General features: G+C 41.9%; 113 protein-coding genes, 1 tRNA gene, 1 other RNA gene, 1 pseudogene, 1 riboswitch and 1 other annotated feature (1 of these 118 running past the window's edge). Of the genes and pseudogenes, 11 read left to right on the top strand and 105 right to left on the bottom strand.

From position 1 onward, the window contains the following. The 31 genes and pseudogenes from pfkB to miaA all read right to left on the bottom strand — a co-directional run. A protein-coding gene (pfkB, locus tag O3644_RS01910) for a 1-phosphofructokinase (protein WP_048763222.1) crosses the window boundary here: on the bottom strand, positions 1-307 show its beginning. 605 nt of this gene lie to the left of the window's left edge; the window shows 307 of its 912 coding nt (coding positions 1-307); its start codon is at positions 305-307; its stop codon lies beyond the left edge, outside the window. Next, complete coding sequence (locus tag O3644_RS01905; protein ID WP_048763224.1) at positions 304-1,047, bottom strand: DeoR/GlpR family DNA-binding transcription regulator; 744 nt, start codon at positions 1,045-1,047, stop codon at positions 304-306. Before O3644_RS01905 ends, pfkB begins: the two co-directional genes overlap by 4 nt. 147 nt (positions 1,048-1,194) lie before the next feature. Then, positions 1,195-2,166, bottom strand: coding sequence for a lysostaphin resistance A-like protein (locus tag O3644_RS01900; RefSeq protein WP_371594912.1), 972 nt, complete (start codon positions 2,164-2,166; stop codon positions 1,195-1,197). Between the two features lie 19 nt (positions 2,167-2,185). Next, a complete protein-coding gene (locus tag O3644_RS01895; protein WP_371594911.1) occupies positions 2,186-2,809 on the bottom strand; it encodes a TIGR01906 family membrane protein in 624 nt (207 codons plus the stop codon). Next, entirely contained in the window at positions 2,802-3,572 is a 771-nt protein-coding gene (locus O3644_RS01890; RefSeq protein ID WP_062004984.1) for a TIGR01457 family HAD-type hydrolase, read from the bottom strand. The genes O3644_RS01895 and O3644_RS01890 overlap by 8 nt, the downstream gene beginning before the upstream one ends. Positions 3,573-3,582: 10 nt before the next feature. Beyond that, the gene (locus O3644_RS01885; protein WP_371594910.1) at positions 3,583-4,320 is read right to left on the bottom strand and encodes an acyl-ACP thioesterase domain-containing protein; all 738 of its coding nucleotides are present in this window, start codon (positions 4,318-4,320) and stop codon (positions 3,583-3,585) included. A gap of 3 nt (positions 4,321-4,323) precedes the next feature. Then, positions 4,324-5,454, bottom strand: coding sequence for a radical SAM family heme chaperone HemW (gene hemW / locus O3644_RS01880; protein ID WP_045499716.1), 1,131 nt, complete (start codon positions 5,452-5,454; stop codon positions 4,324-4,326). 116 nt (positions 5,455-5,570) lie between these two features. Further along, positions 5,571-5,864 carry a cupin domain-containing protein gene (locus tag O3644_RS01875; protein WP_005590484.1) on the bottom strand — a complete coding sequence of 98 codons (294 nt, stop codon included), beginning with the start codon at positions 5,862-5,864 and terminating at the stop codon, positions 5,571-5,573. Between the two features lie 212 nt (positions 5,865-6,076). Further along, positions 6,077-6,679: a hypothetical protein gene (locus tag O3644_RS01870; protein WP_371594909.1), complete on the bottom strand. Its 603-nt coding sequence runs from the start codon at positions 6,677-6,679 to the stop codon at positions 6,077-6,079. Positions 6,680-6,860: 181 nt separating this feature from the next. Continuing rightward, positions 6,861-7,907: a dTDP-glucose 4,6-dehydratase gene (rfbB, locus tag O3644_RS01865; RefSeq protein WP_048763236.1), complete on the bottom strand. Its 1,047-nt coding sequence runs from the start codon at positions 7,905-7,907 to the stop codon at positions 6,861-6,863. A 241-nt stretch (positions 7,908-8,148) separates the two neighbouring features. Continuing rightward, the gene (locus O3644_RS01860) at positions 8,149-8,742 is read right to left on the bottom strand and encodes a dTDP-4-dehydrorhamnose 3,5-epimerase family protein (protein WP_015605114.1); all 594 of its coding nucleotides are present in this window, start codon (positions 8,740-8,742) and stop codon (positions 8,149-8,151) included. A 4-nt stretch (positions 8,743-8,746) separates the two neighbouring features. Further along, the gene (gene rfbA / locus O3644_RS01855) at positions 8,747-9,616 is read right to left on the bottom strand and encodes a glucose-1-phosphate thymidylyltransferase RfbA (protein ID WP_048763238.1); all 870 of its coding nucleotides are present in this window, start codon (positions 9,614-9,616) and stop codon (positions 8,747-8,749) included. 134 nt (positions 9,617-9,750) lie between these two features. Beyond that, positions 9,751-10,577 (bottom strand): annotated as a pseudogene (tmpA, locus tag O3644_RS01850) (ZIP family manganese transporter TmpA). Between the two features lie 22 nt (positions 10,578-10,599). Continuing rightward, positions 10,600-11,070, bottom strand: coding sequence for an 8-oxo-dGTP diphosphatase (locus O3644_RS01845; RefSeq protein WP_005590490.1), 471 nt, complete (start codon positions 11,068-11,070; stop codon positions 10,600-10,602). 109 nt (positions 11,071-11,179) lie between these two features. After that, a complete protein-coding gene (locus O3644_RS01840; RefSeq protein ID WP_048763239.1) occupies positions 11,180-12,220 on the bottom strand; it encodes a hypothetical protein in 1,041 nt (346 codons plus the stop codon). After that, positions 12,217-13,329 carry an FAD-binding oxidoreductase gene (locus O3644_RS01835; protein ID WP_048763241.1) on the bottom strand — a complete coding sequence of 371 codons (1,113 nt, stop codon included), beginning with the start codon at positions 13,327-13,329 and terminating at the stop codon, positions 12,217-12,219. The genes O3644_RS01840 and O3644_RS01835 overlap by 4 nt, the downstream gene beginning before the upstream one ends. Before the next feature lie 11 nt (positions 13,330-13,340). After that, positions 13,341-14,138 (bottom strand): Nif3-like dinuclear metal center hexameric protein, encoded by a 798-nt coding sequence (locus tag O3644_RS01830; protein WP_048763242.1) that lies wholly within the window; start codon positions 14,136-14,138, stop codon positions 13,341-13,343. After that, complete coding sequence (locus O3644_RS01825; RefSeq protein WP_048763244.1) at positions 14,125-14,814, bottom strand: tRNA (adenine(22)-N(1))-methyltransferase TrmK; 690 nt, start codon at positions 14,812-14,814, stop codon at positions 14,125-14,127. The genes O3644_RS01830 and O3644_RS01825 overlap by 14 nt, the downstream gene beginning before the upstream one ends. Before the next feature lie 119 nt (positions 14,815-14,933). After that, entirely contained in the window at positions 14,934-15,722 is a 789-nt protein-coding gene (gene yghU / locus O3644_RS01820; RefSeq protein ID WP_048763245.1) for a glutathione-dependent disulfide-bond oxidoreductase, read from the bottom strand. Between the two features lie 68 nt (positions 15,723-15,790). Beyond that, complete coding sequence (locus O3644_RS01815; RefSeq protein WP_048763246.1) at positions 15,791-16,471, bottom strand: DnaD domain-containing protein; 681 nt, start codon at positions 16,469-16,471, stop codon at positions 15,791-15,793. A 9-nt stretch (positions 16,472-16,480) separates the two neighbouring features. Continuing rightward, a complete protein-coding gene (gene metA / locus O3644_RS01810) occupies positions 16,481-17,422 on the bottom strand; it encodes a homoserine O-succinyltransferase (protein ID WP_048763248.1) in 942 nt (313 codons plus the stop codon). 100 nt (positions 17,423-17,522) lie between these two features. Then, positions 17,523-18,035, bottom strand: a complete 513-nt coding sequence (locus tag O3644_RS01805) for an adenine phosphoribosyltransferase (RefSeq protein WP_045499661.1) — start codon at positions 18,033-18,035, stop codon at positions 17,523-17,525. A 120-nt stretch (positions 18,036-18,155) separates the two neighbouring features. Next, positions 18,156-20,375 (bottom strand): single-stranded-DNA-specific exonuclease RecJ, encoded by a 2,220-nt coding sequence (gene recJ, locus O3644_RS01800; protein WP_371594908.1) that lies wholly within the window; start codon positions 20,373-20,375, stop codon positions 18,156-18,158. Between the two features lie 255 nt (positions 20,376-20,630). After that, positions 20,631-21,683 carry an acyltransferase gene (locus O3644_RS01795; RefSeq protein WP_048763253.1) on the bottom strand — a complete coding sequence of 351 codons (1,053 nt, stop codon included), beginning with the start codon at positions 21,681-21,683 and terminating at the stop codon, positions 20,631-20,633. A gap of 39 nt (positions 21,684-21,722) precedes the next feature. After that, positions 21,723-22,433 carry a class I SAM-dependent methyltransferase gene (locus O3644_RS01790; protein WP_048763256.1) on the bottom strand — a complete coding sequence of 237 codons (711 nt, stop codon included), beginning with the start codon at positions 22,431-22,433 and terminating at the stop codon, positions 21,723-21,725. Positions 22,434-22,439: 6 nt separating this feature from the next. Further along, positions 22,440-23,195 (bottom strand): SDR family oxidoreductase, encoded by a 756-nt coding sequence (locus tag O3644_RS01785; RefSeq protein ID WP_048763257.1) that lies wholly within the window; start codon positions 23,193-23,195, stop codon positions 22,440-22,442. Between the two features lie 24 nt (positions 23,196-23,219). After that, entirely contained in the window at positions 23,220-23,711 is a 492-nt protein-coding gene (locus O3644_RS01780; protein ID WP_048763260.1) for a hypothetical protein, read from the bottom strand. A 39-nt stretch (positions 23,712-23,750) separates the two neighbouring features. Further along, positions 23,751-24,680 (bottom strand): ribonuclease Z, encoded by a 930-nt coding sequence (gene rnz, locus O3644_RS01775; RefSeq protein ID WP_048763262.1) that lies wholly within the window; start codon positions 24,678-24,680, stop codon positions 23,751-23,753. Between the two features lie 10 nt (positions 24,681-24,690). Continuing rightward, entirely contained in the window at positions 24,691-25,314 is a 624-nt protein-coding gene (locus O3644_RS01770; RefSeq protein WP_371594907.1) for a cystathionine beta-lyase, read from the bottom strand. Beyond that, entirely contained in the window at positions 25,307-26,545 is a 1,239-nt protein-coding gene (hflX, locus tag O3644_RS01765) for a GTPase HflX (RefSeq protein WP_371594906.1), read from the bottom strand. The genes O3644_RS01770 and hflX overlap by 8 nt, the downstream gene beginning before the upstream one ends. Positions 26,546-26,576: 31 nt before the next feature. Then, positions 26,577-27,461, bottom strand: coding sequence for a tRNA (adenosine(37)-N6)-dimethylallyltransferase MiaA (gene miaA / locus O3644_RS01760; RefSeq protein WP_371594905.1), 885 nt, complete (start codon positions 27,459-27,461; stop codon positions 26,577-26,579). Between the two features lie 82 nt (positions 27,462-27,543). Here miaA and O3644_RS01755 point away from each other — a divergent pair, with 82 nt between their 5' ends. Next, positions 27,544-27,714, top strand: coding sequence for a DUF3042 family protein (locus O3644_RS01755; protein ID WP_005590510.1), 171 nt, complete (start codon positions 27,544-27,546; stop codon positions 27,712-27,714). Between the two features lie 244 nt (positions 27,715-27,958). Here the strand turns inward: O3644_RS01755 and O3644_RS01750 are convergent, their stop codons facing one another. The 7 genes from O3644_RS01750 to O3644_RS01720 form a co-directional block, all read right to left on the bottom strand. Next, on the bottom strand, positions 27,959-28,357 hold the full coding sequence (locus tag O3644_RS01750; protein WP_268731062.1) for a hypothetical protein: 399 nt from the start codon (positions 28,355-28,357) through the stop codon (positions 27,959-27,961). A 347-nt stretch (positions 28,358-28,704) separates the two neighbouring features. Next, positions 28,705-29,865, bottom strand: coding sequence for an ABC transporter permease subunit (locus tag O3644_RS01745; protein WP_371594904.1), 1,161 nt, complete (start codon positions 29,863-29,865; stop codon positions 28,705-28,707). Then, a complete protein-coding gene (locus tag O3644_RS01740) occupies positions 29,862-30,725 on the bottom strand; it encodes an ABC transporter ATP-binding protein (protein WP_148877353.1) in 864 nt (287 codons plus the stop codon). The genes O3644_RS01745 and O3644_RS01740 overlap by 4 nt, the downstream gene beginning before the upstream one ends. Positions 30,726-31,816: 1,091 nt before the next feature. After that, complete coding sequence (locus O3644_RS01735; protein ID WP_371594903.1) at positions 31,817-33,154, bottom strand: sensor histidine kinase; 1,338 nt, start codon at positions 33,152-33,154, stop codon at positions 31,817-31,819. Between the two features lie 32 nt (positions 33,155-33,186). Further along, entirely contained in the window at positions 33,187-33,918 is a 732-nt protein-coding gene (locus O3644_RS01730) for a response regulator transcription factor (protein ID WP_371594902.1), read from the bottom strand. A 1-nt stretch (position 33,919) separates the two neighbouring features. Next, on the bottom strand, positions 33,920-34,261 hold the full coding sequence (locus O3644_RS01725; protein WP_314481973.1) for a LytTR family DNA-binding domain-containing protein: 342 nt from the start codon (positions 34,259-34,261) through the stop codon (positions 33,920-33,922). Positions 34,262-34,444: 183 nt separating this feature from the next. After that, positions 34,445-35,017, bottom strand: a complete 573-nt coding sequence (locus O3644_RS01720; protein ID WP_015605159.1) for a TetR/AcrR family transcriptional regulator — start codon at positions 35,015-35,017, stop codon at positions 34,445-34,447. A 126-nt stretch (positions 35,018-35,143) separates the two neighbouring features. Between O3644_RS01720 and O3644_RS01715 the strand changes: the two genes are divergently transcribed. Together O3644_RS01715 and O3644_RS01710 are read left to right on the top strand one after the other, a co-directional pair. Continuing rightward, complete coding sequence (locus O3644_RS01715; RefSeq protein WP_371594901.1) at positions 35,144-35,986, top strand: DegV family protein; 843 nt, start codon at positions 35,144-35,146, stop codon at positions 35,984-35,986. 90 nt (positions 35,987-36,076) lie between these two features. Continuing rightward, positions 36,077-36,853 carry an XRE family transcriptional regulator gene (locus tag O3644_RS01710; RefSeq protein WP_048765085.1) on the top strand — a complete coding sequence of 259 codons (777 nt, stop codon included), beginning with the start codon at positions 36,077-36,079 and terminating at the stop codon, positions 36,851-36,853. Between the two features lie 17 nt (positions 36,854-36,870). On the opposite strand, the gene O3644_RS01705 is transcribed toward O3644_RS01710, so the two are convergent. The 5 genes from O3644_RS01705 to O3644_RS01685 all read right to left on the bottom strand — a co-directional run bounded on the left by O3644_RS01705 (position 36,871) and on the right by O3644_RS01685 (position 41,548). Next, a complete protein-coding gene (locus tag O3644_RS01705; protein ID WP_371594900.1) occupies positions 36,871-37,383 on the bottom strand; it encodes a hypothetical protein in 513 nt (170 codons plus the stop codon). Then, on the bottom strand, positions 37,373-37,918 hold the full coding sequence (locus tag O3644_RS01700) for a DUF1697 domain-containing protein (protein ID WP_371594899.1): 546 nt from the start codon (positions 37,916-37,918) through the stop codon (positions 37,373-37,375). Before O3644_RS01700 ends, O3644_RS01705 begins: the two co-directional genes overlap by 11 nt. Positions 37,919-37,953: 35 nt before the next feature. After that, positions 37,954-38,451, bottom strand: a complete 498-nt coding sequence (locus tag O3644_RS01695) for a GNAT family N-acetyltransferase (RefSeq protein WP_148877376.1) — start codon at positions 38,449-38,451, stop codon at positions 37,954-37,956. Positions 38,452-38,473: 22 nt separating this feature from the next. Beyond that, positions 38,474-40,462: an excinuclease ABC subunit UvrB gene (uvrB, locus tag O3644_RS01690; RefSeq protein ID WP_148877379.1), complete on the bottom strand. Its 1,989-nt coding sequence runs from the start codon at positions 40,460-40,462 to the stop codon at positions 38,474-38,476. A 159-nt stretch (positions 40,463-40,621) separates the two neighbouring features. Beyond that, complete coding sequence (locus O3644_RS01685) at positions 40,622-41,548, bottom strand: CPBP family intramembrane glutamic endopeptidase (protein ID WP_148877381.1); 927 nt, start codon at positions 41,546-41,548, stop codon at positions 40,622-40,624. Positions 41,549-41,714: 166 nt separating this feature from the next. Between O3644_RS01685 and O3644_RS01680 the strand changes: the two genes are divergently transcribed. The 3 genes from O3644_RS01680 (at position 41,715) to O3644_RS01670 (ending at position 46,527) form a co-directional block, all read left to right on the top strand. Then, positions 41,715-43,889 (top strand): ABC transporter substrate-binding protein/permease, encoded by a 2,175-nt coding sequence (locus tag O3644_RS01680; protein WP_048765101.1) that lies wholly within the window; start codon positions 41,715-41,717, stop codon positions 43,887-43,889. Continuing rightward, complete coding sequence (locus O3644_RS01675) at positions 43,889-44,629, top strand: amino acid ABC transporter ATP-binding protein (RefSeq protein ID WP_005590533.1); 741 nt, start codon at positions 43,889-43,891, stop codon at positions 44,627-44,629. Before O3644_RS01680 ends, O3644_RS01675 begins: the two co-directional genes overlap by 1 nt. Positions 44,630-45,000: 371 nt before the next feature. Next, entirely contained in the window at positions 45,001-46,527 is a 1,527-nt protein-coding gene (locus O3644_RS01670) for an ATP-binding cassette domain-containing protein (RefSeq protein WP_048765103.1), read from the top strand. 75 nt (positions 46,528-46,602) lie between these two features. Here the strand turns inward: O3644_RS01670 and O3644_RS01665 are convergent, their stop codons facing one another. The 7 genes from O3644_RS01665 to O3644_RS01635 all read right to left on the bottom strand — a co-directional run bounded on the left by O3644_RS01665 (position 46,603) and on the right by O3644_RS01635 (position 54,910). After that, the gene (locus O3644_RS01665) at positions 46,603-48,339 is read right to left on the bottom strand and encodes an ABC transporter ATP-binding protein (RefSeq protein ID WP_048765106.1); all 1,737 of its coding nucleotides are present in this window, start codon (positions 48,337-48,339) and stop codon (positions 46,603-46,605) included. Beyond that, on the bottom strand, positions 48,329-50,071 hold the full coding sequence (locus tag O3644_RS01660; protein ID WP_371594898.1) for an ABC transporter ATP-binding protein: 1,743 nt from the start codon (positions 50,069-50,071) through the stop codon (positions 48,329-48,331). The genes O3644_RS01665 and O3644_RS01660 overlap by 11 nt, the downstream gene beginning before the upstream one ends. Positions 50,072-50,167: 96 nt before the next feature. Beyond that, positions 50,168-51,355 carry an MFS transporter gene (locus tag O3644_RS01655; protein ID WP_371594897.1) on the bottom strand — a complete coding sequence of 396 codons (1,188 nt, stop codon included), beginning with the start codon at positions 51,353-51,355 and terminating at the stop codon, positions 50,168-50,170. A gap of 156 nt (positions 51,356-51,511) precedes the next feature. Continuing rightward, positions 51,512-52,858 (bottom strand): asparagine--tRNA ligase, encoded by a 1,347-nt coding sequence (gene asnS, locus O3644_RS01650; protein WP_048765112.1) that lies wholly within the window; start codon positions 52,856-52,858, stop codon positions 51,512-51,514. 20 nt (positions 52,859-52,878) lie between these two features. After that, entirely contained in the window at positions 52,879-53,244 is a 366-nt protein-coding gene (locus O3644_RS01645; protein ID WP_371594896.1) for a VOC family protein, read from the bottom strand. A 2-nt stretch (positions 53,245-53,246) separates the two neighbouring features. Continuing rightward, the gene (locus O3644_RS01640) at positions 53,247-54,425 is read right to left on the bottom strand and encodes a pyridoxal phosphate-dependent aminotransferase (RefSeq protein ID WP_268731045.1); all 1,179 of its coding nucleotides are present in this window, start codon (positions 54,423-54,425) and stop codon (positions 53,247-53,249) included. Then, positions 54,422-54,910 (bottom strand): DUF5590 domain-containing protein, encoded by a 489-nt coding sequence (locus O3644_RS01635; RefSeq protein ID WP_268731044.1) that lies wholly within the window; start codon positions 54,908-54,910, stop codon positions 54,422-54,424. The genes O3644_RS01640 and O3644_RS01635 overlap by 4 nt, the downstream gene beginning before the upstream one ends. An 85-nt stretch (positions 54,911-54,995) precedes the next feature. On the opposite strand from O3644_RS01635, the gene O3644_RS01630 reads away from it, so the two are divergent. Then, positions 54,996-55,442, top strand: a complete 447-nt coding sequence (locus O3644_RS01630; protein WP_268731043.1) for a MarR family winged helix-turn-helix transcriptional regulator — start codon at positions 54,996-54,998, stop codon at positions 55,440-55,442. Between the two features lie 87 nt (positions 55,443-55,529). Further along, positions 55,530-56,078 carry an NADPH-dependent FMN reductase gene (locus O3644_RS01625; protein WP_268731042.1) on the top strand — a complete coding sequence of 183 codons (549 nt, stop codon included), beginning with the start codon at positions 55,530-55,532 and terminating at the stop codon, positions 56,076-56,078. A gap of 55 nt (positions 56,079-56,133) precedes the next feature. Here O3644_RS01625 and O3644_RS01620 read toward each other — a convergent pair whose 3' ends face one another. The 13 genes from O3644_RS01620 to O3644_RS01560 all read right to left on the bottom strand — a co-directional run bounded on the left by O3644_RS01620 (position 56,134) and on the right by O3644_RS01560 (position 66,127). Next, positions 56,134-56,829: an LrgB family protein gene (locus tag O3644_RS01620; RefSeq protein ID WP_061422692.1), complete on the bottom strand. Its 696-nt coding sequence runs from the start codon at positions 56,827-56,829 to the stop codon at positions 56,134-56,136. Further along, positions 56,822-57,202: a CidA/LrgA family protein gene (locus O3644_RS01615; RefSeq protein ID WP_045499562.1), complete on the bottom strand. Its 381-nt coding sequence runs from the start codon at positions 57,200-57,202 to the stop codon at positions 56,822-56,824. The genes O3644_RS01620 and O3644_RS01615 overlap by 8 nt, the downstream gene beginning before the upstream one ends. 210 nt (positions 57,203-57,412) lie before the next feature. After that, positions 57,413-57,500: transfer RNA gene (locus O3644_RS01610), tRNA-Ser, on the bottom strand. A gap of 38 nt (positions 57,501-57,538) precedes the next feature. Beyond that, positions 57,539-58,363: a DUF695 domain-containing protein gene (locus tag O3644_RS01605; RefSeq protein WP_371594895.1), complete on the bottom strand. Its 825-nt coding sequence runs from the start codon at positions 58,361-58,363 to the stop codon at positions 57,539-57,541. A 27-nt stretch (positions 58,364-58,390) separates the two neighbouring features. After that, positions 58,391-58,739, bottom strand: a transfer-messenger RNA (tmRNA) gene (gene ssrA / locus O3644_RS01600). Positions 58,740-58,847: 108 nt separating this feature from the next. Continuing rightward, positions 58,848-59,333 carry a thioesterase family protein gene (locus tag O3644_RS01595; RefSeq protein WP_048765127.1) on the bottom strand — a complete coding sequence of 162 codons (486 nt, stop codon included), beginning with the start codon at positions 59,331-59,333 and terminating at the stop codon, positions 58,848-58,850. A gap of 258 nt (positions 59,334-59,591) precedes the next feature. Next, positions 59,592-59,927, bottom strand: coding sequence for a YlbF/YmcA family competence regulator (locus O3644_RS01590; RefSeq protein WP_048765128.1), 336 nt, complete (start codon positions 59,925-59,927; stop codon positions 59,592-59,594). 18 nt (positions 59,928-59,945) lie between these two features. Continuing rightward, positions 59,946-61,052 carry a prephenate dehydrogenase gene (locus O3644_RS01585; RefSeq protein WP_048765131.1) on the bottom strand — a complete coding sequence of 369 codons (1,107 nt, stop codon included), beginning with the start codon at positions 61,050-61,052 and terminating at the stop codon, positions 59,946-59,948. Between the two features lie 16 nt (positions 61,053-61,068). After that, positions 61,069-62,235 carry a chorismate synthase gene (gene aroC, locus O3644_RS01580; RefSeq protein WP_048765134.1) on the bottom strand — a complete coding sequence of 389 codons (1,167 nt, stop codon included), beginning with the start codon at positions 62,233-62,235 and terminating at the stop codon, positions 61,069-61,071. An 89-nt stretch (positions 62,236-62,324) separates the two neighbouring features. Beyond that, positions 62,325-63,392, bottom strand: a complete 1,068-nt coding sequence (gene aroB, locus O3644_RS01575; protein ID WP_048765136.1) for a 3-dehydroquinate synthase — start codon at positions 63,390-63,392, stop codon at positions 62,325-62,327. 53 nt (positions 63,393-63,445) lie between these two features. Then, complete coding sequence (locus tag O3644_RS01570) at positions 63,446-64,300, bottom strand: shikimate dehydrogenase (protein WP_048765138.1); 855 nt, start codon at positions 64,298-64,300, stop codon at positions 63,446-63,448. After that, positions 64,290-64,967: a type I 3-dehydroquinate dehydratase gene (aroD, locus tag O3644_RS01565; RefSeq protein ID WP_005590561.1), complete on the bottom strand. Its 678-nt coding sequence runs from the start codon at positions 64,965-64,967 to the stop codon at positions 64,290-64,292. The genes O3644_RS01570 and aroD overlap by 11 nt, the downstream gene beginning before the upstream one ends. Further along, positions 64,964-66,127: a class I SAM-dependent methyltransferase gene (locus tag O3644_RS01560; RefSeq protein WP_371594894.1), complete on the bottom strand. Its 1,164-nt coding sequence runs from the start codon at positions 66,125-66,127 to the stop codon at positions 64,964-64,966. Before O3644_RS01560 ends, aroD begins: the two co-directional genes overlap by 4 nt. Before the next feature lie 361 nt (positions 66,128-66,488). On the opposite strand from O3644_RS01560, the gene O3644_RS01555 reads away from it, so the two are divergent. Beyond that, positions 66,489-68,690 (top strand): LTA synthase family protein, encoded by a 2,202-nt coding sequence (locus tag O3644_RS01555; RefSeq protein WP_371594893.1) that lies wholly within the window; start codon positions 66,489-66,491, stop codon positions 68,688-68,690. A 135-nt stretch (positions 68,691-68,825) separates the two neighbouring features. Here the strand turns inward: O3644_RS01555 and pulA are convergent, their stop codons facing one another. The 4 genes from pulA to O3644_RS01535 all read right to left on the bottom strand — a co-directional run bounded on the left by pulA (position 68,826) and on the right by O3644_RS01535 (position 74,681). Further along, entirely contained in the window at positions 68,826-71,123 is a 2,298-nt protein-coding gene (gene pulA / locus O3644_RS01550; protein WP_048765226.1) for a type I pullulanase, read from the bottom strand. 14 nt (positions 71,124-71,137) lie between these two features. Next, complete coding sequence (locus O3644_RS01545; protein WP_048765144.1) at positions 71,138-72,097, bottom strand: diacylglycerol kinase family lipid kinase; 960 nt, start codon at positions 72,095-72,097, stop codon at positions 71,138-71,140. A gap of 8 nt (positions 72,098-72,105) precedes the next feature. Then, positions 72,106-74,064, bottom strand: a complete 1,959-nt coding sequence (gene ligA / locus O3644_RS01540; RefSeq protein WP_371594892.1) for an NAD-dependent DNA ligase LigA — start codon at positions 74,062-74,064, stop codon at positions 72,106-72,108. 101 nt (positions 74,065-74,165) lie between these two features. After that, on the bottom strand, positions 74,166-74,681 hold the full coding sequence (locus O3644_RS01535; protein ID WP_371594891.1) for a QueT transporter family protein: 516 nt from the start codon (positions 74,679-74,681) through the stop codon (positions 74,166-74,168). Next, positions 74,679-74,801, bottom strand: a riboswitch (PreQ1 riboswitch). (Overlaps the previous gene by 3 nt.) 28 nt (positions 74,802-74,829) lie before the next feature. Between O3644_RS01535 and O3644_RS01530 the strand changes: the two genes are divergently transcribed. Further along, complete coding sequence (locus O3644_RS01530; RefSeq protein ID WP_048765229.1) at positions 74,830-75,270, top strand: GtrA family protein; 441 nt, start codon at positions 74,830-74,832, stop codon at positions 75,268-75,270. Positions 75,271-75,334: 64 nt separating this feature from the next. On the opposite strand, the gene O3644_RS01525 is transcribed toward O3644_RS01530, so the two are convergent. From O3644_RS01525 to O3644_RS01450, 16 genes are all read right to left on the bottom strand, one after another. Next, positions 75,335-76,042, bottom strand: a complete 708-nt coding sequence (locus O3644_RS01525; RefSeq protein ID WP_371594890.1) for a B3/4 domain-containing protein — start codon at positions 76,040-76,042, stop codon at positions 75,335-75,337. Between the two features lie 8 nt (positions 76,043-76,050). Continuing rightward, positions 76,051-76,500: a MarR family winged helix-turn-helix transcriptional regulator gene (locus tag O3644_RS01520; RefSeq protein ID WP_048765155.1), complete on the bottom strand. Its 450-nt coding sequence runs from the start codon at positions 76,498-76,500 to the stop codon at positions 76,051-76,053. 346 nt (positions 76,501-76,846) lie between these two features. Continuing rightward, the gene (locus O3644_RS01515) at positions 76,847-77,926 is read right to left on the bottom strand and encodes a hypothetical protein (protein ID WP_371594889.1); all 1,080 of its coding nucleotides are present in this window, start codon (positions 77,924-77,926) and stop codon (positions 76,847-76,849) included. Continuing rightward, entirely contained in the window at positions 77,923-78,828 is a 906-nt protein-coding gene (locus O3644_RS01510; protein WP_371594888.1) for a hypothetical protein, read from the bottom strand. Before O3644_RS01510 ends, O3644_RS01515 begins: the two co-directional genes overlap by 4 nt. A gap of 388 nt (positions 78,829-79,216) precedes the next feature. Next, positions 79,217-80,137 (bottom strand): YihY/virulence factor BrkB family protein, encoded by a 921-nt coding sequence (locus O3644_RS01505; protein ID WP_048765162.1) that lies wholly within the window; start codon positions 80,135-80,137, stop codon positions 79,217-79,219. A gap of 47 nt (positions 80,138-80,184) precedes the next feature. Continuing rightward, complete coding sequence (locus tag O3644_RS01500) at positions 80,185-81,042, bottom strand: methionyl aminopeptidase (protein WP_048765163.1); 858 nt, start codon at positions 81,040-81,042, stop codon at positions 80,185-80,187. Between the two features lie 14 nt (positions 81,043-81,056). Beyond that, on the bottom strand, positions 81,057-82,334 hold the full coding sequence (gene spxR, locus O3644_RS01495; RefSeq protein ID WP_371594886.1) for a CBS-HotDog domain-containing transcription factor SpxR: 1,278 nt from the start codon (positions 82,332-82,334) through the stop codon (positions 81,057-81,059). Next, entirely contained in the window at positions 82,327-82,878 is a 552-nt protein-coding gene (locus O3644_RS01490; protein ID WP_045499509.1) for a GNAT family N-acetyltransferase, read from the bottom strand. Before O3644_RS01490 ends, spxR begins: the two co-directional genes overlap by 8 nt. Positions 82,879-82,911: 33 nt before the next feature. Further along, positions 82,912-84,171 (bottom strand): UDP-N-acetylglucosamine 1-carboxyvinyltransferase, encoded by a 1,260-nt coding sequence (locus O3644_RS01485; RefSeq protein WP_371594885.1) that lies wholly within the window; start codon positions 84,169-84,171, stop codon positions 82,912-82,914. A 103-nt stretch (positions 84,172-84,274) separates the two neighbouring features. Then, the gene (gene metK / locus O3644_RS01480; RefSeq protein ID WP_371594884.1) at positions 84,275-85,465 is read right to left on the bottom strand and encodes a methionine adenosyltransferase; all 1,191 of its coding nucleotides are present in this window, start codon (positions 85,463-85,465) and stop codon (positions 84,275-84,277) included. 385 nt (positions 85,466-85,850) lie between these two features. Beyond that, positions 85,851-86,318, bottom strand: a complete 468-nt coding sequence (locus O3644_RS01475; RefSeq protein ID WP_048765231.1) for a cytidine/deoxycytidylate deaminase family protein — start codon at positions 86,316-86,318, stop codon at positions 85,851-85,853. 102 nt (positions 86,319-86,420) lie between these two features. Then, complete coding sequence (rplT, locus tag O3644_RS01470; protein ID WP_005590588.1) at positions 86,421-86,780, bottom strand: 50S ribosomal protein L20; 360 nt, start codon at positions 86,778-86,780, stop codon at positions 86,421-86,423. Between the two features lie 46 nt (positions 86,781-86,826). Continuing rightward, positions 86,827-87,027: a 50S ribosomal protein L35 gene (gene rpmI, locus O3644_RS01465; RefSeq protein ID WP_005590589.1), complete on the bottom strand. Its 201-nt coding sequence runs from the start codon at positions 87,025-87,027 to the stop codon at positions 86,827-86,829. Between the two features lie 33 nt (positions 87,028-87,060). Further along, the gene (infC, locus tag O3644_RS01460; protein ID WP_015604487.1) at positions 87,061-87,591 is read right to left on the bottom strand and encodes a translation initiation factor IF-3; all 531 of its coding nucleotides are present in this window, start codon (positions 87,589-87,591) and stop codon (positions 87,061-87,063) included. A 16-nt stretch (positions 87,592-87,607) separates the two neighbouring features. Then, positions 87,608-87,738, bottom strand: a sequence feature (ribosomal protein L20 leader region). A 26-nt stretch (positions 87,739-87,764) separates the two neighbouring features. After that, complete coding sequence (gene cmk / locus O3644_RS01455) at positions 87,765-88,442, bottom strand: (d)CMP kinase (protein WP_371594883.1); 678 nt, start codon at positions 88,440-88,442, stop codon at positions 87,765-87,767. 9 nt (positions 88,443-88,451) lie between these two features. Beyond that, positions 88,452-88,910, bottom strand: a complete 459-nt coding sequence (locus O3644_RS01450; protein WP_048765175.1) for an SAG1386/EF1546 family surface-associated protein — start codon at positions 88,908-88,910, stop codon at positions 88,452-88,454. A 45-nt stretch (positions 88,911-88,955) separates the two neighbouring features. Between O3644_RS01450 and O3644_RS01445 the strand changes: the two genes are divergently transcribed. After that, entirely contained in the window at positions 88,956-89,153 is a 198-nt protein-coding gene (locus O3644_RS01445) for a ferredoxin (RefSeq protein ID WP_312023730.1), read from the top strand. Here the strand turns inward: O3644_RS01445 and O3644_RS01440 are convergent. The 22 genes from O3644_RS01440 to O3644_RS01335 all read right to left on the bottom strand — a co-directional run. Beyond that, the gene (locus O3644_RS01440) at positions 89,150-89,638 is read right to left on the bottom strand and encodes an EbsA family protein (protein ID WP_371594882.1); all 489 of its coding nucleotides are present in this window, start codon (positions 89,636-89,638) and stop codon (positions 89,150-89,152) included. The two genes, O3644_RS01445 and O3644_RS01440, sit on opposite strands and share 4 nt — an antisense overlap. A gap of 70 nt (positions 89,639-89,708) precedes the next feature. Continuing rightward, on the bottom strand, positions 89,709-92,177 hold the full coding sequence (locus O3644_RS01435; protein ID WP_371594881.1) for an LTA synthase family protein: 2,469 nt from the start codon (positions 92,175-92,177) through the stop codon (positions 89,709-89,711). Positions 92,178-92,201: 24 nt separating this feature from the next. Beyond that, a complete protein-coding gene (locus O3644_RS01430; RefSeq protein ID WP_371594880.1) occupies positions 92,202-93,848 on the bottom strand; it encodes a rhamnan synthesis F family protein in 1,647 nt (548 codons plus the stop codon). Between the two features lie 17 nt (positions 93,849-93,865). Beyond that, positions 93,866-95,074: an ABC transporter ATP-binding protein gene (locus O3644_RS01425; protein WP_371594879.1), complete on the bottom strand. Its 1,209-nt coding sequence runs from the start codon at positions 95,072-95,074 to the stop codon at positions 93,866-93,868. After that, complete coding sequence (locus O3644_RS01420; protein ID WP_048765188.1) at positions 95,074-95,883, bottom strand: ABC transporter permease; 810 nt, start codon at positions 95,881-95,883, stop codon at positions 95,074-95,076. The genes O3644_RS01425 and O3644_RS01420 overlap by 1 nt, the downstream gene beginning before the upstream one ends. A 5-nt stretch (positions 95,884-95,888) precedes the next feature. Continuing rightward, complete coding sequence (locus O3644_RS01415) at positions 95,889-96,824, bottom strand: glycosyltransferase family 2 protein (protein WP_048765191.1); 936 nt, start codon at positions 96,822-96,824, stop codon at positions 95,889-95,891. Beyond that, complete coding sequence (gene cps2T, locus O3644_RS01410) at positions 96,821-97,969, bottom strand: beta 1-4 rhamnosyltransferase Cps2T (RefSeq protein WP_048765193.1); 1,149 nt, start codon at positions 97,967-97,969, stop codon at positions 96,821-96,823. Before cps2T ends, O3644_RS01415 begins: the two co-directional genes overlap by 4 nt. 126 nt (positions 97,970-98,095) lie before the next feature. Continuing rightward, positions 98,096-99,331 (bottom strand): glycosyltransferase family 4 protein, encoded by a 1,236-nt coding sequence (locus tag O3644_RS01405; RefSeq protein WP_048765197.1) that lies wholly within the window; start codon positions 99,329-99,331, stop codon positions 98,096-98,098. Between the two features lie 9 nt (positions 99,332-99,340). Further along, on the bottom strand, positions 99,341-100,642 hold the full coding sequence (locus O3644_RS01400; protein WP_048765233.1) for a DUF2142 domain-containing protein: 1,302 nt from the start codon (positions 100,640-100,642) through the stop codon (positions 99,341-99,343). Continuing rightward, positions 100,629-103,562 carry a rhamnan synthesis F family protein gene (locus O3644_RS01395; RefSeq protein ID WP_048765200.1) on the bottom strand — a complete coding sequence of 978 codons (2,934 nt, stop codon included), beginning with the start codon at positions 103,560-103,562 and terminating at the stop codon, positions 100,629-100,631. The genes O3644_RS01400 and O3644_RS01395 overlap by 14 nt, the downstream gene beginning before the upstream one ends. A gap of 24 nt (positions 103,563-103,586) precedes the next feature. Next, complete coding sequence (locus O3644_RS01390) at positions 103,587-104,366, bottom strand: glycosyltransferase family 2 protein (RefSeq protein WP_268731005.1); 780 nt, start codon at positions 104,364-104,366, stop codon at positions 103,587-103,589. After that, positions 104,356-104,715: a DUF2304 domain-containing protein gene (locus tag O3644_RS01385; RefSeq protein WP_268731004.1), complete on the bottom strand. Its 360-nt coding sequence runs from the start codon at positions 104,713-104,715 to the stop codon at positions 104,356-104,358. The genes O3644_RS01390 and O3644_RS01385 overlap by 11 nt, the downstream gene beginning before the upstream one ends. Then, the gene (locus O3644_RS01380; protein ID WP_268731003.1) at positions 104,715-105,431 is read right to left on the bottom strand and encodes a glycosyltransferase family 2 protein; all 717 of its coding nucleotides are present in this window, start codon (positions 105,429-105,431) and stop codon (positions 104,715-104,717) included. The genes O3644_RS01385 and O3644_RS01380 overlap by 1 nt, the downstream gene beginning before the upstream one ends. Then, on the bottom strand, positions 105,428-106,399 hold the full coding sequence (locus tag O3644_RS01375) for a glycosyltransferase family 2 protein (RefSeq protein ID WP_371594878.1): 972 nt from the start codon (positions 106,397-106,399) through the stop codon (positions 105,428-105,430). Before O3644_RS01375 ends, O3644_RS01380 begins: the two co-directional genes overlap by 4 nt. 26 nt (positions 106,400-106,425) lie before the next feature. Then, entirely contained in the window at positions 106,426-107,373 is a 948-nt protein-coding gene (locus O3644_RS01370; protein ID WP_268731001.1) for a glycosyltransferase family A protein, read from the bottom strand. A gap of 7 nt (positions 107,374-107,380) precedes the next feature. Further along, positions 107,381-108,655: a lipopolysaccharide biosynthesis protein gene (locus O3644_RS01365; RefSeq protein WP_313963403.1), complete on the bottom strand. Its 1,275-nt coding sequence runs from the start codon at positions 108,653-108,655 to the stop codon at positions 107,381-107,383. Between the two features lie 71 nt (positions 108,656-108,726). Then, positions 108,727-109,581 carry a dTDP-4-dehydrorhamnose reductase gene (gene rfbD / locus O3644_RS01360; protein ID WP_268731000.1) on the bottom strand — a complete coding sequence of 285 codons (855 nt, stop codon included), beginning with the start codon at positions 109,579-109,581 and terminating at the stop codon, positions 108,727-108,729. Positions 109,582-109,704: 123 nt separating this feature from the next. Beyond that, on the bottom strand, positions 109,705-110,913 hold the full coding sequence (locus O3644_RS01355) for a beta-carotene 15,15'-monooxygenase (RefSeq protein WP_268730999.1): 1,209 nt from the start codon (positions 110,911-110,913) through the stop codon (positions 109,705-109,707). Positions 110,914-110,968: 55 nt separating this feature from the next. Further along, positions 110,969-111,895 carry a glycosyltransferase family 2 protein gene (locus O3644_RS01350; RefSeq protein ID WP_268730998.1) on the bottom strand — a complete coding sequence of 309 codons (927 nt, stop codon included), beginning with the start codon at positions 111,893-111,895 and terminating at the stop codon, positions 110,969-110,971. 98 nt (positions 111,896-111,993) lie between these two features. Then, positions 111,994-113,274, bottom strand: a complete 1,281-nt coding sequence (locus O3644_RS01345) for an O-acetylhomoserine aminocarboxypropyltransferase/cysteine synthase family protein (RefSeq protein ID WP_371594877.1) — start codon at positions 113,272-113,274, stop codon at positions 111,994-111,996. Positions 113,275-113,372: 98 nt separating this feature from the next. Then, positions 113,373-113,771, bottom strand: coding sequence for an NUDIX pyrophosphatase (locus tag O3644_RS01340; RefSeq protein WP_371594876.1), 399 nt, complete (start codon positions 113,769-113,771; stop codon positions 113,373-113,375). Continuing rightward, on the bottom strand, positions 113,768-115,343 hold a 1,576-nt coding region (locus O3644_RS01335), incomplete at its 5' end, for a 3'-5' exonuclease (RefSeq protein ID WP_371594875.1). The genes O3644_RS01335 and O3644_RS01340, both read right to left, overlap by 4 nt.

The following is a 115,343-nucleotide window of genomic DNA, read 5'->3' as shown; positions in this document are numbered from 1 at the left end:
CGTTGATTTCTGTTTCTTGGTCTGCTTTAATCTTGACATTGATGCGAGTATCTTCTGCTACTTGGACAAAACGTGTTTCGATTTCTTCTTCTGCCAAAGTATCTGTGATAAATTTACCAGTAAAGCCACCGATAAATCCAGTCGCTGTATTTGGAATATCCAAGCGCTTCAAGACACGGCTGACATTGATTCCTTTTCCTCCAGCAAACTTATCATCACTGTCCATACGATTGACACTACCAACTTGAACTTGGTCCAAGCGAACGATATAGTCAATGGATGGATTGAGTGTGACTGTATAAATCATGCTTCTATTACCTCCGTTTTTTCTTTAATCTTTTGAATCACTTCAGATTCAGTTTGGTTTGTAATAAGCCTTGCGCGCGATACTGGTGCCACTTTGGCAAAAGATGTATTACCCAACTTTGAGGCATCAGCCAAAACATAAGTTCTCTTAGCATTTTCGAGAATAGCTCGTTTCACCGCTCCTTCTTCCATATCCGGAGTCGTGAAAAATCCATCGTCAATTCCATTCATTCCGATAAAAGCCTTGTCAAAATTCAGCTGTCCGATTTGATTTAGGGCTACACCACTAATACTAGCATCTGTCGAGCGTTTTACCACTCCACCAATGATTACAGTGGGAATATTACGCTCCACCAGCTTAGTCGCATGATGGATAGAGTTGGTTACCACCGTCACGCTCGGATCGTGCAATTCATTGACTAAGAGTTCATTGGTCGTCCCTGCATCAATAAAAATGACATCGTATTCTTGAATCAAGCTGGCTGCTTTTTGAGCGATCCTGGTTTTTTCTTGAATGTTTTTGATAGATTTTTCTTGATTGCTTTCTTCCTCCTGCAAGAAATGAAGACTCTCGGCACCACCATGCACACGCCTCAACTTCCGCTCGCTTTCAAGCTCATCTAAATCTCTTCTAACAGTTGATTCTGAAGTTTCTAAAGCTTTTACTAGATACTCTAAAGAAACAAATTTATCTTTCATAACTTTCTCGAGAATCAGCTGCTTTCTTTTCGACTTCAGCATAGAATACCTCCTCTGCAATCGATTACAGTTCTATTATACAAAATTAAATTTCAAAGTCAAGCATTTTCTGTCATTTTCTTTCAAAACAATCCATTTATTTTAGAATGTAGAAAAAAGAAGCCTGTTAGACTTCTTTTAATTCCTTTATTATCTTGTAGTGATATAGACAAGAAGGATCGGTAAAAAGGCAGCAAGCACACATAAGATTGAAAATACCCAAAACCAAACCGATTTAAGAGCTTGCCTATATGTTCCTGGCTGAGATCTATTTTCAGCAATATAAGCTTTAATTTTCGACCTATTTAGGATGAGTACAATCAATACTACGGTTGTTCCTACAGTCATCAATCCATAATTTATAAGATTCACGATACTTTCTGGGATATAGTTGGTCAGGAAATCAAGTCCTTCTGCGATGACCAAATTATTGAAAATATGGAAGAAGATCACCCAGAAAATGGAATATTCAAAAGCGATATAACCAAATCCCAGACCAATCATAGCAGCAAAATAAAGCTGATATAAATTTTCATGAAACAGTCCGAACAGAAGAGCCGTCATGACAATAGCAAATACTTTTCCGTGCTTTTCCAAAGCCCGCAAGCCTGCTCCCCGAAAAATAATCTCCTCCGTAATCGGTGCCATGATCGTTGTATAGATAAACATGGTGATTGAATGAGAACTAAAATCCTGTGATAAAATCTCAGAAAGATCCAAACCAAAGAGCGACAAAATAGCATTCATGATTTGACTTGTCACAGTGCTAAACAGCTGAGAGAAAAACAAGAAGCAAATCATGAAGAAGAAGACTTTGGCTGTCATTTTCTTATTTTTCTTGCGCAAATCTCGAGTAAAAAGCTGCTTGCCCCTGAAAATCGTGAAAATAAGCACACCTAAACAAGAAGCGATAATGTAGGAACCGCCATCTTTATCCATAAAACTTTTCACAAATTCCTCAGTCTTACCTATATCAAAACCCTGCTGAAAAAGAACAAAGAAATAGGAAAAGACAGTATAAAGTATTACAACCACTAGCATCACGATAGAATAAGTGAAGCAGGTTGCTGAAAATCTCCCCAGATCTTTCTTGGGATTTAAAGGCTCAGGTAACGTATTCATAAAATCTCCTTTGTTATTATTAGCTACGAGTCTTTCTACTGAAAAAATACAAACTTAAAAAGATTCCTTCATAAAGAAGAGCAAAAAGAATAAAGGCGTGCATGAAAAATTCTTCTGGCAAAATCCAGATGACTGGATCCTTGGCTGGATCAAATAGCCATGTATTGTCTCCCACAAAAAGCACTTGATGAAAGAGCGTAAAAAAGCTGTTAAAACCAATCAAGCCAGCCAAGCAAATCATGACGAAGGGCAATACGCTCAAGAAAAACAAACTTCTTTGATAAAGAGCTAAAAATCCTTTTTTGACCACTTTTTTGATAAAGAAAATCAAAGCAGGCAAGGTTAGGAGAAAGACAGCCTGCGCCAAATGGAAGAGATACTTGACCGCCTGAAAATGATGCAAACCTGCTGCCGACGAGCGAAAATCAGGCATCGCCAACTTCTGACTAAAAGGATTGGTCAGGTAATTCATCAAAATGTTGAAATTATACTGGATAGTCTCTGCTTTCAAATGAACCTTATCGGGCAAAGCGAAATAGGAAATTTCCAGCGGGTAAAACAGCCAAGCTAGATAAATGGTCAACAAAATGGCTACTGCCAGCAAGCACAAAACGCTGGCTGAAAATCTCAACTTATCACGCATCAAAGTCCCACTCCGCTAGACTAGACAAGACATGTGTTGGTTGGATAGGCAGATTGGGCACCTCTTCTGGCAGGGTAAAGCCTGTCGTAACCAAGAGAGTCGGAATGCCATTATCAATTCCCGCTCGAATATCTGTCAGGTAGTTATCCCCCACCATGACCACATCCTCACGCGCCATCCCTAGATGCTCCATTGCTTTTTCCATGATGATGGCGTTTGGCTTGCCGATAAAGGTCGGCTCAACCCGAGTGGCTGCTTCCAAGAGGGCGTTAATAGCACCCGCTCCTGGCTGCAGACCTCGCTCGGTCGGAATATTGAGATCAGGATTGGTCCCGATAAAGTGAGCGCCTTTTTGAATAGCCAAAGTCGCTATTGTCAGCTTCTCATAGTCCACTTCCCAGTCCAGCCCCACTACCACATAGTCAGGATTTTCTGTATCTTCTATATAGCCAGCCTCTTCAATGGCCTGTTTAAGTCCGACATCACCAATGACATAGACTTTCTTGCCCAGATTTTTCTCCTGCATATAGTCAATAGTCGCTAAAGTTGCTGTGTAAATAGTCTCAAGCGGCGTCCCAATGTTGAAATTCTCAGCTAGCATAGTTTGAACCATTTCTGGCGTGCGCGTAGTGTTATTGGTCACGAAAAGATAGGGAATCTTCCGCTTCTGCAGCTCGTGTACAAAAGCTTCACCAGCCGGAATCCGACTCTTTCCCTTATAAATCGTCCCATCTAAATCAATCAAATATCCTTTATAAGTCATATATTACTTTCTAATCTTTTTCAATCTCTTGCCAAGTGATTATAGCCTGAGCATTGACATCGCCATCACTAGAAATCTGGTGCGTGCTCTGCAGACCGTCTAGTTCATAGCTAGAAGCAATCATCCCGCCCGGTCGGACTTCCTTGACATACTTCAGGTTGATTTTCTGAGGAATATGCTGGGTAAGGAAATCTGCGCCCATAACCTCAAAAATCCAGTCCAGGTACTTGCTATTGTTGACATGACCGTTCATATCCAAGTCGTAAAAACGCACATGGTAGTCCTTGCTGACAGGATTTTCCATGGCTGGATACTTGGGGCCACGCAGTAATTTCTTAGAAAATTCCGACTGATAAGGAGCGACAATCTCAGGTTCAACTGCATGAACCTTGCGGCTATCCCGATCCATAAGGACAAAGGTTGCCATCATCTGGATAATAGCCTCGCCCGCTTCATCAAAAATCGTGAAGCGACGGTAACAAAAAAGCCGATTGTAAGTCAATGCTTCTGTCTCGATGGTAATTTCCTCTGCAAATCGTGGCAGTCGTGTCACATCAATATCGTAGTCCGTAATAATCCAGACTAGATTATACTGCTCCAGCATGTCCTTGTCGCTGACGCCGAGCTCAATCGACTGCATGCCTGATACCTGCAAAGACAGTAAGATGACATCAGGCAGCTTGATATGGCCGTTCATATCTGCCATATCAAAAGGAATTTTCATTTTCATTTGATAAGTTAAGCCCATGATTTACTCCAATATAAATTTCTCAGCAACCGTATCGCCCCAAAAGAGGCCTTGTTTGGTCATGCGCACGATGTCTCTGTCAGGCACTAGCAAGCCCCGCTCAGTCAGCTCAGACACAACAGCTCCGTATTGATCTTCAAAGGAGAGACCGAATTTTTCCTCAAAACGCTTTTTAGAAACACCTGACTTCTTGCGCAATCCCAGAAACATCTCTTCTTCCATCTGTTCTTTCAGCGTCAGCACTTCTTCCTGCACACGGGCATTACCCGCTTCCACCGCCTGCAGATAATGACGAATGGGGCCGTGATTTTTATAGCGAACACCATCAACATAGCCAGACGCTCCCGCTCCGATACCATAATACTCCGCATTGTCCCAGTACATGAGATTGTGGCGGCTCTCAAAGCCTGGCTTGGAAAAGTTTGAAATCTCATAATGCTCAAAGCCAGCCTTTTCCAGCTCAGCTATAATGTATTCAAACATCTCCGCTTCCAAGTCTTCCTTGGGCAGAGGCAACTTCCCACGCCGCATCCGATTCATGAAGACCGTATGATTTTCCAAAATCAAGCTGTACAGACTCATGTGGGGAATATCCAGAGCAATGGCCTTGGCTACATTGGTTTTCACATCCTCCATAGTCTGCTTGGGAAGGGCATAAATCAGGTCAATCGAGATATTATCAAAACCTGCTTTTTTGAGATTGGCAATGTTCTCATAGATATCCTTTTCCAAGTGACTGCGGCCAATCTGCTTGAGCATGCGATCATTAAAGGTTTGCACGCCCAGCGAAACCCGATTGACAGGCGAGTCTTTAAGTACAGCAATCTTCTCCTGATCCAAGTCCCCAGGATTGGCTTCAATGGTCAGCTCCTCAAGATAAGACAAGTCCAGCTTGTCCGTCAGCTTTTCCAGCAAAAAAGCCAACTGAGGCGCCGATAGAGCCGTCGGAGTCCCTCCTCCGATATAGAGGGTGCGGAGCTTTTTGATGTCGTAAGAATGATATTCCTCAATCAAATGCTCCAGATAACTATCTACCGGCTGATTTTTGATAAAAACCTTTGAAAAATCGCAGTAATAACAAATCTGAGTACAAAAAGGGATATGCACATAGGCAGAAGTTGGTTTAGTTTGCATAGTATTTATTATAGCATAAAATTAGCGACAAAGCCCCCTTGGAAAATAGAATAAAAAAACTCAAGAAATAAAAAAATTCCTTGAGTTAATGTTGAAAGAGCATCTGTTCGAGTAGATTACGGATAAAGCAACTGCTGGATCACTAAAACATGGCTCTCTTCTACGCCATATAAACTATGAAGTTCATTCGGCTCCATTGTCAGAAAACTTCCCGGTACTAATTGTACAGTTTCTCCCAAGGCAGTAAAATCCACCTTCCCTTCTAGACAGACAACTGTAACAAGAGCATCTGCACTATGTTCAGGGATTTGTTTTCCTTTAGCAAGGTGCAAATGGCGAATGAGACGTCCTTGCTCTTCGACCGGAGTTTCAACCACATCAACATTTGGATCTATTGAGTAAAATTTCATCGTTTTCCCTCCTTTTCTTCATTTTAGCATAATTCCGAAGAATTGTCAGAATTTTTTAATATTCCTAATTGATACCTACAAAGTTACATAATATGGTATTTTCATCATGCTCTATTCAATTAATTTTCTTAAATATAAAAAAGATTGAAGAACGTCATCTAAAATAGATCTTTTCTTCAATCTAGAAATTTGGTTTAAATTAGATTTTAAAATCATTGAATTCCATAAGCCATACTGATCTGGATTTTAGCAACTCCATTCTGTAGGCTGATTTTGTCAATGCTAAATGGACCCTGCGGCAGAGCTAGAAGGAAACTATCTCCCTCCGTTGTGATAGTCGAATTAGAGGTCTGCAGTTGCTGCTTCAGCATGCCAGTCACCCAAGATTTAGGGATAGGAAGGATGCCTAGCTTGGCATTATCGATTGTGATGTATAAGGCACTCCCCTTCACCGTCACATCTACCTCTAGATCTAGCTTACTATCAATAAAAAACAGCTTAACCGGATGCTGGATGCGCAGCTTATTGCCTTCAATGCTGTAAGCACTGTTCAGCAGCTCCTGATTCTCGCTATCAGTCAGCGAAGACTTGAGAAGCTGATTAAGCTGGACACTGTTTAGAGAGACTTCTGTGCTGACTCCCTGAGCTGTTGCATTAACATTGTTCAAAGTCGGCTCAATCATGCTTTCCCACGAAGTATTAGCTTGAACATTTTTTAGTTGTTCATTCGGATTGATAGAAGAAGGAACCAGAAATAGCACTGCTGCAAGCAACAGCACCAAAACAATTCCCACCAATCTTTTGATCAATTTCATATCTGTCTTCCTTTACTTTGAGAAATATCCTTAGCTGAAAACACAGAAAGGATTTATCTCATTTTACACTATTTTTACATCATTTTCTGTAACAAAGAGATTAAAAGACTAACAATCCTATAAAAAAGACTGGGACAAATAATCCCAGCCTCTTAGTCGCATATTGCCTGTATAACAAGGCTTACTTAATCACTTGTTGCGTCTTAGCATAGTTGGCTTCTACTGCTTCTTTTTCAGATTTCCACCAGTCTTGGTTGTCCGTGTACCACTTGATCGTCTCTTTGAGACCTGCTTCAAAGTTGGTAAACTCTGGCTTCCATCCTAGCTCATCACGAAGCTTGCTAGCATCAATAGCATAGCGGAGGTCGTGACCCGCACGATCTGTCACATGGTCATAAGCATCTGCTGGCTGTCCCATTTCCTTGAGAATCAGCTCCAGCACTTCCTTATTGTTCTTCTCACCATCAGCACCAATCAAGTAAGTTTCGCCGATTTGTCCCTTGGTCAGAATCGTCCAAACGCCTGATGAATGGTCATTAGTATGAATCCAGTCACGGACGTTTTTACCTTCACCGTAGAGTTTTGGCTTGATACCGCTCAGGATATTGGTAATCTGGCGCGGAATAAACTTCTCGATGTGCTGGTAAGGACCATAGTTGTTCGAGCAGTTAGAAATAGTCGCTTTGACACCAAAAGAGCGCACCCAAGCTTTGACAATCAAGTCTGAAGCCGCCTTGGTTGATGAGTAAGGTGAGCTTGGATTGTACTTGGTTTCAGCCGTAAATTTCTCTCCTGGACCTTCTCCATGACCTGGCAAGTCTTCACGAAGAGGGAGATCTCCATAGACCTCATCAGTCGACACATGGTGGAAACGAATATCGTATTTACGGGCTGCTTCTAAAAGCGTGTAAGTTCCGATAAAGTTGGTGTGAACAAATGGACTCGGGTCATTGAGCGAATTGTCATTGTGGCTTTCTGCCGCATAGTGAACGATAGCATCAGCTTCGGAAGCCAGCTTATCTACCAAGGCTGCATCAGCAATATCTCCAACAACCAACTCAACACGGTCGCCTAAAATCTCTTCAATATTAGCGCGATTACCTGCGTAAGTCAGCTTGTCCAGCACTGTCACATGGACATCTGGAAAGTTATTGTAAACATAGTGGACAAAGTTAGAACCGATAAAACCAGCTCCGCCTGTCACGATAATTTTTTTGTATTCAGTCATTTTTATTCCTTAAACTTTTTTATAATTGCCTTAAGTGGTGGGGACGCAAGCAAACCTCCGGTTTCATTGCTTATTTTTGAGCCTTATGTCTCAAAAATCCCCTGTCATGTAACAAACTAAATAATTTGTTACATGACTTACACCACAGCGGCAATCATTTCTTCCACTCGCTTTGCTCGGATAGGAGCTGAGCTTAATTATATATTTCAGTATCAATTAATGAATCAGAAAAGAAATCTTCTTATAAATCTTCTTTTCTTAGTGGTTTGACATCCTTGAGTAATGGATGGTTCTTGTCTGCTTCTGAGACTTCTGCTGCTTCTAGGTTTTCCCACTGGATGCCTAAAGCTGGATCTGCATAGTTGACAAAGGCATACTTAGGTTTGAGTTCTAAAGCCCAGTAGTCATTAACCAGATAGCTATAGGAAACCGTGTCAGAAAGGACTTGGAAGCCGTTGGCTACACCACGTGGCACAAAAATCCCCTTGCTGGCATCAATTACTGTCTGGTAGGTATTACCAAAGGTCTCGCCCTCACGCAGGTCGACCCAAGATCCTAGCACCTTACCATCATCTGCAACTGAGATGTACTTGTCCCATGGTTCAGCATGAAGACCACGCAGGACATTTTTACGAGAAAAGCTGACATTATTTTGCAGTTTTCCTTCTGCAAAGAAGCTTTCAGGGAAGCCTAGCGGCAGCATTTTTTCCTTTTGAAAATTTTCCTTAAACCAGCCTCGATTGTCCCCACGAACAGGGATATCAAACTCCAGCATTCCAGGAATTCCGGGAACTTCACGCGCTGCTAATTCCTTATCAAAAAATTGTTCTGTCATCTTCTTATGCTTCTCCAATCAAACGGAGCAAGTATTGTCCGTATTCATTCTTCTTCAACGGCTGCGCCAATTCGTGCACTTGCTCTTTAGTGATATAGCCCATACGATAGGCAATTTCTTCCAGATTTGCCACCTGCACGTTCTGCATACGCTGAACTGTTTCGATATATTGTGCTGCCTCTAGGAGACTTTCGTGGGTACCTGTATCCAACCAAGCAAAACCACGTCCCATGAGCTCAACAGACAAATCGCCACGTTCCAAGTAAGCCTTGTTGACATCAGTGATTTCCAGTTCTCCGCGAGGACTTGGTTTGATGTTCTTGGCAATCTCTACAACATCGTTATCGTAGAAATAGAGTCCTGTCACTGCATAGTTAGAACGTGGCTGTTCTGGTTTTTCTTCGATGGAGATAGCATTCATATCTTCATCAAATTCTACGACACCAAAGCGTTCTGGATCCTTAACATGGTAGCCAAAAACAGTTGCTCCTGTTTCCTTCGCCGCAGCATTTTGGAGCATTTTACTCAGACCTGGTCCATGGTAAATATTATCCCCAAGAATCAGCGCTACATTGTCATCGCCAATAAAATCAGCCCCAATGATAAAGGCCTGTGCCAGTCCGTCTGGACTTGGCTGCTCTGCATAAGAGAGCTTGATACCAAACTCAGAGCCATCACCCAGCAAATCCTCAAAACGAGGCAAATCCGTCGGAGTAGAGATAATCAAGATGTCCTTGATACCAGCCAGCATAAGAGTTGACAGTGGATAATAAATCATGGGTTTGTCATAAACCGGCATGAGCTGTTTTGACGCAGCGCGGGTCAATGGGTACAAACGTGTACCAGAACCACCTGCAAGAATAATACCTTTCATATGAGTTTCCTCTCTTAATGTATTCCCTTTATTTTACCATTTTTGAAAGCGGATGTCATCCTTTTCATTACCCTTAAATAAAAGAAAAAAAGCGGAAATTCGGCTTTCTTCCGCTCTTTGATTCCAAGTTGGCATCACCCCAAAGCCACATCCAAGACCATCATGAGAACAAAGCCCACCATGAGACCCAAAGTCGCCACATCAGTATTGCCATTGGACTGCGAATCTGGTATCAACTCCTCTACCACCACGAAAATCATAGCTCCTGCCGCAAAGGAGAGGGCATAGGGCAGAATAGCTGTCATGGCCATGACAGCTACCGCTCCTAGAACAGCCCCAATTGGTTCTACAATAGCAGACATGGAGCCCCAGTAAAAGGCTTTAAGCAGAGACTTGCCGTCTGTCCGAATCGGAATGGACAGAGCCGCTCCTTCTGGGACGTTCTGCAGGCCAATTCCCAAAGCTAGACCAATCGCGCCGACAAAGGCTTCCGGACTAGGATTGGCGGCCAAAGCACCAAAGGCTACTCCGACTGCCAAACCTTCTGGAAAATTGTGAATGGTAATGGCCAGGAATAGCAGAGCCGTCTTGGACAGTTTCTTCCGGCTATGTTCAGAAACACTCTCAGCCTCCGAAATGTCCTTGCTCAAGTGCAAGTGAGGCACTACCGCATCAATCAGTCGCAGGAAAAAACCTCCCACTAAAAAACCAATCGCTGCAGGCAGCTAGGACAATTTACCATAAGAACTTTGCGCATACTCAATCGACGGTGCGAGAAGCGACCAAAAGGAAGCCGCAATCATGACTCCTGCCGCAAAGCCCATCATAATATCCAGCAGCTTGCGACTGACCTGTTTAAAGAAAAATACAATAGTCGATCCCACAATGGTACATCCCCATGTAAAAAGCCCAGCCAAGAATGCCTGCATAACCCCACAGGCTGCGATCGTAACCAGTCCATAACTTCTCCTTATTCTCTGAAATCAATCATACAGAATCGTCTTGGTTTCCCCGATACAGTGTTTTTCCTCATTCCAGTAATGAATCCGCTCGAAAGAGCCTTTCCTCCAGTAGAGAGGCAAACGTTCACGTATGTCGTCCTGCATATCTATTTGGCCAAGTTCCGAAATCTTCCACCATTTGGGCTCCCCTTCATGATCGTTTCCCCTGACTTGCCCCTCAAAGGCAGTGCAAAGAAAATCGTAATACACATACCGTTCTTTTTTACTCGGATTAGTGAAGCCTGAAATCCCCTTCAATTCCAGGTTTAGAGCAGTCAGCCCCGTTTCTTCTTTTAATTCGCGCCTTGCAGCCTCAAAAAAAGATTCTGGAAACTCCACCTTCCCGCCAGGTTGTATCCACCCTTTAAAGTTATCATGCTGGCGATTAAGCAGTAAAATTTGATCGTCTTTTTTTACACAAATATTGACCCAATTCAAAATAGTTTCTGTCATATCAAACCTTCTTTACATAGAACTAGTAACTTTAAGAAAACCTCAATCATGACACTTGCACAACTACAAGCTGTAATTGAAAGCAATACCCAAAAAGAGTTATTCCAACTCAATATTCTTTATTTTGGATAGAAAATCGAACGATCTGATGATTTTGGACAATGACTTCGTATTTACCAAATCCAGAATACTTACTATGTTTCCCGACACTAATGGCCATAAGATAACGTGCATTTGGTAGCTTCGTTAAATCTAGCTGCTCTTGTAAAATCTGCTTGATTTTATCATCATTCTTTTGGTCTTGGCCAATACTAATGATAGATCCATCGTCTTGCTCCACGTTAAAAATTACCTTCATTTCAATGGCAAGAGCCTCTTTTTCCAACATGTCAGAAATAGGAATTGGATATAAGCCCTGCAAAGGCTGGCCTTCTGCCCGATTCTTCTTTATCAGAGCCTCGTATGCATCAATATGTGGCGCATCCTTATCTATCATAAAATCAAGGGATTCAAGATATAGTTTCTTCTTATCTGCCCTTGTAAAACCATCTTTTACAGTCTCTAAAGTTTCACTATAACCCGGACTCAGCTCAAGTCCCGTATAAGCGATGCTAGGGAAAGCTTGATAAATAGCATCTCCCTTTTCAAGCTGTAGGTCAATATCCGTTTTTCCATATTTCTCATCCCGAGAGGTGTAGTACTCAATTCGGTCACCGATCTTAACCGTTTTCCCCTCAATTTCCTCAGAATACTCAGCACTTATTAAATAACCAGCAAAAGAGGTATAGTTTTTATTAGCATCTAAAACTCTGACCGTTCCTTCAAAACCGCTCTTCTCATAAGAGCGCTGAACAGCCTGTACCATTTCATATTTCGGCACTCGTACAAAAACTCCCCATATATCTATGAAATTCAGAAACATAGAGACAAGAGCCATGAGAAAAACGATCGCCACACTAGATAGGAAACAGCCCAAAACACCAAAGCCTATTTTCTTTTTTGTATTCTTTGCTAGTTTCTGATTTCCTCCATTATTCTGAGCAATAAGAGGATGTTGAGAACGACTTTTGTGTCTAGTAAATAGAATAAGTGGGATTGAAATTGATATTGATATTACTAGTAAAAGTAAAATGAGGAATATTATAATCATTTGTTTTCCTTAAGTATCTTCTTCTCCACGTACCGTCCAATAGGATAGTCAGATGGATCTAGCAGTCCTGCTTCTCCTAAAGCTATCTGAGCTAATTGGCGTCCGATGAGTGGGCCAGTTGTCAGACCAGAAGAGCCTAGACCGCTGGCTGCGTAGACATGCGGCAAGTCTGGCACAGCTCCAAAGAAAGGAGAAAAGTCTCTGGTATAAGCCCGTGTTCCCACGCGCTCGCCTAGAATCTCTGCAGTAGCCAACCTCGGCAAATAAGTTTCCGCTTCTTGCTGCAACTGATCCAGCACCGTCTTATCTACTGTCAAATCAAAGCCCCGATCATTTTCATGGCTGGCACCGACGCTGACCTTACCTGCTAGAAAAGGAATGATATCCAGCTCGCCCTCAGGCATCACAACAGGGTAGTCATCTGTCTGCTCAGCTAGCTTAAAATCACGCAGCTGTCCTTTTTGCGGCCGAACATCTGTCTTATAGCCCAGTGGCTGCAAGATTTCTCCCAGCCAAGCTCCCACAGCTAAAATAACACAGTCAAAGCTCCGACCATCCACCAGAAGTTGCTCTCCTTCTACTGTCAAGCTTACCTTTTTCTCAACCAACTCAGCCTTGCTAGCTTTCAGAAGCGTCTCCGTCAAGAGTGCTCCCTCCACACGGGCACCGCCGGAAGCATAGAGAAGTCGCTCAAAGCCTTGCAAGTCTAGAAATTTCTCCTGGGCTTCCTGACGGCTGAGAAGACTCAACTCCCCTATTAAGGGCGACTCTTCCCGACGATTAGTAGCCAAATCATAAAGCTCCTGCAGCTTGCTCTCATCTTTCTTCAGCAGATAAACACCTGTCTGTTGGTAAAAGTCTGTCTGGATTCCAGCCTCTTTCAGTTCTGCAATCAAGTCCTGATAAAAATCAGCGCCCAGACGCGCCATCCTGTACCAAGCCTTGTTGCGACGCTTGGAAAACCAAGGACTGATAATGCCAGCGGCTGCTTTGGTTGCCTGCCCCTTTCCGTCTTCAAAGACAGTCACTTCCACATCTGGGGATTTGGACAGATAGTAAGCCGCTGTTGAGCCAACAATCCCAGCTCCAATCACTGCTACTTTTTTCATGTTGCTCCCTCTCAAATATGTCGGAAAGGATTAGTCGAAGCCTGACTAGATAGAATCTCAAGCGCCCATCCCTCTTCTGCCTTCCAAGTATCAAGCTTTTCTTTTATTTTTTCCGTAAAAAGAACCTCGATATGGTGTCCAGGATCCAGCGCCAAAAGCCCTTCTGTCAACATTTCCTGAGCTGTATGATAGTAAATATCACCAGTGATGTAGGCCTGCGCTCCCTTAGCAATGGCCTCCGGATAAAAGGACTGACCGCTGCCGCCACAGATAGCCACACGCTCAATCACGCGTTCGAGATCTGCTTCTTTATAAGCGACCAGACGCAAACTATCTAGGCCAAAAGTTGCTTTGACCTTAGCCGCAAAGTCCCCAAAAGTCTGAGGCACAATCTTCCCCACGCGGCCAATACCGTGATCTGGCTCCGTCTGACTGAGAAAACTTGTATCCTCAATCTCAAGAAGTTGGCAGAACCAGTCGTTAAGCCCGTCCTCCACAATATCAATATTGGTATGACTGACATAGACAGCAATATCATGCTTGATGAGGTCTAAAATCATCTGATTTTGCGCCTTATCCGCCACTAGGTCCTTGAGCGGGCGAAAGATAGGCGCATGCTTAACGATAATCAGTCCAGCACCTGCCTCAATAGCCTCCGCCACCGTCTGCTCGCGAATATCCAGAGCCACTAGAACCTTGTCAACTTCTTTGTCCAAAGTTCCGATTTGCAGGCCTGAAATGTCGCCCTCCATGGACAGTTCTTGCGGGCAGTAGGCTTCATATCGGGTGATGATTTCACTTGCTAACATGGAGCACCTCCTTGATATTTTCGATTTTTTGGGACATAGCAGAGCGTTCCAGCTGATTCTTTTCTGGGATATGGGCTAGAGCTCCTTCAAGTTTCTTCAGTTCTTTCTGCCATTTTTTCCGAAAAACTGGAGATTGCTGTTCTAACAGGAAAAGACCAAAGCGTTTTTCTTGCTCCGTCAAAGTTTGCTGGCCTGCCTCAGCCACTAGGATTTCGTAAAACTTACCAGCCTCTTCTAAGATATCCTCAGCCAGCAAACGAAAGCCGTTGGATACCAGCCAGCTGCGGAGCTCATCCTCTCGATTATTGGGCTGCAAAATCAAGCGGGAAACCGACGCAAGCTTATCTCTGCCATTTTCCAAAATCTCTGAAATCAAGCGACCACCCATGCCAGCGATGACGAAAGTGTCAATCTGGTCTTCCACTTCAAAAGCCGCCAGACCATTGGCCAGGCGAACCTCAATCTGCTTCGTCAGTCCATGCTCTGCCACATTTTTCTGGGCAGACTGAAAAGGCCCCTCTACCACTTCACCGGCCAGAGCCTTCTCAATCCGTCCCTGCTGAATCAGGTAAATAGGCAGATAGGCGTGATCGCTCCCAACATCCAGCAACTTTGCCCCATCTGGCACAAAAGCAGCTACTCGCTCCAAGCGTTGAGAAATCGTCTTTTTTTGCATTGCTTACTCTTTTCTAAACATTCTTCTACTCAGTATATCATTTTTAAGGGTATAAAAAAAGCAGCGGAACAAAAATCAGCCTGTTAATAAACTGATTCTGTCTCGCCACTTGTCACTTTTTATTTGATTTCTTGATACTCGGCAGCTAAACCACGCTGGACTGCCGGACGGGCCGCAATCTTCTCCGCCCAGGCAACTAGATGTTTGTAAGATGCAACATCCAAGAACTCCGCTGCTCCAGTATAGATCTTATCTTGCACTAACTGACCATACCAAGACCAGATAGCAATATCTGCTATGCTATAGTCATCTCCAGCGATATAAGCTTTCTTGGCCAATTCTTTGTCTAACAAATCCAGCTGCCGCTTGGCTTCCATCGTAAAGCGGTTAATAGGATATTCTAGCTTTTCTGGTGCATAGTTAAAGAAATGACCAAATCCGCCTCCCAAGAAAGGCGCCGCGCCTGTCTGCCAGAAGAGCCAGTTGAGCACCTCCGTCCGACCAGCCAAATCTGACGGAATCAGCTTTCCAAACTTCTCTGCCAGATAAAGCAGGATATTTGCTGATTCAAAGACGCGAATCGGCTTATAACCTGACTGATCCAACAAGGCCGGAATCTTGGAGTTGGGATTGATTTTCACAAAATCTGAGCCAAACTGGTCGCCATCCATGATGCTGATCTTATAGAGGTCATAGGCCGCCTCTGTCACACCTGCTGCCAGTAGTTCCTCCAGCATAATCGTCACCTTGACCCCGTTTGGAGTACCAAGTGAATAAAGCTGAAAGGGCTCTTTACCGACAGGAAGCTTTTGTTCAAAACGCGCGCCCGCAGTAGGCTGATTGATACCTGAAAATTTTCCTTGGTCGCTGTCCGCAGCGGACCAGACTTTTGGTAATTGATAGGTCATACTTTTCTCCTTTTTTTATAAAACCAAGGGCCTGTCGTATCTAACAGGCCACTGTTAATCTAGTAAATTCAGTCCTTCCACAAATTCATGGCATTGAGGAAATCATCCGAAACCGTTACATTCTGTGGATTACTTGCTTCACGCTCCGCCCGTTTGGCTTCTACTTGAGCTTGGGTTGTAATACCTTCCCGCCGCCAATTACGCAAGATTGCCTGGATATATTTCCAATTAGGCTTGCCATTGAAAACCGCTTCGCGTAAGGCAGCCTTGACCAAATCTGGATTGGTTTGATCGTCCTTAATGGTCTTGGTCAAATCCTCAATTTCAAATGGAGTCAAAAGACGACCCAATTCTTGCTGGAAGGTTTCAACCAGTTCCTTAAGAAGGTTACCATCCGACACTGGCCTTGACCCAGTAGGACCAGAAGTCTCCAAAAGCTCATCTAGCTTTTCTAAGGCTGGTGAAGCATCAAAAATCGCTTCAATTTCCCCATTCAGTTCAATGGTTCTGTACTGGAGCAAGCCTTTTTCTGTCAGATGGGACATGGAACGATTGACCTCGGACAAGGTCTTGCCAATATGCTCCGCAATCTGACTGGGCGCAAATTCCTCCAATGAGGTGGTATTTTGCAAATAGAAAAACTGCCAGACCAAAAAATCATCACTGGAATCAAAAATGTCTTTAAAATGCAAAAAGAGGGCACTTGGAAGAACCAAGTTGCCATTTTTGTAAGCTGCTAAATAAGTCATAGTACCTCTTTATAAATAAGCAAAGAAGGATGCATCATTCTCTGGACTTTGCCAATCAAATGGTGTTTCTTGATAGACTGCATAATTGACCCAATTACTGAAAAAGAGAGCTGCTGCCAAACTCCAGCGCAGACAAGGAGTCGTATTCACATCATCATTCTTGAAGTAATTCTCAGGAATATGAGGATCCTTTCCCGCTTCCAAGTCACGGAAATACTCCTTGGCAAGGGTATCACGGTCGTATTCCATATGACCGAAGCTATACACCTCTCGCAAGTCACGGCTCGCCAAAACAGACAAGCCCGTGTCTTCTCCCTCGGAGAGAATCTCTAGATTGGTCAGATTCAGAATGTCTTCTTTCAGTACTTCTGTATGCCTTGAATGAGGCGTGATAAATTCATCATCAAAACCTCTAAAAAGCAGATTATTGCTTGGAGTTGACTGCTCGTAAACACCCGAAAGTTTCTCTTCCATCTGGTGCTTATCTACGCCATAGCGGGCATAAAGGCCAGCCTGTGCTCCCCAACAGATATGTAAAGTCGAAAAGACATGAGTCTTGGACCATTCAATCACCTGCTGGAATTCCTCCCAATAGTCCACCGCCTCAAAAGGAAGATGTTCTACTGGCGCTCCTGTGATAATCAAGCCATCAAAGAAACGATGTTTGACCTCATCAAAAGTCTTGTAAAAGGTCTGCATATGCTCCACTTGGGTAGTCTTTGACGTATGAGAAGTCATATAAAGAAACTCAATGGTCAGCTGCAAGGGCGTATTGGCCAAATGACGCAAAATCTGAGTTTCCGTCACCATTTTCTGGGGCATAAGATTGAGTATCAAGATATTCAAAGGGCGGATATCCTGATGATCTGCCCGGTCATCATCCATGACAAAGATATTCTCAGAGCTTAAAATTTCAACTGCTGGAAGCTTCTTATCAATCTTGATAGGCATAAAAATATCTCCTTTTGTTTAATATACTCATTATACTCAAAGGAGATATAGTTTTCAATTATACTTTTTCTCTAACTAGATATAGTAATAAGCTATATCTTTAGTAATGCATCAATACCTTGTAGTCATAATCGCCGATTGCTTCGCGACCTTTGAGCTCATCCAGCTCGATAAGAAAGGCACAGCCAGCCACTACGCCGCCAAGACGCTCAATCATCTCAATGGTTGCCTTAACAGTTCCACCAGTCGCAAGAAGATCATCAACAATCAGAACACGTTGACCAGGTTTGATTGCATCCGCATGCATAGTCAGAGTATCTACACCATACTCTTTTTCATAGTCCGCTGAGATGACTTCACGAGGAAGTTTGCCAGGCTTACGGACAGGAGCAAAACCAATTCCCAATTCAAAGGCAACTGGACAGCCTACGATAAAGCCACGCGCTTCTGGACCGACGATCATGTCAATTTCCTTGTCAGTCGCATATTGAACAATTTCACGAACAGCGTAGCTATAGGCATTCCCATCAGCCATCAAAGGGCTGATATCGCGGAAGAGAATCCCTTCCGTTGGGTAGTTTTCAATGGTTGCAATATAATCTTTTAAATTCATAATATTCTTTCTTTCAAAAAATTTTTTACTCTCTATTATACCATGTTTTATTTAAAAAGGCTCTAGCAGACTTTCAAATTTTTTTAGATATGAAATGTTTGGAAAATAGAGGGATTTCCCTTATTTGTCCATCAAATAATCATAAATCTCCTGCACAGTGCCCAGTGCCATGAGTTCTTGCTCTTTGACCACGCGCTTGAGGTCTTGGTAAATATGACTACTGTCAATCTCTTTCTTTTCAGCTTCCTTATTAACTGTCATGACACCTTCGGTGATGCTGACAAAGCCCAGCTCTTCAAAAATCTGAATCATTTTGACCAAGAGAATTGGGTCGATTTTCAGGTAATCCGCCAACTCTTTAAGTTTATAGCGAACATCAAACTCAGGGAACTGGTAGATTGTCTTGTAGAGTTTGGCAAATTGCTCACGGGTACCATAGCCGGTCAGATAGTAAGGCTTGGCAATCTCATTCTTAAAGTAAATCGCTTCAAAATCCTGTGATTGAAGAATCTTCTTCAAGACCTTCAAATCATCAGGCAGGTCATAAACCACAACTGCTCTGCTATTTGTCAAATCCGGCAATTCCTCTGTGAAACGCAAGACTGGAACCTTGTCAGGTAGCGTCGCATTTTTGCTGCGGATATTGAAAAGCTGAACGCCGTCCACACGGGCATCTACCAGCATAAGCTGAAGACTAGTCTGTCCATTCCATTTATTGACAGAGAGGCTGACAGCTAGCTCCAGATTCTTGGTCTGGGCAAATTCTGTCGCCAGGCTTCCTTGCCCAAAAGCTACTACTTCAAAAGATGCGTCTTCCTGAGAAATTTTTAGCTTGAGATGGCTATTGCCAGCTCCCATAGTCCGAGCATTGTCCACTTTAAAATCCTTGAGATAAAAGAGTGGCTTCTTATTATCCATACCAAAAGGCGCCAGTTTTTCAAAGCTTTTGAGTGTATCAAGGGTCAGTTCTGGCAGCTGCAACTCCTCGTCTAAATAGAGTGTTGTTTTGCCAGTCAAATCCAAATCATTATCTAAGATGTAGGCTGTCAAGATGTCAGCAAGTTCCGCCAGCTTGTCTGCTTCGAGAGTCATCCCAGCTGCTCCAGCATGGCCGCCAAAGGCTACAAAGAGGTCACGATGACTGTCCAAGGCCTCAAAAATATTGACCGCTTCAATACTGCGGGCGCTACCCTTAGCGATGCCATCCTCAATATTAAGCACTATGACTGGCTGGTGCAGCTCTTCCAGCAAGCGCCCAGCGACAATCCCTAGCACACCAGGATTCCAACCTTCCTTGGCCAGCACCTGTACTGGTCTCTTAGGATCCAGCATGGTTTGTGCTTCTTCATAAATCTGCTGGACGATTTCCTTACGCTCATCATTTTTTTGGTTGACCATGAGCGCAATGTCGCGAGCTTCCTCATCATCAAAGCCAGTCAAAAGCTCAACTGCTGGATTTGGATCATCCAGCCGTCCCAAGGCGTTGAGTCGGGGAGCAAGCTGGAAGCCAACCGTTTCTTCATCCAGTTCATCTGGCTGAATACCAGCTATTTTGAAGAGTTCCTGTAGACCTATTCTCTGAGTGTTTTTGAGGATGGAAAGGCCGTATTTGACTAAGATCCGATTTTCCCCTTTCAGACTGACCATATCGGCAATGGTACCAATGGCAACTAAGTCCAAAAGTTCAACTTGGACTTCTTCCAACAAGGCTGTTGCCAGCTTAAAAGCCACACCACAACCGGCTAAATACTTGAAAGGATAATCTGCTCCGCTATGTTCCGGATGGACAATCGCATAGGCGTTTGGCAGCTCCTCAGGCATAGAGTGGTGATCCGTCACGATGACATCCACGCCCAGAGACTGGGCCAGCTCGATAGCTTCAAGTCCCGCTACTCCATTATCCACTGTAATAATGAGCGAGGTGCCTTGATTTTCAATAAAATACTTGTAAACACTGCTATTAGGACCATAGCCGTCCGTAAAGCGATTGGGCAGATAGACCTGACACTCAGCCCCCAACTGCTCCAAGGCTTCCTTGACAATCGATGCCGAGGTCATACCATCTGCATCATAATCACCATAGATCAAAATCTGCTCATAATTCTCAATCGCTGAGCGAATTCGCTCCACTGCCCGCTCCATATCATGCAGATCATAAGGGTCGTGAAGCTGGTCTAAACTAGGCTCCAAAAATTCCTGTAAAGCCTCTTCAGTCTGCACACCTCTTTGGTAAAGAAGACTAGCAGCTGCGGGTTCTAGCCCAGCTTTCTTAGCCTTTTTTAAAAATTTTTCATCTGTAAAATTTGTGGCAAACTGCCAGTCATATTTTGAGCTAATCATGATAAGTGAAACTCTTTCTCCGTTCAATCTTGTCTGAATATTATAACATGAAAAAGCGACAGAACAGAAGAAAAAGGCACGAAATATTTCTTCTGTTCTATCACTTTATGTTTTACTTCCACTTTATGTTTTACTTCCACTTTATGTTTTACTTCCTCACTCGATTAAAATTTGAACAAGGACAACCTTTCTGGATTTCCGCTTACCAGCTAGGGCTTCTCCGATAGGCAGATCCGACTTACTAGCTCTCATTTGTCATCCCATTCCCTTTGTAAGTCTTTGCTGCAAGAACAAGCGCTTCCGAGCCAATAAAATGACTTCTGCGCTTAGATGAGTCAAGAGCAAGGTTAGCAAAAATACAATTCTTCCCTGCTGCCATTTGACAAAATCGGTTTTTTGGAGCAGATAAAAAGAGGATTCTATAAAAATCGGATGCAAAAAGAAATACAAAACGCTCAATTCTTTAAGGTGATACAGATGCCAGTTTTGACCAATTCTTGTACGCAAAATCCAATTCACCAGAAATAAAGCAAAGAGAGGCAAAGCCAAAAAGAAATTCTTGTCAATCCCTTGGTGAATAAAGACAATCCATCCATCTAGCAGCAAAAGAAGGCCAGACAAGAATAGCTTTTTCCCATAATCCTTCCTAAAAATGCTAGACTGCCGATAATCATAGAGTAGATAACCCAAGTAAACAAAAATGGGAGTATAGAAAAGGCCGTTTCGGGTGGTGAAGAAAATTTTAGCATAGGCATCAAATGATTGGGTAAGCCAGCTATGTGAGAAATAAGCGTAGTATGTCTCGATCGAGCCCATTACATAAAGCAGGAGCAAAAAAATCCCCGTCTTTCTAGCACCCCATTTTCTATAAACATAGTGAACAAGTAAAAGTCCCAAGAGAAAGGCTGGAATGTACCAAAGTTGATAACATAAGCCGATATACAAAAGCCCAGCCAACAAGGCTAATGGAGCGTAATGTTTTTGAACTGGCAAGGTCCAAAAATACGCCAAGGCATAAGGGACATAAATCCCGCTCCACAAAAGATACTGCTTCAAAATACGCTTAATGTACAGCTTCATATCCTGCTTCTTAGCCAAGCTGGACTTTAGCATAAAAGCTGATGAAATCAGGAAAAAAGGCACTGCCATGCGACCAAACATGCTTTTCTGAGTAAAATGTAAAACTTCATTTTCAAAAAGTCGCTGACAATGGACCAAAATTACCAAAATTGAAGCTAGGTACTGAAACAAACTGAGCATGGCGTAGTTGACCGGTTGCTCAGGCTCTCTGACATTTCTTTCTGCCATAAATACTCTCCCTAGGAAGATTTTGCTTAATAAATAGATTTAGTGCTTGCTCAGCCAAAGATGCTGAAAGGCAGCGATATCTCGGTAAGGAGATTGGGTGCAGACCGCCAGCTCCATTTCAAGCATCTTTTCAGCCCAGTCAGGGGCAGTTTTGTAGTCATTGGATTGCAGCCCGTAAAAAATCCGTAGTCCTTGATAATCCTCGACTTCTAATGGCAGACCTGAGATCACTTCCGAAACCTGATAGACCTTAGCAGCACCCATGCTGTGGGTTTGATATTCCTGACCTGCCAAAAGCTGCTGAGCCTTCTCTGGGTCATTTTCAAAAACCACTGTATGCATAATTCGCCCAACCTCGTGATGCTTGACCAGAGAAATTTTGCCGTCCTTTTTTAAGAGGCGGGAAAATTCAGCTAAGTAAAGGGATGGCTCAGACACATACTCTAAAACATTATGACAGATGATGACATCAAAAGACTGGTCTGGCAATGTTTGCAGAACTTCGAGACTGCCTTGCAATTGTTCATAGGAAAAGTTCTGCTTGCGCTCGACAATCATTTCTGGGTTCGGCTCGATGGCGGTCACTTGGTTCTTTTCCGCTAGAAAATCAGCCACAATTCCAAAACCACTGCCGAAATCAAGAATTTTCTGGCCCTTCAGCGATTTAAGAAAAGCAAAAATAATATCATACTGAAGTTTGCCCCAAGGCGCCTGCAAATGAGCCTTGTAAGCTTGTAGATTAGCTGTCATAAAACCTCACTTATAGTTAAACATATTGGCCGCCATTTTATCGGCAATTCTTGGAAAAAGGGTATAGAGCTTGTGGGCAAGATTGAGAATCCCAGGTAGATTCATTTCCCGCTTCTTTTTGCCAAAAGATTTGACAATTTTGCCTGCTACAAAGTCTGGCTCAAGCATATATTTGTCGACTGCTTTCACATAGGAACCATCAGGATCCGCCTGATCGAAAAAGGCTGTTTTGATAGGACCGGGATTTACCGTCGTGACATAGACACCAAAAGGCAGTAGTTCCAAACGCAGGGCATTGGAAAAACCAATAGCCGCAAACTTCGTCGCAGAATAAAGACTAGACTTGCTACTTGCAATGAGACCGGCCATACTAACGATATTAACGATATGGCCTCGGTTTGTCCGCTTCATGCGAGCTCCAAAGATCCGGGACAGATTCATCAAGGCAAAGGTATTGACCTCAAACATGGCCTCGATATCGCTTGAGCTGATTTTATCAAATTCCTCAAAAATCCCATAACCAGCGTTATTGACTAGAACATCAACATGGCCGTATTGTCTGTCAATTCGCTCAGCAAAGCTTTCCAAAGCTGAGCTGTCTGTGATATCCAGCTCTACTAGGTCAAGATTTTCTTTTTCTCCATATAGTTTTTCCAGCTTAGCCTTGCTCCGTCCGACCAAAATCAGTCGGTCATGGGGCAAGAGCTGAACCATTTCCTGAGCCAGCCCACCGCTAGCTCCTGTGATGATGATGGTGCGCATTGTTCTGCCTTTCATGTTGTTAATTTAATGAAATCTTTTTCCAGCTAAATATTCAGCATAAGCTTGATCAATGACAGGAGCAAAAAGATGATAATCCTCCCAGCTACCTAAAAATTCCAAAGGTAGGTCGTACAAGTCATTGACTACAAATTCGGAATAATCCTTCATGTACTGATGTTCATAATAATTGTTCACAAAAGCCTGAAAGTTCTTTTTGACATCCATTGTTCCTAATTTTCCGTCACACCAGTCTAGAACATAATCCACACCCAAAGTTTGCTCGTCTTTGACACTTTGGAGTGATGTTTCTTCATCAGGAGTCATCATTTCCTTTGCATCATGCTGGATGAGCCAAGTCACGAAGAAGCCAATATGATTCGCAGCCCAACGATGAACCTCTCGGTAATCATCTTGTGTCAATTCTTCATTTTGTAATTGGTAGCTGTAAAGATAATTGGTTAATGCATCCTCAAAATACCAATCAGCTTTATCGAATAAACGATTTTCAACTGCCATCTTATTTCCCTCTTAACGAAACTGTCCTAAATTGGAAACTTATAACTCAACTTCTTCCAGGTCCTTGACTACATGGACATTTTCAAAGATAGCACTGGCATCACGACGCATTTGGCTAATGTCTTTCGATAAGAAACGCGCGCTAACATGATTGAGCAGCAGGCGTTTGACACCAGCTTCCTTAGCCACTTCGGCAGCTTGCATATTGGTAGAGTGACCATGCTTACGAGCCATCTTTTCATCTCCCTTGCCATAGGTCGCTTCATGAACCAGCACATCCGCTGCCACAGCCAAGCGAACACTTGAATCGGTCTTTCTGGTGTCACCCAAAATGGTAATGGTCTTACCTGGGCGAGGAGCTGAGATGTAATCGGCTGCGATGATTTTGGTCCCATCTTCTAGGACGATATCCTGACCATTCTTGACTTTTCCAAAGAGAGGACCAAAAGGAACGCCCGCCTCGCGCAGCTTGTCCGCATCCAGCGTTCCTTCCAAATCTTTCTGCATCACCCGATAACCCACACAGAAAATCGTGTGATCCAGCTTATCCGCATAAACAGTAAACTTGTCCGTCTCCAAAATCTTGCCCAGACTGTTTTCATCAAACTCATGAAAATCAATCCGATATGGCAGGCGAGAACCAGACACGCGCAAGCTTGTCATCACAAAGCTTTTGATACCGACTGGTCCATAAATTTCCAAATCCGTCTGCTCTTCATTGGCCTGAAAAGCTCGGCTAGAGAGAAAACCCGGCAAGCCGAAAATGTGGTCGCCGTGCAGGTGCGTGATGAAAATCTTTGAAATTTTACGAGGTTTGATGGTCGTTTCCAAAATTTGATTCTGGGTACCTTCGCCGCAATCAAACATCCAGACTTCATTGATTTCTTCCAAAAGCTTAAGGACAAGACTAGACACATTGCGGGCCTTGGACGGCTGACCAGCTCCAGTTCCTAAAAATTGTAATTGCATGTTTTTCTTTCTAAATGATATAAATCATGGCAGATCGATTCTGCGAGTGATAGTATTTCCTGCCAGCATAGGACTGGGCTAGCTGACTGACTTCATCTTGATTATAGCCAAGAACTCTCTGGCAGCCATCCGCTAGCTGCTGCCAATCAGTCAAAGCAGTCAGCGCCTGACTGTCCACGACTTGAGATTCATCTTTGAGAGGTACAATTTTTATTCTCCCAGCTTCTTCAAAAACCAAGTACTGTGGGAAGACTTGGGCGATTTCAAAGAGCAGATCAGCTGTTACTGGCTCTGGCTTTTCAGGGAAGACCAAGCCAACTTCCTCGTTCTCATAGCAAAACCCGTAGGACTTGCCAGAAAGATTGAGGCGGACAAAAGGTTTACTTTCGACAAAGCTAGGCTCAGGATTCCACAAGTCCAGCGCTTGGGTAATTTCTAGAAAATAGGCTGTCGCGGCTTCTGGACTTTTCTTTTGATAAAGCTCAGCAAAGTAAGCATTGATGACGCTGGGCGGCGGTGTGATAAAGCTACGCTTCTGCTCCCCTGTCAAGCCAGCCAATATTTGCTCTAAGTAGACCCTGTCTAGGCTTGTAAAACCGCCGTATTTGAGGGCCAAGTCAATAAAATCAGTCATAAAATTCTTCCAGTTTCCATTTATTTTTTTCGGCAATCCAGCCTGAAATAGCTTCGATATCGTCTATGTATTCTCGATTCCCGATAATCGCGACTTTCTCTAAATCATGAATCTTGTATGCTTTAGCAGGCGCTACCTTGATGGTAAAAGGCAAAAAGAGTTCTTTCATCCGCTCCAGTAGGACTTGCTGCAAAAGAGCTCTGCTATTGTCCGCCTTAGCCGAAATCAAAGAATAAGGAGTCAGGGTCGGGGTGAAATCCTCCGCCTTGTCTGCTTTGTTATAGAGAGTCAGCCGAGGAATATCCAGCATGTCCAGCTCTTTCATGATGTCGAGGACAGTTTTTTCATGCTCCTCATGATGAGGGTCGCTGGCGTCAATAACATGGACCAGCAAATCGACATTTTTACTCTCTTCCAGTGTGGACTTAAAGCTAGATACCAGCTCTGTCGGCAAATCCTGAATGAAGCCAACTGTGTCCGTCAGAGTGACATTGAGCTGACCACTGAGATTGATGTTCTTAGTCGTGGCGTCTAGCGTCGCAAAGAGTTCGTCAGCCTCGTACTGGCTCTTACTGGTCAAGCAGTTCATGATTGTAGATTTTCCAGCATTGGTATAGCCGATGAGGCCGATTTTGAAAATGCTGGACTCTAGCCGCTTTTCACGAACGGTTGCCCGATTTTTCTCCACTGCTTTGAGCTGACGCTCAATATCATGAATCTGATTGCGGACACTACGTCGATTGAGCTCCAACTGGCTTTCACCAGGACCACGAGAGCCAATGCCACCTGCCTGACGGCTGAGCATAATGCCCTGGCCAACCAAGCGAGGCAGCAGGTACTTGAGCTGGGCCAGATGCACCTGCAGCTTGCCCTCATGACTCCTAGCCCTCATGGCAAAAATATCCAAAATCAGCTGCATACGGTCAATGACCTTGACGCCCAAGCTTTCTTCCAGATTGACATTTTGGCGAGGTGTCAGACGGTTATTGACAATGACGGTCGAAATCTCTTCGGCATCAACCATCTGCCGGATTTCTTCTAACTTTCCAGAACCGACAAAGGTCTTGCTGTCATACTTTTCTCGCTTCTGGCTGTAAGAGCCGACTACCTCTGCCCCTGCCGTCTTAGCCAGACTATGCAACTCCTCCATGGATAGGTCAAAATTCTCCGTGTCTGCTAGTTCCACACCGACCAAAAAGACACGCTCTGTTTTTTTCTCTGTTTCTATCATTTCATATCCTTACTAAGACTTGGTGAGCCAGTTATTTGTCCAAAAAATTCTTGATGTCTTCCATAACCTGCTCTTTGTAGTCTGGATTTCCCACCTGATAAAAGGTCACAGACATTCGATTGCGAAACCAAGTCAGCTGGCGCTTGGCGAAACGGCGGGTATTCTGCTTGAGCTTGTCCACCGCTTCCTCTAGGCTTATCTGACCTTCAAAGTAGGGGAAAAGTTCCTTGTAGCCGATTCCCTTGCTAGCTTGACAGGTTGGAGCCTGCTCATACAGCCAGCGGGCTTCTTCTAAAAGTCCGTCTTCCACCATCAAATCTACTCGCTGATTGATTCGCTCATAAAGTCGCTCTCGCTCATCATCTAGGCAAATCAGCAGGGCTTCATAGTCTGGTTGATTATTTTCTAGTTGACCGCCTAACTGAGCAATCTCCAGCGCCCTCATAGCTCTGCGTCGATTTATCTGTGGAATCTCGATACCCAGCTCTGCTATTTTCCCAAACAAATCCTCATCCGACCAAGTATCCAGCTGCGCCCGATAGGCCAGAATCTCCTCGTGAGGGACGGTCCCGCCCAGATGGTAGCCCTCAAGCAAGCTCTGGATATAGAGCCCCGTACCACCGCAAATGATGGGAAGCTGACCTTGAGACTCAATCTCACGAATGGCCTGAGCCGCTTCAGTCACAAAATCATAGGCCGAATAGCTCTCACCGACCTCTCGCACATCCAGCAGATGGTGGGGAATGCCCTCCTGTTCCTCAGGACGAATCTTAGCCGTGCCAATATCCAAGCCACGATAGACCTGCTGGCTGTCACCGCTGATGATTTGGCCATTGAAGCGCTTGGCTACCTCGATACTCAGAGCCGTTTTCCCAACTGCTGTCGGCCCCACTATCACAATTATTTTGGTTTTCATCTTTTTTCCTTGAAAAAATTTTAATTTTTCGTTACTATTAATTATAACATAAATAATAAAAGTTCAGAAAAGGAGAAATCACATGGCTAAAGGATTTGGAAAAGGCGTTCTTACAGGTGTAGCAGGTACTGTCGCTGCTCTTGCTGGTGCAGTCTATGCCTTTAAGAAAAAAGTCATCGAACCTGAGGAACAAAAAGCAGCTTTCATCGAAGAAAACCGTAAGAAAGCCGCTCGCAAGCGTGTAGCACACTAAGCCTGCACATTTTACAAAAGAGAGTGGGACAGAAATCGGTAATTCGTTAGAATTCGATTTCGTCGTCCCACCTCCGCACAGTTGAGTAGGGCTGTAAAAGCTGATGAAATCAGCCTAGTAGAGCCCACTCAACCACTGCATCTTGCTCGACATTCCAAAGACAATTGAGAGGCTAGGACTTTTGTCCCAGCCTCTTTTCTTTTGTAGAAAACAGCAAGCTGAATAGCTGCCACAGCTAAAACAATTAATCTTTTACATTTCTCTCTTTCTTAGATGGCTGAATGCCATGAGAGCTAAAGATATAATTGCTTAAGAGCGAAAATACTAACAAGCCAAGCACAAAAAACAAATCATAAGTGGGGTCAGAAGACAGGGAAACGAAAGGAATAGAAAGACACAAAATTGTGACATAAAAGATTTTCAACTGCTTGATATAGAGACAAAAGAGTTCAATACTCCGACTGCCACTGATCTGCGACTTAGACTTACTTTTCGCGTACCAAATGATAAAGGCTTCCGCATAACAGAATAGACTTAGCAAAAAGACCATGCTCCCAAAGCGAATCTGCAGTAGAATGCCCACTGCTAACAATAAGATGAAACCTAAGCTCGTAGCAACTACTGCTCGCCTAGTATTAGCCATAAAATCAACTCCTTTAAAGGATAAATTCAAAGAATGTCTTTAGCACTTTTTTCTTTTTATTCTCAAGTAATCAAAAAATCAATCCTTATTTCTATGATGAGAACTAAAAAATATAAGCAAAACCATTAAAAACGAGGCAATTAGGCCTACCGTAGTTTGGTTTAAAAACGGATAATTAAAAAATAAATAATTACAGAGTGTTAATAATAGACCTCCTGCCGTTAGCACAAAAGATATAAGCAGAGAAATTTTAAAAAATAATTTTTTTCCATATTAGTGACCTCTTTTTTCCTTGTATATTCTATCAGAAAAGCGGAACTGCTTTTCTAAAATAGACAACAGTTAGTTTAAAGCCCTCTTTTTCGGATAATCCGATAAGTCATCAGACAGCAGAGGAGCATGAGAGAGAGCCGGATCATGATCACGCTGACACTATTTGCGGTAAAATCATTGAAGAAAAATCCTTTGCTATTGGAAAGTTTCAATAAGATTCCTTCCGTTCCATCGGTTGAAATTGAAAAAATAGTTAGTATCTTATTTATCAAACCATCTCTGAAAATATTCATCATAAAGTCTGGAGCCAAGAACATTCCCACAGAACTTGCAAATGTTGCTAGAGGCGACTTTGTCAAACTAGATATGAGAACCATCACTCCAAGAATAAAGAGTAAACCAACAAACTGGAATAGAATAAGGCGAATCAACAATTCTAAGAGATTCATATGGACAGGAAATTGCAAAATATTATAAATGGTCGAAATCCATTCCAAGTTCATCTGGACGCTGGTATCCCAACCACTCCAACCGAAGTAGGTCCCAAACACCAGCAAAACAAGGCTATTAACAAGGACAAATGTTAAAGTAGCAATTCCAAAAACAGATACAATTTTTGCAATCGTCAACTGGTTGCGACCATATTTAGTTGTCAAAAGTAATGAATCCATCTTTCTTGCTCGATCACCTGAGAAAACAGAGCAGCAAATATAGATCACAAATACCACCATTAAACTAAAAGCAGCATTTAAGGTATTAAACAACTTATGCCAAGGAGCAAAATTTCCCAGCTTTAAGGTTTTTAAAGGAAAATAGGACTGCAGCTCTTCTTGTGACTTGAGACTAATCTGGTCATAATGTAAGACATCGTCAGATTTATAGGTATCAGTTAAAATTTCTTGAGAATTTGAGACGAGGCGATCAATGGCATACCAGGAAAACATATCATACAATTCATTCTGTTTTAAATAGGGCATATTGGCTGCATAGTCATTAACGATTTTATCCATTAACTCATCAGATAAATAACCCGTATGCTCTTCAGCAATCTTTTGTTTGATCACAACTGCTTGTCTTCCATGTATTCGATCAGCTGAAGATCCGCTAATCTGTCCATCATTAAAAAAATTTGCATAAAACAATCCAGCTAAAACCAACATAATAGCCAGTACTGCACCTAAAACTGACTTCTTTTTTAATAATTTTTTCAATTCAAAAGGAACTAATGCTATCATACATTTACCTCCTCTCTAAAGTAATAAATATACAAATCTTCCAGACTTGGCACTATCCGTTGCGCCCCTTCGAAAGGACTATCATCGCTAATAACCCGCAAGACGATACCGCCTGGTTCTATCCGCTCATTCACAATTACATAATCCTTTGCAAAACGCTGCCACTCACGTTCGGAAACACGAAATTCCCAAACTTGCCCCTCGATAAGTGAAAGAAGTTCCTTAGCACTACCTCTTTCCACAAAATTTCCATCTTTTAAGATTAGGATTTCCTTGGCTATCGCTTCTACGTCCGATACGATATGAGTAGATAAGAGGATGATTTTATTAGCCGATAGCTCACTGATAATATTTCTGAATTTCACCCTTTCCTTGGGATCCAGTCCCACAGTCGGCTCATCTAAAATCAATATTTTGGGATTGTTGAGAAGTGCCTGCGCAATACCGAGTCTTTGCTTCATACCACCCGAATAGGAAGCAATCTTCTTTTTCCGAACATCATATAAACCAGTAAGCTTCAAAAACTTATCACTCTCTACTCTGGCTTGTTTCTTTGTCATTCCCTTAAGAGCGGCCATATATAAAAGGAAATCGAGCCCAGTAAAGTTATGATAATAAGAAAAATCTTGAGGCAAGAATCCGAGATACTGGATATACTCTTCTACATGCGAGGCGCCGTCAAACTTTATCCTTCCTTGGCTCGGCTTTATGAGATCACAAATGATATTCATCAAGGTCGTCTTACCTGTACCATTTGCCCCAAGCAAACCATAAACTCCCTCAGTAAATTCACAGGAAATATCTTTAAGAACAGACTTAGAGCCATAGCTCTTGCTAATGCCTATCATTTCTAACTTCATAGATGCCCTCCATTCCAAAAAGTGCCATTAGAGATAGCAAATCACCTTTTTCCAAAAATCACAAACATTATTATACTGTTATTATAACATAAATTTTTGATTAAAAGTTTTTTTTAATAGACTTCAACCATTTGCAAAGTCAATCTTAACCTGCTTAGATTATAGCGCACTTTCTCCAAATAACAAGCCGAAAATCATAAACAGTCTGCATTTCATCCTAAATGGTCATTTGAAGAAAAAAACACAGCACTTGCTAGAAGCAAATGCTGTTTTTACTAAAATAATAAAATTTAAATTACAAAGAGTATAAGAAAGAATTGACCAGCAGGATATTCCGTATCGTCTTCTTGAAAAAATGCTATAAGAAATATTCTTAGAAAACATCATGAAAAAGTAAGACAGAGAGAGTATAGCGATATACCGCTCAATTTTAGCAAATTTAATTTGTTTTATGTTTTCTACTAGCTACCTTGGCATATTTTATTCCCCAAATAAGTAGGATAAGTAAGATAAATAATAAAATAGTGGATATCAGAGCAATTAATTTTTGAAAGTCATCACTAATCGTTATCAGTCTGTAAGAACTAAATATAAACAGAGCCAAAGTCAAAATAGTAAAGAAAATTTGGTTTGATAAGATGTCGGAACTACTTTCTTTTTTTATTTGGTTCATAAAATAAAGATTCAACACAAGATTGCTCACAAGTATCAAATAAAAACAAATCTGGACTAGAAGCGATGCTTTAAAAACCTGGTTGCTTAAAATCATAATGAATAAAGCCAGACTAGGAAGCTGGGCAGTTAAAAATCGCATTAGATATGTATTGCTATATAATTTCTTCATTTCTTGTCACTCCTAACAATTAAATAACAAAAAACCAGACAACAGTTTGAATTTAAGTTATATTTGTCTCTAAACAAGTCATTTCTCTTAGTGCCTTCGTATTCTTAAACACTATATTAATTATAGCACTTTTAAACAGGTGTGGCATAAAAAATCTTAAATTGTCTTTTTTTACTCATAAACAGTTGTTGTTACTCTCATTGAGTTAAATCAAGTGGCAAATCTAATCATTCGCAATCTAATAGATTCATTTTATCTCTAACTCCTGTCTGAAAGAGTGATTATGACTAGTGGTTCTCAGAGAAACATTGGGATAGTGGCTGATAATATTTTGAACATTGGAGAGACCAAGCCCTCTATTTTCTCCTTTAGTGCTAAAACCCTTTTTAAAAATATTATCGGAATGGATAGAAAACTCTTTTATTGTATTCTCAACAATAAAAATCTGTCTACCTTCCTGCTCTAAAAAGGCAAAAGAAACTACTGGATGACTAGTCTCCACTGCTGCTTCTATAGCATTATCAGCCAGTATGGAAACAATCGTGATAAAATCAAGCAACTCCATTCCTTGAGGTTTGATTTCTTGAGGAACTTCCAAGCCAATTTCTATTCCCTTGCTCTGAGCTTCTAGAAATTTTGCTGACAAGACGCTCTTGAGGGCATCATTGTGGATATTGGACAGGCGACCTAAATCATACTTAGATTGGTTGAGTGCTTGACCTGAGTCTTTTATAACTTGGTTATAAATCTGCTCAATGGCTGGTAAATCATGCGTATCAATTCCTAACTTCAGACTCCTTAAAATATTAATGTAATCATGCCGGAAACTTCGCAACTCATTATAAAGTTCTTCAATATGCTGACTGTAATCGGACATATTTCTCAATTGTAACTCTCTTTGTTCACTTAACTGCTGTTGAATTCGCTCTCGCAAATTACGGTCTAGGATATTAAGCGAGATAAGGAAAATAATGATGTAAATAACTACGACCAACTCTCTATATAATAAAGCGTCTATTCTATACATCACTTCCAAATAAGAAAAAATTTGAACTAGTAAATAATAAATTAACATGGAAATATTCAAAAAGATTATTATTTTTCTATTTTCTCTAGGGTTCTGCTGTTTATTCAATATTTCAAAATTATATTGGAGCACAATAGGAATTACAAATGAGAGAATACTTGCAGTCAGTGCTGAGATAGTTAATAGAGTTTTATTATGGCTAATTTGCTGAATATTCGAAAAACCTAAGCCAGGTAGGATAAAAAAAGTTATAGAGCGATGCAGTAGATTCCAGAGAACAACTGGGAAAAGACCATAAAATATCGATAAATATTTTGATACATTTTTACTTATTACTAAGCTAAAAATCAAAAAGAAAAGAGGCATAAATAAATAAGACACTAAAGAAAGAATAGAGCTATAAAAGAAAAATACTATTATAAAGCCAGAAACATAATAAACTATAATCGCCAGAATATATTGATATCGGCTTAAACTATTACCACTAATACGTGAATACATAACAAATAATATTAAAATTTGAATAAGATCTAAAACTATTTCTAATCCTATAACCATAATTCCTCTCCCACTTCTATCTTAGTACTTCCCTACTGCCTTAAAGCTGTCCGCAATCCTTTCATCTTGAGGCGTGATACATAGCAACTAGCGCCATTCGGGAAATAGGCTATGTTTTCTATCTTATCCAGCTGAGAGATATTCGCTGGATTGACCACATAAGAGCGATGGCAGCGATAGAGTCGCTTGTCCTGCTTTGTAATCTCAGAAAGTTGTCCGTAAAATTCGATGCGCTCTTTCTTGGTATAGAGAACTAGTCTATGAGGCACTTCTGATGTCTCAAAATAATAGATTTCATTAAAAGGCACCTGAAAATCCGACTTGGAATTTTCAAAGAGAAAAGTTTCCTCAGCTTGAAAGCTGTCCTTTCTCTCGTAAAGATAGGCCAGATCCTGCTCAATCTGCTTGATAAAATCCTCCTCAGGCAAGCCTTTGTCAATAAAGTCAAAAGCTGATACCTGATAACGAAAAGTCAAGGGCATAAATTCTGAGTGAGTCGTCACAAATACAATTAGAGCATAGGGATCCAACTTGCGAATCTTTCCTGCCACCTCGAGTCCCTTCTGCGTCTCTTGCTTAATCTCAATATCCAAAAAGAAAATCTGATGACTCCCCCGTTCCCTTACTGCATCAATTAGCATGTCCGGCTTGCCGTAGATTTCTAAAAACTGGCATTCCCAGCCGTTCTTTTCCAAAATTCCCTTAATGGTTGACTCCATATAGGCTTGTTGCTTAATATCGTCTTCTAATACAAAAATTTTCATCTTATTTTCTTCCTTCCTGAGACCAGCGCTTGATGAGACTGGATAAATGACGCCTTGAGCAGACAATATCTCCTAAGTCAGACTGCTCAAAAAACAAGCTTTTACGCTCCCTGTCAAACCCTTGGACCTTGGCTAAATTGACCAGTGTTTGACGATTACAGTGAACCAGCGCATCAGGATAGAGCTTAGCCAACTCAGTCAGAGAAGCCCTAAGGCTGTAGTTGTCTTGTCCAGTCACGATGAGAACGACGTGTGGCTTTTGAGGATGGGACTGGATATAGTAAATTGTCGAAAGATCCAGCTTTCGAAGAGTGCTGCCATCTTTGATTATAATAGTAGCCATTTGTCTACCTCCGTTGCTCTAGCATAGCACAAGTCGCATCGCAAATGACTCCCAAATCCTAAATGGTAGCTGAGAAGTCTTAAATGGTCTCAGAAGCACTAAGTAAAAACTTACTTGTTAGGTAAGTTTTTACGATCTATTATTTCAGTCTGATATATTGGTGCCAAACAGTTGTACGAACTCTTATTTTTTCTTTTTCTGTGGGAAAAGAGGCATGCCCAAAGCAGCAATCTTTTCAGCTGGCACCTTCATGCCTTCTTTGATCCATTTGGAAAGCACCGAAACAACCGCAGAACTCCAGAATGAATTCATATAGGAATTGGCTGTCTTCTTCCCACCTTTGCTGCGTTTTTCAAGGAAATCAAAAACCGCCTGCGTCAGCAACTTTTCAAAATTATAGTCAATAGCCAGACTAATGACACGCGCTTCCTTCTTGGCTTCCTTAAAAAGAAAAAGCCAAATCTGGTACATTTCTGTCTTGAAATTAAACTGCTCCAGCTTGTCGACAATTCCCTGAACCGTATTTTTGAAAATCCCCTCTAGAATTTCTTCTTTAGAGCTATAGTTACGATAAAAGGCTGCGCGCGAAACCCCAGCTCGCTCGACTAATTCAGAGATGGTAATCTTTTTCAAATCTTTTTTCTCTAGCAGTTGCATCAGAGAAATTTCCAAGGATTCCTTTGTAATTCGATTAGATTCTTGATTATAAGTTTTTAAATTTGCGAGGGATTTTTCTGATATTTTCTTTTCCGCCATAACAATTTCTTTCTTCCTGTATCAGCTGAGAATTAAGGCTTTATATCAAAGCATCTTCATGTTATAATTGTAAGAAAAGACATGTTTTTTGTCAATGTAGAGAACTGATAGAGCAGGAGAAAATGAATGACTTGGAAAATTGTTGCCGATTCTGGCTGTGACTACCGTGAGATTACAGATCTGGCCAACCAGACAACTTTTGAGAGTGTGCCGCTGACCATTCAGATTGATCATGAGATTTTTGTGGATAATGCGCAACTTGATATTGATAGCATGATGGAAAAAATGTACGCTACTTCAAGTGCTTCAAAATCAGCCTGCCCAAGCCCTGATGACTACCTCAGAAGCTTTGAAGGGGCTGAAAATATTTTTGTAGTGACGATTACAGGCTCTCTTTCTGGTAGCCACAATAGCGCCCAGCTAGCCAAAAAGCTCTTCTTAGAAGAAAAACCAACAGCAAATATCCATGTCATTGATAGCCTTTCGGCTGGTGGCGAGGTCGATCTGATCGTCAAAAAATTAAACGACCTCATCAAAGAAGGACTTTCTTTCGAGCAAGTAGTGGAAGCCATCTCCCACTACCAAAAAAACACAAAGCTTCTCTTTGTACTGGCTAAGGTAGATAATCTGGTCAAAAATGGGCGTCTCAGTAAGCTAATCGGTGCGGTTGTCGGCCTCCTCAATATTCGCATGGTGGGCGAAGCCAGCGATACTGGTACTCTGGAGCTTCTCCAAAAAGCTAGAGGGGCTAAAAAGGCTCTGACTGCTGCTGTTGATGAGGTTCTGAAAGCTGGATATAAGGGCGGCCGCATTATCATTGCTCACCGCAATAATGAGAAATTTTGCCAGCAATTTTCGGAAGTTATCAAGGAAAAATTCCCAGCTGCCGATATTTCATTCCTACCAACTTCTGGACTTTGCAGCTTTTACGCAGAAGAAGGCGGCCTCTTGATGGGCTACGAAATTTAATCCTCTCCTTTTGAGCTGAATATCCGTATTCAGCTCTTTACTTTTTCGATTTAATTCGTTAAAATAGAAGAAAGAAAAGGAGTGAATATCATGGCCAGAGGACGCGGTGTCGCTAGCCCCCAGGATAAGGAGGCAATGCGGCTCATTTCTAAAAAAATCAAAACTTTATTGAAGCAAAAGCAAATCAAACAAATTGAACTTTCCCGAGGAACAGGAATCCCAGCCAGCACTCTTACTGGCTATATCAAAGGAAATTCCCTGCCTGTCCTCGAAAATATGCAAAAAATTGCAGACTTCTTTGATATGGATGTCCAAGAGCTGGATCCTCGCTATTTATCTGTTCATAGCCCTACACCATTTTCGCTAGAGTTCACGGATATTTTCCAATCTCTAGACCAGAGCCGCAAGCAAGCTGTGACAGACTTTGCCAAAAAAGAGCTGGAAAATCAAACGACTGAGGAAAGATTAAAAGATGACTATTTTCCTTACAAGGTCTATGAAAGCTTCCAGACTTTCTTGAATAAGCCCGAACAAGCTGACATCGTCTGGTTAGACAAAGAGCTTGACTATGATATTGCCCTCTGGATTCGGACAGATTCGCTGGAACCCAAGTATCCGCAAGGTTCTGTGGCACTCATCAAGAATACACATTTTGAATTTGCTGGCGCTATCTATGCCATTGATTACGACGGACAAACCATTTTGAAAAGAGTTTTCAACGATCCAACTGGCATTCGCCTCATCTCTCTCAATAAAAAATACAGCGACAAATTTATCCCGCATCAAGAAGAACCCAAGGTCATCGGCCGTGTCATGGCTGCTTTTATGCCCTTAGATTTATCAGAACAAGCACAAAAGCCACTTTAGTACATAAAGCGGCTTTTCTATTTTTTCTTGCTTCTTTTGCTTGCAATCGTGATGACTACTGCTATCAGAAAGAAAGTAAGATAAGTAGCAATTGGAAACCAGACATAGCGATGATCCAAACTGATTAAAGGTGGCAAAAAACCTTGTCCGTGTTTCAATCTAATCCCTACAAAACAATGAAAAAGAAAAATCGAGCCATTTAGATAGAGAAAAAATTCTGAAATATCTTCCAGCGAGTTGCACCCCTCTCCTCTCAGACTTCCAAACCGAGAATAGAGTGGGAAAGTAATCAAAAGAAACAAATTTAAATACAAGGGGCTAATATAACTAAACTCACGAAGCGGAGCAGGAATACTCTCATTACCAAATGTTAAATATCCCACGCCAAGACCAACCATTATAAAGAATATATGACCTAAAAGAGCTTCTACTATCCAATGTTTTTCCAACCAAAGGATAAATTTGTTCCCCTGAACTTTTACTTTTCTTTTGTTTTTGTTTTTATATTTCTTTTTGGTTTTACTTCTCATTCACCAACTCCACAATCTTCTGGAAAGTCTTACCGTTTCGGATAGTCAGTTGCTTATAAAAACTAGACTTGAGCAGTTTATTATGGTAATTAGATTTGAGATAGTCCGCTTGGTCAGCATTGCTATAAAAGAAAGCCGTCTGCCCAAAATGCAGCTGCTCCTTGTCATTCGCCCAACTGCCTGCCAGCTCTTGAACACTCTCCCTGTCTACCTCTGGCAGATAAAAGAGAACATCGCGCCGAAAGGCAGTTTCATCCTGCCACCAAGTAGGAAGATTGGCTATTTCTTTTTGAAGCATGGCAGAGCTGACAAGGACAAAAGGCAAAGGAAAATTGTAAGACTGACTGAAATAAGCCGACAAGATCTCCCGAATCCTCTCCTCCTGCTCCTCGCTATCAAAGAAAAGATTTCCGCTGTTGATGTAGGAAACTGGATTTTCAAAATCCAACCCAGCCAAATCTTTCTTCAAATCAGCCATAACGACCTTGTTTTTCCCGCCGACATTGATGCCGCGGAGTAAAAGTGCATAACGCATATGTGCTCCTTACAAATATATCTATTGTTTTCAAGCTAACTGTTCGAGTTTCTGATATAAATCATCCTTTTTTCTCTCACGGCTTTTCCCAGGTCAATGATCTTTTCCTCGCCGTCAAAAACAAAACCCATTTTTCCATAGAAAGCGATGGCACGTTTGTTATCTTCTAACACCCATAGTAAAATCTCTGGATAACTATCCAAGGCGGCAAATGCAGCCTGCATGAGCTGATGTCCTACACCCTTGCCATAATAATCTTTTAAGACATACAAAGCGATAATTTCACCCGCTATCGTAGCTGGATCTCGAAAATCACCGTAGCTAACAAAACCGACCACTTTAGCATCATCCAAGGCGATCAAGGTATTTTCAGGATACTTTTGACTATAAAATCGGCACTTATCCAAGGTCATTTGCTCTTGAAATTCCGCAGGCAAAATCTCATCATAAGCTTCTCGCCATGTCTGCCAATGAACTCTGGATTTCCCTTCTATCTCCTCAGCTGTTTCCATTGTTTTGATAGTGATGACCATTTGTTTTTCTCCTTGATATCCCTCAATCCATCGCCTTTATTTCCAGAATCATATCGCGAATCTGCGCGGCTAGTTCGAAGTCGAGGAGTCCGGCAGCTTCTTGCATCTGTCCTTCTAGTTTCTTAATCATCTCCTTGCGCTCTTGCTTATTGAGGCTTTCGATTTCGACTGTTTCTTCCTTGTCTGGCAGGGCAGCCTTGGTCACACTGATTAGATCGCGGATTTCTTTCTTGATAGTCTGAGGTACAATGCCGTGTTTTTCATTATAAGCCATCTGGATTGCCCGACGGCGGGCAGTTTCATCGATAGCTCGCTGCATGGACTGGGTCATAGTGTCGGCATACATAATCACATGCCCCTCACTGTTTCGGGCTGCCCGTCCAATAGTCTGGATAAGGCCACGTTCGTTGCGGAGGAAACCTTCCTTGTCTGCATCAAGAATTGCTACCAGACTAACCTCAGGTACGTCAATTCCCTCGCGTAATAGATTAATCCCGACCAAAACGTCAAAGACACCCAAGCGCAAATCTCGGATAATCTCGGTCCGTTCCAAGGTCTTGATATCTGAGTGCATGTATTTGACCTTGACACCCATTTCCTTGAAGTAGTCCGTCAAGTCTTCCGCCATCTTCTTGGTCAGGGTTGTGATAAAGGTCCGCTCATTCTTTTCAACACGGGCATTGATTTCACCCAAAAGATCATCAATCTGCCCCATGGTTGGACGGACTTCCACTTCTGGATCCAGAAGCCCTGTCGGCCGGATAATCTGCTCAATAACCGTATCCGTCTGCTCTTTCTCATAGTCGCCCGGCGTAGCCGATACATAGACAATCTGGTGAACATGGCTTTCAAACTCCTCCCGACGCAACGGGCGGTTGTCCAAGGCAGATGGCAGGCGGAAGCCATAATTAACCAGCATCTCCTTACGAGAGCGGTCACCATTATACATGCCTCGAATCTGTCCCATGGTCATGTGACTCTCATCAATCATAATCAAGAAATCATCAGGGAAAAAGTCCAGAAGGGTATAAGGCGGCTCTCCTTCGCTCCGACCATCCATATGGCGGGAATAGTTCTCAACGCCATTTGTATAGCCCATCTCGCGCAGCATTTCGATATCATACTCCGTACGTTGCTTCAAGCGCTGAGCTTCCAGCAGTTTGCCTTCCTTCTCAAAGGTAGCAAGCTGCTCCTCCAGCTCAGCCTGAATTTTGGCAATGGCTACTTCCATGTGGTCTTCATTGGTCACGAAGTGAGTGGCTGGGAAGACGGCCAAATGGTCCACCTCGCCCAAGACTCGACCTGTCAAGGCTTCAACCTCACGAATCCGGTCAATCTCATCTCCGAAAAACTCCACCCGAAAGGCATGCTCATCACGAGAAGCTGGGAAAATCTCCACCACATCACCACGAACGCGGAATTTCCCACGCTGAAAATCAATATCATTGCGCTCAAACTGGATATCTACCAGATCATTGAGCAACTTATCGCGGGAAATCTCTAGTCCAGGACGCAGGCTAACCACACTATCGGAGTATTCCTTAGGCGATCCCAGACCATAGATACACGAGACCGAAGCCACGACAATTACGTCATTGCGCTCCAAGAGAGCCGATGTCGCTGAGTGACGAAGCTTATCAATCTCGTCATTGACCGAGCTATCTTTTTCGATATAAGTATCGCTGGAAGGCACATAAGCCTCTGGTTGGTAGTAATCATAGTAGGAAACGAAGTATTCTACTGCGTTATTGGGGAAGAACTCCTTGAACTCACCATAAAGCTGGCCAGCCAGTGTTTTATTATGGGCAATAACCAGAGTTGGCTTGTTGACCTGAGCGATAACCTGACTCATGGTATAGGTCTTACCAGTACCAGTCGCTCCCATGAGAATCTGGGCTTTCTCGCCCCCCTCTATATTATCCACCAGCTGCTCGATAGCCTGGGGCTGATCTCCTGAAGGCTCATACTTGGAAACCAATTCAAATTTATTATCTGTAATTCTGTTAATCATCTTTTATTCCTCAAATTGTGCTTCTATCATTTTACCATATTTGCTTCATTTTCTCTGTCTTTGGCTCTGATTTAGTAGCTACATCTCTAAGAACGGCTAGTCTTGCATTCTGATCATTCATTCGCATCAAAAATCGCCCAGCTAAGCTGAGCGATGTCTTTATTTCTTAAACATCAATGCCTGAGGCAAGCGATTTTCTTTTTTGAGCGACCAGTAAAGATAGGCAGTACAGCCAATCAGAACGATAGTGGCAAAGATAGATCCTTCAGCTCCAAAGGCTCCGCCGGACAGCAAATCCACAGAAGATTGTGAGCTATAGTTCAAGATTGAGGTAGATGCTCCTTGGCCACTGACCTGAATACCATAGATATTTCCTTGCACAAAATTCCAAGCGCCGTGCATACCAGCCAGTACCCACATATTGTCATACTTGAGCATAAGGAAACAAGCAAAGATACCGTTTAGTATGATATTGACAATAGAAAGAACGGTCACACCAGGGTTAAAGAGGTGCAGAGCCCCGAATAGAGCACTAGAAATCAAGATACCAATGAAGATATTTGACTTAGCGCTAACTGCTGGAAAGAGCCAACCACGCGTCACTAGCTCTTCTGTCCCACCTTGGAGAATCCAGAAAGGAATGATAGCTAGGACAAAAATCAAAGACTGCAAATTCACCTGACCAAATTTCAGACCGCCTGTCCCCGTTACCAAGAGCAAGACAACAACCAGTGAAAACTGAACGGCTCCAATCAGGAAGCCTCTGCCCAGTTCTTTCAGCCATCCTTCCTTAAAGAAACCCAGGCTGGAGAAAGCTCTCTTTTCTCGAAACTTGACCCACAGAAAAACAAGTAAGGCCATAAAGAAAAAACTACCTAGCTGAAAAAAGATATAATAATGCCCGAACACTTCCATAAGTGTAGCCCTGTCATCTATCGGATTTACCATGGCAAGCACAGTTCCAATGATGATCCCTGCAAAGATTTCTCCTACGTGGATAAAGCCAATGGAGATCAGAACTGCTAACCAAATAGGAGGAATGTAGCGCGACAGCTTCACATTATCTAACATGCGTGATTTAAACATAGAAATCTCCTTTCATCATTTATTTATTATAACAAATTTTATCATAATAGTATAAGAGGCAACATTTATCGTTATGTCAGAAAATATAACATCAAAACAGAAAATATTTGCCTTTCTTAAATTTTTCTGATATAATCAAAAAATATTCAACTAAAGGAGAGAAAATATGAAGAAAAAAATCATAGCTTTTCTGCTAGCGTTATTCCCTATCCTTGCACTAGGGACAACAACTCACGCAGATACCATCAAAATCGTATCTGACACGGCTTATGCCCCATTTGAATTTAAAGATTCCGATCAAACCTATAAAGGGATTGATGTAGATATTATCAATAAAGTTGCTGAAATCAAAGGCTGGGTATATGAAATGTCCTTCCCTGGCTTTGACGCTGCTGTCAATGCCGTTCAAGCAGGACAGGCCGATGCCATTATGGCAGGTATGACCAAGACTGCTGAACGCGAAAAAGTCTTTACCATGTCTGATACATATTATGACACAAAAGTTGTCATCGCAACGACCAAGGCTAATACAGTAAAATCTTACGATCAGCTCAAAGGAAAGACTGTCGGAGTCAAAAATGGTACAGCCGCACAACGCTTCCTTGAAAAAATCAAAGACAAATACGGCTTTACTATCAAAACATTTGATACAGGCGACCTTATGTATAACAGCCTAGCAGCTGGAGCGGTTGACGCAGCTATGGATGACCAACCTGTTATCGAGTACGCAATCAGTCAAGGACAAGATTTGAAAATCTCAATGAAGGGTGAGGCCGTTGGTAGCTTCGCATTTGGTGTCAAAAAAGGCAGCAAATACGAATATCTAGTGACTGAGTTTAACGAAGCTCTGGCGCAGATGAAAAAAGATGGCACCTTGAAGGACATCATCACCAAGTGGACTGCCGCTTCTGGCACTTCAACCAACTCAGCCGTACCAGAGACGACAACCAAGTCTGGACAAAAAGCCACTCCAGTCAAAGCTAAATATACGATTGCCAGTGACTCGTCCTTTGCTCCTTTCGTTTTCCAAAATGATAGCAACCAATATACTGGTATTGACATGGACTTGATCAAAGCCATTGCCGAAGACCAAGGTTTTACACTGGAAATCTCTAACCCTGGTTTTGACGCTGCCATCAATGCCGTTCAATCTGGACAGGCTGACGGGATGATTGCTGGAATGTCTGTGACAGAGGCCCGCAAAGAAACCTTTAATTTCTCTGAACCATACTACACTGCTAACTCTATCCTTGCGGTGACAGAGTCAAGCACTATTAGCTCCTATGAAGACTTGAAAGGAAAGACCGTCGGAGTCAAGAACGGTACGGCCTCTCAAACCTTCCTCGTCGAAAATCAAAGCAAATACGGTTACAAAATCAAAACTTTTTCAGACGGTTCTTCTATGTATGATAGTCTGAACTCTGGCTCTGTCGCTGCTATTATGGATGATGAGCCCGTTGTCAAATATGCCATCAATCAAGGCAAGAAAATGAAAACGCCAATCGAGGGAACCCCTAGTGGTGATCTTGCTTTTGCAGTAAAAGCAGGCACTAACCCTGAACTCATCGAGATGTTCAATAATGGTTTGGCTAATCTAAAAGCGAATGGTAAATATCAAGAAATCCTTGATAAATATCTCTCAGCTGAGAAGGATAATTCCACAACCGTTGATGAAACAACTATCTGGGGACTTCTCCAAAACAACTACAAACAACTGTTAAGCGGACTTGGAATTACCATTGCTTTAGCACTGATCTCCTTTGCGATTGCCATGGTGATCGGGATTATCTTTGGAATGTTCAGCGTCAGCCCTATCAAAGCGCTTCGCATCATTTCAGAAATTTTTGTTGACGTTATTCGTGGTATTCCACTTATGATTCTGGCTGCCTTCATCTTTTGGGGAATTCCAAACCTCATTGAATCTATGACTGGTCAGCAAAGTCCAATCAACGACTTCGTTGCAGGAACAATTGCTCTGTCACTCAATGCTGGTGCATATATCGCTGAGATTGTTCGCGGAGGGATTCAAGCCGTTCCGGTCGGACAGATGGAAGCTAGCCGAAGTCTGGGGATCTCGTATGGAAAGACCATGCGCAAGATTATCCTGCCTCAAGCAACAAAGATCATGCTACCAAACTTTGTCAACCAGTTCGTCATCGCTCTAAAGGATACAACTATCGTATCAGCTATCGGACTTGTTGAGCTCTTCCAAACAGGTAAAATCATCATTGCCCGTAACTATCAGAGCTTCAAGATGTATGCTATCCTAGCAGTGCTTTACTTGGTCATCATCACACTCTTAACAAGATTGGCGAAACGCTTAGAAAAGAGGATTCACTAATGGCTAAATTAAAAATTGATGTTAATGATTTACACAAATACTATGGAGAGAATGAAGTCCTGAAAGGGATTAGTGCTAAGTTCTACGAGGGAGATGTTGTCTGTATCATCGGTCCTTCTGGATCAGGTAAATCAACTTTCCTACGCAGCCTGAACCTGCTTGAAGAAGTAACTAGCGGAACGATTACTGTCAACGGTTATGATTTGACAGACAAAGCTACCAATGTGGACCATGTTCGTGAAGATATCGGAATGGTCTTCCAGCACTTCAACCTCTTCCCACACATGACTGTCCTGCAAAATATCACCTTCGCTCCTGTCGAGCATAAGCGAATGAGCCAAGCTGATGCAGACAAACTTGGTATGGAGCTCTTGGAAAAGGTTGGGCTGGCAGACAAGGCTGATGCCAAACCAGACAGCCTGTCAGGAGGTCAAAAACAACGGGTGGCCATCGCTCGAGGATTGGCTATGAACCCAGATATCATGCTCTTTGACGAGCCAACTTCTGCTCTCGACCCTGAAATGGTTGGTGACGTTCTCAACGTTATGAAGGATCTGGCTCAGCAGGGCATGACCATGCTGATCGTGACTCACGAAATGGGCTTTGCTCGTCAGGTTGCTAATCGCGTCATCTTCACTGCTGACGGTGAATTCCTAGAAGACGGTAAACCAGACCAAATCTTCGATAACCCTCAGCATCCACGTCTCAAGGACTTCTTGGACAAGGTGCTCAATGTATAAACATGACGAATCCTGAAAGAAATCTTTCAGGATTTTTGTTGACTTATATTGCCCTTTTTGCTAGACTAAGGGTAGAATGATTTCGGAGGTACACGGAGACATGAAAAATTAAGTCTATTTTTTAAAGGAAACTTTATTTAGTAGATTTTGTCATGTTTCTGCATATCCGCGGGACTTTCGTTTTTTTGTGCTTTCAAGCTTCTATGTCTTATCTTTAGATTAATCCTGTCACTCCTATGGCAGTTCCATCTGGAAGCCTACAGACGAATAATCCCACTTTGACACTCCTGTGTCTGCTTTGTGCAACTAAAAAACAGCTCTGCTAAATAAAGCAGGGCTGTATTTTGTGTTATAAAACGAAGGAGACATCTATGCTTCAAATAAGAAATCTAACAATCACCCACCTAAAAGACCTGAAAGAGTTAGTCAAAGATTTATCACTGACTGTCAATCAAGGAGACAAGGTCGCTATTATCGGTGAGGAGGGCAATGGCAAGTCCACCCTGCTCAAGCTCCTGCTAGACGAGCGACTGGTCAGCTCCTATGTCAGCTACAGTGGACAGATTGATAAGTCCTATACTGCTGCTGTCTACTTACCCCAGCAGCTACCTTCAGAGGATGCCCAACTGACGCTCAATGACTATTTCTTTGCTGATTTTGAGACAGAGCTGGACTATGCTAAGCTCTACCGCTATGCTGGGGAGCTCAACTTTGACAGCCAGCGCTTTGCCAGTCAGCAGCAGCTCTCTAGCCTATCTGGAGGAGAAAAACTCAAGGTCCAGCTCATCAAGAAACTAGCCAGTGATTGGGACATTCTCTTTCTTGACGAGCCCTCTAATGACCTTGATCTAGAAACTTTGACTTGGCTGGAAAACTTTATCAGCCACAGCCAGAGAACGGTCCTTTTCGTCTCTCACGACGAGCACTTTCTCGCTCAAGCTGCGACCAAGATTGTTCATCTGGAGCGAATCAAAAAGAAACAGGAGGCCAGAACCAGCGTCAAGAGTCTGGACTATGAAAATTACCGACATCAGCGTCAGGAGGCCTTTGAAAAACAAGGTCAACTGGCACGGAAAGAACGGGAAGAACATGCTAAGACCATGGAAAAACACCGACAAGTTAAGCAAAATGTTGAGAATGCCTTGAGAAATACCAAAAATGATGTCCAAGGCCGCCTACTAGCCAAGAAGATGAAAAACGTCCTCTCACAGGGCAAACGATTTGAAAAGGCAGGTGCTGAAATGACAGAAATTCCGACACAGGAAGATGCTATCAGCCTTTATTTCTCAGACATAGAAGCTCTGCCATTGACCAAAAGAATCCTAAAATTAGAAGGAATGAAACTAGAAGCAGACGGACGACAGTTGGCGGAGAAGCTGACTCTGGAGGTCTGCGGCCAGGAAAAAATCGGACTGGTTGGTGCTAATGGTGCAGGAAAGTCTACTCTGCTTAAGGAAATATGGAAGATTCTGCGCGATCGGACAGACATGCGGGTCGGCTACATGCCCCAGCATTATGGAGACTTGCTGAATGATGAGAGCAGTCCCTTGGACTTTCTGGCTCCATCTGGTGACAAGGCTCAGGAAGAGAAAATCCTGACTCATCTAGCCAGTCTCCAGTTCACGCGCGACGAGGCTCGTCATCCGATTGGCCAGCTTTCCGGCGGTCAAAAAGCCAAGCTCCTCCTGCTCAAACTAGTCCTAGACCGCCCCAACGTCCTCCTGCTGGACGAGCCAACCCGCAACTTCTCTCCCACTTCTCAGCCTCAGGTTCGCCAGCTTTTGGCAACCTATCCTGGCGCCATTATCGCTGTCTCCCACGACCGTATCTTTCTCAAAGAAGTCTGCCAGAAGATTTATAGACTGACAGAAACAGGGTTGGAGGAAGTTGCACTATAAGTAAAAAGAGTTGGAAATTTCAACTCTTTTCGTTTTATTTAGCATCAATCTGTGAGCTTTAACAAAGCTCCCCTTCTACTCCTGCGCCGTCTGCATTTGATAATAAACACCTCTGGCATCCATGAGCTCCTGATGATTACCATGTTCGACGATATCACCATCTACCATGACGAGGATGATGTCAGCATTTTGAATAGTGGACAGGCGATGAGCGATGATAAAGCTAGTTCGTCCCACCATGAGCTTGCTGAAAGCCTCCTGAATCAAGACTTCTGTCCGGGTATCAATGGAGGAAGTCGCCTCATCCAAGATTAGGATTTTAGGAACCGAAAGGAAGACACGCGCAATGGTCAAGAGCTGCCGCTGACCTTGAGACAGGGAGTCCCCAGCATCCGCTAGGTAGGTGTCATAGCCCTGAGGCAGCTGCTGGATAAAGAAATGCGCATTAGCCGCCTTGGCAGCTTCAATGACCTCTTCTCGGCTGGCATCTGGCCGGCCAAAAGCTATGTTATCATGAATGGTTGCCGTCTTGAGCCAAGTCTCTTGCAGTACCATACCAAACTGCTGACGATAAGAGGCTCTGGTGTAATGCGAGATGGGAACATCGTCTAGCGAAATAAGACCACTATCAACATTGTAAAAGCGCATAAGAAGATTGATCAGGGTTGACTTGCCCGCACCAGTTGGCCCGACAATAGCGACCTTGCTAGCTGCTGGAATCCTTATATTCAAATCCTGAATCAGCTCTTTGCCAGGCTCATAACCAAAAGCCACATGCTCAAAGCTAATCTGTCCTCTGACATCTTCCGACTGGAGGATTTCCTGACCAGATTCCGCTATTTCTTCTTGATCTAAAATGCTGTAAATCCGCTCCGCACAAGCTAAAGCGCTCTGTAATTCCGACATGACAGACGATATATCATTGAAAGGCTTGGTGTACTGGTTGACGTAGTTGAGAAAAGTTACCAGCTGCCCAACCGTAAAACCTGTTCCCTGAATGATTCGGACAGCCCCAAAGCCTACAATCAAAGCATAAATCAGGGCATTGATAAAACGAGTCGAAGGATTAACCGTCGAAGAATAGAAAATAGCCGCCTGAGAATAGTCTGCATAGGTTTGGTTGCTGCGAGTAAAAGCTGTATCAAACTGCTCCTGAGCATTAAAAGCCTGGATCAGACTTTCCTGGGTCAGACTTTCCTCAATCAGCTGGGTCTGCGCTCCTCTGGCCTGCGTCTGACATTGGAAAAAGCTAAAACTCTTTTTGGCTATAAAGCGCGCTAAGAAAAGAGAAAGGGGCGTCAAAAGCAAGACCAAAAGCAGGAGGAAAAAGTCCAATCTGGCCATACTAATGATGGTCACTAAAATTGTCAGCAAACCTACAAAAAATTGATTGAAAACCATAAGTAGGCCATTGCTGAGCTGCTCCAAATCGGTCGTCACCCGACTAACCAAGTCGCCAGTTCCCTGCCGATCCAGATAGGCCAAAGGCAAATAATGAACTTTCTTGATAACACCCTGTCGGAGCTGCTGGCTATAGCAATAGACCAGCTGATTATAGAGCAAGGGATTGAGCCACTGAATCAGCGTATTGGCTAAGATGACCAACAGCATCTGTCCCAAAATCGGCATCAAATGCTGCTCTGCATGAGGAAGAAGAACACTATCAACCGCATTTCCGATTAGAACTGGAAGAAGAACGGTCAGAGCCACTTGAGCCACCGTTCCCAGACTAGCTAGAAGAAAGAGCCAGCGCGCCTGCAGCAAATCTCGAGTCAAACGCCTCAAGCTGCTAGGTGATGTCTTATGCTTCATGTTTTCCCTCCTCTCCTTGACTATGCTGTGAGTGATGAATTTCTCGGTAAATGGCGGAGCTGACTAAGAGTTCTTCATGGCGACCAAGAGCTACCTGTTCTCCCTTATCTAGGACTAAAATTTGATCCGCTGAGCGCAAGCTATTGGTCCGCTGAGAGATCAAAACTAGACTGGTCTCTGTCAATTCATTCTTAATAGCCTGCAAGAGTCTAGCCTCTGTCAGATAGTCCAGAGCAGAGGTCGCATCATCTAAAACCAAGAAAGGTGATTTCCGCAAGACAGCTCTGGCAATGGTTAAACGCTGACGCTGACCGCCAGAAAAATTCCGACCAAAGGCCTCTACAGTCGCATCCAAGCCACCTTCCTTCTGAGAGACAAAGTCCGCTGCCTGAGCAATCTCTAAAGCCTGCCACAAGTCTGCATCTGTTGGCTTGCTTGACATGCCCAAGGTCAGATTGGAGCGAACAGTTCCTTGGAAAAGCTCCGCCTTTTGAGGCACCAGACTGACCCAGGACCGCCATTCGCTCAGATTTTTGGGACTGCGTCCTTGGGAAAAGATGGTTAACTGACCAGCAGCCACTGGATAGAGATGGGCCAGCAGCTGAACCAGAGTAGACTTACCTGAACCTGTCCCGCCAATAACTCCCAAAGTCTGACCTCTTTTCAAATCAAAAGTCAGGCCAGTCAAGGCTGGACTAGCTGCATTTGGATAAGAAAAGCTGACCTGCTGGACTTTAATGGCTTGATTTGGCAAAGCTGTTTCCTGCACTAATTCCTGCAGGACATCTTCTTCTGCTTGCTCGAATACTTGATTGATGCGGCCTGCACTGATATAGCTTTGATTGAGTGAGTTGACCAGCATCGCCAGCTTGAGCAATTCCACCAAAATCTGCAATAAATAATTAACCAAGGCCACTAGCATCCCCTGAGTCAGCAAGCCCTTGCCAATAAAAGCATTCCCCTGCCAAATCACAGCAATCAGAGTACCATTGACTGTGAGAAAGGTCAGAGGACTAATCAGACTAGCCAGAGCTCCCGTCCTGATTTGCCAGGTTTTATAGAGCTCGTTGCGATTGCGAAAGGTCTGAACCTCACGCTGGGTCTGACCGAAAGCTCTTATAACCCGCATACCCTGCAGCTGCTCACGAGTCAGATTGACCAGTTGGTCTGTCAGCTGGCGAATTTTGGCATAGAGAGGATTCATCAGACGAGACATGAGGACGATAATAGCCGTTAAAATTGCCACCATGAGCAAGAACCACAAGGTAATGGCTGGACTGATAGTAAAGGCCATAATGATAGAGCCAAAAACGATGATAGGCGCCCGCAGAAAGAGACGAAGAAATTGATTGATGCCCGTCTGGATCTGATAGGTGTCGCTCGTCAGCCGAGTCACCAAGCTAGAAGTCGTCAGCTCATCCCGACTAGCCTTAGGCAAACGCAGGATTTTTTGATAGAGGTCGCTTGTCATCTGACGAGTAAAGCCCACTGCCGCCTTTGACGAATAATACTGGGCTACCACTGCTACCACCACGCCCAGCGCAGCCAAGCCCATCAAAAGAAAAACCATCCAGTAGAGATGGGAGCTGTCCTTTCGTGGAATGGTCTCGTCCACAATTCCCGCAATCAAAATCGGAACCAAGAGTTCAAAACTGGCCTCCAAGAGCTTGAACAAGGGTCCCAGCAAAGACTCCCTGATATAGCCCTTGAAATATTTCAATAAATCTTTCATACTGCCTACTTCTCCATTTAACTGTATTTATTTTACCATAATTTTCAAAGGCTAAAAAATATTCTCCTTCTGACCAGCAGAAAGAGAATATTGATATTAGACTTCTTGTAAGCTCTGGCTTATTTTCTTTAGCCCCATATGCAAAAATGGAGTTACAACAAATAAGAAGCCACCTAAAACTATAAACGTCCAGTCAAAACCAAAGTAATCAATCAACCAGCCCGTCACAGGGAAAATGACAATCATACTCAGGCTGAACATCATAGAATAGACACTGAGCATGGTCGCCCGCACTTCACTTGGCAGCTGCTTTTGCAAATCATTGTCAAAAATCGGCTGGAAAAGAGCATACAAGGCGTTGCTGATTAGATAAATCAAAATATAAATGATCGGAGTTCCAAAATAGGACAGCAGGTAGCTTGCTCCGGTTAGAAGAACCACTGAAGGAAAAAGTTTTAAGGCAGAATACTTCTTCCCAATCACACTCGCCAGATAGACCGCCAAGATATTCAAAGCACTGCCAATCAGCATGACTACCGAAATCTGCCAATCTTTTAAATCAGGCAATTGATTTTGATAATAAAAATAAAACATACACATCAGCGTTCCGATGATTTGGGACATAATCATCCAGATAAAAAGACTGGGATTTCTCTGCAACTCCTCTTTGACAGCCCAGATAATCTTTTTCATGGTCAGACGTTCTGATTTCTCTGCTTTGACACTTGGCTCCTTCAGCATCCAGGTCAAGAAAAGAACGATAATAGAGGTTCCAATCATGATATAGTAGGTCAGATGCAATTGTCCATGGACAAAAAATCCAGCCCAGACCGTTCCCAAAGACCGAGTCGCCTCAGCCACCCCAGACATAAAACTGGAGATGGATAAATAATGTTCCTTGAGGCCGGCCTCCACAGATGAATCATAAACCATGGCCGCACTTGTCCCCGAATCAAAATTATAGGACCAAGCACTAATCACCATAGCCAATGCATAAACCCAAAAATTCCCCTGCCCAGCTAACATGAGAACAGAAGACACAATCCCAGCTATCCGGCTCAGATACAGATTAGTCTTGTAGGAAAAGCGATCCGCCAACATCCCAGAAGGAATTTCACAAATAACGCTGGTCGCATGAAAAATACTTTCCAAAAGGCCAATCTGCCAAAGGGACATGCCGTTTTGACTTAGAAATAAAATCCAAAAACTAGTAATGCCTAAAAAGGCAAAAAATTCTACTCCGGCCATAAGACCGATATTTTTCCGATAACTTCTTTTAAACATTTTTTCTCCTTTAACAAGTGTTTTTTAATTTCTATCCTTTGTAACTTGTTAATCTGCTGTTTACATGACCTCTACCTCTTCTTTCTCTATATTTCTAAATTTGGATTATTTCATAGTTCGATGTTGAAAAAACGCCACATGGGCGTTTGAATCATTTTATGGTTTAATACGGTGCAACATACGTGGGAATGGAATGGCTTCACGGATATGCTTGGTACCTGCTACAAAGGTTACCATACGCTCGATACCGATACCAAATCCACCGTGTGGAACAGAGCCGTACTTACGAAGATCCAGGTAGAATTCATATTCTGATGTATCCATACCAAGCTCTTCCATTTTAGCGACCAGTGCGTCGTAATCTTCTTCACGCATAGAGCCACCGATGATTTCACCGTAGCCCTCTGGAGCAAGCAAGTCTGCACAGAGAACGCGATCTGGATTTCCAGGAACTGGTTTCATATAGAAGGCCTTGATAGCTGCTGGATAGTTCACGACAAAGGTTGGTACACCAAAGTGGTTTGAAATCCATGTTTCATGCGGTGACCCAAAGTCATCTCCATGTTCCAAATGCTCATAATCTGCATCTTCATCATTTTCATGGGCTTGCAAGAGGTCAATCGCTTCATCGTAGGTAACGCGCTTGAAAGGCTCCGCAACGTAGCGCTTCAAGAGTTCTACATCACGGTCCAATGTTTCCAAAGCTTGAGGAGCACGGTCGAGAACACCTTGAATCAAGGCTTTGACATAAGCTTCCTGCAAGTCGAGTGATTCATCGTGAGTAACAAAATTATACTCCGCATCCATCATCCAGAACTCTGTCAAGTGACGGCGGGTTTTTGATTTTTCAGCACGGAATACAGGACCAAAGTCATAAACACGACCCAGAGCCATAGCTCCCGCTTCCAGGTAAAGCTGACCAGATTGGCTCAAGTAAGCTGGAGTTCCAAAGTAGTCGGTTTCAAAGAGCTCAGTCGAATCCTCTGCTGCATTACCTGACAAGATTGGGCTGTCAAACTTGATAAAGCCATTCTTATCAAAGAATTCATAGGTAGCATAGATGATGGCATTACGGATCTGCATCATAGCCACTTGCTTACGAGAGCGCAGCCACAAGTGACGGTTGTCCATGAGGAAGTCTGTTCCGTGTTCTTTTGGCGTGATTGGATAGTCATTAGACTCGCCGATGACTTCGATATCTGTAATGTCCAGCTCGTAACCAAATTTTGAACGCTCGTCTTCTTTGACGATCCCTGTCACATAGACAGATGTTTCTTGGCTCAAGCGTTTGATAGTATCAAACTTCTCAAGTCCTACTTCTTCGCCAAATTTCTCGATGAAGTTAGGTTTGAAAGCTACACCTTGGAAAAAAGCGGAACCATCACGCAACTGCAAGAAAGCGATTTTCCCTTTTCCTGACTTGTTGGCCACCCAAGCACCAATCGTTACTTCTTCACCAACATGATTTTTTACATCAATAATTGTTACATTTTTCTTCGACACGTTTTTTCTCTTTTCTATTTTTATTCTTTGTGGCAGACTACTTCGACATTATTTCCATCTGGGTCTAGGATAAAAGCTGCATAGTAAGGTAGATGATCACTCCGATAATCAGGTGCACCATTATCTTTTCCACCTGCCTTCAAACCAGCCTCGTAGCAAGTTCGAACCTGCACATGGTTTTCTGCAAAAAAAGCAAAGTGAATAGGAGACTGCTCTCCCTTTCCTAACCAAAAATCTCCACCAGGATGAGGACTATTGGGGGCAACAAAACTGAGTAGAGAGTCAGTTCTAAAATCCAATTCGTAGCCAAGAGGAGCAAGAAAGCTTGTATAAAAGTCTTTTGAAATTTGTAAATCCTTTACTTTAATCTCAAAATGATCAATCATTCTTACTTCTCCATGAAATCCTTGAGGCGTTGAACCGCTTCTTTTAGTGTATCCATGTCAGTCGCATAGCTGAGGCGGACATTTTCTGGCGCACCAAATCCATCCCCTGTCACCAAAGCAACTCCTACTTCTTCTAAAATCGCTGTGGTAAAGGCAGTCACATCGGTATAACCTTTCATTTCCATCGCTTTTTTAACATTTGGGAAGAGATAGAAGGCCCCCTGAGGCTTGACAACTTCAAAGCCAGGCACTTGAGCCAGCAAAGGATAAATAGTATTTAGGCGCTCTTCAAAGGCCAATCGCATATTTTCGACTGTATCCTGATCGCCCGTCAAGGCTTCAATGGCCGCATATTGCGCCACCGCTGTTGGATTAGAAGTCGTTTGCCCTGCAACCTTGCTCATCGCTGAGATAATTTCAGGCTCACCTACAGCATAGCCAATCCGCCAGCCCGTCATAGAGTAGCTTTTAGAAACACCGTTGATGACGACTGTTTGCTTGCGAATTTCCTCAGATAGACTGGAAATCGGCGTAAATTTATTGCCATTATAAACCAAACGACCATAAATATCGTCAGCTAGGATCAGGATATCATGCTCAACAGCCCAGTTCCCGATAGCCAGCAGCTCTTCTGCTGTATAAATCATACCAGTCGGATTGGATGGCGAGTTTAGAACCAAGACCTTGGTCTTCTCAGTACGGGCAGCCTCCAACTGGGCCACCGTCACCTTAAAGTTGTTTTCCTCTGTCGCTTGAGCAAAAACAGGCTTTCCTTCGGCCATCAAGATCTGATCGGCATAGCTGACCCAATAAGGCGTTGGAATGATGACTTCATCTCCTGGATCAATCACACTCATAAAGAAGGTGTAAAGAGAGAACTTAGCACCTGTTGCCACTGTCACTTGATTAGGCTGAATCTCATAGCCATAGTACTTGGCAAAATAGTCTACAACCGCTGCTTTCAGCTCAGGCAGACCACTTGTTACCGTATAAAAACTAGCCCTGCCATCTTCAATCGCTGCCATCGCTGCTTGCTGGATATTCTTAGGCGTCGGAAAATCTGGCTCTCCCAAGGTCAAAGAAAGGATATCCCTGCCTTCAGCCTTTAAAGCTTTGGCTCTAGCTGCCGCCGCCAAAGTCACACTTTCTTCCATATTTAAAACACGATTGGATAATTTCATAGCCCCTCCTTGCTGAGCAATGTCTTGCTTTCAAATCCGATATTGTAATAAGTGCTTCCAGACTTAATTTCCCAAACAGGCTGACCGTCTAAGTAACCAAAAGTGGTCTTATCAATAGAAGTCGCTCCATTTTCCTTGGCCACCCGCTCTGCCTCTGCCTGACTCATCCCATCTTGCAAGCGATAGACATGGATCTTGTTTGAATTTTTGGAAATCAGAACAGCTTCTTCCTCTTTTTTACTAGTTTTCCCAATCAAGCTATAATAGGACTCTTTGCCATTGTAAATCGCAAAGCTCGTCAGACTTTCCAAATCTGCATATTCCTTAGCGATTTTTTGAGAGCCCTCCTCAGCTGACTGCCAAGGCTCGATAGCAAGGTGCAACATCGTAAGAAATGAGAAAACAAGCGCCGTGAGGACTAGGAAAAGCCCAATGGCATAGTGCCTTATAGGAAATTTAGCCCTTTCTTTAATTTTATGTCTCACTGAATCATTATACTACAAATAGCCTGATTTTTCTAGGACTTTTATTACATTTGCATTTATTACTACTTATTGATAAAATATTGCTATGAAAATAACTGAAAACTTAGATAACGAGACTCTACTTGACCTCAAGACAATTATCGTTCTCCATAAGGCGGAGCGCACCATTCGTAATCTCGAAGCTCAAATTTTTAAAAAGCATAATTTGACGCCTACCCAATTTTCCGTTTTGGAAACCTTATATAGTAAAGGAGAACTGCGGATTCAAGATTTGATTGATAGCATGCTGGCTACATCGGGAAATATGACGGTCGTTATCAAAAACATGGAAAGAGATGGCTGGATTAGCCGCAGTTGCGATCCCAATGACCGCCGCTCCTTTCTCATCCAACTAACCGACCAAGGCCAGAAAAAGATCGAGGCTGTCTTGCCAGAGCACATCGCCAATATCCGCCATATGACTGCTCTCCTATCCCAAAACGACAAAGAAGATTTAGTGCATCTCTTAAAAACTTTCAAAAAGCTGAGCTAAATTATTGCTAATTAGTAATAATTGTTGTAACATAGATAGTAACAAGAGGGGCACCTCTTAAATAAAGATAAAATGGAGGACATATTTATGTCTAAAGTACTATTTATTGTTGGTTCACTTCGTCAAGGTTCATTCAATCATCAGTTGGCAACTCAAGCAGAAAAGGCTCTAGCTGGTAAAGCTGAGGTTTCCTATCTGGACTACCAGGATGTTCCATTCTTTAACCAAGACCTCGAAAGTCCAGCTCCAGCTGCTGTTGCCAAAGTTCGCGAAGAAATCCTTGCAGCTGATGCTATCTGGATCTTCTCACCTGTCTACAACTGGGCCATCCCAGGCGTGGTGAAAAACTTGCTCGACTGGACTTCACGCGCACTTGATTTGTCAGACCCAAGCGGCCCTTCTGCCCTCAATGCCAAAGTGGTAACTGTTTCATCTGTTGCTAACGGCACTTCACCTGATGAGGTCTTCAAGCACTACCGTAGCCTCCTTCCATTTATTCGCATGAATGTGGTTGATCAATTTACTGGTGTCGGTATCAACCCAGAAGCTTGGGGAACTGGCCAATTAGTCCTTTCAGAAGACAAGCTTGCTGAGCTTTCTGCCCAAGCAGATGCCCTCCTAGCAGCTATCCACTAAGATAAAATGAAAAACATGAAGCAAGATTTCCGAGAAATACTGCTTCATGTTTTTTTTATTTTAAGATAATGGCTGCGACGATTGGACTGACAATCACATACATGATCCCTGTCACTCCGATTGCAAGACCTGCCATGGCTCCAGCAACATGTCCATATTTGAAAGCCGTTCCGGTACCAACTGCATGCCCCGTGCCACCTAAGGCCAAGCCCACTGCTACTGGATCCTTAATTTTCAGCAGTTTAAGAATAGTCGGTCCCATGACACTTGTCAAAATACCTGTCGCTACAACAACCACCAAGGTAACAGTTGTCAAGCCCTGCATTTTATCAGTAATTCCTACCGCCATCGCTGTTGTGACAGATTTTGGGAATAGGGAAATCGCTAAAAAGAAATCCATCCCGAAGAATTTCGCAAGTAGAGCCGTGAAAGTCGTATTGACTACCACAGCCACAAAGGTTCCTAACAGGATACTGCGAGCGTGGTGCTTCATCAGGTGGAAGGTCTTATAAAGCGGAATTCCCAAAGCAACCGTTGACGGAACGATTAAATTATTCAAATAAGCCCCACCGACATAGTAATCCTTATAAGAAATTCCCGTTAATTTCAAAAAAGCAATGACCAAAATTGCTGCTAAAAGGAGAGGCGTTGTCAAAGGATGTGGAAATCTACGGAAAATCAGCATCCCAATGAGGTAGGCCAAAATGGACAAAGCGAGGCCAAATAGCGGGTTACTCCATAGATTAGACATGATCCATCCCTCCTTCCTCATAATCGCCTTCAAAATGCTGCTTGATGAACTGTACGACAAGGGCAATGACGATCACATTTAAAACAATGGCACCAAGAATAATCAAAACAATCGGTAGCAGATAAGGAGCAATCACATGGAATTTATCCATAATACCAACCGCCGGCGGCAGAAAAAGAATGGTCATATTGGCTAACAGGAAGTTTCCGACCATACTGACGTGGCGGAGCCGCAATAACTTAAACTGCAAAGCAAGAAATAGCAAGATTAAGCCGATAATACTACCTGGAATGGGAAGATGGAAGACACTTGATATCCCCTCTCCAATGATGGAAATCGAGAAAATAATCATCAACTGGACATATAACTTCATGCAGAACCTCCGAAACTTTCTATGTACAGTTTACTCCTTTTCAGAAAAATTTCAAGGTTTTTCTCAAATAAAAAAGATGGAAACGAATCCATCTGATTTCTTACATACTATCCTTACTTCTATATTCTGCGGGTCTAGCATTAAACAAAGTGATTATCGTTCTTCGTCCTGCTATCAAAAAAACGCCTTTTGGCGCTTCTTGAAATACAACGGAAGACATGGGATTCGAACCCACGCACGCTTTTACACGCCTACTGCGTTTCCAACACAGCCTCTTAAGCCTCTTGAGTAATCTTCCATAAAAGAGAAAGACTTGCTTTCTCAAAACTTTATCCATTATACCACATTGCAGCTCCAGCCGCTATACTTTCCGTTATATTTTTTCGAAATTTCTATTAATTCCCAAACATGTTGGTTGATGCTAGGGAGCTCTGTGGTATCAAATCGGGATATTTCTAGTTTGTAAGGTTGAGGATCGCCTTCTTCTTTTTTCCTAGAAGAAATATCATAATCAAGAGCAGAGGCATCCCCCATAAAGGAAACACGATCATCGTAAGTCTCAAAACTAAACTTATGAGTGATTTCCCTTAGTTGACTGTGGTCATCCCCTTCTTTTTCTAGGCGATACCAGATACGCTGGTTTAAGATAGATTGGTACTCATATTCATTTGGATACAAGAAGTCAAAGTATTGTTTCCAGTCAGGATCCACCAAGGTAGCTGAACTATATTGATATTTCGAAAATTGCTCCATTACTTGAGCAATAATCGGCATGTGCCGCTCTCTATCTTTCAAATAGTAATAAAATTCTATATGACCATCTGTGATGACTACTCCGACATAGATAGCTGCAATGCGCTTCATCGCTTCTGAAAGACGATCTTCGATGAGGTTCAAATTAGAAAATTCATCATAATCTGGAAACCCTGTTTCTGGATCAACCTTCAAAATAGCAATTCTCAAACGTAGGGCATAAGTATAGGATGGATAGGGAGCGATAGAATTCAACGCTAAATTTAGACGGATACTAGCCATTCGATCATCAATAAGGGTCGAAAAAGAGCCCCATTCATTCGGAAGATTCTCTAAATCAACAGAAACTTCCTCAATGGGTAGATGACTATCTTGACTCTTCCCTAAGATTTTTCCCAAAAAACTCATATCATCAAAAACCTCATTTACATATCCCTATGGAGCCGGTGGGAGTCGAACCCACGTCCAAACACCTGCCAACACATTTGTCTACGACCATAGGCCATGTCTTCATTTAACTCAGCTTTGACACATGGCTCAAGTCCAAGCTAAGCGAGTCTATCAATCTCTTGTAAAATCCCTAGACTTGATTTTACCGTAGCTTGCTCATAATAAGACCGGTCATCAGACACAAGCAATCCGAATCAGGTCACGCTGGCTGGTTTTTAAGCAGCTAAAGCGTAAGAATTGTTATTTTTTGCAGTTATATTTAACTGGCGTTTTACATCCGCTAGATGAGTCGCAAAATATGCCGCATAATGCCTGTCGAATCCGTAACGACCCCAAGACAAGTAACTATTATACCAAAATAATGTCCTAATTGCAAAAATCAAGATAAAATTACTCCAAAGATGCTAAAATTCCCTTGATATAAGGCACCAAGGGAATTTGACTACATATGATCTTTCACTGCAACTGCTACCATTCTAGACTTGGCTCTTGGCTGTCCTGCTACTGACATCTCCATCACGATAATAGCTTTCCTTGCTCCCAACTCCTCAAGCCGCGAAGTAACGATGATTTCCTGATCAATAGGCGTCGGGCTCTGGTAATCAACTTCTAAGCGGGCTGTGATAAAGCGTCCAATGACTGTATCTTGGGTCAAGTCCAAGCCTTTTTCTTGATGGGCAAACCAAGCTGCTGAAGCCGTTCCATGGCAATCAAAAATCATAGCAATCATGCCACCAAAAAGATTGGCCGGCACACCACCAGTGTAGTGAGATTCTGGTCGTATTCTAGTAATACATTCCTTCCCATCTAAGCTAGGATAAGTCTTTAAATGTAGGCCTAGCTCATTCTTAGGGCCGCAGCCCCAGCAATGTTGAAATCGGTCGCCATATGTATCTTGAATCGCAATCTTTCTTGTTTCTAAAGTCATACCAGTTCCTTTCAAAAATCAGAGTGTAAGCGTTTTTTGATTAGTATATCAGTCTTTGGGACAATAGTAAATAGAATGCAGAGTCAATATATTTTAATTGTAGCTATAATCTGATTTTATAAAAAGAACCTAAGTTTTCTACCTCTTTCTTAAATTAAAGACACTTATTTTCAGCCTGAATAGCCTTTCTAAAGCATAGAAAAACCAAGAAGGCCCGATCTGGCTTCTTGGTTTCATCTAATTTTATAACTTCTTCTATTAGAATAGTTCCTGAATCGGTTCAAAAATAATCCGTTCAATATCAGACAAGTAGATAGAGAGTTGTTGTTGCTTATTAAAGAAAGCTGATAATAAATCATTGCCTTGGATTTTATCTCCAAAACTCTGCATCTTTTCTTGAATGTCTGGAGTCGGCATTTGACCTGTTTGAGCCAGTTGCTGCAGCTCTTTCTGGAAAGCTAGGTAGTCATCAAAAATAGCCTTGGCTTCACTATCCGCATTGATAGCCTGCTTGCTTTCTACCACAGCTTTGTACTCTGGCATTTCGCGAAGTCCACGGCTGAGTTCATTGGCTAAATCATAAATATTTGACATAGAGTTCTCCATTCTATATTAGTCTACGGACACTAGGTAATCCGTATTTTCTTTTACTATTTTAGCAGATTTTTCCAAATCTTGGCGATTTTTAAAGGTGATTTGCAGAATACCGTTGATATCTTCTCGGTTTTCCTCGTTGATCCGAATATTGACGACTGAAATTCCGCGCAGAAGCTCCAAAATACCCAAAATCGCATCTTCTTCGTCAGGAACTTCAATAAAGAGGTCATAAAAGCTGTCCACACCCGCTCGCTTATGAATTTCCATTTGCTTGCGGCTCTGCCGTCCTCGGTCGAAAAATTCCCAGATAGCTGTCTCGTCCTTGGTCTTAATCGCTGCGGCAACCTTGTCTAACTGGTCTTTAAAATCTTCCAGCCGCTCCAAAATGGCTTCGGGATTGGTCAAGAGGATAGAGGTCCACATCCCTGGCTCGCTCTCCGCAATCCGTGTCATATCTCGAAAACCACCGGCTGCAAAAGACTGGGTCAGCTCATGCTCCTGGCTATAAGCTGCAGCTTGCTCCATAAGGCTGGAGGCTAGTATATGCGGAAAATGACTGATTTGACTGGTCACTCGATCGTGCTCAGCTGCATCCACCTGGATAAAACGGGCATGAAGACCACTTAGTAAGTCTTTCATTTCCTCAAGCGTACCAGACTTGGTCAAGCCAGAGGGCGTGAAGATATAATAGGCATTTTCAAAGAGAGTGACATGGGCTGCCTTGGCTCCGCTCTTGTGACTTCCAGCCATAGGATGAGCACCGACAAAGCGGATGGGCTTATTCTGCAGATACTTTTCTGCTGCTGCCACAATCTCAGCCTTGGTCGAGCCAGCATCTGAGATGATAACATTTTCCTTCAGATCCAGCTCCGCTAGATTCTTGATAAATGCTATGGTCTGCTTGATGGGCACAGCCAGAATAATCACATCAGCCAGTGGAGCAAAGGCCGCAAAATCATCCGTTACCCGGTCTACCATTCCCCGCTCTAATGCAACTCTACGCGATTCTTCACTTCGATTATAACCAAGAATCTCTATCTCAGGATGATCTCGCCTGATGCCCAGAGCCAAGGAAGCTCCAATCAGTCCCAGCCCTACGATATAGACCGTTTTTCCCTCCATTCCCTTCTCCTTACTTCTAAAAGTTCTTGACAAATTCCCGATGGCGGGCTACCGCATCCTTCAGTTCTTCCAGATTGTCCGAAGAGAACTTCTCCAGAACTTCGGTGGCTAAAACTGTTGCCACCACGCTTTCCATGACAACACCTGCCGCTGGTAGAGCCGTAGGATCACTCCGCTCTACTGTCGCCTTGTAAGGCTCGTGGGTCTCAATATCCACACTCATCAGTGGCTTGTAAAGGGTTGGAATGGGCTTCATAACACCTCGCACCACGATTGGCTGACCATTGGTCATACCGCCCTCAAAGCCGCCTAGATTATTAGTCCTGCGAGTGAAGCCATCTTCCTCAGACCAAAGGATTTCATCCATGACTTGACTGCCCTTGAGACGGCCGGCTTCAAAGCCCACGCCAAACTCAACTCCCTTGAAAGCATTGATGGACACGACTCCCTGAGCAATCTTGGCATCCAGCTTCTTGTCCCATTGGACATAGGAGCCCAGACCGACTGGCACACCGCCAACGACAGTCTCAATGACACCACCGATGGTATCCCCGTCTTTCTTAATCTGATCAATATAGGCCTTAATCTCTTCTTCGCGCTCGGGATTGACAATGGAAACCTCTGACTGGGCAGCTCTTTCCTTGATTTCTGCTACAGTCAGATCGTCCGGCACATCAATATCAATGCCACCAAAGGTCACGATATGGCTGGCTACCTCTACACCGATTTCTTCCAGCAAGCGCTTGGCTACCGCTCCGACTGCTACACGCATGGTCGTTTCGCGGGCAGAAGAGCGCTCCAGGGAATTTCGCAAATCGTCAAAGCGGTATTTCATACCACCAACCAAGTCCGCATGGCCAGGGCGTGGTTTGGTAATCTTGCGCAGCCCTTTTTTCTTTTCATCCACATCTGCCGCGCTCATAATCTCCAGCCACTTCTGATGATCCAGATTTGTAACATTGAGGGTAATCGGACCGCCCATGGTCAAGCCATGACGAACCCCAGACGTAATCTCGACTTGATCGCTTTCAATCTTCATGCGGGCACCGCGGCCATACCCACCCTGGCGTCGCTTGAGCTCAGCATTGATATAGTCAGCGGTCAAAGGAAGACCAGCCGGCACTCCCTCAATAATAGCTGTCAGACGAGGTCCGTGCGATTCTCCTGCTGTTAAATATCTCATACATTTTCTCCTATTTCTGGGATGGAAAAACTGGACGTCCTGTCTTTTTTCATCAAAACCGTCCAATCGTCTTAAACTCCATCTGGCACTTATTTCTTCAGAAATTCTTTCATCTCTTCCAACGGAATCTGGTGAATACTAGCCGAACCCAACTCAGGAACCAGTACTAGTTTAATAGAATTCCCTCTAGCCTTCTTATCATGGGTCAAAGCCTGATAGAGAGCAGCCTCATTCCATGGCTGGTAATCCACCGGCAAGCCAAACTTCTGACACATATGGATGATGTCTTCTGTGATTCCGGCTGGCATAAGGCCTTTCTTCTCAGCGACACGAGAAATCTGTACCATGCCAATCGCCACAGCTTCACCGTGCATGACTTTTCCATAGCCCGCTGTCGCTTCAATAGCGTGCCCAATAGTATGACCAAAATTCAGATAGAGGCGGACGCCATTATCCAGCTCGTCCTCGACCACAATCTTACGCTTGACATCGCAGGAATGGTAGATGATGCTCTCCGCATGCTCCAAAATCGACTCTGGGCTGCCATCCATTTCTGACAGCTCATCCCAGAGTTCCTTATCCTCAATCAAGCCGTACTTGACCACCTCGCCCATGCCTTCGATCAGTTCCCGCTGGCCCAAGGTATGCAAGACTTCTGGGTCAATCAGAACTCCGTTAGGCTGGGTAAAAGTCCCGACCATATTCTTGGCCCAAGGCGTATTGACACCTGTCTTACCACCGATAGAAGAGTCCACTTGGGCTGTCAGACTGGTCGGAATCTGAACGAAATGAATGCCCCGCATATAGGTCGAAGCAGCAAAGCCCGCCAAATCACCGACAACGCCACCACCTAAGGCCACAATGCCATCACTGCGGGTCAGGCCAACCTTGACCAGGAATTCATAGACTTTGTTGACCGTCTTTAAGTTCTTGCTGGCTTCGCCCTCCAAAAAGTCAAAGACAAAAGTCTCAAACCCAGCTGCTTCTAAGCTCAGCTTGACCTTTTCCGCATAGAGTCGAGCGACTCTATTGTCCGTGATGATGACGACTTTCTGAGGCTGCCAAAGCTGACTCAGCCAGTTTCCAGCCTGAGATAAGGCTCCTTTTTCGATGAGAATATCATAGGGATGATGGGGGAGATTTACATTCAATTTCATAAGCGCCTCCTTGTTTTTCCTGATCCAACCATAGAGCAGTTGAGTACGAGTAACTATTTATACAGAGCTTCCAGCTGCTGCCAAATTTCCTGACAAGGCATGGGTTGTCCTGTCCAAAGCTCAAAAGCTTCTGCGGCCTGATAAAGCAACATACCCAGACCATTCACTGCCACTACTTTCTGACTTCGAGCCCACTTTAAAAAAGGTGTTTCAAAAGGTTTATAAATCACATCCGCGACTAAAATCTGGCTCGGCAGCTGAATACTTTCAGCTAATGGCAAAGTTTTTCCATCCATACCCACACTTGTTCCATTGACCAAAAGGTCTGACTGGTTGATTTTATCCTGCAAGATAGCCAAGTCTTCTAAGTTCAATACATGAATCCTACTCTCAGTCTGGCGGCTGATAACTGCCATCTTGCTGACAGTCTTATTATAAGAAGACTGCCGTGTAAAGGCAAAGATTTCCTCTGCTTGATCCAAAGCAGCTTGAGCGATAATAGCTGTCGCGGCTCCTCCAGCACCCAAAATGGTCATTTTTTTGCCCTGAATAGCAAAAGACGGCAAGCTCTTAAAAAATCCCTTGCCATCCGTATTATATCCTATCAATGTACCATTTTTATTCACCACTGTATTCACAGCCCCGATAAGACGGGCACTGGGAGCCAATTCATCAAGATATTGGATGACTTCCTGCTTGTAGGGCATTGACAAATTTATCCCAAACATATTATACCTTCGGATATTAGCAACGGTCGCTCCTAAATCCTCTGCTTCAATTTCCAAAGCAAGGTAGACACCATTGACAGCAGTCTTCTCAAAGGCAGTATTATGAATAAATGGTGAAATGCTATGCTTAATCGGCTTAGCAACCACTGCAGCTAGACGAGTATGGCCATCAATTTTCATTTAAAATCTCCCGTACAACCTTCATGTTTGCTAGGGAAACCTGACCTGGTGCACTCGGCTGTTCAACGCTGGCAAAAGACCAACTCGAACCTGTCAAATCTGCAGCCAAGCGAGAAATCTTTCCGACTTTCCCCATAGAAATCGTTACATACTCTTGTTCAGGATTCAAAATCTTAAATCCACGAGTGTAGTTCATCAGATCCAAGACATCTTGCTCATTGTGAGCCATAACAGAAACTTTGACCACTTTTGGTGCCAAACTTGTCAATTCTGACAAAATTTCCATCATATTTTCAGGCGTTTCCTCGAAATTATGATAACTGAGAACTAAATTTGGAAACTCGAGCATTTCTTCGAATTTATCTTTATGCGAATAGTATTCAAAATCAACATAGTCTGGCGAATAAAAATTGGCTACTTCTTTGATAAGAGCAACATATTCATCATCTGACAGATCAATTTCGCCACCTTCTCCGCGACTTCGCAGTGTGAAGAGCAATTCACGACCAGCAAATTTCTCGAAAATAGCAGGAGCAACGTTGAGAATGCTCTCTTTCGGCAAAAAGTCCGCGCGCCATTCGATAATGTCAGCATCATCATAACGACTCACATCAATTGCTTTAGCCTCTTCTAAACTTCTGGGCATGATTGAAACGACTAATTTCATTTGTCCACCTTAATTGTAAATACCTTGAGGTAGTTACTATTCTCATCTTTCTTATTGTATACAAAGTCTGCTGGTAGGCCATATTCCGCCAGATAGCGGTGAGGAACTCCTGCAAATCCTTTTTCAATTTCTTTTTTAAACTTACTTTTAGAAACATTAGCTGCGTTGGTCGAAAGAATCAATATTCCATTCGGACTCAAGATTTCCAAGGCCTGAGCCACCAAACGATGATAATCTTTCGCAACAGAGAAAGTCTGTTTCTTATTGCGAGCAAAGCTCGGCGGATCTAGGACAATCACATCATACTTTAGTTCATGACGCTTGGCGTATTTGAAATAATCAAAAACATCCATGACCACAAAACGATGCGGCTCTAAATCCAAACTATTGGCTTCAAAGTGCGCTTGGGAAAGCTCGCGGCTACGTTTGGCCAAATCCACCGAAGTTGTTTGACTGGCACCGCCCATGGCAGCTGCCACCGAAAATGCTGCTGTGTAGGAGAACATATTGAGCAGACTTTTTCCGCTAGCTAAGCCGTCAACCAGACTCCCCCGCACCTCGTGCTGGTCCAGAAAAATCCCAGTCATCAGGCCATCATTCATGAAGACTTGATAGCGCACGCCATTTTCCAAAACCGTAAAATAGGCTGGTGCTTCTGCTCCGTAGAGATGGGCAGACTCGTAGTCCAAGCCCTTGAAGCGAATCTTCTCGTAAGCTCCAGTGACCTCAGGAAAGACCTGCTGGAAAGCAGCCACTATCTGGTCCTTGATTGAAAAAACAAAGGAATTGTACCAAGAAAAAACGGCATATTTCTCGTAGATATCAACCGTAAAACCGCCAAAACCGTCACCTTCTTGGTTAAACAGGCGATAGGCTGTCGTATCCTCTGCATGACGGTAATAAAAACGCTTGTCTTTAGCTTTTTCAAACAAATGCTGAAAGAAAGCGGAGTTCAGCTCTACCTTAGCATAGGAAACCAGCCAGCCAAGTCCCTTATTTTGTAAGGAGAGATAAGCCGTTCCCAAGAACTTCCCCTGCTGACTATGCAATTCCACACATTGATCGGTGAATGAAAGAGTTGGAAAATCATTCTTATCTAGAACTAAAATTCCTTTTCCCAACTTTTCCTCTGTCTGCTTATTAACAGTAAGTTTCTTCATAAGCATTATTATACCAAATATTGTGAAAATTCTCAAAGCATATTTATTATTTTCAAATATTACTTGTTTTAGTAGAAGAAATTTTCAACATTTTATATATTAAATATTTATTTTATCAGGCGGCTTTTGAGTAAGCTTCCCCTACTCACACTTTCCACTATCTATCATGAAACAAATCCTGTCTAATCTTAGGTATGTTTGCGAACAATCTTGAAGCTAGGAAATAATTGCCCTTATTAAATTACTTTACAAATAAAATAAACTAAACACTAAATCACCTCAATTTTTCCTCAACTTGAAAAATTGTGATATACTTAGAAAAAGAGAATTTTTAGGAAATAAGACAAGGAAGTATCTTTCTGTGAAAAAAATAACCAAGAATTTACTCAATTTTATGAGTACAAGGCTCGGTTTCGTCTTGAGCTTGCTCACGATTTATTGGTTAAAAACCATGTGGGCTTATACTGTTGATTTTAATTTAGATATTCAAGGAGCCTATCAGATTTTTCTGGCTCTGATTAACCCTTTCCCCATCGGCCTTTTACTGATTGGACTTGCTCTTTATATCAAGCCGACTAAGCTTTTTTATTGTGTCAGCACGGCTATCTACATCATGCTCTTTGTCTGGTTGGTCTCAAACTCCATCTACTACCGTGAGTTTACCGACTTTGTGACAGTCAATACTATGTTGGCTTCCAGCAAGGTGTCTGCAGGCCTCGGGGCAGCAGCCATGGAGCTCTTCCGCCCTTGGGATGCTATCTATATCATTGATTTCCCAATTCTAGGCTGGCTTTTTTATAAAAAATATATCCGCTTGGATCATCGTAGGTTTAATTTCCGCGCCAGCTTTGCTGTAACGTCCCTATCAGCGATGCTCTTTTCGGCCAATCTTTTCCTAGCAGAAATTGATCGTCCTGAGCTCCTGACACGCGGATTTTCAAATTACTATGTCGTTCGCGCTCTTGGTCTTCCTGCCTTTCTCGGCTACAGTGCTAATCAAACCTATGCTGCTAATAAAGAGCGTTCCAAAGCCTCTGCCAAGGATCTAGAACCCGTTCAACAATATATCCAAACTCACTATGCCGAGCCAAACTCTGAATACTACGGCATTGCCAAAGGTCGCAATGTTATCTATGTCCATCTAGAAAGCTTCCAGCAGTTTCTGATTGATTATAAACTGCAGATGGAGGGCAAGGAATATGAAGTTACGCCTTTCCTTAACTCCCTTTACCACTCCAACTCAACTTTAGCCTTTTCAAACATCTTTAACCAGGTCAAGGCTGGGAAGACTTCCGATGCTGAGACCATGATTGAAACAGGTCTCTTTGGTCTCAACCAAGGCTCCTTCATGGTAAACTATGGCGGTACTAATACCCAACAAGCAGCACCTTTTATCTTATCAAAAAATGGAGACTACACATCTGCTGTTTTCCATGGAAATACAGGTAGTTTCTGGAACCGCAACACTGCCTACAAGCAATGGGGTTATAATTATTTCTTCGATGCGTCTTACTTTACCAAGCAAGACGAGACCAACTCCTTCCAGTATGGCTTGAACGATAAAATTATGTTCAAAGATTCCATCAAGTATCTGGAACATTTGCAGCAGCCTTTCTATGCCAAATACATCACCGTCTCTAATCACTATCCTTATACGACCAGTCTGATTGGCGATGAGATTGGTTTCCCACTGGCAGATACCAAAGACGAAACCATTAATGGCTATTTTGCAACAGCAAACTACCTCGACTCCGCTGTCAAAGCCTTCTTTGACTACCTGAAAGAATCTGGACTCTATGAAAATTCAATCATCGTCCTTTACGGTGACCACTATGGAATTTCTAATTCTCGTAATCCAGCTCTGGCACCTTTGATCAATAAAAATTCTGAGACTTGGTCTAGTTATGACAACGCCATGTTGCAGAGAGTGCCATACATGGTCGTGATACCTGGAATGGAAAAGGGAAAAATCATCGATACCTTTGGCGGACAAATCGATATGCTGCCAACCTTGGAGCATTTATTGGGGATTGACTCCAAAAATTACCTCCAAGTCGGGCAAGACCTCCTCTCACCTCAGCACCAGCAAATCGTGGCCTTCCGCTCAACCAATAACTTTGTAACACCAAAATACACAAGTTATAGCGGCCGCATTTACAACACACAAACTGGTGAGGAGATCACTCTGCCAGACGAGTCAACAACGGCTGAACTAGAAGCTATCCGAACAGCCGCAAATACACAGCTGAAAATGAGCGATGCTATTCAGACAGGGGACCTATTCCGCTTTTATACGGGCAATAACCTAGGAAAAGTCAATCCTGATGATTACAACTACATCAACTCTTTGAAAGCCCTCAAGGCCATTGAGAAAGAAAAAGGTGATCAATCGACTAGCCTTTATTCCAAACGTGGCGGTGTATCCTCTGTGGATCTCTTTAATTCACCAAGTTATCGAGCACTTCACCCAGAACAATTTCACTCTAGTACTAGCAGCGAAGAGGGAACTAGCGGAGAGTCCTCCAGCTCTTCTAGCTCCTCCAGTTCAAGTGTCAGTCCCTAATCTATGAGGCTACTCAACTCTTCCTAAAACATTGAAAAATGTTGAGGGAGAGTTTTTTTATTTTTGAAGCACAAAAAAAGATTGAAGACTTAAGCTGCAAAGCCTGTCTTCAATCTTTTCTTATTTTTATTCATACTATGCAATCACTTCAAAAACGGAAGCGGTCAGATTCTCCACATAGAAGGGTCTCTTATGACGACTATTTCCGACCAATAAACGTAGATGATCCGCATTCTCAAGGTAATAGGGCAGTCCACTTGCATTAAAAATGATTTCATAATGTTTTTCATCTTTAATCTCAAAAATGACGATACCACTGCCAGCAAAGGCTTCTCTTACAAAGACATGTTTGTAAATCTCTTCATAGGTTTGATAAGAAAATTCCTTCTGACTTGTCTTTAAGTGAATAATTTGCTTGATATAGTCAATACTCTCCTTATGTTGGCTGATCAATTCCCAATTCACTTGATTGACAGCATCGGGAGCATTGTAGCTATTCATTGCCCTGTCACGATCGCTAGGCAGGACTTGGCCCTCTTCGCCTGTTCCTACTAATTTTGTGCGGGAAAATTCTTGGCCCAATTCCATAAATGCCATACCCTGCATAAGCAAGTTCATAGCTGTTGCCAGCTCAATTCTTTTGGTCCGAGTGACCTCATCATCTTCTGGGTGCAAGTCAACCAGCAAGTCATGCAGATTGAAATTATCATGCGCCTCCACATAATTAAGAACTTGGCTTGGTGTCAAATAGGAGCCCAACTCACTACTACCCAAAATGGCTTTGGCTATGATATCCTCCGTCGCTTGTCCGCTCACATAACCAGCTTTCAGACCACCGTAGACTTCAGCTCCCTTTATCGCATCACGCTGGGTATCATTGAAAAAGCCAATCCGTGGCAGTTGATAAGCATTGTCCTTCTTAGCCTTGTCCTCTGGCATCAGGCCTGTTCCCATATCCCAACCTTCACCATAAAGCAAAATCCGTGGATCAATTTTATCCATTTCTTCTCGGATGATATTCATGGTGGTGACATCATGGATTCCCATCAGATCAAAACGGAAGCCATCCACATTGAATTCTTCTACCCAGTAGCGAAGTGAATCAATCATGAATTTGCGGAACATTTCATGCTCACTGGCCGTCTCGCTGCCGACTCCGGTACCATTTTGGAAAGAACCGTTGGGATTCATCCGGTAGTAATAATCGGGAACTGTTGACTGAAAGGCGGAGTCAAAGGTCGAATAAATATGATTGTAAACCACATCCAAGGTCACAGAAATCCCTGCATCGTGGTAAGCCTGAATCATGGTTTTCAAATCTCGGATGGCCTGACCTGGATCATCCGGATTAGAAGAAAAACTGGTTTCTGGTGCATTGTAGTTCTGTGGATCATAGCCCCAGTTATAAGTAACTTGGCCATTTTCGTCATAGTCCTTGTGTCGGTCAGAAACCGGCTGGAGCTGCACGACATTGATACCTAGATTGCGAATGTAATCAAAAGTAGTCTGATCTCCCTGACTATTTCTAGTGCCGCTTTGACAAGCACCTAAAAAAGTCCCTCGCAAATGTTCTGCGACACCTGAACTAGGCGATTTGCTAATATCTCGGATATGCATCTCATAGATGACCGCCTGATTCGGATTATCTAAACGCCAAGTTGCCTCCTTGCCTTGACATACCTTAAAACCAGCAACAGTCTTGTCCTGTTCGGTAACAATAGCTGAGCGCTTGCCATCTGGACTGGTGGCAATTGTATAAGGATCTCGCGTCAAAAAATGCTGGTTTTCAAAATGAACATGATACTGGTAGGCCTTGCCAGCTAAATCTTCTGGCACTTCTACTGACCAAACTCCGATTGTATTTTTAGCATGATCGTGCGAGTAAATCTCGCCCTTTTCCATAGGGAATTCTTTATAAACGGCTGCTTGATTATCAGAAGTTTCATAGACTAGCAATTCAACTTTTTTGGCTGTCGGAGCCCAAACTTTAAACTCATTTACCTGCCCCTGCAGACGATGCCCAAGCCAGCCTTGGTAGCCCCAGCATTCATCAAAATAATCCGACCGCATGGCCACATCGAAATTATGAGGACGTCGCCGCGAATATTGGTGGCTCGTCGTCGCCGCTTGCAAGGAATAGTAAACCTGATGATCTCCTTCAATCAACCAAACCTCTGTGGGCAAATGAACTGGCAATAAATCAATGTGGTAGTCGCAAGATTGGCTGGACCAGTCTGAACGCTTGACAATCACATGAGCCTGACTAAGAGGCTCCCAACTTTTAAAAGATAGTTCTCCCTGGATACCAAAATAATCTAGTTTAGAAAAAGGTGCTTCTTTTCCCCACTGATCTGTCTGCCACTGCCACAAATCATAAGAAAAGTAATCTCCCTTAGGATTGTGGTAATGGACAATGACTTTATAGTCTAGCATTTTCATTTATCTCTTCATTCTAATTTTTCTAAGGAAAGAGCGCTCTCATCGATTTCATCTATATTGGCGAAAAACTCCAGATGATTGTGCAAAACTTCCAATTCTACTGGTGTATCTCCTCCGTACTCACCGTCCAGATTCAACATAAAGGGTGCCTTTTTATCCAATACTTCTAGCTTCAATTTGCTGGTTTTCAGATATTCAACATTGGCATCCGTCACGTGTTGACCACCATTAATTGCCTGTATGATGAGACTAAGCATATCAAACAACTTAGCCGTTTTTACAAGAATCAAGGTGAAATTTCCATCGTCCAGTTTGGTATCTGGCGCTAGTTTTTCAAAGCCTCCGATAGAATTAGTCAAGGCTGCAAAGATAAGCGAAATCTTGCCCTCAAAAACACCATGGTCATGCTCAATCCGTACCTTACGGGATTTGGAGCGTGGCAGCATTTTAGCCCCTTCAGCTACATAAGCCAGATAGCCTAGACGGGTCTTGACTTCACTAGGGACACTATAAGTCAGCTCTGTCAGTGTACCTGCCGCCGCAATGTTGATAAAGTATTTGCTGCCATAAGCCCGGCCGATATCCATCTGAATCGTCTGGTTTTTTTCGATAATTCGAGCCGCAGCCACCGGATCTCCCATGGGAATTTTCAAGGCACGCGCATAATCATTGGTCGTACCAGTTGGGATGAAAGCCAGCTTGGGGCGCACATCTAAGCCTGCAACCCCGTTCACTACTTCATTGATAGTCCCATCTCCACCAGCTGCTATAACTAAATCAAAACCTGCTCTTGCTGCTCTTTCAGCTTCTCGCTGAGCAGAGAAAGGCTCTGGAGTCGTCTGGTAGGCACTGGTTTCATATCCCACATCCTCCAAGACATCCAAGACTTCGGCAATATTTTTTTTGATAATTTCCTGCCCAGAAGTTGGGTTATAAATTAATCTTGCTTTTTTTATTTTATTTTCCATACTCAGCCTCACAAGCTATCTAGCCAGTCCTCGTCTCGAATCTCGATCCCAAGTTCTTGAGCTTTGGTTAATTTGCTGCCTGCATCGCTACCTGCCACCACCAAATCTGTCTTTTTAGACACACTTCCAGCGACATTTGCACCCAAGCTCAGCAATTTTTCTTTAGCTTGATTCCGTGTTAATTTTTGTAATTTTCCGGTCAATACGACTGTTTTACCAGCGAGAGCGGCATCAGCTGCCACTTTCTCCCCTAGATAGTCTAGGTTGACGCCAGCTTCTTGCAATTCCCGCAAGAGAAGCTGACTACCTTCTTGCTCAAAGTAAGAATGTAGACTCTGAGCGATAACTGTCCCTAGGCTGTCAATGGAAGATATTTCCTCTTGACTGGCCTGTGACAACTTGATCATATCGTGGAATTTCTCCATCAAAATCCGGCTAGCCTTGCTTCCCACGTGACGGATTCCCAGACCAAAGAGCAATTTCTCTGCTGAGTTTTCCTTGGAAGCTTGAATGGCAGTATACAATTTATTCGCTGATTTTTCCTTAAAGCCGTCCAAGGTCAGCAAATCTTCTACAGAAAGTCGATAAATTCCAGCCACATCCTTGACCAAGGCCTTATCAAAGACCTTCTCGACCACTGCTGGACCAAGACCCGTGATGTTCATCGCATCCCGACTGGCAAAGTGGATCAAGCCTTCCTTGATCTGAGCTGGACAGAGAGGGTTGATACAACGCAGAGCCACTTCGTCCTCGAAATGCACCAGCTCACTCTCACAGCTCGGACAGTGACTTGGTATTTCCAAAGCCTCTTCTGAGACCCGCTTGGACTCCACCACGCGCAAAACAGCAGGAATAATATCCCCCGCTTTATAGACGATAACGGTGTCTTTCTGACGAATATCCTTCTCTGCAATATAGTCTACATTGTGCAAGGTTGCTCGGCTAACAGTCGTCCCCGCTAGCTGAACTGGCGTCAAGTTCGCCGTTGGAGTCACAACTCCCGTCCGGCCGACTGTCCAGTCAACAGACAGAAGCTGGGCTTCCTTTTCCTCAGCTGGAAACTTATAAGCGATGGCCCACTTAGGTGCCTTGACCGTAAAGCCAAGTTCTTCTTGCACCGCCAGGTCATTGACCTTGATGACAATACCGTCGATCTCATAAGGCAGACTGTCCCGCTCTTTGGCAATCTTTTCGATAAACTCCCAAACGGCATCAATCGAATCCGCTAGAAAATGAATCGGATTAACTGAGAAGTCCAAAGAAGCTAGCTTGTTCAAAACTGCTTCTTGGCTGCCGGCCTCAGTCGGACTGGCTTCTTGGTAAAGGAAGGTTGCTAGATTACGCTTGGCCACAACTGCTGTGTCCAACTGCCGCAAGGTTCCTGCTGCCGCATTGCGGGGATTGGCAAACTCAGGCTCGCCATTCTCCTGCCGCAGCTGATTAACCGCATCAAAGGAAGCCTTGGGCATGTAGCACTCTCCGCGTACCGTAATGTCCAGCGGCTCTTTCAAAGTCAGTGGAATATCCTTGACTCGCTTGAGATTCTCAGTGATGTTTTCTCCAACAGAGCCATCTCCCCGAGTCGCCCCTGCTACCAAGATTCCCTTTTCATAGGTCAGGGAAATAGAAAGTCCATCAATCTTGAGCTCACAAATATAGGAAACCTGAGGAAATTCCTTGCGAATCCGCTGGTCAAAGGCTAGTAATTCTTCACGTGAAAAAGCATCCTGCAAACTAAAGAGAGGATACTGGTGTGGATATTTTTCAAATCCTTCTAAAATCTTCCCACCCACCCGATGCGTTGGGCTATCAGGTAGGATATCAGTTAGGTACTTTTCTTCTAACTCCACTAACTCACGATAGAGTCTGTCATACTCGCTGTCTGATACACTTGGCCTATCTGCCGTATAATACTCATGAGCGTATCGATTGAGCAATTTGACTAATTCTGACATTCTTTCTTTCATACTTCTATTTTATCACAAATACACAAAATCTTCCTCTATTTGTTCCGAATTCTCACTAAAAAAGAGGACATAAAAAGAGCGGAAATCCGCTCTCTACTGTCTTATTTTGTCAAATCAATCCTTTTAGCAATCTGGTTAATAATGATAGCTCCAACAATCAAAGAAGCAAATTCTCCAATAGCCGTTGTGAACCAAGTCAGGAAGAATGGCAAGCCCTGCAAGAAATACAACTCTGCAGCGATTGTCACCATCGAAATAGAAAAGAAAATCGCAAAATAGAAGTGATCCAAACGAATCAAATCTTTAATCAGGTATTGATTCTTATAGCGACTAAAGAGGTAAACACCTAGTGATAGGAAGACTAAAGTTGACCAACCGCCGACAAAGACGTCAATAATTCCAAAGCTATAGAGATTGGCAATCATACAGCCGATGGTCACTCCCATGATATATTTCCGATTATAAAAGGCCATAAAGTTCATCATTTCAGAAATTCTGAACTGGTAAGCACCGTAGCTGATAGCATTTAAAGGGGGCGTAATCGTAAGGGCCACATAAATGGCAGCAACAATGGCAATCTGAACCAAATCACGGACTGATAAGTTTTCTTGTTTCATGTTTTCTCCTTTAGCGCATGAGCGCGTGTAATATGCTTGGCGAAAGAAGTTAAGCGCCAAGGGTTGCGTCAAACGGGAAAATTATCTCCCCAAAATCGACAACTTCACTAGTATAGCATAAATCCTAGAAATGTGATAGACTATGCTTATGAAAACTTTGATTAAAAAATTCTTTGACAATGAGGTTCTATCCTACCTCTTCTTTGGTGTGGCAACCACTGTCGTATCCGTTGTCAGTCGGATGCTCTGCTATGAACTGACGGGAAACGAACTACTGGCTACGATTATTGGTGATATTCTGGGTATTCTCTTTGCCTTTGTGACCAACGATACTATCGTTTTCAAGCAAAATAGACAGGGCTGGCCAGTGCGATTGGTCAAATTTTTCACAGCCCGCCTGGCTACTATGGCCTTGAATTTACTGCTAACCTTTATCTTTGTCACTAGCTTCCCGCAGATTATCGGTCAATTCGTCCACAACGATATTAAGATGGTCAACACCATTGAAACCTTGATAGCTCAAGTGCTGATTATCATTCTCAACTACGTCTTCAGCAAGATTTTTGTCTTTAAAAACAAGGCAAAATAAGATGACTCGGCTTACTCTCCTATAAAAACAAATCTGGACCAGATAATTCTGGTCCAATTTTATTTTATATTTCCAAACTTGGATACTCAGCTGTCAGATGAGTAATATCACCTTTGACACCAAAATAGTCCTCAATTAGAGTCTGGAGTTCCGTCATAGCTGATTTGGCACGCGCTGCCTGCTCTCCATTGATAGCCTCGATAACCAAGATAGCCTCCTTGGTCTCCTCTGTCAGCATGGTCCGCTGCGCTTCTCGCCAGTTAAGGCAACGGCAGACCGCTCCCTCATCATCATAGTAGATGATTTCTTCCGGTAAAGCTGGTGCATCAGTCTCAGATCCCAGTGGGAAAAAGGCTTCGCCACCCTTGGCCTTACCCAGATAAAGGCCACCGACAATCTTGTCCAAATCTTCACCGCCACATGGAACCGCATAAGAGAGGGAAACACTATTATAAATATCTACTAAAGGATTGATGGGGTTAAATTCCCGTCCTTGACTAACCCGCTTGAGTAGGGCTTCGATAGAGGAACGCGCTCCTTTTTTGGTCTTGAATTTGCTGAAAGCCTGCCGCCACTCCTGAATGACATCATTTTGAGTGAAATTCTCATCTGGAATAAAGTCTGCTGCTCGCTTTGCGCCCTTATCCAGCAGGGATTTAAAATAAGGATCCTTACTTTCATCCACTTTATTATCCAGCCCCTTGACCACTAAGACACTAATCTGCGCTTCTGGAAACAAAGCCCAAAATTCATTTTCAACTGCAATTTTCATGTTCTACCTCAATAATTTCTTTTCTGACCTTTTTTGACCAGCTCCCAGTCCTTGGTAATATTCTCTCGGACGCGAACTAGCAACTTTTCTAACTCTTTCCGCTCAGTTTCTGAAAATTTTTCCAACGCAACCTGCTCCGAATATTCGTTTTCCGCCAGGATGAAAGGATAGAGAGCCGCACCCTTTTCAGTGACGAACCATTCCTTGTTCTTGCGGTTATTGGCAGCTTGTCGCTGTTCCACTAATCCTTTGCTTTCAAGCTTCTTGACTGAACGAGCCACCGTCGAGCGATCTACCTTGAGCAAGTCTGACAGCTCCTCCTGGATAATCCCAGGATTCTCCGCAATCCGCACCAGATAGAGATACTGCCCCCGCGCCAAATCTATGTCACGAAACTCAATATTAGCGATGGAATCCAAGGCCCGAGCAATGATTCCAATCTCACGTAAAATTGACATACCTCCTCCTTCTGAAGATAGTATAACAGATTTTTATTGCAAATGCAATAAAAAATTATTCAGAAATACTTATCTTAGAAAAATTCTATATAGAACTAAACCCCCGCACAGAACTCTTCCGCCTTTCCCTTATCCAGACCATCAAAAAAGAGGCTAGGAAAAAGTCTTAGCCTCACTTTTGAATCATTACGCTAGGATAAATGATAAATGGGATAAGACCGTATTCAGTAGCTATCTTATCCAGATTATATAAGTAAAAGAGAAGGCAAATCGTTTGGAATATGTTTTAATCTCGGGTAGATCCGGTACTATCTGTTCGGAAGCTACAGCCAAAGCAAGCTCCTTCTTATCCTCCTAGTTCTCCTTTTTCAACTAATATTCGGCGTTGTTTGTTCAGTTCGCGGTCTCTGGCAATATCGTAATACAAGTCAAATTCTTCTTTGGTATTGACTGAATGTTCTTGATCATCCTTGCTAAGTTCGGCTGGAATCGTCAACCCTTCGTAAAGGTTTGTATTAGCTGGGACAAAAAGCTGATACAAATCGAGAAACTGTGGGACATCTCCATAAATCTCATCGTTATATATCTTAGAATCAATTAAGAGATAAAACTGTGAATCTTGCTTACTTAATAATTGATAAACTTTAGGCGCAGCTGTCTCCAAAACACTTCCCTTCAATACATCTTGACGAAAAGACAATTTATTTTGATTCCACAAATCATACGCTGTAGATGTTAACAAATTCGTCGTCATCTCTTTCAGTCTCTCTTTTAAAGGACCTAAATCTACCGACGGCGATTTAGGAAACTGTTGTATTTTTGTATCTTCCCATTCAATTTGCTTGATTTCTAAATTCAGCCATAATTGTTTTTTTTGTGATAGCTCCCATCCTCGTTTGTATACTTGTAACGGTATATAATCCTTACCATCCTTTTCGATAATACCACCAGTTTTTTCGGGTATATAATCAGGGTTATAGTCTTCTACAAGTTTATAAATATCGAGTTGACTCCCTTCCAATTTTCGATCACCTATTCGATAAATGGACATAGCATAATAAACTTCGGGATCCTCTTTTGGTAATTTTTGTGTCCCTCTATAGGTAGAATTATGGAAATAATCACGAACAATATAGCGTTGATTGGAGGCCCCATGAACGCCTAAAAAATTCTCAGCCACCTCTGGATTGTATTTGGCAAACAACCTGTCTTCTTCTGGATTCAGCGACTTCCAATGCACGGCCACTCCCCTGCCATCTTCTAAAAATTCATAAGAATCAATTTCCCATTTTCCTGTATAGTAATCCATATTTTCATATTTTTGGCGTTCTTGCTTGGCCCGCTCTGATTGTTGATAACTATGATAGCCCCATAGAAGCAGAACAGCCAACAGGACAGATCCGACTATTAGTAGTACTTTCTTCATTTCTCTCCCCCCTTCTGTTCTACATTCCTTATTATTTTCTTCTGAAGATCTGGATGTTTCTCCAACCAGGCATTCGCCTCTTGGCTGTTATGAATCTGAACATCTGAGGCTTTCCCATCATCATTACGTCCATAAACAGTTAGGATGTCTTCCCCCTTGGGTGCGAACCAATGAAGAAGGGTGTCAAACCACTCATCCGGTGTAACCTTATCTGGACGAACATAAAGTGACCAATTCTGATTGATGAGTTTATCTTCTAGGTCTGGATATAGACTATAGAGATTGATGTTAGGATCTGGGATGCTTCCTTCAAGCTTAGTTGTAGCTATCTCATTCGCAGGACGAAGATAACCTAGAGAACTTAAAACTTTAGAATAATTTGTTATACTTGCAGTATTTTTTATATCATCATCCATTCCAAACTTTGTGTCTTTTGGAAGATTCACCACTTCTTCCGTCTCCAAATTGAGATAGACTGTTTTGTAACTTCGATTCTCTTCATCCGTTAAATCTACAATTTTTAACCCAAAGTAGTGAGTGTCCTCAACGTAATACGAGCCAATCAGTCTTGTAGGAACGCCTTTCGGATTGTAGTTTCGCACTGCCTGAAAAAGGTCAATCTTTCGTTCAGGCAAGCCCTCCTCGTCTAAATTATACAAAATCAAGTTCCAATACTCTCCCTCCATCTGAAGGTGAGGGATTTCATGTATCTCTCCTTCTTTCTCTACTATAAAAGTCTTGTATTCATCTGTGATCGCATATGTTTTACTGACAAAGAAACTCCCTTTGTTTGTAGATGCAAGGACATATTGCTTCTTATCTCCAAATAGTTGAAAATCTGATTTTTCCCTGGCAGTTCCCATTCTATACTCTAGCTCCTTGGGTTTCTGACTTTGCTTCAAGAGAAGAAAGAAACAAGAGCCCGTTACGACTAGAAAAAGAAGAAGGAGTAACCCAATGACTTTCCGATTCTTAAATACATGTTTTTGCACTATTAGCTACCTCCTATTTCTTAACTCCAAATCAACTCCCTATCCCAACTAAATTGTTGAAATCTCAGACTGATTGATTTTAGACTCCATAAACTCATCTAAGATGAGAAGCACTCCCTCTCCCATTATACCATAAAAGGAGAGCGTCTTTCGCTCCCCTTACTCCTCTGGTAATTCCACTTTGAAACTCATATCTCTATTCTGCAACACCTCCTAAACAGCTAATAGAAAGACTAGACTATTATCAGGTGGAAAATAGAAATATATAAATTATACTTTAATTCTCCTCTTTCACCTATTATACATCTGTATCCTTATCTACTTGTGTCTTTTCATCAAATCTCAGAATAAGCTCACCACTACGGCTTTCAAAGTGCGATACAAAACGGCTTTGGATGCTTGCATTGAGGACAGCACCGACGATTAGCACCTTAGCAATCAGGATAAACCAAAACATGACAATCACAACCACCACTGAGCCGACAAAACGCACATCTAAAAAGCGATCCAGGTAAGCTTCAATATAAACAGCAAAAAGGTTCATGAGGCTATAAATGATAACAAGAACCAAGGTCGCACCTGGTAGCACATAGCGGATTTTGGGAATCTTCACATTGGGTAACGAAAAATAAAGCAGAATCAGCGAAAGAAAGAGCATCAGATAAATCGTAGGCTCTGTCATGGTCAGCAACTGCTGGTAGAGACCGCGGTCAAAGTGCCAGAAATTATAAAGAATCCCAACCAGCATTCGACCAAATAGGGTCAAAACGAGCGACAAGCCTAGTAGGACTTGCAAACCTAGACTCATGATAAAAGCAAAGATCCGCTCCCAGATAAGCCCCCGCCCTTGCTTCGTACCATAGCATTTATTAAAAGCCTTTTGCAAAAAAGTCATGCTCTGGGAAAAAGTCCACAGGGCAGACAGGATAGAAATACTCAGCAAACCTGTCGAAGGCTTGGTCAGCACATCGCGAACAACCTTGGCGATCGTCAGATACAATGATTCTGGCAGTAGGTCTTTCAGCGCAACCAATAGCTCATCTGGCCGAATTTGAAAATAGGGCAGAATATTTGCTGCAATCAATAACAAGGGAAAAATCGAAATCAGAAAATAATAGGCCACAGCAATGCTGGTAATATCTGCCTCCGACGCCTGATAAAAATGGAAAAAAGCTCTGAGAAATTCATTTTCTCTTATCTTTTTGATGAATCCTGTCACATCTCTCTCCTATTCAAAAAGACTGGGACAAGCCCAGCCCTCTATGCTTAATAAGTCCCTTCCTCGCCCTGGCTGGTTAGAATCACAGGACCATCTTTGGTAATGACAAATTGGTGCTCATATTGGCAAGAAAGACCGCCATCTAGGGTTTTATGTGCCCAACCGGTCTCAAAGTCCGTGTCAATTTCCCATGTACCTGTATTGATCATTGGCTCGACAGTCAGAACCATTCCCTCCCGTAGGCGCAGGCCACGTCCCGCACGGCCATAATGCGGCACCATTGGCTCCTCATGCATGGTTGGGCCAACCCCGTGACCAACCAAATCACGAACCACTCCATAGCCATGACTTTCAGCGTATTCTTGAATGGCTGCACCAATGTCTCCGATACGATTGCCAACTTGTGCAGCTGCAATTCCCTGGTAGAGACATTCCTTAGTCACATCCATGAGTTGCTGCGCTTCTGGACTAATCTGACCTACTGCATAAGCCCAGCAAGAGTCTGCGACACCACCACGGAAGCTTTCTGTATATTGCTTCATCTGCTCTACGTTGTTAAAGTCCAGCTTAGATACATCCAGCTCAGCCTTGTCGACTAAGCCAACAACCATGTCCACACAGATGATATCACCTTCTACCAATTTTTGATGGCGAGGAAAGGCGTGAGCCACCTCGTCATTAAGAGAACAACAAGTCGCATAAGGATAATCCATGATACTGCCCTCTACGCCAATCTGAAGGGGCAAGGCATTAGCTTCTTTACAGCGCTTGCGGACATATTCTTCAATGTCCCACATGTCAATACCTGGCTTGATCAAATCTCTCAAGCCGATATGAACAGAAGCTAAGAAATCTCCGCTCTTGTCCATTAAATCAATCTCACGTTGTGATTTTATAGTAATCATTATTAACCTCTTTATTAAGTAATTTTTACAGTAATCGTTGCTTTGGCAACGATGAGCGAATCTAAGTAGATATCATAGTCAATCACTGCTGTCCGCCGCGTCTGATGAATAATACGTGGCCGAATCTGCAGGACATCATCAATCTGAACAGCCTGAAAGAAATGAATCATCATCTGATCAACGATTAAGCTCTGGCTATTCGTCGTCATCAACTGCTGCGTAATCCGAGTGATCATTTCCGTCAGGACGCCATTAGCCAAGACTCTATTTTGCTCCAGCATGAAAGGCTCGACAGTAAATGAAAAAATATCCTCTTGGCGATGAAGCTTCTGGCCCACCTGCTCACTGAAGGTCGGCAAACTAGAAATCTGAGAGCGACTCATTTTCTCCATAATATCCCGACGAGTAATCACCCCAAGGAGAGTCTGATTGCCACGCACTACCGGAATCATCTCAAAATCCTCTGCAATCATGCGCTGACTGATATTGGCAATATTTGCTGAAAGACCAGTCATGAAGATTTTCCGGGTCATAACCTTATCCAAGGTAGTCAAAGGAGATTTATCTCCCGCATCCCGCATCGTCACGACACCAACCAGCATTTGATGCTGATTAACGACTGGAAAACGACTAGTGCGGTTACGACGAACCAAGTCTAGATAGTCACGAACGGTATCTGTATCATGCAAGAAACCATATTCGTGACTAGCCCTATAAACCTGTTCTACTGTCAAAATATCAGTTTTAATCTGGATATTGGACAGGGCGCGGTTAATCATGGTCGCCACGGTATAGGTATCGTGCTTGGTTCTTAGGACGGGAATTTCAATACGATTGGCCAATTTTAAAACCTCTGGATCGACTTCAAATCCTCCCGTTACCAGCACGGCATTCTCATTCTCAAGAGCCAAAATCTGAATCTGCGTTCGATCCCCGACAATAAGAAGACCGCCTTCGTTTAAGTAACGTAGGATATTTTGCTCGGTCATAGCTCCGATGGAGAACTTGTTAAATTCTTTTTCCAGTCCCTTTTCGCCGGCAAGCACCTCTGAACCAGTAATATCCGCAATTTCCTTGTAGGTCAGGTGCTCTAAAACAACTTTCTTCGACTTCACTCGGATAGTCCCACTTCTGGGTCTGGTTTCGACAATTCCTCTATTTTCAGCTTCCTTGATCGCTCGGTAGGCAGTTCCGTCGCTGACCCCCAAGTAATTTGAAATACTCCGAACACTGACTCGCTTGCCAATTGGAAGATTTTCAAGATAAGCCAAAATTTCCTGGTGTTTACTCATTGAAATCTCCTTTTTCGTAGCGATATTCGGTGTAATCTCTCATCTTTCTCGTATAGCGGTCGCTCCCCTTAAACTGGCGGAAGAGCTTAAAACCAGCTTTCAGTGCAACTTTCTGACTAGCAATATTCTCTTCATGCGTGATGATGGTCAGACGCTTAAAATCGAATTTCGTAAAGGAAAGAAAAACTAATTCACGAACAACTTCGGTCATCAGGCCCTGTCCCCAGTAGTCTTTCCTCAAAAAATATCCTAGTTCAGCTTCTTTTTTTATCTCATCCATTTTCTCAAATTTAATGGAACCAATCATTTCATTCGTTTCTTTATCACAAATTGCCCAGATTCCCAAGGGATTTTTCATAAAATAATTGGCGATGACATATTCACTTTCCTGCAAACTACTTTCAGTCGGAAAAATAAATTCGGTATTATCCGGATTAGAAGCAATTTTATAAAGGGATTCTGCATCTCCAAAAAGAATCGGGCGTAAAAAGGAATGCTCCGTTTCAATAAAAGAAAAAGCTGCTAGCTGTGTCCACAAATTCATAGACTTCCCCTATAAAAAATAAGCGATGAACGCTTATTCTTCGATGAGCTGGATGTCCGCACCCAGCCTTCTTAATTTTTCAATAATATTGGAATAACCGCGTAAAATAAATTCAATATTGGTAATCTCTGTTCGGCCTTGAGCCATCAGACCAGCAATCACCAAGGCTGCACCCGCACGCAAATCCGTTGCCTTCACAGAAGCACCTTGCAGCTGATTTGGTCCTTCATAGACGATTTGATTGCTAGCGGTTGAGATTTTACCAGTCATTTTTGCCAATTCAGCGACATGGTTGACCCGTTTCTCATAGATGGTATCAACGATTTTTCCATGGCCATGAGCTGTCAGCAAAAGCGGAGTGATTGGCTGCTGCAAATCCGTAGCAAAGCCAGGATAAGGCGAAGTCTTGATGTTAATAGCTTTTAAATCCTTCTGCCCTTCTACAAAGATGCTGTCTTCTGAAATGGTCATGCGCACACCCATTTCCTCTAGCTTCGCAATGAAACTTTCTAAATGTTCATAAAGAACATTATTGATCTGGACACCTTGTCCAATTGCTGCCGCTAAGGAAATATAGGTCCCAGCTTCAATCCGATCCGGAATAACCTGATGACGCGTGCCATGAAGGCTATCTATACCTTCAATCGTGATGATGTCAGTCCCAGCCCCACGAATATGAGCTCCCATATTATTAAGCAGCGTAGCTACATCGATGATTTCTGGCTCACGCGCCGCATTTTCAATCACCGTACGCCCCTCAGCCTTGACTGCGGCCAACATCGTATTAATCGTGGCACCGACACTAACGGTATCCATATAAATACTAGCTCCAGCCAAGCGCTTGCCACCCGTTGACAATTTCATGTAATTGCCTTCCATGGTCATATGAGCGCCCATCGCTTCAAAAGCCTTGAGATGGAGATCAATCGGACGAGGTCCAAGGTCACAACCTCCAGGAAGACCAACTGTCGCTTCTCCAAAACGCCCTAGCAAACTTCCATAGAAATAGTAAGATGCTCGTAAACTATTGATTTTACCAGATGGCATCGGCATATTCTTGATGTTTCTAGGATCAACCTCCAAGCAATCGCCAGACCGCTTGACAGTCGCTCCCATGATTTCCATGATTTCGATGAGGCTATCAACATCCGAAATCGCCGGCACACCATCTAAAGTAACAACATTATCAGCTAAAATAATAGCTGGGATAAGGGCCACAACACTATTTTTGGCACCATTAATAGTCACCTCTCCTTTTAAAGGGCGACCACCATTAATTACAATTTTTTTCATGTTTTAAAATTTAGCTCTTTCACGGTATTACTCTTTATTATATCATAGTTTTATCCATTTTCCTAGACAAAAAAGCCCTCAGTTTAAACCGAGAGCTATTATTTTATTGCAAAGCTGCTTGGAGCGCAGCTACCTTGTCTGTACGTTCCCAAGGAAGATCGATATCTGTCCGACCCATATGACCGTAAGCAGCAGTTTGACGATAGATTGGGCGTTTCAAATCCAACATTTGGATAATACCTGCCGGACGCAAATCAAAAATTTGGCGGACAGCATTCTGAAGTCTGCTTTCAGAAACTACGCCGGTTCCAAAAGTATCAATGCGGACTGAAACAGGCTGAGCTACCCCAATAGCATAGGCTAACTGCACTTCTACTTTTTTAGCCAAACCAGCAGCTACGATATTTTTAGCGATATAACGAGCCGCGTAAGACGCAGAGCGATCGACCTTGGTTGCATCCTTACCAGAGAAGGCACCACCGCCGTGGCGAGAATAGCCACCATAGGTATCCACAATAATCTTACGTCCTGTCAAGCCAGAGTCTCCTTGCGGGCCACCGATAACAAAGCGGCCAGTAGGATTGATAAAGACCTTGGTCTGACCATCCAAGTATTCACTTGGAATCACCTGAGCAATCACCTTTTGGATAACATCCTGATGAATCTGTTCATTGCTGACTTCAGGATCATGCTGAGTAGAAATAACTACCGTATCTACACGAATTGGGCGATCATTTTCATCGTATTCTACCGTAACCTGAGACTTGGCATCTGGTCGCAGATAAGACAATTCACCTGATTTGCGCAGTTCTGCCAAACGATGCACCAGTTTATGACTGAGAGAAATAGGCAATGGCATGAGCTCTGGCGTTTCATCCACCGCAAAACCAAACATAAGGCCTTGGTCACCAGCCCCAATCAAATCCAACGGATCTTTTTGTGCATTTCCTCGAACTTCAAAAGCTTCATTGACCCCTTGAGCAATATCTGGCGACTGCTCCACCAAAGATGGATGGACGCCAACTGTCTCTGCAGAAAAGCCATACTCTGTATTGGTGTAGCCAATCTCTGCGATGGTATCACGAACTACCCGATTGATATCTACATAGGCTGTAGTGGAAATTTCTCCAAAAACATGGACGGATCCTGTATAAACAGCAGTTTCAGCTGCAACATGAGCCTCTGGATCCTGAGCTAAAATAGCATCCAAAATAGCATCGGAAATTTGGTCTGCAATCTTATCGGGATGTCCCTCCGATACAGATTCAGACGTGAAAAGTTTACGTTCTGACATAGAAATGTCCCCCCTTAAAAAATATTAAACAAGTAAACAAACTCCAAAATGATTTAAAATCATCTCGCCCATGAGTTACGAAGCGTAAGAAATAAAAACGATATTTTTTTATTCCTGAAACTAGTAAGGCGCATAGGATGACCGCAATATATCGGCAACCGTTGAATGACGAGTGACTTTGGAGCCGTCATTGTTTGCGAGTTACAAAGTACTGATAGAAGTTTCCTACCATCTTATCGGGACTATATAACCTCTCCATTATATCATGATTTTTAGAATTATGCTGAATCATTTTCAAAAGAAAAGCTATAGTTCAAAACTATAACTTTATCATTTAGATTTATTCGATCTAAGCGGATGATTAGTGCTAAACATTTCAAGCAAACTATACCAACTCCGTCTGAGCAATAGCCTCTTTCACATCTTCTAGCGGCAAATGTACCAGTTCCACTTCTTTTTCCTTGTAAAGGTACTGAGCATAATCATCTATGCGATATTGGTTGATGTAGACCACGCGCTTACAACCAACCTGAAGCAGTTGCTTGGTACAGTTTAAACAAGGAAAATGAGTCACATAAGCCGTAAATCCCTTAGGAACGCCCCTCTCAGCTCCCTGCAAAATTGCATTGACCTCTGCATGCAAGGTTCGCACGCAATGACCATCGATGACCAAACACTCATGATCAATACAGTGCTCTGTTCCTGAAACGGAGCCGTTGTAGCCGGTCGATATGACCTTATTATCCTTGACTAAGACCGCACCGACCTTGGCACGCTTACAGGTCGAACGATTGGCAATCAAAAGTGCCTGTGCTGCAAAGTATTCATCCCAAGCTAGCCGATTTGACATCATCATTCAGTCCTCCATCCATTCTCATTATATTATACTAAAACACTTGGCGATTGTCATCCTGACAAGAAAAAAGTTGAAACAATGTTTCAACTTTTTGTATTCTTATTTAGCAAGTTTAGCCTTAGCTGCATCTGCAAGAGCTGTGAAAGCTGCTGCATCGTTAACAGCCAAGTCAGCAAGCATTTTACGGTTCACTTCGATCTCAGCCAATTTCAAACCATGCATCAATTGTGAGTATGAAAGTCCGTTCAAACGAGCTGCCGCATTGATACGAGTGATCCACAATTTACGGAAGTCACGTTTTTTCTGACGACGGTCACGGTATGCATAGTAGTAAGAGTTCATTACTTGCTCTTTTGCAGTACGGAACAAGATGTGTTTTGCTCCATAGTAACCTTTAGCTAATTTTAAAATACGTTTACGACGTTTGCGTGATACAACGCCACCTTTAACACGTGCCATGTTTTATTTCCTCCAAATATTTCCTAGATAATTGTTACAAAATCTCTTATTTAAGACCTGTAAGCATTGCTTTGATACGTTTGAAATCTCCTGCATGCACCATAGATGCTTTACGAAGATGACGACGTTGTTTTTTAGTTTTTCCGTGGAAACGGTGAGAAGTGTAAGCACGGAAACGCTTCAAGCCACCAGAACCTGTACGTTTGAAACGTTTAGCTGATGCGCGGTGTGTTTTTTGTTTTGGCATGATAAAATCTCCTTTTTCTAACTTTTTGACAGTTTATTTTTTGTCACTAATCGGTGCCATTTGCATGAACATTTGACGTCCATCCATCTTAGGCTTTTGCTCAATGATAGCAACATCTTGAGTTGCTTCAGCAAAGTCTGCCAAGACCTTAGCTCCAATTTCTTTATGGGTAATCATCCGGCCTTTAAAGCGAATGGATACCTTAACTTTATTTCCTTTTTCAAGGAACTTGCGTGCGTTACGAAGTTTTGTATCAAAATCCCCCTTATCAATGGTAGGACTGAGACGTACTTCTTTCACAGTGACAACGCTTTGTTTTTTACGTTGTTCTTTCTGCTTTTTCTGGTACTCAAACTTGAACTTACCATAGTCCATAATTTTCGCAACAGGTGGTTTAGCTTGTGGCTGAATCAGGACTAAATCGACATTTGCTTCATCCGCAAGAGATTGCGCTTCGCTAAGCGGTTTAATACCTAATTGTTCGCCGTCAAGACCGATCAACCGAACTTCACGCACACGAATTTCATCATTGATGAATAAGTCTTGTTTTGCTATGGTTTTCACCTCTTTTTTTATTTTTCGAGAAAAACAAGTGCGGACCTGCTAACGCAAACCCGCACTACATGATAGTATTTCATCACTGAAACTGAATCCTGTAGAGCCAGACAACGTTAGTCGCAAGGCGAGAAGTTCTCACTTCTGCTTTTCTCAACTCCACTATCATATCAAGTTTCTTTTTATTTGTCAATAATTTTTTTTGCTTTTTCTTCAATAAATTTGACAACTTCTGCAATTCCAATGCCTGTCGTATCAAAATGGATGGAGTCAGCCGCTGGTTTCAAGGGTGATACTTCGCGATGACTATCCTTGTAGTCCCGCTCCGCTATTTCTTTTTTTAGAGTTTCCAAATCAGCTGGAATCCCTTTTTCAAGATTTTCTTTGTAGCGGCGTTCTGCTCTTTCCTCAACTGAAGCAACTAGAAAAATCTTCAACTCTGCATCTGGCAAGACGACCGTTCCAATATCACGGCCATCCATGACGATGCCGCCCTGTGCAGCAATCAACTGCTGCAAATGAACCAATTTTTCACGCACTTCCGGGATAGCTGATACCCACGACACATTATTGGTTACTTCATTATCTCGAATCGGATGAGTAACATCAACATCTCCTACAAACACTAGCTGCTCACCACTCTCCGAACGACCAAAACTAACCGAATAAGTCTCGAGCAAAGTTACGATCTTATCTGCATCATTTTCAGTCAGATGATTTCGCAGAGCCAGATAAGTGGCTGCGCGGTACATGGCACCCGTATCCAAATAGGTATAATTAAAATCTTTGGCAATAATCTTTGCAACAGTGGATTTCCCACTTGACGCAGGTCCATCAATCGCAATCTGAATCTGTTTCATAACCCGCTCCTACTGAATCTTAACAATATCACCTGGGTTGGCATACCAAGAACCAGTAGACATGTGCGACGGATTTAATTGCTCCAATTTTGCAATAGAGATACCTGCACGCGCTGCAATCGCAGCTTCTCCTTCACCAGGCTGAACAGTCAAGGTACCTTCTGAAGACTGAGTTGGCTTTTCTTCTGATTCACTTGGTTGCTCTGATGGAGCTGGTTGTTCCGCACTGCTACTTGAAGATGCAGCTGCATTAGAAGTACCATAAAATCCATCCATAACGGTCTTTTTATTACTTCCACCAGTAGATAGGTAGGCGAAAAAGAGTGCCATAGCAATGACCATCACTAGAAAAATAGCTGCTAATATGGTCAGCCAGCGATCAACTTTACTCGCCTGACTTTTCTTTCTGCGATTCAATTTCTCTGCTCCATTATCATATACATCTGCTTCCCATGGTTCTTTTTCCATGACTTCCTCCTTGAGTTTTTCTAAAAATCTTATTACAATATGAGTATGAAAGTTACACTCATTCCCGAACGTTGCATTGCTTGCGGACTCTGCCAGACCTACTCAGATCTCTTTGATTATCATGATAATGGCATTGTCAAATTTTATCAAGACGACCAGCTCTTAGAGAAAGAGGTTGATAGTCAGCCTGAGATTCTCGAGGCTATTAAAAACTGTCCAACCCGAGCTTTACTAAAAGACTAATTTTTCTTAGATTGGTCACCATAGTAGACCTCAAAATAATCTAGAAGAGTCAGATTGTCTACTAATTCCACTTCGCCTTTAAAATGCTCATTTAAAGCTAGGGCGTTAACAAAATATTTTTTTGGCCACTTCCGCATACAGAAGGTCCTGCTACGACTCTTCCCTATAAAATGAAGGGTGATAGACGTTTTTGTTACTTCTAGCTTCTCAATCGTTGAAATATCAATCTTGATTGGCGTGAAAGGATTTGCCGTAATAATGCGCAAAATGCCGTCATCATAAATCGTGAAATATCTATGCACACCAATAGCCAGTAAGACCATAAACAAAAAGAATGAAAAGAGGACAAGAGTCGGAACACTGGAGCTTTCGTACATCAAGGCCAGTCCTATAAAAATCGGAATGACTGACAAAGACCAATAAATCACTAACACTGACATTTCTGGTTGCCAATGATAGCGTACTTTCCCAAAAATCTTTATCATATCTTCACCCCCTTACTACTAGTTTAGCATAAAATAATAAAAAATAGAATTGGTAAACCTATTCTATTTTTTATTTTGCTGGTATAGCAAAGAAATCCTTCGAAAGATACCCTTTGCCACCAACCATATCATATTCAATCAATTTCAAATCATCTGCAATTTCCTGAGCTGATGAATCAAGTGCTTTCTTGTCCACACTGGCTTTATGGAGAACCTCCGTCAATAAAGCGTAGTAAGGAGATACTTTCGAATTGGTCTGCTCAAGTAGCAAGGCTGAAAAATCACTAGAATTGACCAAAGGATAGTTCAACTTAGGTGTCTCATAATTGCTCCAGATAAAGTAATCGGTCAAATATTGATTTTCAGGATGATCCTTAAAAGCTGATTGAGGATACAAACCTGGCAAGTGATCACCATAAAAGACTACTGTTATCTTTTTATCAATTTTAGAAAGCTTATCTAAAAACTCTTTGGTCGCATTGTCTGTGTGGTAGAGCATCCTTACATAGCTGGATAAGGATTTATTTCCTGCCTCCGTGAAACCTGAGTAACTAGCAGACATGTAAATCGGATTAACTTCCGTCCAAGGCATGTGATTTTGCATCGTCATAACTGAGAAAAATTGACTTTGGTCTGTTTTTAGACGATCTAAGACTTGAGTATAGGTTGTTTTATCACTATAGTTTCCACCAATATGACCTCCCTCTAACCCTTGAGTTCCATAATGAATAAAGGTATCGTATCCCAAATCTTTGTAAATGATATTTCTGGAATAATTACTTGGTGAAGCTAAATGGATCACTGTACGATTTTGAGAAGAATAAGAATCACTGATTGCCGGAAGCTTATTCATCTTCGGTACAACTTCCGTATAAATGACTGAGACAGAAGGCGATAGGTTATAAAACGGTAAACCAGTCAGCGTTTGGAACTCCATATTCGCAGTTCCACCACCATAGCCATCTGATTGCATCAACCCACTGGTAGTCTTAGACATGATTTCCTGAATATTAGGAATCGGATTTTGTGACATAGATACACCAGAAATCCGTGCTGGATCAGAAAAGCTCTCACTAAGAACATAAATGACCGTCTGTTCTTCTATTTTCTGCTTACGTTCCTGATTGATAGAATCAGCTAGTGCCCCATATTTCTTTTCTAATTCTTGAATTCTCTCTTTAGAATATCCCGCTGGCTGAATCATAGGCTTATCAGATAATTGAGTAAACCAAACAAAAGAGACCGACCGCATTTGCGAATTAACTGTATTACCAAACCAAGTCAAATCATGGTAATTATTCAAAATGGACACAACTGGAATATTATCGGCAACTTTGCCATTCTCTTTCGAAGAGAATATCTGTAAAACACCTAAGAAAAAAACAATAGGAATAACCAGTGAAATAAGTTGAATTTTTACCATGGCGATTATTTTTCCAGGTAAAATTTTCCTACGGAAAAACCAATAGAAAAGACCAATAGCTACCACACTAGCAATCGCATAGATTCCATAATTACCGCCTAGAAAATCAAATAAGAGCTTCGGATCTTTTAGCCAGCTGATATCACTTGGCAAAATTGGCTCTTGTCGATATTGAAATTTCAAGCTGCTGGCAATTGTTGAACTGACACCTATCGTCAATATGATAATTGTGGGTAGAAAAATTTGATTAAAAGCAAGATAGATAAAAATAAATAGTGCAAAAAATACTGCTATCTGAAAGAGACTTGCCCCAGTAAATAAATGAAGTTCTAAAACAGAAACATCCGCTCGAATACTATTTTGGATAGTGTAGTTAAAGATAACAGAAAAAGCTGCGCTACTTAAGACTGCGACTGAAAGGCTTCCTTTATTTCTCGAAATATCTATCAAACCCTTTACCGCTAAAAAGCTAGGAATCAAAAATAAGAAAAAGAGTAAAATAATAAAACCAATTAACTTAAAAATCGAATCCTGAGAAATTTCAAAGCCGCTATCTGAAAGATAATTCATCAACAAACTCTGTTGCTGAAAAATAGCGGTCATCTTACTATCTGTTAGCGATAAGAGAAGAAAAGATTGGGACAAGAAAAGTATCTCTAGAAAACCAATATTAAATTCATCAACAGTTAGAAAGCTTTGGGAATGATATTTTTGCAGAGAAGAAAAGCGGTTTATGAGATAAGCAAATAAAAATATTAGCAACAAGTAAGATAAACCGTTAACTTCTACAAAGTGATTACTGAAAATATTCTCTGCTTTAAAATCAAAATCATTCACATGCTGCGTCACCGTCAGCAAATAAGAAAACAGGGTGTAGATTCCATAAACGAGAAAAGACCAGACTAATAATTTTCGATTTAGCAGTTGGGCAACAATCTGACCTACACCAAATAAAACCGCTATTAAAACGAGAAAAACCAAACCGAGGCTGGCATAATTATCTAAACCCTTATTTACTTGAAATAAGAATAACGTCGCAACAGCTATGGTATCCAAAACTAAAAAACTGATAAGCAAATAGGAAATCTGCTTATAATAATTGACTAAAAATTTCATTATTCTTTCTACAGAAACTATTATCTAACTTTTAAAAAGATTCGATAAATACCTTCTAACTTTTTTTGCTAGGCTCTTGTGAGCCAATTTTCCTTTCTGCTGGATTAATTGTTCTGCTTCTCTTTGTAAGTCTAATAGAGCAGGCAATGGGGTTCCAGACATGATTTTAAAATCATAGTCCTGTTCCCAAGCTAAATAAACTAACAAACTTTCTAAAACTTGAGGTTCAGTTTGAGCTGATAACTGGTAGTCGTTTTGAAAAAGTCTAATCAGAGCAGAAGGCTTAAACCAAAGAAAGCCGCCATACACCCTAGTAAAAACAGGATATTGTTCAAAATCAAAAGTTTTCTGGCAATGGAGCTCCTGCCAAATTGCAGCCATTTCTTTCCGATAAACTTCTTGTTCAAATAAGCCATATCTGACTAAACTTGGAAGATCTGGGATAACGAGACCAAGCTCAGCATCTTGTTCCAATGCTTTAATACTAGCATTGGCATTTTCAAACATCATATCCATCAGTTCTCTACGCATCGCATTATCAAGCTGAGGCACTCCATCTACTAAAATTGCAGTAGAAATATGCCCAACGAAAGCAAATTGCTGCAACAACTCACTCTGTTCAAGCATCGCCTTCATAGGCCTTTCTTCTTTTCCTAAAAGAACTTGATAGCGGTCTGATATAGTTTCTAGGAGCTGAACAAAGATTTCTTCGTCAGCTGTCGTCACCACAAATTGGTATTGTAGAGGAAGAACTTCCCATTTTTCTTTAAATTGCTCGAAGACTTGAAGGTCTGTCACATGAATATGAAGCGCTACCGGCTTTTCTGGCGAGTCATTCTTATCATCTTTTGCAAGCTGCTTATCCTGCAAAAGGCAGGGGACATCTGGACCAATATATCCAAATATATGCTCAGAAATTAAAGAAACAGGATAAGAGGTTCTCTCTTTGATTTCTTCCAGCAGATACCTCGCAGAAAAAGGATTGCCACTGATAGCTTTCACTTTCAAAAAGGGAACCTTTTTCTCAAGAATAGTAAAAGGCTTATAATAAGTAAAGTCTGGATGAATTAAATCCGCTACTTCTTCTAGACGAGTATCAAATAAAGCTTGATAGGTAAAGCCTGCCCCTGTAAAATATTGGGTAAATTTCGTCTCGTAGTGGTCAATCACATCTTGAACATCAGTAAAATCTTTTACTTTTGTCCAAAATTCTTGAAAAGAAATTGCCCTCAATATCTGCTGCTTAAAGGTAACAAAATAGCTCTGCAAATGCTCTTCAAAATACTTTGTTTTTCGAAAGTTGGTCATACCCCAAAAATCAACCTTAGTATCCGCCTCAAAACGCTTATAAATAGGCTCCAACCCCCAGAGTGGACCAAAACAAGTATCATTCATCAAAGTCAGAGAGTCGTAGTTTTTGAGCACTTCAAAACCTACGGCGCTCATTCCATCCCGCCAAGCTGCAAAATCATAGCCTTGATTGTCTCTTTCCAACACATCGCTTATCCCAAATTCGTCTTGTAACTTTTTCTTAGTTGCTTCTCCGATATGACTATTTGAAATAAAAAGGATTTTGGAAAACAGGGGCTTGAGCTGTTCTAATTGGTAGAAGACATGATTACTCACGCGCTTATATTTATTAAAATGAACATAGAGTAATATTCGTTCCATGAAAACACCTTATCATTTTATTGAGAGATTTCCCAGACCCCATTACGCTGAATCAATCCCGTTGATGAGTCTTTTGCAGAGATATCGTCATCTTCAATATCCCGTCGGCTGATAATAATGACCGGAGTATTCTTAGAATCTGCAAAGGCTAAAATCTGATTCTCTTCATCACGTACAGAAACCTGTAATTTCAATTTTGCATGATTGATTTGGGAAAGATGGCATTTGTATTTAAATGTCTTCTTGCCTGCTCCTTCTGTCAAATTATCCATTGAATTATCATTATACAGCCAAATCGTGCGGTCAATATCAGTCAGTGAAAAGGCTATGTAGGTTGGCATATCTTGATTGACTTGATAGCTAATCTCAAATTCAATTTCTTCAGTCGGTGCTATCTGAGGAGAGCTTAGTAGATGAACCTCTAAATCAGAAACTGCGACAGATTCCGTTTCAGCGACAAAATCTTCGTTCATGGCTTTTGTGTCAGTTGCATTGTCTAAACTGTATTGGTTAGCTACATCATCTGGATTTCCGACAACTTTGACTAAACCGCTTTCAATAAGAACAGCTTTATTACAATACTTTTTGACGGCATTCATATCGTGAGTTACTAAAATAGTTGTCTTTCCCGAATGCTTCCGTTCCATGAAATAATCATTACACTTGCGTTGAAAGGCTTCGTCCCCCACAGCCAGAACCTCATCCAAAATCAGAATGTCCCCTTGAGCCTTGATAGCAACTGAAAAGGCTAAACGAACCTGCATCCCGCTAGAATAATTTTTGAGTTTTTGATTCATAAACTCACCCAGCTCAGCAAATTCAACGATGTCGTCATACATAGCATCTACTTCTTCAGTTGAGAAGCCTAGCATGGCGCCATTCATATAGACATTTTCGCGGCCGGTCAGCTCTGGATTGAAGCCGACACCTAGCTCGATAAAGGAAACTAACTTACCATCAATGGTAACTGTTCCCTTTTCGGGAATATAAATCTCTGAAATGATTTTCAGAAGAGTTGATTTGCCAGAACCATTACGGCCAACAATTCCATAAAAATCTCCCTTTTCCACTTCAAAGGAAATATCCTTAAGAACGTTCTGCTCTTTGTAACCCTTGATACCTCGAAAACGGTTGACTAGGCTCGTTCTTAAACTTTGTGTTGACTCTGTTGGCAGTTTAAAAAACTTACTGACATGGTCAACTTTTACTGCAATATTATTTGACATTATAGAATCTCCGCAAATCTCTTAGCATTTTTATTAAAGATATAATATCCAAGCCCAAATATCACTACTGGCAATAAATAAGGAATCAGAGCAATCCAGTAATGATCCATCAAATCCCAGCCCCGAGTACTGCCTGAGAAAACGATAAAATGACGAAGATCTTGAATAATCTGAGCCATTGGATTAAGCATCATCAGCTTAGCGACCAAAACATGCCCACCCTTCAGAATAAAAGTCAGTGAATAAATGATTGGTGTTGCATACAAGCCTGCCTGTAGCACTACTTCCCAAATGGGCCCAATATCACGATATTTGACAAAAAGTGTCGCCAACATAAAGGCAAAACCAGCTGAAATCAAAACTAATTCCAGAAAAAGCGGGATAATAACTAGCCACCCTAGGGTGATTGATACGCCATTAATCAGAGCAAAAACAAAAACAACCAACAAATTGATCGCATAGTTAATCGCTGCACCAGTAATAGCTGAAAAAACGATAATTGATTTAGAAAAATTCAGTTTTCGTAGTAAGTCCCCTCGCGCAACAATGGACATCATGCCCATATTGGTCGCTTCCGAGAAAAAGTTCCACGTCACCATCCCTAGAAGAAGCGACACTGCATAATGAGGCGTTCCATCATCAAAACGCAGAAAACGAACGAAAACAAGATACATAATGGTAAAAAGCATTAGGGGTTTTAAAATCGACCACAAATGCCCAATGAAACTGCCTTGATAGCGTAATTTAAAATCTGTTTTAACCAGTTCCCTCAATAGAATCCAATTTTTTTGGCTAAAATAATCTAGCATGCATATTACTCCTTATAAGCAAATTTTGTGAGAATGAGCGTCGTGAAAACCAAAGTATGAAAGGCACGATTTTTTCTGTAGCCATACTTTCGAATCCGTCGCAGTCGCTCTGCAAAAGGGGCCTCCATGATTGTCACAAAATGTTCAACAATTTCTCTATTTTCAGTTGTCAGAGGCTGGCTGAGAAGGTTGCGAGCTTGAGTCTGACTGTCTTTTATCAATTTCCAATATTTAACAAATAGACGGCTAGGATGAATCCAGTTCTTCATCCGCTTGCGTAAGGTTCGGGCTCCTAATACATTATTGGAATGTTGGCGGTAAAGTTCTCCTGGCTGATCTAGATAAACGAGTTGCCCAAAGGCCGAAGCCAACAAGCCCAGATACCAATCGTGCATAAGCAGTTCATGCTCCTCCTGCCCTGTCCACAAATCAGCCAGAGCGCGGTTGATCATCGAAACACCACCTGTCACTGTATTTTCCGTTAGTTCCTGAATCAATTTTGTATTAGCATGATCAGACTGCGTTCGAATCATACTTTCATGAACAACGTTTAGCTCCTGATCCACCACTTTTAAATCCATATAAACCAACAAAGGTACGGAAGCATCATAGTTTTCTGCTGCCGCCAACTGAATTGCCAACTTATCTGGCAACCATACATCATCCTGATCACTAAAAAAGTAAACATCCGAATCCTGATATTTAAGCAGGCTATAAAAACTCTTAATGACACCCAAATTTTGAGCTTCTTCCGGATTGATAAAGAAGATCCGGTCGTCCTGTTGGCAAAAATCCTCAATAATCGCTCGCGTCCCATCACTAGAGCCATCATCTCGAATCAAGAGCTGCCAATCCCTATAGGTTTGGGCTTGAATACTTTCAATCTGTTCTGCCAGAAACTGCTCACCATTATAGGTAGACAGAAGAATAGTCACTTTCATGATAAAAATAGCTCCTCGTATTCACCTACAATTTTTTCCCAGGTGTAGTTTTCTTTCATATTTTCTTTGGCTGCCTGACCTAGCTCAGAAAAATCAAGTTGGCCATCCACTTTGTCAATCAGCTGGGCCAACTGCCCCTCTTCTTTTTGCCAATACAAAGCTGTCTCTTGAGCTACTTGATGATTGAAATCCACATCCAAAACCAAATTGGCATCAGTCTGAGCCAGAGCTTCCAAGAGTCCAGGATTAGTTCCACCGACTTCGTGGCCATGCAAGTAGGCAAAGGCTTGATTGCGGATATATTTGAGCAGTTCCTGATCATAAACAGTCCCGACAAACTTAATCCGAGAGTCCTTGTCAAAACCCGTTTTCTGCTTTAACTCTTCAAAATAAGAATTCCCTTCATGATTGCAGATAATCAGCAAGTCACGTTGGGTTTTGGATTTCATAAATTCCCGAATGATGGTCTCGTAGTTATTTTCTGGCACAAAACGTCCAACAATCAAATAATATTCCTTTTCTCTGCTCTGCCATTTCTCAAAAAAATCATGCACGCGAGCATCCTGAGAGTCAAGAGACGATAGCTGGAGATCTGTCCCATAAGCAATGAAAGCTGTCTTAGACCAAGGATAGGACTGTTTTATATAACTTTCAATGCCTTGGTTGTCCGCAATGACCAGATCAGCATGCTTGGTCATCACCTTCTCGGAATATTTAAGATAGGCTTGAACTGGCTTAGGCCACTTGGCTCGCTTCCATTCCAGACCATCCGGATTGATAAAAAAAGTCCCGCCTGCTTTATGAATTTTATGCGCAAAAGGTGCCACAAAGGCTCCAATCGTATTACCTAAAATATAAAAAATTGGGCGCTCAATCTGCTGCTCTTGCACTAGCTTTAAGGAATAATTGATGGCCATCATATCATAGGCAATCACCCGAGCCGGCCCCAACTTAGGAACCTTAACGGTGAAGCAATCCACTCCCTTGTAATCAAAATGATGAAAAGCTTCATCATCCGACAAACAAGCTACATGATACTGGATTTTGGAAGAAACCTTATTTTCTACTAATTTTTCAACAAAGGTTTCAAATCCGCCATATTTAGCAGGAAGTCCGCGACTCCCGATGATGAAGACATGTCTCATGCTTTTCCTCTATTCAAAGATTTACAATCTAGTCTATTATATCATTTTCTTGGTGATTTGTATTGTAAAGAAAGAAACAGTAAATGTCATTTCTTTTTACCATTTACTGTCTCTTAATAATATTCACTATTTTATAATTCTTCTTATAATTTTTTTAAATAGGTGGGTAATTTTTCTTTCAGATACTTTTTTGAATTCAAATAGACTATTAAAATAATACAATATTTTCTTATTTCTCACATTATCCTCTGTTATTGCACTTAGCAACTCAGCATAGTTGTTTTCTATTCGATAAACATTTTGAATCCTCTCTCTTTGTTTTACAACAAAGTCTTTTTGCTGTGAGAAGTTTCTTATAGAATCTTGCAAAATACCCGTTAACTGTTCAATATTTCCTAATTGGTAAATAGTACCGACTTCAAATAAATTGTAGGCTGTCATATATCCTTGATTATCTGATATAATCGTTGGAATCCCATTTAAAATAGCCTCTATGTATACTAAACCAAAAGTTTCAATTTTGGAAGTAAAAACACAGATATCTTCTGATGTTAACTCTTCCCAAGGATTATCTTTGTGCCCCAAAAAGAAAATATTGGTTAATCGGTTCTCTTGGATATAATCATCACATTTCTTTTTATAAGTTTCATCCCAACCACCAATAAATACAAGCTCATAATCCGAAGCATTTTCTAAATTTTGATAAGCTTGAATCAGTTCAATCTGATTTTTATTATCATTTACTCGACCAACAGAAACAAATCTTTTCTTGCTTCCTTGTTTTAGTTTTATTGATACGACTTCATTATGCGAAATAAACGATTTAATTTCACGCTGAGGCAAGAGAAAAGATAGCGATTTTTGAAGGTTTCCTGTAACAGTGAATATCTCATCTGCTAAAGAGTCTATAACACCAATTTTCTCTTTATAATAACTAAATTCTCCCTCAGGAAATTCATGAATCAGCCAGAAATGCGGAATATCCTCACAAGCTGCTGCTACCGCTCCTTGAAACATATTAACTGTATTTGTAATGACCAAGTCAATATGGCTATCTACTATTATCTTTCTCAGCGCAGCAATATTTTCTTGGTAAGAATTTACCCTCTCTTCATGAGTTCCAGGAAGACCACCTGGTGCATCCTCCCACCACCATTTAACTGATGGCAAAGCAATGGTCCTAATTCCTTCTTTTGCAAGAGTAGAAATATAGTCTTGCTGGGCTTGGACATGATAATCTGGTATCGCATTGATAACGTGATAGCCATCTTGAACCAAATACTTCATCAGATGGAAAATAGAAATCTCTGCCCCATTATCCAAGGTTCCAGTCGGCGAAATGAATAAAATATTTTTCTTCATAGCTTATCCTTACCAATTCCAATAGAATGGAATCATTAAATAGATTGAAATTAAAAAGTTAGCTGACAAAGTGCCTATAAGCAAGTTTTTAACTGTCCGCTCCTGAATCTCTAGCTTGCCCATATTCGCAAGAAGGGGTAAGAAGAGAATTAGGAAAGGCGTAAAATAGCGGCCCTGAGTTCCAACGGATATCTGAGCACCTTTTCCTAAAACAATTGGAGTCCACTCTAGGTACATGATAGTGACAACAGCAATGACCTGCAAAAGGAAAAGATACGCAGAGACAGTTGCATAGGACTTCGTCATAAAATCCTTCTCAGACTGCAAGAAAATGATAGTCAGTACCGCTACATCAAGAAAGATTAGCCACAGGGGCAACTGAATGGTGAAATTACCCAAAAATCCAAAGAGACCAATAGTCAATATGGTATTGAGGTCACCGTTCATGCGCTGTTTAAACAAAGTGTTGAGCAGAACCCTACTGTAGTGGAAAATCCCTCCTTGATGGCGGACAACCAGATGCAAGGCTAATAAAACTGCGACAAGAGCCAAACTGTAAAAAACATAACGATGACGACCGATAAATGCCTTGGTCGCAAGAAAAGGCTTGTTCAAAACAGCTAAGAATCCTTCCATTTCAAAATCAATGAAAGGCAACAAGCCCAATAACAGAACATTGTTTAATTTGGTTGCAAAGAGTCCAACAGATATAATCAAAAGCTGGATAAAATTCTTATTGGTAAATTTCTTGCTGGAAGCAATATTAGTGAAAAAACCAATGACTAGCATAAGCTCCAAGTAGTTCATTACATCGTAGGAGAGAGAAGCTGCCTGCTGAACCATAATCGGCAGAAGTGAAATGAAAAAGAGAGCCTTCTTGCCGTACTTAAAATACTTAATCAGGAAGTAAACACCCAAAATATAGGCTAGGCCGTTAAAAAATCGCCCCATCATGATAATAACTCCCACCGATGGATAGATAAACGATCCCAAGGTCATGCCAATTAGCTGCGGTAAAAAGGACAGAGTTTTGAGATTAATCCCCAAAGTAGACTCTTCCTGAGATAAATCCAATTTCTCCGTGAAAAGCTTCTTGTACTCTGTTGGAGAAACATGCGGTTCCGCAGAGATATTTTCCATCCACTTGTAGGTTTTCTCTGTCGGTTTATGGAAAATTTCCCAAGTCATGCGGGCGTGATTCATCTCATCTGGAACACGGTTGATCGGTTGAACCACCATAAATGTCATGACAAAGACCGTCGCCAAGACCAAAAAGATATTTTCTATTTTCATCGTCTTACTTCTTTTCAAAATCATTCACCATTTCATCTTTACTATCTAAACTGCAGTTTTCAAGAACAAAATCATAGGCATTTTCTGCTAATTCCTGACGTAGGTCAGACGAAAGAATCAAACGCTCTAACTTTTCTTTCCACTCCCCGTCTTTAGCTAAAAGTCCAGTCTCCCAATCTTTAACCATATCATAGAAGGCTCCAATATGACTAGCAACTGTAGGAACTTTTACTAAGGCAGCCTCCATCCATTTGATTTCAGACTTAGCCCGATTAAAGACCGAGTCAACTAGCGGTGCTAGATTGATATCCACCTGACTGATCAGCTGAGGTAAATCCTTCCAGTCAACATAGTCATGTACAACAATCTGCTGTTGATACGGCTTCATGTCCTCTGGAATATCCAAATGTCCGACGATATGAAGCTCCACATTCTTGTAGACTTCAAGCAAGGATTGGATGGCTGGTTTTATCAATTCAAAATTTTCATTGTGGCTGATAGAACCTGAAAAATAGCCAATCTTGACTTTTGAATCTTGCTGACTATAATCTTTGATAAAGTGAGAACTGATTTCAATCAAGTCACTGGAAGCTCGATTTCTGTTCAGCAATACCTTATCTTTATATTTGAGCAGCTCTTCCTTCAATTGGAAAGTCGAAGTAATCGCTCCATCACAGGCAGCTAACATCTTGCCATAATTTTTGACACCAGCATCATAGTTGCCCTTGTCCTTTTCTGATAAGCCTTGAGTATAGCTTAGCTGATCTGTATAAACTGTATCAAAAACCAAATCATCAATGTCAAAATAAACTGGTTTTTTATCTCTTTTAGCTGTATCGCACAAGAATTGAAGTTGATAAGACCATGGAGCCCGATAGATGATAATATGACTTGCATTTCGAGCCTGAGAAATATCAAATTCTGATACATTTACTACTTTGACCATGAAGCCGTTTTTTCGCAACTGTTCTGCTTTGTTCAGCACTCGGTAACGTGTACATTGAGGAATGATGTTTTCAACCCCATCTATAATCAAGATATATTGTTCTCTGGAGATTGATTTGAATTTTTGTACAATATTTTCTAATATTTCAACTGGATAATCTGTTTCCATTTGTACATAATTGAGCAAATCAGGTATTTCTGTTCGTCTTTCCAGTCCCTGCCAACGAAATTGTTGCGCATTATAATTTTGTAATGATGTGTATTTAACCAAAGGACTACCAGCCCTGAGCATTCTCAAAGGATGAATATACATAGCACTGTCTTTGTTTTCAGACACCAAAGCATCATATCGATAACCTAAATCTGCAAAATACTTAGTAAAAGTTGTTTCGTGTTTCCCAATAGCCTTATCGCGTGAATCCGTATCGGTTAGGTTATTCCAATAGTCGAAAAATTCCTCTGACCGAAGCAATAAAGGCTCAATGACAAGAAAATAAGACTGCAGATGTTCTGGAATATAGCCATATTGATTGAAATTTGTAGCATCTTCCTGCACTTCACCAAAGGAAATCCCCCAGAAATCGAGATTTCTATCTTCCATTGTTTGGAAGACTTCATTCAAATCTCTCATTGGACCAATATTCGTATCATTGACTAACAGAAGCTGAGAAGAAGTTTGCAGCTTTTCCTTACCAATGGTTAAAATACCTTCCCTAAATGCCGCAGCATCATAACCTGTATTATCTCTTACCAGAACTTGCCCATATTGTTCCAAGACAGATAAATCCTCTGGTTGCAATCCTCCATTTACCACAATCAACGTTTCATCTACCAAAGCAGCTAATTTCTCTAAAAATAGAACCTTGTAGCGCTGAAGATTCTCTTCTGCCTCAAAAATGACGTAGATTAGGCACTTCTTGCCAGTCACTTGTTGAAATTGCTTTCGCTGAGAATTCCGTAAAACTCGATAATAATAGGTTTTTGGCGATTTGATATTTCTTTTTATGGTAATGCACTGACGCTTCATTTGAGATAGGACAGTTCGGATATTCCGCGGATTTTTGACAATCTGCCCTACCTGCTTAATTGGAGTGACGATAGCATTCCCAACACGATATGAGAGTGAGTTACGTAATTCTTCAATGTCATCCTGATATTGATAAATCAGTTTACTATCGTACTCCCAATTCTCTCTCAAATCTTGGACATAGTCAGATACCTGCTTCATATGCTGAATCAAATCATCCAGTCTGCCATCTAAAGTATAAATATTCGCTGACAAAGCTTGATAAATCTCATCAGGCAACTGTTTTACATACTTATGCAGGATTTTCAGATAGATTTCGTAATGGTAACGAGTAGAATCTCGTTTAGAGATAGATTCCTTGTCAAAGACCCGATAATTCAGCTTTGTATTTGCATCATAAACAGGTTTCGCACCTTGATTGATAATTAAGTTTAAAAGAAAATCATAGTCTTCCAATTTTTCACGATTCAGCGCTTCATCATAATAAATACCATCAGCAATTGAGCGTCGAATGAGAGAACAGTTGGAGATAAAATTCTCCGTTAAGAAAGCTACCTTGTCAAAGGGCCGCGATTTAAGGTAAACTTCTTTTTTATCAGGATCATACAGATCCCCATAGACAATATCTGCCTTCTCTTGCAGCATGGTTGTATAGAAGCTCTCAACGTAGTCAACATCTAGGAAATCATCACTATCCACAAAAATAAAATAAGTTCCTTGAATTTGCTGCAAAGCCTTGTTTCTTGTCTTGACGACCCCCATATTTTCATGGCTTTCAAACCTCGTCGGGAAAGGGGAATCTACCAAAGTTTCTTGGATAATCTGGGCGGACTTGTCTGTGGACCCATCATCCAATACCAACAACTCAATATTTTTATATGTTTGTTCAAAAATACTGCGCAAACACTGTTCAATGTAGTCTTGATGGTTGTAACATGTTACAACAACAGATATTAAATCTTTCATATAACTTCCTTGTAAATAACTATATTAATTTGAGTTGGCATCTTGACTCTTCATATATGCTTTGTTTATTAGATTAGCAACCCACTTAGGCCAGAAAAGCTGATACATGAACAAGTCCTCTTTGGTCCGAGTATTATCTGAAATGGTCTTGGTTGTTTCAGACTCTCCATGAATCCGGTGGCACATAAGCTTCTCAGAAATATAAGCAAAGCGACCCTTATAGGCGCTAATCTTGTACCAAGCATACCAATCCAGACTCACGCGCATTTCCTCATCAAATCGAAAATCTCTTAATAACTCTAGGTTGTAAGTCACCGCTGGACAGGAAATGGGATTGCCAAAAGCCAACACCCGATTTCTCCAAAAACGACTGGCCGGAATCAGATTCAAGGTTTTAAGCATGAGAGTCTTAATTTTCAGATTGGTATTAGCCGGAATTTTGACTCCATTTTTCTCTTCAAAATAGTCTGTATAGGCAATGAGAATATCCTTCGACTGCTCTATCTTCTGCATCACTGCTTCTAGATAAGTTGGCTCATAGTAGTCATCCTGATGAGCAATGGTAGCATAAGAAGTCTCAACAAAGGTAAGGGCATTATTCCAGTCCTTACCAATACCACCGCCTTCTTTCGTGTAAAAAGGAATACCGTACTTCTGGCACAGCTGCTTGATTGAATCCAACGGTGTCGAGCTATAGCAGATAATCTTTGATGACAAAGTTTGAGCTTGCAAAGACAGGATACAAGCTTCTAAAAATTCACTTTCGCCATAGGCACAAATCACCCAGGTATGATTATTTTTCATCTTTTTCACTCTCTAACTTGGACATTCTTTGCTTCATGATGGACAGTTCTTGCACCAACTGCTTGATTTGCTCCTTTTGCTTGGAAATGGAAATAGTATGTAAAAAAACAATAATCAATAGGAAAAAGATAGCCAAAGACATCACAAAGTTTGATGTCAGCTCAAAGCCCAACAATTTGGCAATAGAAACTGGAATCCGATCAAAAACAGAGATAATAATCAGCACGAAGCCAATAACAATCCACATAAAGGCTTGCTCAAATAAAATATTGTTTTGATTGATATTCCGAAAGACAAAATACAAGAATAAAACTGACGCCACCAGCATGACAATAGACAAAATGGACATTATTCACTCTCTTTCATAAAAGCAGCAATCAAGATCGAAGAGCAAACTTCAATCATATAGCGAATGGACTTAATCGGAGTAATCGAAGAGACTCCTCCTGCACGTTCAAACATATTGGCTGGTGCTTCCACCACTTTATATTTCCGCTTCAAGATATGGACGATCGATTCTGGCTCAGGATACTTGATAGGATAGCGCGCAGCGAATTGTCGAATTATGTCTCGATTGGCCAAACGATAGCCTGAGGTGGTATCCAGAATCCTTTTGCCTGTTGTTAATTTAATAAAGGCTGAGATAATAGTAATGCCAAAACGTCGCATAAAAGTCGTCTGAAATTCCGAAGACTTGTCACCGATAAAACGAGAACCAATAACCAAATCCGCCTGCTGACGACGAATAGGCTCCAGCAAAGCATCCAGCGACTCAATATCATGTTGACCATCTCCATCAAACTGTACGGCCACATCATAATTATTCTCAAGAGCATACTTATAGCCCGTCTGAACAGCTCCGCCAATCCCTAAATTCATAACCAAATGAATAGCATTCAGATGATGGCTGTCCAAAATCTCCTTAGTTCTATCAACTGACCCATCATTGATAACTACGTAGTCTAAGTCAAAATCAACTTTCTTCCGATATTCTACAATGCTCATAACCGTATTTAAAATACTTTCTTCCTCATTATAAGCCGGAATTATCATTAAAACTTTCAATTATCTTTCTTCCCTTTACAATAAATTTTAGCAAATAGTGGAACTAACCTTAACTTCTCTAAGCTCAAAAAAACAATAAGTGAAATTTTAGTCTGAAATCTTTCGCCCTGAACCTTCTTAGACAAGGGAGAGATCGTACTGATGAGTTTATTCTCTTTTAACCATTCCTTAATCCTAATATACTGATGAATAAACTCCTGATTGGATGAGGTTCTCCCAGAAAAAAGCAAATACCAAACATAATATCTTTTCAAGTAATATACTTCTAGCTCAGATGGCTTACCCAACTCTAATATTTTTGAAAAAAGAACTAAAATATCAATTTTAGGAGAGAAACCTCTCTGAGAAGTGTTAGAAATACTCTGACTATTGTAATACCAATTATATCCTTTATAATCTAACAAACCTATTTTGTCTGTTGCCTTATAGGCAGCTAGGTTAAAAATGATATCTTCTCCTATACCATAGTCAAAAAATTCTAAATTATTCGTTTTCAAGAACTCCGTTCGGTAAATTTTGGCCCAAGGAGCCATTATAATATACTTGGACCATTCTGACTGCTGTATATCCTGGCTAAAGATAATTTGGTTATCCTGATTGACACGTTTGTATCCACCAATAACCAAGTCTAGATTTTTCTCATGGATAGCCTGATAAAAAGTTTCAATGTAATCACTATCAACAAAATCATCATTATCCATGAACATAGTATATTCTCCCTCAGCTAGAAGAATCCCTTTATTTCTAGTTACTGCAACTCCTTCATTTTGTTTATCAATTACTCTTATAAAACCATACTTTGATTCATATTCTTTTAGAATCTTTAAAGAATTATCTTTCGAACCATCGTTCAGAAGAATAATTTCAAAATCCTTAAATGATTGATTCAAAAGAGAATCTACACAGCGTTTAATCCCGTCTTGTGCATTATAAACTGGAATAATGACTGAAATAGCTGGTTTAGACATATTTTTCCTTTCATAACTAATCCACTCTATTTATAAAACTTCAATAAAACAGGAAATAGTTTTATTGAAAATTTTATCCCCAATAAATTGGCCAATAGACCTGTTAATTTAAATACTCGGTTCTCTATATACTTTGCATAATGGAGCAAATACTTATACTGATAAAGCAACTCTTTAATTTTAAAATTATCAATGGATTGATTTACATAAGGTAATATTGAAATATATGAGATTGCAAAATAGATATTTAAAGCTTTTTGAATTTCAACTGAATAGTTTTTCAAGTCAGAAAGTCCCATCCTGATTCCTTCAAGAGTATCTTGAACATTTTTTTCTTTCACGACATTAGTCAAACTTCCTTTGCGGTTCTGTCTATACATGTATTGAGTACTATTAAGAATTGAAAATTTCTTTGTCATTTTTAAGATCCGAGAACAATATAAACTATCCTCAGATACCATTCCCTCTGGAAATTTCAAGCCGTTTTGAAATAATTTTTTCGATACACACTTATTCCAATTTGGACCATTAAATATTCCAAAGCAAGTAGCTTTTAAAATATTTTCCTCAAACATAGATATAGGGAAATCTAAAATTCTATCATCATAAAAATAACTGTAGCCAAAAACGATAACATCATCAATGCATTCTGTAGTTATTTCATCAAGTTGATTCAAAAAGTGTTGATCACTCCAAAAGTCATCACCATCTAAAAACAATAAGTACTCTCCCCGAGCAGACTCAATACCTGTATTTCTTGCTTTTGAAGCTCCACCATTTTTTTGATTTAACACCCTTACTTTATTGGTATTCTCCGCAGACAATTTATCAGCGACTATTGCAGTAGTGTCAGTTGAACCATCATTTATGATTAAAATTTCATAATCTTTAAATTCTTGAATTAAGACACTTTTAACACATTTTTCTAAATAATCCGCTACATTATAGGCAGGTATAATAATTGAAAATTTCATAAGTTTCTTATTTTTTCCTTCTCAAAAAAGTATATGGATTCGTCATAAAATAAATAATTAGCGAGACACTCAACCAAGCAATCATAGAGATAAGGAAAGACAAAGAGGCTCCAAAAATTCCGTATTGGGATACCAGTGGCTCAGCTGTAAGAATGGATACAAGATATCCCGCTAAGAATGAAATGACTAAATAATGATGTTTTCTAAAAACAGTTAAAATATTATCACATACTGTAGAAAACGTACTAGCAATGCCGCCTAGCAACAATATAAAGAAACTCATTTGATATTGATTCAGCTTGGTTCCATAAACAATATTTAAAACAGGTATGGCAGCAAGAGCTCCAACAATAGAAATTAATATACTTGTTCCCCATAAAATCTTAAATAGATTATTTTTATACGTAATAAAATGAGAAATTTTATTCTCTTCCTTGAAAATTGCTAGTTGTGTAATCATTGGACGTAAAAAAACAATCATTAGATTCATTGCAAAAATTGGAGTGAATAAAATACTAAAGTCTCTCTGTACTCCCGCTTCAATCAATCCCCTATTAAAAATATCGTTTAATGCATACTTAGGTTGGTTATAGATCGAAACTAATAGAAAAGCATTTATAAATAAAGGTAAGCAGTCCTTTAAAATACTATAAATATCTTTGAATTTTACTGTAGAGATATTAATACGATGAAACAACTTAGATTTTGGAAAATCAAAAAAAAGAACTACAATGAAAGAGGTGAGTGTTTGAAAAACAATAGATAAAAGAAGATTTTTAGAAAATAATAACAGAACAGCGAATGTTATTGTTGAAATTATATTTCTAAAAAATAATGATTGGCCAGCTAAATCCAATCGTTCTTTCTGCTGGAATAATCCTTGAAATACATCCGAAAGCGCCTCACTAACTCTAAAAAAGGAGACCAAAAATATAATCCAAAAATTTTCATAAGTCGAAGGATTTAAAATTAAATAGCCTAACAAAATTAGTATCATTAAAATATTAGTTAGAAATCTAGTAGTCAAATATGCATCAAAAGAATATTTTTCTTTAATATCCGTTGCTTGAAAATCTCGGACTTGAAACCCTGCAACAATAACTAGCAAATTTGCAATTGCGTAAGCAAAGCTATAAAGATCAGCTGATTCACTAGATAAGGTGCGAGTAACTATAAACAATAAAATAACAGATACAGCTGCTGAAGATAAACTCCCGAGCATATTCCAAAAGAAAATTTTTGGCAATGATCGTACTTTCAATTTGATAGAACTCTCTTTCAATGTAAATAAAACTATACCCAATTATACCATAAATTCCCCTTAAAAAAAGCAACCGCAAGGTTGCTCAATGTTTAATTTCTCACTTCCTGCTTGTAAAACTCTTTCAAAGCATCCTGCCAAGTTGGAATAACAAAGCCTGTAGCCTTGGCCTTGGCCAGACTCATAGTTGAGTTGAAAGGTCGCTTAGCCTTAGCTGGGAATTTGCTGGAATCAACTGGCTGGACTTCCACATCCGTATCTTTGAGAATTTCCACTGCAAAGTCATACCACGTCGTGTCCTCAGCCGCATCATTAGACAGATGGTAATAACCAAATTCCTTTTGATTTTCAGCCAGATAAGTCATAAACTCAGCCAGCGTACGAGTCCAAGTCGGACGGCCATGCTGGTCGTTGACTACAGTCAGAGTTTTATGTGTCTTAGCAAGATTTTGCATGGTAAAGACAAAGTTTTTACCGTAGTTACCAAAGACCCAGGCTGTACGGATAATGTAGAAACGGCTGGAATATTTCTCAACCAGCTCCTCACCCATGCGCTTGGTACGGCCATACTCAGTCTGTGGATCTGGCCGATCGTCTACTTCCCATTCCTCTCCGACAGGCTTTTGTCCGTCAAAGACATAATCTGTTGAAATGTAGACCATGGTTGCTCCGTGTGCTTCTGCAGCTTTTGCCACATTTTCGGTCCCGGTCACATTGATGGCATAGTCCAGCTCTTTTCCTTCGTCCTCAGCCGCATCAACTGCAGTATAGGCCGCGCAGTGATAGACCAAGCTTGGCTTGACTTCCGCAAAGACCTTGTCAACCATTTGGGCATTGGTAATATCCATTTCTGCTACATCAACAGCCACATACTCCTCATTGCGCTCATCCAAAAGATAGCGAAGCTCTGTACCTAGCTGTCCATTCGCACCTGTAATTAAAATCATTTGTTCTTCCTTTCAGATCATAAAAATTCGATGAATTTATTATACCAAAAAAAGCAGAAAAAATCTGCTTAATCGAATCATTATCGGAAAATCTATCCGGTAGGAGCACAAAAGAATAGTTTCTTATTCCTTTTGATACTCCGTATATAAGTAATACAACAATCTGCAAGTAATAATGAATAGACTTATCATCAGAGGCAAAAAGGTTCGAGTGCTTGAAGCGTAGAGAGTCGGAGATAATGAAATGACCATGCGGCCAATAAAGCCAATTACAAACAAATAGGTCAGCCATATCTTTTCTTTACAGTCAGAGACTACAAGCCATAAAGCGTAAAGAATCATTAATAGCAGCAAGCCATAAAAAGCTACCGCGCTCATATACGTGATATTAAAAGAAAATGTCCCTGATTCTCTGGCTACTTTACTGATACCTGTTAAGGTACCAAAAATAGTATTCCAGCCCATTTTTTGTGAAAAAATATTGAGTATAACAAAACCGCTCAGAGCTAAGGCTGTTACATTTTTCTTATGAAGAGCATAAACAAAGAGCACAAGCAAGAAGACCATCACAAAGGCAAAGGACGTGGAAAGCAGATTATCCCCTGTCTCCAGAAAGCCCAGCCCAAGCTTTTGGAAGATATTCAAGTTCGGAAAGTTGGGGAACCAACTGACAATGTTCTTTTCCAAACGCAGAGCATTCCCCGGAGACAGCTTGGCTGATAAGATTCCTAAAGCGCTTAGTGCCAAATAACATAGATTACCCAGTAAAGGTTTTTTATCTTTCTTCGCAAGGACAGTTTCAAACAGAAGCCATAAAAAAGCATAGACTGCTAATTGTTCCTGCATGATAGCAACTAAAAAGCACAAAAGGCTAGCTATATTAATCCAAATATTTTTAGATTCTCTGAAAAAAAGTGCAAAAAGCAACAAGGAAGCAGGGAAAATGTAATTGACATAGGTTGGAATAGAACCCGCACTTAAAAATTCAGTTGCCGGAAGGAATATAAAAATAAGTAAAGCTGGCAGCCAAGGTAAGGAAGGAGTCAGCTTCCTTAAAGCATAGACCAAAAGCAACGTTGCCAGAAAGGCTGCTGCTATAAATAGCTTTTCGTGAACAGAAAATAGTAAGGTGGCTGATTCAATGAGTAATCTACTGCTCCAAGTGAAATAACGATCAATCCCAAAGAATAAATAATTGTAATGAAATTCCTTAGCATATTCTAAAAATGCTGTTTGGTCTCCTACTGGGGTGATTTTATTATTGATGTAAAACTGTATCGCATAAATAAACGAAGTTAAGCACAAGACAATATTAATTTTTTTATTTTCCACAATCTCTCCTCAGCTAAATAAGAGTCATTTAAGCCCTAAAAACTCTCTCAAAGACTCACTTACTCTTCTCCTTAATCACATAAACAGGGCGTTTCTTTGTTTCCATGAAGATTTTGCCGATGTACTTGCCCAATATACCGATGGTCAACAGCTGGAAGCCTCCGATAAGGAGAATGACAGTCATAAGGGACGGCCAACCCGATGTCGGATCACCAAAAACCAAGGTACGGATAATAATTACTGCCATCAGGATAAAGGCTAAAATCCAGGACAGGATGCCCCCTAAAAAGGCGATGTTGAGAGGCGCATCAGAGAAATTGACGATGCCTTCTAAAGAATAGTTAAATAGAGACCAGAAATTCCAAGAGGTCTTGCCAGCCACTCGTTCAACATTTTTGTATTCCAAGTACTCAGTATTGAAGCCAACCCAGGCAAAAATTCCCTTGGAGAAGCGATTGTACTCTGAAACCTCCAGAATGGCTGCTACCATCTGACGGCGCATCAGGCGGAAGTCACGCGCACCATCTACCATCTCAACCTGACTAATCTTGTTAATCAGCTTGTAGAACAAATTAGCAAAAAAGCTTCTGATTGGCGGCTCTCCCTCGCGAGTAGTGCGACGGGTACCCACACAGTCCAGCTCAGGATTCGAGTCCAGCATGGCCTTCATCTCAATCAGGAGCTCAGGCGGATCCTGCAAATCCACATCCATGACCGTCACAAATTCCCCACTTGCCTCTTGCAAACCAGCATAGAGGGCTGCTTCTTTTCCGAAATTACGAGAAAAGGACAGATAGTGCACATCTGGACAGCGACTACTGAGCTCACGTAAAACAGTCAAGGTCCGATCAGTCGATCCGTCATTGACAAAAATATATTCAAACTGGTCACGGATTTGATATTTCACCGCTTCCATAGCTTTATGAAACAAAGGAATAGACTCTTCTTCATTGAAGCACGGAACAATCACTGAAATTGTCACTTTGATTACCTGCTATTTTTTAATATCTCTCATTATAACAAAAAACTAGGCGAAAACCTAGTTTCAATCTTATTTGCGTGGTCTAGAGGCCTTGAAAATTAAATAGATTCCAAGGCGATTCTCAAATCCTCAATCAAGTCATCCACATTTTCCAAGCCGATAGAAAGACGGATTTGATTTGGTGTAATGCCTGCTGCTAGCTGAGCCTCTGGAGACATCTGTCCGTGAGTCGTCGTAGCTGGATGGACAACCAGAGACTTAGCATCTGCTACATTGGCCAAGTCAGAGAAAATCTCCAGGCTGTCAATAACCTTACGAGCTTCTTTCTCCCCACCTTTGACATTAAAGGTGAAGATAGAGCCCACGCCTTTAGGGAAATATTTTTCTGCCAAAGCATGATAAGGACTGTCAGCAAGCTTGGGATAATTGATCTGCTCAACCTTAGGATGTCCTGCTAGGAAATCTACAACCTTCTCGGCATTGGATACATGGCGCTCTACTCGCAAAGAGAGAGTTTCTAACCCCTGCAAGAAGAGAAAGGCATTGAAGGGGGACATGGCAGCGCCCGTATCACGCAAGAGCTGGGTCCGGACAGCAGTGACAAAAGCTGCCGCTCCAACATCGCGCGTATAGCTGATATCGTGGTAGCTTGGATCTGGGTCCACAAACTGCGGAAACTTGCCAGAAGCTTCCCAGTCGAAACGACCACTATCCACAATCACACCTCCGATGCTGGTTCCGTGACCGCCAATAAACTTGGTCGCAGAATGAACCGCAATGTCCACACCATGAGAAAAGACATTGATCAGATAAGGCGTAGCAAAGGTATTGTCGGAAATCAACGGAATCCTGTGAGCATGAACCAACTCTGCCAAAGCATCAAAGTCAGGAATATTAATCAGAGGATTGCCCAAGCTTTCAATCAGAACCAGCTTGGTATTATCCTGAATGGCTGCTTCTACTTCAGCCAGATTTTCAATATCGACAAAAGTCGTGGTAATGCCATAGCGAGGCAGGGTTTCCTTGAGCAGATTAAAGGTGCCACCGTAGATGGTAGAGGCTGCCACTACATGGTCGCCAGCATGAGCCAAGGCCAGAATAGTGTAGGTCAGAGCCGCCATACCTGAGGCTGTCGCTAGAGCTCCGACTCCACCCTCCAAAGCCGCAATCCGCTCCTCAAAAGCTGACAGGGTCGGATTGGTAATCCGAGTGTAGATATTGCCAGGCTTACGTAGGGCAAAGAGATCTTCTCCCTCCTGAGTATCATCAAACACATAGGAAGTTGTCTGGTAAATAGGCAGAGCCCGCGACTTAGTTGTCGGGTCAACTGTCTGTCCGGCATGAAGCTGCAGAGTTTCAAATTTGAATTCACGTGTCATAAAGTCACCTCACTATAGTTATGTGATAAGTCTACCATTAAACGCCCCGCTTGACCAATAGAATTTCTTTATCAAAAGAAATAAAGAGAAGCTATATCTTATAGCTTCTCAGTTATAATCTCAAAAGTCGCTTGATTGCTGGGCCAGTACAACTGCGACGAAACTTTGTCTAAAGCTACCCACTGAGCTCCTATATGCTCATCAGAAATCTGGATCTCCTTTTGTTCTGTCAGAACTAGAAAGAGATTTTTGTGGATGGTCAGATTGTCATCAATCTTTACCGTAAAATCTCCAAGACTCGTCAGGTTTGAACAAGCTAAGAGCAAGCCGGTCTCTTCTTTTATTTCACGAAGGCAGGCTTCTTCTGGGCTCTCACCACCCTCAATCCCACCAGTAATGGGCTGCCAAAAGGAAACATTCTCATTCTCCACTTTCAAGAGCAAGATTTCTCGCTCCTCTGGATGATAGATCCAGGCTTCAATCGACTGTCTCATCATGATTTTTTCTCAATCGGTGCTATGCTGGCCAGCACTTTCTTCAGACCGACTTCTGGGAAATTAATCTTGAGCTCTTGACTGTTTCCGCTGCCAGAGACTGCCAGAACTGTCCCATCGCCCCATTTCTTATGGTGAGCAATATCCCCGATAGCCCAAGCAACTTCTGGCTTAGATGGCTGGCTCTGACTGCTCTTTCCAAAAGGCAGACTACCTGTAGAAATGGAGCTGGGAGCCGCCTGACGCTTCCGCTCCTGCAGAGCTTGAGCCAGACTCATACCCTGACCGAATTTGCTAGTATCGCTATTGGTATAACTAACCTTAAAGGAGCTATTTGCCGGTTGAGCCAGCCCCTGATAGTTCAGCAAGTCTGAACTGATTTCTCTCAAAAATCGGGTCGGCTGATTGTAGTTAGTTCGGCCATAAAGCAGGCGGGAATTGGCATTGGTCAGATAGAGAATCTTCTCTGCTCGGGTAATGCCGACATAGGCCAGACGCCGCTCTTCTTCTAGCTCATCCTCATCTTCAGAGGCTCGGCTCAGAGGGAAGACATTTTCCTCCATTCCAACCAGAAAGACGACTGGAAATTCCAATCCCTTGGCTGCGTGAAGGGTCATCAGAGTCACTTCAGAACTCTCCTGATCTCCGTCATCCGTATCCGCGATCAAGGCTAGGTCATTGAGAAAACGGCTGAGCTTATCAAGGCCAGTCTCATCAGCAGGATTGTCTGGATTTTCATCAAATTTCTTGGTCACGGACAGGAATTCCTCGATATTTTCAATCCGAGCTTGGCTTTCCAAGGTTGCTTGAGCTGCCAAAGCGGCTGAGTAACCTGTTTTTTTCAGAACAAGCTCAATTAGTTCAGTCACGCTATAGTCATCCAAACGATCCCGCAAGTCGAGTATCAGATTGGCAAACTCATAAACTGCCTGAGCCGCCTTACCCTTGACTGGCGAAAGCATGATATTGGCTGACGCATCCAGCAAGGAGATTTCCTGACTGGACGCAAAATCCCGAATTTTCTCTACCGTTCCTGGTCCGACACCACGCTTAGGCTCATTGACCACGCGCTCATAACTGATATTATCGCTAGGATTGGCGATGAGGTTGAGATAAGCGATAATATCACGGATTTCCTTACGGCTGTAGAATTTGGTTCCGCCGACCATAGTATAAGGAATATTGGACTTGAGGAGGGCTTCTTCCACCGTCCGTGACTGGGCATTGGTCCTGTAAAGAACTGCAAAATCCTTATGACTGTATCCTTCTCGGCTCAGCTGATCAATAGTCCTAGCGACAAAGAGAGCTTCGTCCTGTTCGTCATTAGCCCGATAGTAGACAATTTCCTCACCGTCTTCGTTTTGAGTCCAGAGATTTTTAGGACGGCGGTTGCGGTTGTTTCGGATGACTCCATTAGCCGCCTGAAGGATGGTTTTAGTCGAGCGATAGTTTTCCTCTAATAGAACTACCTTAGCTTCTGGATAATCCTTTTCAAAGTCCAAGATATTCTGCATATCCGCTCCCCGCCAGCCATAGATAGACTGGTCAGCATCTCCGACCACGCAGATATTCTTA

It is taken from the genome of Streptococcus sp. 27098_8_113, assembly GCF_041432545.1.
Taxonomy (GTDB): Bacteria; Bacillota; Bacilli; order Lactobacillales; family Streptococcaceae; genus Streptococcus.
This window is presented reverse-complemented; position numbering and strand designations above follow the sequence as displayed.

Coding starts and splice junctions, on each gene's coding strand:
- O3644_RS01905 (WP_048763224.1), bottom strand. CDS start 1,047: ATGCTGAAGTCGAAAAGAAAGCAGCTGATTCTCGAGAAAGTTATGAAA.
- O3644_RS01900 (WP_371594912.1), bottom strand. CDS start 2,166: ATGAATACGTTACCTGAGCCTTTAAATCCCAAGAAAGATCTGGGGAGA.
- O3644_RS01895 (WP_371594911.1), bottom strand. CDS start 2,809: ATGCGTGATAAGTTGAGATTTTCAGCCAGCGTTTTGTGCTTGCTGGCA.
- O3644_RS01890 (WP_062004984.1), bottom strand. CDS start 3,572: ATGACTTATAAAGGATATTTGATTGATTTAGATGGGACGATTTATAAG.
- O3644_RS01885 (WP_371594910.1), bottom strand. CDS start 4,320: ATGGGCTTAACTTATCAAATGAAAATGAAAATTCCTTTTGATATGGCA.
- hemW (WP_045499716.1), bottom strand. CDS start 5,454: ATGCAAACTAAACCAACTTCTGCCTATGTGCATATCCCTTTTTGTACT.
- O3644_RS01875 (WP_005590484.1), bottom strand. CDS start 5,864: ATGAAATTTTACTCAATAGATCCAAATGTTGATGTGGTTGAAACTCCG.
- O3644_RS01870 (WP_371594909.1), bottom strand. CDS start 6,679: ATGAAATTGATCAAAAGATTGGTGGGAATTGTTTTGGTGCTGTTGCTT.
- rfbB (WP_048763236.1), bottom strand. CDS start 7,907: ATGACTGAATACAAAAAAATTATCGTGACAGGCGGAGCTGGTTTTATC.
- O3644_RS01860 (WP_015605114.1), bottom strand. CDS start 8,742: ATGACAGAACAATTTTTTGATAAGGAATTAGCAGCGCGTGAAGTTCCC.
- rfbA (WP_048763238.1), bottom strand. CDS start 9,616: ATGAAAGGTATTATTCTTGCAGGTGGTTCTGGTACACGTTTGTACCCA.
- O3644_RS01845 (WP_005590490.1), bottom strand. CDS start 11,070: ATGACAGAAACTATTTTGAATTGGGTCAATATTTGTGTAAAAAAAGAC.
- O3644_RS01840 (WP_048763239.1), bottom strand. CDS start 12,220: ATGATTATAATATTCCTCATTTTACTTTTACTAGTAATATCAATATCA.
- O3644_RS01835 (WP_048763241.1), bottom strand. CDS start 13,329: ATGAAAAAAGTAGCAGTGATTGGAGCTGGGATTGTTGGCTCAACAGCG.
- O3644_RS01830 (WP_048763242.1), bottom strand. CDS start 14,138: ATGTTAGCAAGTGAAATCATCACCCGATATGAAGCCTACTGCCCGCAA.
- O3644_RS01825 (WP_048763244.1), bottom strand. CDS start 14,814: ATGCAAAAAAAGACGATTTCTCAACGCTTGGAGCGAGTAGCTGCTTTT.
- yghU (WP_048763245.1), bottom strand. CDS start 15,722: ATGACCTATCAATTACCAAAAGTCTGGTCCGCTGCGGACAGCGACCAA.
- O3644_RS01815 (WP_048763246.1), bottom strand. CDS start 16,471: ATGACTTATTTAGCAGCTTACAAAAATGGCAACTTGGTTCTTCCAAGT.
- metA (WP_048763248.1), bottom strand. CDS start 17,422: ATGCCTATCAAGATTGATAAGAAGCTTCCAGCAGTTGAAATTTTAAGC.
- O3644_RS01805 (WP_045499661.1), bottom strand. CDS start 18,035: ATGAATTTAAAAGATTATATTGCAACCATTGAAAACTACCCAACGGAA.
- recJ (WP_371594908.1), bottom strand. CDS start 20,375: ATGATTAGCTCAAAATATGACTGGCAGTTTGCCACAAATTTTACAGAT.
- O3644_RS01795 (WP_048763253.1), bottom strand. CDS start 21,683: ATGGCAGAAAGAAATGTCAGAGAGCCTGAGCAACCGGTCAACTACGCC.
- O3644_RS01790 (WP_048763256.1), bottom strand. CDS start 22,433: ATGACAGCTAATCTACAAGCTTACAAGGCTCATTTGCAGGCGCCTTGG.
- O3644_RS01785 (WP_048763257.1), bottom strand. CDS start 23,195: ATGCGCACCATCATCATCACAGGAGCTAGCGGTGGGCTGGCTCAGGAA.
- O3644_RS01780 (WP_048763260.1), bottom strand. CDS start 23,711: ATGGCAGTTGAAAATCGTTTATTCGATAAAGCTGATTGGTATTTTGAG.
- rnz (WP_048763262.1), bottom strand. CDS start 24,680: ATGCAATTACAATTTTTAGGAACTGGAGCTGGTCAGCCGTCCAAGGCC.
- O3644_RS01770 (WP_371594907.1), bottom strand. CDS start 25,314: ATGACTGATTTTATTGACTTGGCCCTCAAATACGGCGGTTTTACAAGC.
- hflX (WP_371594906.1), bottom strand. CDS start 26,545: ATGATAGAAACAGAGAAAAAAACAGAGCGTGTCTTTTTGGTCGGTGTG.
- miaA (WP_371594905.1), bottom strand. CDS start 27,461: ATGAAAACCAAAATAATTGTGATAGTGGGGCCGACAGCAGTTGGGAAA.
- O3644_RS01755 (WP_005590510.1), top strand. CDS start 27,544: ATGGCTAAAGGATTTGGAAAAGGCGTTCTTACAGGTGTAGCAGGTACT.
- O3644_RS01750 (WP_268731062.1), bottom strand. CDS start 28,357: ATGGCTAATACTAGGCGAGCAGTAGTTGCTACGAGCTTAGGTTTCATC.
- O3644_RS01745 (WP_371594904.1), bottom strand. CDS start 29,865: ATGATAGCATTAGTTCCTTTTGAATTGAAAAAATTATTAAAAAAGAAG.
- O3644_RS01740 (WP_148877353.1), bottom strand. CDS start 30,725: ATGAAGTTAGAAATGATAGGCATTAGCAAGAGCTATGGCTCTAAGTCT.
- O3644_RS01735 (WP_371594903.1), bottom strand. CDS start 33,154: ATGGTTATAGGATTAGAAATAGTTTTAGATCTTATTCAAATTTTAATA.
- O3644_RS01730 (WP_371594902.1), bottom strand. CDS start 33,918: ATGAAAATTTTTGTATTAGAAGACGATATTAAGCAACAAGCCTATATG.
- O3644_RS01725 (WP_314481973.1), bottom strand. CDS start 34,261: ATGGCTACTATTATAATCAAAGATGGCAGCACTCTTCGAAAGCTGGAT.
- O3644_RS01720 (WP_015605159.1), bottom strand. CDS start 35,017: ATGGCGGAAAAGAAAATATCAGAAAAATCCCTCGCAAATTTAAAAACT.
- O3644_RS01715 (WP_371594901.1), top strand. CDS start 35,144: ATGACTTGGAAAATTGTTGCCGATTCTGGCTGTGACTACCGTGAGATT.
- O3644_RS01710 (WP_048765085.1), top strand. CDS start 36,077: ATGGCCAGAGGACGCGGTGTCGCTAGCCCCCAGGATAAGGAGGCAATG.
- O3644_RS01705 (WP_371594900.1), bottom strand. CDS start 37,383: ATGAGAAGTAAAACCAAAAAGAAATATAAAAACAAAAACAAAAGAAAA.
- O3644_RS01700 (WP_371594899.1), bottom strand. CDS start 37,918: ATGCGTTATGCACTTTTACTCCGCGGCATCAATGTCGGCGGGAAAAAC.
- O3644_RS01695 (WP_148877376.1), bottom strand. CDS start 38,451: ATGGTCATCACTATCAAAACAATGGAAACAGCTGAGGAGATAGAAGGG.
- uvrB (WP_148877379.1), bottom strand. CDS start 40,462: ATGATTAACAGAATTACAGATAATAAATTTGAATTGGTTTCCAAGTAT.
- O3644_RS01685 (WP_148877381.1), bottom strand. CDS start 41,548: ATGTTTAAATCACGCATGTTAGATAATGTGAAGCTGTCGCGCTACATT.
- O3644_RS01680 (WP_048765101.1), top strand. CDS start 41,715: ATGAAGAAAAAAATCATAGCTTTTCTGCTAGCGTTATTCCCTATCCTT.
- O3644_RS01675 (WP_005590533.1), top strand. CDS start 43,889: ATGGCTAAATTAAAAATTGATGTTAATGATTTACACAAATACTATGGA.
- O3644_RS01670 (WP_048765103.1), top strand. CDS start 45,001: ATGCTTCAAATAAGAAATCTAACAATCACCCACCTAAAAGACCTGAAA.
- O3644_RS01665 (WP_048765106.1), bottom strand. CDS start 48,339: ATGAAGCATAAGACATCACCTAGCAGCTTGAGGCGTTTGACTCGAGAT.
- O3644_RS01660 (WP_371594898.1), bottom strand. CDS start 50,071: ATGAAAGATTTATTGAAATATTTCAAGGGCTATATCAGGGAGTCTTTG.
- O3644_RS01655 (WP_371594897.1), bottom strand. CDS start 51,355: ATGTTTAAAAGAAGTTATCGGAAAAATATCGGTCTTATGGCCGGAGTA.
- O3644_RS01645 (WP_371594896.1), bottom strand. CDS start 53,244: ATGATTGATCATTTTGAGATTAAAGTAAAGGATTTACAAATTTCAAAA.
- O3644_RS01640 (WP_268731045.1), bottom strand. CDS start 54,425: ATGAAATTATCCAATCGTGTTTTAAATATGGAAGAAAGTGTGACTTTG.
- O3644_RS01630 (WP_268731043.1), top strand. CDS start 54,996: ATGAAAATAACTGAAAACTTAGATAACGAGACTCTACTTGACCTCAAG.
- O3644_RS01625 (WP_268731042.1), top strand. CDS start 55,530: ATGTCTAAAGTACTATTTATTGTTGGTTCACTTCGTCAAGGTTCATTC.
- O3644_RS01620 (WP_061422692.1), bottom strand. CDS start 56,829: ATGTCTAATCTATGGAGTAACCCGCTATTTGGCCTCGCTTTGTCCATT.
- O3644_RS01615 (WP_045499562.1), bottom strand. CDS start 57,202: ATGAAGTTATATGTCCAGTTGATGATTATTTTCTCGATTTCCATCATT.
- O3644_RS01605 (WP_371594895.1), bottom strand. CDS start 58,363: ATGAGTTTTTTGGGAAAAATCTTAGGGAAGAGTCAAGATAGTCATCTA.
- O3644_RS01595 (WP_048765127.1), bottom strand. CDS start 59,333: ATGACTTTAGAAACAAGAAAGATTGCGATTCAAGATACATATGGCGAC.
- O3644_RS01590 (WP_048765128.1), bottom strand. CDS start 59,927: ATGTCAAATATTTATGATTTAGCCAATGAACTCAGCCGTGGACTTCGC.
- O3644_RS01585 (WP_048765131.1), bottom strand. CDS start 61,052: ATGGAGGGAAAAACGGTCTATATCGTAGGGCTGGGACTGATTGGAGCT.
- aroC (WP_048765134.1), bottom strand. CDS start 62,235: ATGAGATATTTAACAGCAGGAGAATCGCACGGACCTCGTCTGACAGCT.
- aroB (WP_048765136.1), bottom strand. CDS start 63,392: ATGAAATTGAATGTAAATCTCCCCCATCATCCCTATGATATTCTCATC.
- O3644_RS01570 (WP_048765138.1), bottom strand. CDS start 64,300: ATGAAAATTGATGGCCATACTCGTCTAGCTGCAGTGGTTGCTAAGCCG.
- aroD (WP_005590561.1), bottom strand. CDS start 64,967: ATGAAATTAGTCGTTTCAATCATGCCCAGAAGTTTAGAAGAGGCTAAA.
- O3644_RS01560 (WP_371594894.1), bottom strand. CDS start 66,127: ATGAAGAAACTTACTGTTAATAAGCAGACAGAGGAAAAGTTGGGAAAA.
- pulA (WP_048765226.1), bottom strand. CDS start 71,123: ATGCTAGACTATAAAGTCATTGTCCATTACCACAATCCTAAGGGAGAT.
- O3644_RS01545 (WP_048765144.1), bottom strand. CDS start 72,097: ATGGAAAATAAAATAAAAAAAGCAAGATTAATTTATAACCCAACTTCT.
- ligA (WP_371594892.1), bottom strand. CDS start 74,064: ATGAAAGAAAGAATGTCAGAATTAGTCAAATTGCTCAATCGATACGCT.
- O3644_RS01535 (WP_371594891.1), bottom strand. CDS start 74,681: ATGAAACAAGAAAACTTATCAGTCCGTGATTTGGTTCAGATTGCCATT.
- O3644_RS01530 (WP_048765229.1), top strand. CDS start 74,830: ATGAAAACTTTGATTAAAAAATTCTTTGACAATGAGGTTCTATCCTAC.
- O3644_RS01525 (WP_371594890.1), bottom strand. CDS start 76,042: ATGAAAATTGCAGTTGAAAATGAATTTTGGGCTTTGTTTCCAGAAGCG.
- O3644_RS01520 (WP_048765155.1), bottom strand. CDS start 76,500: ATGTCAATTTTACGTGAGATTGGAATCATTGCTCGGGCCTTGGATTCC.
- O3644_RS01515 (WP_371594889.1), bottom strand. CDS start 77,926: ATGAAGAAAGTACTACTAATAGTCGGATCTGTCCTGTTGGCTGTTCTG.
- O3644_RS01500 (WP_048765163.1), bottom strand. CDS start 81,042: ATGATTACTATAAAATCACAACGTGAGATTGATTTAATGGACAAGAGC.
- spxR (WP_371594886.1), bottom strand. CDS start 82,334: ATGAGTAAACACCAGGAAATTTTGGCTTATCTTGAAAATCTTCCAATT.
- O3644_RS01490 (WP_045499509.1), bottom strand. CDS start 82,878: ATGAATTTGTGGACACAGCTAGCAGCTTTTTCTTTTATTGAAACGGAG.
- O3644_RS01485 (WP_371594885.1), bottom strand. CDS start 84,171: ATGAAAAAAATTGTAATTAATGGTGGTCGCCCTTTAAAAGGAGAGGTG.
- metK (WP_371594884.1), bottom strand. CDS start 85,465: ATGTCAGAACGTAAACTTTTCACGTCTGAATCTGTATCGGAGGGACAT.
- O3644_RS01475 (WP_048765231.1), bottom strand. CDS start 86,318: ATGATGTCAAATCGGCTAGCTTGGGATGAATACTTTGCAGCACAGGCA.
- rplT (WP_005590588.1), bottom strand. CDS start 86,780: ATGGCACGTGTTAAAGGTGGCGTTGTATCACGCAAACGTCGTAAACGT.
- rpmI (WP_005590589.1), bottom strand. CDS start 87,027: ATGCCAAAACAAAAAACACACCGCGCATCAGCTAAACGTTTCAAACGT.
- cmk (WP_371594883.1), bottom strand. CDS start 88,442: ATGAAACAGATTCAGATTGCGATTGATGGACCTGCGTCAAGTGGGAAA.
- O3644_RS01450 (WP_048765175.1), bottom strand. CDS start 88,910: ATGGAAAAAGAACCATGGGAAGCAGATGTATATGATAATGGAGCAGAG.
- O3644_RS01445 (WP_312023730.1), top strand. CDS start 88,956: ATGAAAGTTACACTCATTCCCGAACGTTGCATTGCTTGCGGACTCTGC.
- O3644_RS01440 (WP_371594882.1), bottom strand. CDS start 89,638: ATGATAAAGATTTTTGGGAAAGTACGCTATCATTGGCAACCAGAAATG.
- O3644_RS01435 (WP_371594881.1), bottom strand. CDS start 92,177: ATGAAATTTTTAGTCAATTATTATAAGCAGATTTCCTATTTGCTTATC.
- O3644_RS01430 (WP_371594880.1), bottom strand. CDS start 93,848: ATGGAACGAATATTACTCTATGTTCATTTTAATAAATATAAGCGCGTG.
- O3644_RS01425 (WP_371594879.1), bottom strand. CDS start 95,074: ATGTCAAATAATATTGCAGTAAAAGTTGACCATGTCAGTAAGTTTTTT.
- O3644_RS01420 (WP_048765188.1), bottom strand. CDS start 95,883: ATGCTAGATTATTTTAGCCAAAAAAATTGGATTCTATTGAGGGAACTG.
- O3644_RS01415 (WP_048765191.1), bottom strand. CDS start 96,824: ATGAAAGTGACTATTCTTCTGTCTACCTATAATGGTGAGCAGTTTCTG.
- cps2T (WP_048765193.1), bottom strand. CDS start 97,969: ATGAGACATGTCTTCATCATCGGGAGTCGCGGACTTCCTGCTAAATAT.
- O3644_RS01405 (WP_048765197.1), bottom strand. CDS start 99,331: ATGAAGAAAAATATTTTATTCATTTCGCCGACTGGAACCTTGGATAAT.
- O3644_RS01395 (WP_048765200.1), bottom strand. CDS start 103,562: ATGAAAGATTTAATATCTGTTGTTGTAACATGTTACAACCATCAAGAC.
- O3644_RS01390 (WP_268731005.1), bottom strand. CDS start 104,366: ATGAAAAATAATCATACCTGGGTGATTTGTGCCTATGGCGAAAGTGAA.
- O3644_RS01385 (WP_268731004.1), bottom strand. CDS start 104,715: ATGTCCATTTTGTCTATTGTCATGCTGGTGGCGTCAGTTTTATTCTTG.
- O3644_RS01375 (WP_371594878.1), bottom strand. CDS start 106,399: ATGTCTAAACCAGCTATTTCAGTCATTATTCCAGTTTATAATGCACAA.
- O3644_RS01370 (WP_268731001.1), bottom strand. CDS start 107,373: ATGAAATTTTCAATTATTATACCTGCCTATAATGTAGCGGATTATTTA.
- rfbD (WP_268731000.1), bottom strand. CDS start 109,581: ATGATTTTAATTACAGGTGCGAATGGACAGCTAGGTACAGAGCTTCGC.
- O3644_RS01345 (WP_371594877.1), bottom strand. CDS start 113,274: ATGACACGTGAATTCAAATTTGAAACTCTGCAGCTTCATGCCGGACAG.
- O3644_RS01340 (WP_371594876.1), bottom strand. CDS start 113,771: ATGATGAGACAGTCGATTGAAGCCTGGATCTATCATCCAGAGGAGCGA.